This is a genomic window from Streptomyces tibetensis (assembly GCF_040647715.1).
In the GTDB taxonomy this organism is placed as follows: domain Bacteria; phylum Actinomycetota; class Actinomycetes; order Streptomycetales; family Streptomycetaceae; genus Streptomyces; species Streptomyces tibetensis_A.
Genome location: NZ_JBEZCR010000004.1, coordinates 1 through 115343, shown reverse-complemented (window position 1 = coordinate 115343; position 115343 = coordinate 1). Strand labels below are relative to the sequence as shown.

Annotated in this window: 93 protein-coding genes, 1 tRNA gene and 1 pseudogene (1 of these 95 running past the window's edge); 39 read left to right on the top strand and 56 right to left on the bottom strand. The window is 71.3% G+C overall.

The features are described 5' to 3' along the window. On the bottom strand, positions 1-410 hold the 5' portion of the coding sequence (locus tag AB0B29_RS12170) for a helix-turn-helix domain-containing protein (protein WP_362237519.1). It extends 502 nt beyond the left edge of the window; only the first 410 of its 912 coding nucleotides appear in the window; its start codon is at positions 408-410; its stop codon lies off the left edge, out of view. Positions 411-546: 136 nt separating this feature from the next. On the opposite strand from AB0B29_RS12170, the gene tkt reads away from it, so the two are divergent. Genes tkt through AB0B29_RS12130 form a run of 8 tightly spaced genes read left to right on the top strand, consistent with a single transcriptional unit; the run spans position 547 to position 10148 of the window. After that, the gene (gene tkt / locus AB0B29_RS12165; RefSeq protein ID WP_362237516.1) at positions 547-2622 is read left to right on the top strand and encodes a transketolase; all 2076 of its coding nucleotides are present in this window, start codon (positions 547-549) and stop codon (positions 2620-2622) included. A gap of 19 nt (positions 2623-2641) precedes the next feature. After that, on the top strand, positions 2642-3787 hold the full coding sequence (tal, locus tag AB0B29_RS12160; RefSeq protein ID WP_362237514.1) for a transaldolase: 1146 nt from the start codon (positions 2642-2644) through the stop codon (positions 3785-3787). Continuing rightward, a complete protein-coding gene (gene zwf / locus AB0B29_RS12155; RefSeq protein WP_362237511.1) occupies positions 3784-5457 on the top strand; it encodes a glucose-6-phosphate dehydrogenase in 1674 nt (557 codons plus the stop codon). The genes tal and zwf overlap by 4 nt, the downstream gene beginning before the upstream one ends. After that, complete coding sequence (gene opcA, locus AB0B29_RS12150) at positions 5454-6389, top strand: glucose-6-phosphate dehydrogenase assembly protein OpcA (protein ID WP_362237508.1); 936 nt, start codon at positions 5454-5456, stop codon at positions 6387-6389. Before zwf ends, opcA begins: the two co-directional genes overlap by 4 nt. After that, the gene (gene pgi, locus AB0B29_RS12145) at positions 6382-8046 is read left to right on the top strand and encodes a glucose-6-phosphate isomerase (protein WP_362237505.1); all 1665 of its coding nucleotides are present in this window, start codon (positions 6382-6384) and stop codon (positions 8044-8046) included. The genes opcA and pgi overlap by 8 nt, the downstream gene beginning before the upstream one ends. A 1-nt stretch (position 8047) precedes the next feature. Continuing rightward, complete coding sequence (gene gnd / locus AB0B29_RS12140; RefSeq protein ID WP_362237502.1) at positions 8048-8932, top strand: phosphogluconate dehydrogenase (NAD(+)-dependent, decarboxylating); 885 nt, start codon at positions 8048-8050, stop codon at positions 8930-8932. Between the two features lie 3 nt (positions 8933-8935). Beyond that, on the top strand, positions 8936-9523 hold the full coding sequence (locus AB0B29_RS12135; RefSeq protein WP_362237499.1) for a histidine phosphatase family protein: 588 nt from the start codon (positions 8936-8938) through the stop codon (positions 9521-9523). Positions 9524-9581: 58 nt separating this feature from the next. Continuing rightward, the gene (locus tag AB0B29_RS12130; protein ID WP_436845835.1) at positions 9582-10148 is read left to right on the top strand and encodes a hypothetical protein; all 567 of its coding nucleotides are present in this window, start codon (positions 9582-9584) and stop codon (positions 10146-10148) included. Here the strand turns inward: AB0B29_RS12130 and AB0B29_RS12125 are convergent. Both AB0B29_RS12125 and AB0B29_RS12120 read right to left on the bottom strand, forming a co-directional pair. After that, positions 10079-11884, bottom strand: a complete 1806-nt coding sequence (locus AB0B29_RS12125) for a bifunctional sugar phosphate isomerase/epimerase/4-hydroxyphenylpyruvate dioxygenase family protein (RefSeq protein WP_362237496.1) — start codon at positions 11882-11884, stop codon at positions 10079-10081. The two genes, AB0B29_RS12130 and AB0B29_RS12125, sit on opposite strands and share 70 nt — an antisense overlap. Before the next feature lie 15 nt (positions 11885-11899). After that, a complete protein-coding gene (locus AB0B29_RS12120; protein ID WP_362237494.1) occupies positions 11900-12775 on the bottom strand; it encodes a shikimate dehydrogenase in 876 nt (291 codons plus the stop codon). A gap of 142 nt (positions 12776-12917) precedes the next feature. On the opposite strand from AB0B29_RS12120, the gene AB0B29_RS12115 reads away from it, so the two are divergent. The 4 genes from AB0B29_RS12115 to AB0B29_RS12100 all read left to right on the top strand — a co-directional run bounded on the left by AB0B29_RS12115 (position 12918) and on the right by AB0B29_RS12100 (position 17699). Continuing rightward, complete coding sequence (locus tag AB0B29_RS12115) at positions 12918-13583, top strand: TetR/AcrR family transcriptional regulator (RefSeq protein ID WP_362237491.1); 666 nt, start codon at positions 12918-12920, stop codon at positions 13581-13583. Positions 13584-13745: 162 nt separating this feature from the next. Next, positions 13746-15104 (top strand): MFS transporter, encoded by a 1359-nt coding sequence (locus AB0B29_RS12110; RefSeq protein ID WP_362237488.1) that lies wholly within the window; start codon positions 13746-13748, stop codon positions 15102-15104. Positions 15105-15372: 268 nt separating this feature from the next. Then, entirely contained in the window at positions 15373-16323 is a 951-nt protein-coding gene (locus AB0B29_RS12105; RefSeq protein ID WP_362237485.1) for an SDR family NAD(P)-dependent oxidoreductase, read from the top strand. 146 nt (positions 16324-16469) lie between these two features. Further along, complete coding sequence (locus tag AB0B29_RS12100) at positions 16470-17699, top strand: serine hydrolase domain-containing protein (RefSeq protein ID WP_362237483.1); 1230 nt, start codon at positions 16470-16472, stop codon at positions 17697-17699. Between the two features lie 7 nt (positions 17700-17706). Here AB0B29_RS12100 and AB0B29_RS12095 read toward each other — a convergent pair whose 3' ends face one another. The 3 genes from AB0B29_RS12095 to ribA form a co-directional block, all read right to left on the bottom strand. Then, positions 17707-18864 (bottom strand): saccharopine dehydrogenase family protein, encoded by a 1158-nt coding sequence (locus tag AB0B29_RS12095; RefSeq protein WP_362237480.1) that lies wholly within the window; start codon positions 18862-18864, stop codon positions 17707-17709. Next, positions 18854-19915: a saccharopine dehydrogenase gene (locus AB0B29_RS12090; protein ID WP_362237478.1), complete on the bottom strand. Its 1062-nt coding sequence runs from the start codon at positions 19913-19915 to the stop codon at positions 18854-18856. The genes AB0B29_RS12095 and AB0B29_RS12090 overlap by 11 nt, the downstream gene beginning before the upstream one ends. 144 nt (positions 19916-20059) lie before the next feature. Beyond that, positions 20060-20719: a GTP cyclohydrolase II gene (ribA, locus tag AB0B29_RS12085; protein WP_362237475.1), complete on the bottom strand. Its 660-nt coding sequence runs from the start codon at positions 20717-20719 to the stop codon at positions 20060-20062. 41 nt (positions 20720-20760) lie between these two features. On the opposite strand from ribA, the pseudogene AB0B29_RS12080 reads away from it, so the two are divergent. Next, positions 20761-21483 (top strand): annotated as a pseudogene (locus AB0B29_RS12080) (creatininase family protein); the annotation flags it as partial. Here AB0B29_RS12080 and AB0B29_RS12075 read toward each other — a convergent pair. The 5 genes from AB0B29_RS12075 to AB0B29_RS12055 all read right to left on the bottom strand — a co-directional run bounded on the left by AB0B29_RS12075 (position 21366) and on the right by AB0B29_RS12055 (position 26659). After that, positions 21366-22787, bottom strand: coding sequence for a lysylphosphatidylglycerol synthase domain-containing protein (locus AB0B29_RS12075; protein ID WP_436845834.1), 1422 nt, complete (start codon positions 22785-22787; stop codon positions 21366-21368). The pseudogene AB0B29_RS12080 and the gene AB0B29_RS12075 overlap by 118 nt on opposite strands. Continuing rightward, positions 22784-23911, bottom strand: coding sequence for a class I SAM-dependent methyltransferase (locus tag AB0B29_RS12070; protein WP_362237469.1), 1128 nt, complete (start codon positions 23909-23911; stop codon positions 22784-22786). The genes AB0B29_RS12075 and AB0B29_RS12070 overlap by 4 nt, the downstream gene beginning before the upstream one ends. Next, complete coding sequence (locus tag AB0B29_RS12065) at positions 23908-25080, bottom strand: glycosyltransferase family 4 protein (protein ID WP_362238661.1); 1173 nt, start codon at positions 25078-25080, stop codon at positions 23908-23910. The genes AB0B29_RS12070 and AB0B29_RS12065 overlap by 4 nt, the downstream gene beginning before the upstream one ends. Before the next feature lie 29 nt (positions 25081-25109). Next, entirely contained in the window at positions 25110-25508 is a 399-nt protein-coding gene (locus AB0B29_RS12060; protein WP_030843501.1) for a 6-pyruvoyl trahydropterin synthase family protein, read from the bottom strand. 170 nt (positions 25509-25678) lie between these two features. Then, the gene (locus AB0B29_RS12055) at positions 25679-26659 is read right to left on the bottom strand and encodes a zinc-dependent alcohol dehydrogenase (protein ID WP_362237466.1); all 981 of its coding nucleotides are present in this window, start codon (positions 26657-26659) and stop codon (positions 25679-25681) included. Positions 26660-26767: 108 nt separating this feature from the next. Here AB0B29_RS12055 and AB0B29_RS12050 point away from each other — a divergent pair, with 108 nt between their 5' ends. Then, positions 26768-27529: a CDP-alcohol phosphatidyltransferase family protein gene (locus AB0B29_RS12050; RefSeq protein ID WP_362237463.1), complete on the top strand. Its 762-nt coding sequence runs from the start codon at positions 26768-26770 to the stop codon at positions 27527-27529. A gap of 11 nt (positions 27530-27540) precedes the next feature. Here AB0B29_RS12050 and AB0B29_RS12045 read toward each other — a convergent pair whose 3' ends face one another. Further along, complete coding sequence (locus tag AB0B29_RS12045) at positions 27541-27921, bottom strand: winged helix-turn-helix transcriptional regulator (protein WP_362237460.1); 381 nt, start codon at positions 27919-27921, stop codon at positions 27541-27543. Positions 27922-28090: 169 nt separating this feature from the next. On the opposite strand from AB0B29_RS12045, the gene AB0B29_RS12040 reads away from it, so the two are divergent. Further along, positions 28091-28492 (top strand): Rid family hydrolase, encoded by a 402-nt coding sequence (locus AB0B29_RS12040; RefSeq protein WP_362237457.1) that lies wholly within the window; start codon positions 28091-28093, stop codon positions 28490-28492. A 9-nt stretch (positions 28493-28501) separates the two neighbouring features. On the opposite strand, the gene AB0B29_RS12035 is transcribed toward AB0B29_RS12040, so the two are convergent. Continuing rightward, positions 28502-30013, bottom strand: a complete 1512-nt coding sequence (locus AB0B29_RS12035; RefSeq protein ID WP_362238658.1) for an ABC transporter substrate-binding protein — start codon at positions 30011-30013, stop codon at positions 28502-28504. A 121-nt stretch (positions 30014-30134) separates the two neighbouring features. On the opposite strand from AB0B29_RS12035, the gene AB0B29_RS12030 reads away from it, so the two are divergent. Further along, the gene (locus AB0B29_RS12030) at positions 30135-31094 is read left to right on the top strand and encodes an ATP-binding protein (RefSeq protein ID WP_362237454.1); all 960 of its coding nucleotides are present in this window, start codon (positions 30135-30137) and stop codon (positions 31092-31094) included. Here AB0B29_RS12030 and AB0B29_RS12025 read toward each other — a convergent pair. Next, positions 31064-31930, bottom strand: a complete 867-nt coding sequence (locus AB0B29_RS12025; protein WP_362237451.1) for an alpha/beta fold hydrolase — start codon at positions 31928-31930, stop codon at positions 31064-31066. The genes AB0B29_RS12030 and AB0B29_RS12025 overlap by 31 nt on opposite strands. 75 nt (positions 31931-32005) lie before the next feature. Then, positions 32006-32545 carry a hypothetical protein gene (locus AB0B29_RS12020; protein ID WP_362237448.1) on the bottom strand — a complete coding sequence of 180 codons (540 nt, stop codon included), beginning with the start codon at positions 32543-32545 and terminating at the stop codon, positions 32006-32008. A gap of 169 nt (positions 32546-32714) precedes the next feature. Between AB0B29_RS12020 and AB0B29_RS12015 the strand changes: the two genes are divergently transcribed. After that, positions 32715-33317, top strand: coding sequence for an HD domain-containing protein (locus tag AB0B29_RS12015; RefSeq protein ID WP_362237446.1), 603 nt, complete (start codon positions 32715-32717; stop codon positions 33315-33317). A gap of 165 nt (positions 33318-33482) precedes the next feature. Next, complete coding sequence (locus tag AB0B29_RS12010; RefSeq protein WP_362237443.1) at positions 33483-34025, top strand: hypothetical protein; 543 nt, start codon at positions 33483-33485, stop codon at positions 34023-34025. A gap of 83 nt (positions 34026-34108) precedes the next feature. On the opposite strand, the gene AB0B29_RS12005 is transcribed toward AB0B29_RS12010, so the two are convergent. The 5 genes from AB0B29_RS12005 to AB0B29_RS11985 form a co-directional block, all read right to left on the bottom strand. Continuing rightward, on the bottom strand, positions 34109-34420 hold the full coding sequence (locus AB0B29_RS12005; protein WP_362237441.1) for a hypothetical protein: 312 nt from the start codon (positions 34418-34420) through the stop codon (positions 34109-34111). Positions 34421-34521: 101 nt separating this feature from the next. After that, positions 34522-35880, bottom strand: a complete 1359-nt coding sequence (locus AB0B29_RS12000) for a GH1 family beta-glucosidase (RefSeq protein ID WP_362237438.1) — start codon at positions 35878-35880, stop codon at positions 34522-34524. Positions 35881-35909: 29 nt separating this feature from the next. Then, a complete protein-coding gene (locus tag AB0B29_RS11995; protein WP_031107080.1) occupies positions 35910-36749 on the bottom strand; it encodes a carbohydrate ABC transporter permease in 840 nt (279 codons plus the stop codon). 11 nt (positions 36750-36760) lie between these two features. Beyond that, positions 36761-37750 carry a carbohydrate ABC transporter permease gene (locus AB0B29_RS11990; RefSeq protein ID WP_362237436.1) on the bottom strand — a complete coding sequence of 330 codons (990 nt, stop codon included), beginning with the start codon at positions 37748-37750 and terminating at the stop codon, positions 36761-36763. Positions 37751-37755: 5 nt separating this feature from the next. Further along, complete coding sequence (locus AB0B29_RS11985; protein ID WP_362237433.1) at positions 37756-39072, bottom strand: ABC transporter substrate-binding protein; 1317 nt, start codon at positions 39070-39072, stop codon at positions 37756-37758. 256 nt (positions 39073-39328) lie between these two features. On the opposite strand from AB0B29_RS11985, the gene AB0B29_RS11980 reads away from it, so the two are divergent. After that, positions 39329-41179 carry a coagulation factor 5/8 type domain-containing protein gene (locus tag AB0B29_RS11980; protein ID WP_362237430.1) on the top strand — a complete coding sequence of 617 codons (1851 nt, stop codon included), beginning with the start codon at positions 39329-39331 and terminating at the stop codon, positions 41177-41179. Between the two features lie 26 nt (positions 41180-41205). Here AB0B29_RS11980 and fusA read toward each other — a convergent pair whose 3' ends face one another. Beyond that, positions 41206-43248 (bottom strand): elongation factor G, encoded by a 2043-nt coding sequence (fusA, locus tag AB0B29_RS11975; protein WP_362237427.1) that lies wholly within the window; start codon positions 43246-43248, stop codon positions 41206-41208. 580 nt (positions 43249-43828) lie between these two features. On the opposite strand from fusA, the gene AB0B29_RS11970 reads away from it, so the two are divergent. Next, entirely contained in the window at positions 43829-44500 is a 672-nt protein-coding gene (locus tag AB0B29_RS11970) for a hypothetical protein (protein ID WP_362237425.1), read from the top strand. Between the two features lie 186 nt (positions 44501-44686). Here AB0B29_RS11970 and AB0B29_RS11965 read toward each other — a convergent pair whose 3' ends face one another. The 8 genes from AB0B29_RS11965 to AB0B29_RS11930 all read right to left on the bottom strand — a co-directional run bounded on the left by AB0B29_RS11965 (position 44687) and on the right by AB0B29_RS11930 (position 54844). Beyond that, positions 44687-45601 carry a YceI family protein gene (locus AB0B29_RS11965; RefSeq protein WP_362237422.1) on the bottom strand — a complete coding sequence of 305 codons (915 nt, stop codon included), beginning with the start codon at positions 45599-45601 and terminating at the stop codon, positions 44687-44689. A gap of 138 nt (positions 45602-45739) precedes the next feature. Then, positions 45740-46582, bottom strand: coding sequence for an NmrA family NAD(P)-binding protein (locus AB0B29_RS11960; RefSeq protein ID WP_362237419.1), 843 nt, complete (start codon positions 46580-46582; stop codon positions 45740-45742). 87 nt (positions 46583-46669) lie between these two features. Further along, positions 46670-47959 (bottom strand): patatin-like phospholipase family protein, encoded by a 1290-nt coding sequence (locus tag AB0B29_RS11955; RefSeq protein WP_362237416.1) that lies wholly within the window; start codon positions 47957-47959, stop codon positions 46670-46672. Continuing rightward, the gene (locus AB0B29_RS11950; protein ID WP_362237413.1) at positions 47956-49035 is read right to left on the bottom strand and encodes a ComEC/Rec2 family competence protein; all 1080 of its coding nucleotides are present in this window, start codon (positions 49033-49035) and stop codon (positions 47956-47958) included. Before AB0B29_RS11950 ends, AB0B29_RS11955 begins: the two co-directional genes overlap by 4 nt. A gap of 27 nt (positions 49036-49062) precedes the next feature. Further along, positions 49063-50856, bottom strand: a complete 1794-nt coding sequence (locus AB0B29_RS11945) for a S8 family serine peptidase (RefSeq protein WP_362237410.1) — start codon at positions 50854-50856, stop codon at positions 49063-49065. 152 nt (positions 50857-51008) lie between these two features. Then, the gene (locus tag AB0B29_RS11940; protein WP_362237407.1) at positions 51009-52085 is read right to left on the bottom strand and encodes a maleylacetate reductase; all 1077 of its coding nucleotides are present in this window, start codon (positions 52083-52085) and stop codon (positions 51009-51011) included. Next, complete coding sequence (locus AB0B29_RS11935) at positions 52082-52951, bottom strand: intradiol ring-cleavage dioxygenase (protein WP_362237405.1); 870 nt, start codon at positions 52949-52951, stop codon at positions 52082-52084. Before AB0B29_RS11935 ends, AB0B29_RS11940 begins: the two co-directional genes overlap by 4 nt. 144 nt (positions 52952-53095) lie before the next feature. After that, positions 53096-54844, bottom strand: a complete 1749-nt coding sequence (locus AB0B29_RS11930; RefSeq protein ID WP_362237403.1) for an FAD-dependent oxidoreductase — start codon at positions 54842-54844, stop codon at positions 53096-53098. 260 nt (positions 54845-55104) lie between these two features. On the opposite strand from AB0B29_RS11930, the gene AB0B29_RS11925 reads away from it, so the two are divergent. Beyond that, a complete protein-coding gene (locus AB0B29_RS11925) occupies positions 55105-56823 on the top strand; it encodes a sigma-54-dependent Fis family transcriptional regulator (RefSeq protein WP_362237400.1) in 1719 nt (572 codons plus the stop codon). A gap of 105 nt (positions 56824-56928) precedes the next feature. On the opposite strand, the gene AB0B29_RS11920 is transcribed toward AB0B29_RS11925, so the two are convergent. Then, positions 56929-57013: transfer RNA gene (locus AB0B29_RS11920), tRNA-Leu, on the bottom strand. 142 nt (positions 57014-57155) lie between these two features. Here AB0B29_RS11920 and AB0B29_RS11915 point away from each other — a divergent pair. Next, a complete protein-coding gene (locus tag AB0B29_RS11915; protein ID WP_362237397.1) occupies positions 57156-58487 on the top strand; it encodes a DUF2254 domain-containing protein in 1332 nt (443 codons plus the stop codon). Positions 58488-58633: 146 nt separating this feature from the next. Here AB0B29_RS11915 and AB0B29_RS11910 read toward each other — a convergent pair whose 3' ends face one another. From AB0B29_RS11910 to sucC, 3 genes are read right to left on the bottom strand one after another with little or no spacing between them, the layout of a single operon-like run. Beyond that, positions 58634-60175: an aldehyde dehydrogenase family protein gene (locus AB0B29_RS11910; protein ID WP_362237394.1), complete on the bottom strand. Its 1542-nt coding sequence runs from the start codon at positions 60173-60175 to the stop codon at positions 58634-58636. Between the two features lie 56 nt (positions 60176-60231). Continuing rightward, a complete protein-coding gene (gene sucD / locus AB0B29_RS11905) occupies positions 60232-61113 on the bottom strand; it encodes a succinate--CoA ligase subunit alpha (protein WP_362237391.1) in 882 nt (293 codons plus the stop codon). A gap of 14 nt (positions 61114-61127) precedes the next feature. Then, complete coding sequence (gene sucC, locus AB0B29_RS11900; protein WP_362237388.1) at positions 61128-62258, bottom strand: ADP-forming succinate--CoA ligase subunit beta; 1131 nt, start codon at positions 62256-62258, stop codon at positions 61128-61130. A 142-nt stretch (positions 62259-62400) separates the two neighbouring features. Between sucC and AB0B29_RS11895 the strand changes: the two genes are divergently transcribed. The 5 genes from AB0B29_RS11895 to AB0B29_RS11875 all read left to right on the top strand — a co-directional run bounded on the left by AB0B29_RS11895 (position 62401) and on the right by AB0B29_RS11875 (position 70388). Then, a complete protein-coding gene (locus AB0B29_RS11895; protein ID WP_362237385.1) occupies positions 62401-64083 on the top strand; it encodes a thiamine pyrophosphate-binding protein in 1683 nt (560 codons plus the stop codon). A 10-nt stretch (positions 64084-64093) separates the two neighbouring features. After that, the gene (gene frc / locus AB0B29_RS11890; RefSeq protein WP_362237383.1) at positions 64094-65335 is read left to right on the top strand and encodes a formyl-CoA transferase; all 1242 of its coding nucleotides are present in this window, start codon (positions 64094-64096) and stop codon (positions 65333-65335) included. Between the two features lie 4 nt (positions 65336-65339). Beyond that, positions 65340-67484: an acetate--CoA ligase family protein gene (locus AB0B29_RS11885; protein WP_362237380.1), complete on the top strand. Its 2145-nt coding sequence runs from the start codon at positions 65340-65342 to the stop codon at positions 67482-67484. 122 nt (positions 67485-67606) lie between these two features. Beyond that, the gene (locus tag AB0B29_RS11880) at positions 67607-68995 is read left to right on the top strand and encodes an OFA family MFS transporter (protein ID WP_362237377.1); all 1389 of its coding nucleotides are present in this window, start codon (positions 67607-67609) and stop codon (positions 68993-68995) included. A gap of 1 nt (position 68996) precedes the next feature. Then, positions 68997-70388, top strand: a complete 1392-nt coding sequence (locus AB0B29_RS11875; protein ID WP_362237375.1) for an OFA family MFS transporter — start codon at positions 68997-68999, stop codon at positions 70386-70388. A gap of 68 nt (positions 70389-70456) precedes the next feature. Here the strand turns inward: AB0B29_RS11875 and AB0B29_RS11870 are convergent, their stop codons facing one another. From AB0B29_RS11870 to AB0B29_RS11780, 19 genes are all read right to left on the bottom strand, one after another. Beyond that, positions 70457-71524 (bottom strand): sugar phosphate isomerase/epimerase family protein, encoded by a 1068-nt coding sequence (locus AB0B29_RS11870; protein WP_362237373.1) that lies wholly within the window; start codon positions 71522-71524, stop codon positions 70457-70459. 81 nt (positions 71525-71605) lie between these two features. Next, positions 71606-73120, bottom strand: coding sequence for an alkaline phosphatase family protein (locus tag AB0B29_RS11865; protein WP_362237370.1), 1515 nt, complete (start codon positions 73118-73120; stop codon positions 71606-71608). After that, the gene (gene eboE, locus AB0B29_RS11860; protein ID WP_362237368.1) at positions 73117-74286 is read right to left on the bottom strand and encodes a metabolite traffic protein EboE; all 1170 of its coding nucleotides are present in this window, start codon (positions 74284-74286) and stop codon (positions 73117-73119) included. The genes AB0B29_RS11865 and eboE overlap by 4 nt, the downstream gene beginning before the upstream one ends. A gap of 3 nt (positions 74287-74289) precedes the next feature. Further along, positions 74290-75201, bottom strand: coding sequence for a TatD family hydrolase (locus AB0B29_RS11855; protein WP_362237365.1), 912 nt, complete (start codon positions 75199-75201; stop codon positions 74290-74292). Further along, complete coding sequence (locus tag AB0B29_RS11850; protein ID WP_362237363.1) at positions 75201-75998, bottom strand: EboA domain-containing protein; 798 nt, start codon at positions 75996-75998, stop codon at positions 75201-75203. Before AB0B29_RS11850 ends, AB0B29_RS11855 begins: the two co-directional genes overlap by 1 nt. Further along, entirely contained in the window at positions 75995-77092 is a 1098-nt protein-coding gene (locus AB0B29_RS11845) for a sugar phosphate isomerase/epimerase family protein (RefSeq protein WP_362237360.1), read from the bottom strand. Before AB0B29_RS11845 ends, AB0B29_RS11850 begins: the two co-directional genes overlap by 4 nt. Further along, positions 77089-78135 (bottom strand): SCO3242 family prenyltransferase, encoded by a 1047-nt coding sequence (locus AB0B29_RS11840; protein ID WP_436845833.1) that lies wholly within the window; start codon positions 78133-78135, stop codon positions 77089-77091. Before AB0B29_RS11840 ends, AB0B29_RS11845 begins: the two co-directional genes overlap by 4 nt. Beyond that, the gene (locus AB0B29_RS11835) at positions 78132-79316 is read right to left on the bottom strand and encodes an inositol-3-phosphate synthase (protein WP_362237358.1); all 1185 of its coding nucleotides are present in this window, start codon (positions 79314-79316) and stop codon (positions 78132-78134) included. The genes AB0B29_RS11840 and AB0B29_RS11835 overlap by 4 nt, the downstream gene beginning before the upstream one ends. 81 nt (positions 79317-79397) lie before the next feature. Further along, a complete protein-coding gene (locus AB0B29_RS11830; protein WP_362237355.1) occupies positions 79398-83120 on the bottom strand; it encodes a ThuA domain-containing protein in 3723 nt (1240 codons plus the stop codon). A gap of 135 nt (positions 83121-83255) precedes the next feature. After that, the gene (locus tag AB0B29_RS11825) at positions 83256-84254 is read right to left on the bottom strand and encodes a sugar phosphate isomerase/epimerase family protein (RefSeq protein WP_362237352.1); all 999 of its coding nucleotides are present in this window, start codon (positions 84252-84254) and stop codon (positions 83256-83258) included. Positions 84255-84269: 15 nt separating this feature from the next. Further along, positions 84270-85481, bottom strand: coding sequence for a Gfo/Idh/MocA family protein (locus AB0B29_RS11820; protein ID WP_362237349.1), 1212 nt, complete (start codon positions 85479-85481; stop codon positions 84270-84272). Positions 85482-85536: 55 nt separating this feature from the next. Beyond that, on the bottom strand, positions 85537-86583 hold the full coding sequence (locus AB0B29_RS11815) for a substrate-binding domain-containing protein (RefSeq protein ID WP_362237346.1): 1047 nt from the start codon (positions 86581-86583) through the stop codon (positions 85537-85539). A gap of 50 nt (positions 86584-86633) precedes the next feature. Beyond that, positions 86634-87650: an ABC transporter permease gene (locus tag AB0B29_RS11810; protein WP_362237344.1), complete on the bottom strand. Its 1017-nt coding sequence runs from the start codon at positions 87648-87650 to the stop codon at positions 86634-86636. Continuing rightward, positions 87647-89161: a sugar ABC transporter ATP-binding protein gene (locus AB0B29_RS11805; RefSeq protein WP_362237341.1), complete on the bottom strand. Its 1515-nt coding sequence runs from the start codon at positions 89159-89161 to the stop codon at positions 87647-87649. Before AB0B29_RS11805 ends, AB0B29_RS11810 begins: the two co-directional genes overlap by 4 nt. An 86-nt stretch (positions 89162-89247) precedes the next feature. Then, the gene (locus AB0B29_RS11800) at positions 89248-90429 is read right to left on the bottom strand and encodes an ROK family transcriptional regulator (protein WP_362237338.1); all 1182 of its coding nucleotides are present in this window, start codon (positions 90427-90429) and stop codon (positions 89248-89250) included. 332 nt (positions 90430-90761) lie between these two features. Then, the gene (locus AB0B29_RS11795; RefSeq protein ID WP_362237335.1) at positions 90762-91439 is read right to left on the bottom strand and encodes a GntR family transcriptional regulator; all 678 of its coding nucleotides are present in this window, start codon (positions 91437-91439) and stop codon (positions 90762-90764) included. Between the two features lie 147 nt (positions 91440-91586). Then, positions 91587-92525, bottom strand: coding sequence for a beta-ketoacyl-ACP synthase III (locus AB0B29_RS11790; protein WP_362237332.1), 939 nt, complete (start codon positions 92523-92525; stop codon positions 91587-91589). Between the two features lie 171 nt (positions 92526-92696). Then, a complete protein-coding gene (locus AB0B29_RS11785; protein ID WP_362237329.1) occupies positions 92697-92837 on the bottom strand; it encodes an MFS transporter small subunit in 141 nt (46 codons plus the stop codon). Next, complete coding sequence (locus tag AB0B29_RS11780) at positions 92806-94140, bottom strand: OFA family MFS transporter (RefSeq protein WP_362237326.1); 1335 nt, start codon at positions 94138-94140, stop codon at positions 92806-92808. The genes AB0B29_RS11785 and AB0B29_RS11780 overlap by 32 nt, the downstream gene beginning before the upstream one ends. A gap of 234 nt (positions 94141-94374) precedes the next feature. Here AB0B29_RS11780 and AB0B29_RS11775 point away from each other — a divergent pair, with 234 nt between their 5' ends. The 5 genes from AB0B29_RS11775 to fdhD are packed head-to-tail and all read left to right on the top strand — an operon-like array spanning position 94375 to position 100820. Next, positions 94375-95346 carry a 2-dehydropantoate 2-reductase gene (locus AB0B29_RS11775; RefSeq protein ID WP_362237323.1) on the top strand — a complete coding sequence of 324 codons (972 nt, stop codon included), beginning with the start codon at positions 94375-94377 and terminating at the stop codon, positions 95344-95346. Further along, positions 95343-97268 carry a molybdopterin oxidoreductase family protein gene (locus AB0B29_RS11770; RefSeq protein ID WP_362237320.1) on the top strand — a complete coding sequence of 642 codons (1926 nt, stop codon included), beginning with the start codon at positions 95343-95345 and terminating at the stop codon, positions 97266-97268. Before AB0B29_RS11775 ends, AB0B29_RS11770 begins: the two co-directional genes overlap by 4 nt. A 6-nt stretch (positions 97269-97274) precedes the next feature. Then, positions 97275-99107, top strand: a complete 1833-nt coding sequence (locus AB0B29_RS11765) for an NAD(P)H-dependent oxidoreductase subunit E (protein WP_362237317.1) — start codon at positions 97275-97277, stop codon at positions 99105-99107. Then, a complete protein-coding gene (locus AB0B29_RS11760; protein ID WP_362237315.1) occupies positions 99104-99964 on the top strand; it encodes a 2Fe-2S iron-sulfur cluster-binding protein in 861 nt (286 codons plus the stop codon). Before AB0B29_RS11765 ends, AB0B29_RS11760 begins: the two co-directional genes overlap by 4 nt. Before the next feature lie 7 nt (positions 99965-99971). After that, a complete protein-coding gene (gene fdhD, locus AB0B29_RS11755) occupies positions 99972-100820 on the top strand; it encodes a formate dehydrogenase accessory sulfurtransferase FdhD (RefSeq protein ID WP_362237312.1) in 849 nt (282 codons plus the stop codon). Between the two features lie 184 nt (positions 100821-101004). Here the strand turns inward: fdhD and AB0B29_RS11750 are convergent, their stop codons facing one another. Continuing rightward, positions 101005-101442: a MarR family winged helix-turn-helix transcriptional regulator gene (locus AB0B29_RS11750; RefSeq protein ID WP_362237310.1), complete on the bottom strand. Its 438-nt coding sequence runs from the start codon at positions 101440-101442 to the stop codon at positions 101005-101007. Positions 101443-101544: 102 nt separating this feature from the next. Between AB0B29_RS11750 and AB0B29_RS11745 the strand changes: the two genes are divergently transcribed. The 3 genes from AB0B29_RS11745 (at position 101545) to AB0B29_RS11735 (ending at position 105720) form a co-directional block, all read left to right on the top strand. Next, a complete protein-coding gene (locus AB0B29_RS11745) occupies positions 101545-102462 on the top strand; it encodes a quinone oxidoreductase family protein (RefSeq protein ID WP_362237308.1) in 918 nt (305 codons plus the stop codon). Between the two features lie 139 nt (positions 102463-102601). Further along, positions 102602-104473 (top strand): sialidase family protein, encoded by a 1872-nt coding sequence (locus AB0B29_RS11740; RefSeq protein WP_362237305.1) that lies wholly within the window; start codon positions 102602-102604, stop codon positions 104471-104473. An 11-nt stretch (positions 104474-104484) separates the two neighbouring features. Next, positions 104485-105720 carry a DUF4185 domain-containing protein gene (locus AB0B29_RS11735; protein WP_362237303.1) on the top strand — a complete coding sequence of 412 codons (1236 nt, stop codon included), beginning with the start codon at positions 104485-104487 and terminating at the stop codon, positions 105718-105720. On the opposite strand, the gene AB0B29_RS11730 is transcribed toward AB0B29_RS11735, so the two are convergent. Then, complete coding sequence (locus tag AB0B29_RS11730; RefSeq protein WP_362238652.1) at positions 105656-106669, bottom strand: bile acid:sodium symporter family protein; 1014 nt, start codon at positions 106667-106669, stop codon at positions 105656-105658. The two genes, AB0B29_RS11735 and AB0B29_RS11730, sit on opposite strands and share 65 nt — an antisense overlap. A gap of 161 nt (positions 106670-106830) precedes the next feature. Here AB0B29_RS11730 and AB0B29_RS11725 point away from each other — a divergent pair, with 161 nt between their 5' ends. The 3 genes from AB0B29_RS11725 (at position 106831) to AB0B29_RS11715 (ending at position 110809) form a co-directional block, all read left to right on the top strand. Further along, entirely contained in the window at positions 106831-107709 is an 879-nt protein-coding gene (locus tag AB0B29_RS11725; RefSeq protein WP_362237300.1) for a LysR substrate-binding domain-containing protein, read from the top strand. Positions 107710-108033: 324 nt separating this feature from the next. Continuing rightward, positions 108034-109860, top strand: coding sequence for an AMP-dependent synthetase/ligase (locus tag AB0B29_RS11720; protein WP_362237297.1), 1827 nt, complete (start codon positions 108034-108036; stop codon positions 109858-109860). A gap of 157 nt (positions 109861-110017) precedes the next feature. After that, positions 110018-110809, top strand: a complete 792-nt coding sequence (locus tag AB0B29_RS11715) for an aldo/keto reductase (RefSeq protein ID WP_362238649.1) — start codon at positions 110018-110020, stop codon at positions 110807-110809. A 219-nt stretch (positions 110810-111028) separates the two neighbouring features. On the opposite strand, the gene AB0B29_RS11710 is transcribed toward AB0B29_RS11715, so the two are convergent. Next, on the bottom strand, positions 111029-111925 hold the full coding sequence (locus AB0B29_RS11710) for a class I SAM-dependent methyltransferase (RefSeq protein ID WP_362238646.1): 897 nt from the start codon (positions 111923-111925) through the stop codon (positions 111029-111031). Positions 111926-112055: 130 nt separating this feature from the next. After that, positions 112056-113777 carry a glycoside hydrolase family 6 protein gene (locus AB0B29_RS11705; protein WP_362237294.1) on the bottom strand — a complete coding sequence of 574 codons (1722 nt, stop codon included), beginning with the start codon at positions 113775-113777 and terminating at the stop codon, positions 112056-112058. A gap of 457 nt (positions 113778-114234) precedes the next feature. Between AB0B29_RS11705 and AB0B29_RS11700 the strand changes: the two genes are divergently transcribed. Then, the coding region (locus AB0B29_RS11700; protein ID WP_362237291.1) for a cellulose binding domain-containing protein at positions 114235-115343 on the top strand (1109 nt) is incomplete at its 3' end.

The following is a 115343-nucleotide window of genomic DNA, read 5'->3' as shown; positions in this document are numbered from 1 at the left end:
CGCAGCAGCGGCGGCAGGTCGTAGCGGTAGAGGCCGGTGGCCTCGACGGTCGAGCGGGGCAGGAAGCCGGGCTGCATGGTCAGCACGGTTCCGCGGTACTCGCTGGTGGGCGAGAAGCGGTGGACCTGTCCTGGGCGGATCCACAGCAGGTCCCCGGCCACGGCCTCGTGCTCGGTGAAGTCGACCATGTGCCGGACCGGGCCCGCGTCGAACAGCAGGACGATGTGGAAGTCGATGCGGTGCACGCGCTCCAGCGGTACGGCGGACGGCCAGGTGTCGCCCATCGGCGCGACCTGCATGCCGACGCCGCCGACACTGAGCTCGACCGGGAAGGGGAACGTATCGATTCCGTCGCCGCCTTGGATGGTTCTGTCCACAATGTCCACCAAGTACCCCTCGTCCCGCCCCATGTGCGCGCCCTGTTTCCGGTGGGTGTCCCACTTTCACCACAGGCTGGCACACGGCGACCTTCCGGCGTAAAAGTCAGACTTTTAATTTTGAACACGTCAGACCAGCACCTCCCCACCGATCGAGGACTTCTTGAAGATGAGCACGCAGACAGCGGACAGCTTCGAATGGACCGAACTCGACCGGCGTGCCGTCGACACCGCCCGTTTGCTGGCGGCGGATGCCGTCCAGCGGGTCGGCAACGGCCACCCCGGCACGGCGATGAGTTTGGCGCCGGCCGCCTACACGATCTTTCAGAAGGTGATGCGGCACGACCCCGCCGATCCCGAGTGGACCGGCCGTGACCGCTTCGTCCTCTCCCCCGGCCACACCTCGCTGACCCTGTACACGCAGCTCTACCTCGCGGGCTACGAGCTGGAGCTGGACGACCTGAAGGCCTTCCGCACCCACGGCTCCAAGACGCCCGGCCACCCCGAGTACGGGCACACCGCCGGAGTGGAGACCACCACCGGCCCGCTGGGCCAGGGCGTCGCGAACGCCGTCGGCATGGCGATGGCCGCCCGCTACGAGCGCGGCCTGTTCGACCCGGACGCCCCGGAGGGCGAGTCCCCCTTCGACCACACGATCTGGGCGATCGTCTCCGACGGCGACCTCCAGGAGGGCGTCTCCGCCGAGGCCTCCTCCCTCGCCGGCCACCAGAAGCTGGGCAACCTGGTCTTCCTCTACGACGACAACCACATCTCCATCGAGGGCGACACCGCGACCGCGTTCTCCGAGGACGTGCTGAAGCGCTACGAGGCCTACGGCTGGCACGTGCAGCGCATCGAGCCGCAGGAGGACGGCGACGTCGACCCGCACGCGCTCCACGCGGCGCTGAGGGCGGCTCAGGCCGAGACGGAGCGCCCGTCGATCATCGCGATGCGCACGATCATCGCCTGGCCCGCCCCGAACGCACGCAACACCGAGGCCGCCCACGGCTCGGCGCTCGGCGAGGACGAGGTCGCGGCCACCAAGCGCCTCCTCGGCTTCGACCCGCAGCGGTCGTTCGAGGTGGCCGACGAAGTGCTGTCCCACACCCGCCTGGCCCTGGACCGGGGCGCCGAGGCGCACACGGCCTGGGACAAGCGGATCGCCGCCTGGCGGGGCGAGAACCCTCGGCGGGCCGCCACCTTCGACCGGGTCAGCAAGGGCGAGCTGCCCGAGGGCTGGGAGGACGCGCTGCCGGTGTTCGAGCCGGGCAAGGCCGTCGCCACCCGCGCCGCCTCCGGCAAGGTGCTGCAGGCCCTCGGCCCGGTCGTGCCCGAGCTGTGGGGCGGCTCGGCCGACCTCGCCGGCTCCAACAACACCACCATCGACAAGAGCAGCTCCTTCCTGCCCGACGGCAATCCGCTGCCGGAGGCCGACCCCTACGGCCGCACCGTGCACTTCGGCATCCGCGAGTTCTCCATGGCCGCGGAGATGAACGGCATCGCCCTGCACGGCAACACCCGTATCTACGGGGGCACCTTCCTGGTGTTCTCCGACTACATGCGCAACGCCGTGCGGATGTCGGCCCTGATGCAGCTGCCGGTGACCTACGTGTGGACGCACGACTCCATCGGCCTGGGCGAGGACGGCCCGACCCACCAGCCGGTGGAGCACCTGGCCGCGCTGCGCGCGATCCCGGGCCTGAACGTCGTGCGCCCGGCGGACGCCAACGAGACCTCGGTCGTCTGGGCCGAGATCCTCAAGCGGCACGGCACCGCCCCGGCCCCGCACGGCCTCGCGCTCACCCGCCAGGGCGTGCCCACCTACGAGCCGGACCCGGACGCGGCACGCGGCGGCTACGTGAGGTTCGAGGCCGAGGGCGGCACGCCCCAGGTGATCCTGATCGCCACGGGTTCCGAGGTGCACGTCGCGGCCGGGGCGCGTGAGCTGCTCCAGGGCGCCGGTGTGCCCACCCGCGTGGTGTCGATGCCGTCCGTGGAGTGGTTCGAGGAGCAGCCGCGTTCCTACCGCGACAGCGTGCTTCCCCCGTCCGTGAAGGCCCGGGTCGCCGTCGAGGCCGGGATCGGCCTGACCTGGCACCGGTTCGTGGGCGACGCGGGACGCATCGTCTCCCTGGAGCACTTCGGCGCCTCCGCCGACGCGAAGACCCTGTTCGCCGAGTTCGGCTTCACCCCCGAGAACGTCGTCGCCGCCGCGCGGGAGTCCCTCACCGCCGCCCGTGGCTGAACCGACCGTCCGAAAGAAGATGATCACTGTGTCCGAAGCGACCGCGAACGCGGGAGCACTCAAGCGCCTGTCCGACGGGGGCGTGTCGATCTGGCTCGACGACCTGTCGCGCCGGCGGATCGAGTCCGGCAACCTGGCCGGGCTCGTCGCCACGAGGAACGTCGTCGGCGTCACCACCAACCCGTCCATCTTCCAGGCCGCCATCGGCTCCGGCGCGGGCTACGAGGAGCAGCTCGCCGACCTGGCGGTGCGCGGTGTGACGGTCGACGAGGCCGTCCGGATGATGACGACCGCCGATGTCCGGGCCGCCGCCGACATCCTGCGCCCGGTGTACGACGCGACCGGCGGCCGGGACGGCCGGGTCTCCATCGAGGTCGACCCGCGCCTCGCCCACGACACGCGGGCGACCGTCGCCGAGGCCCGGCAGCTGGCGTGGCTGGTGGACCGTCCCAACGTGATGATCAAGATCCCGGCGACGCGGGCGGGCCTGCCCGCGATCATGGAAGTCATCGGGGCGGGTATCAGTGTCAACGTGACGCTGATCTTCTCGCTCGATCGGTACCGCGAGGTGATGGACGCCTATCTCGCGGGGCTGGAGAAGGCGCAGGCGGCCGGCCTGGACCTGTCCGCGATTCACTCGGTCGCCTCGTTCTTCGTCTCCCGTGTGGACGCCGAGATCGACAAGCGGCTGACGCTGCTGGGCACGTCGGAGGCCCTCGCCCTGAAGGGCCGGGCCGCCCTGGCCAACGCGCGGCTCGCCTACGAGGCGTACGAGCAGGTCTTCGCCGGTGCGCGCTGGCAGGCGCTGGGCGGGGCCCGCGCGAACCGGCAGCGCCCCCTTTGGGCCTCCACCGGTGTGAAGGACCCGGCCTACAAGGACACCCTGTACGTGGACGAACTGGTCGCCCCCGGCACGGTCAACACCATGCCGGAAGCCACGCTGAACGCCGTCGCCGACCACGGCGACGTGCAGGGCGACACCGTCTCCGGCGGTTACGCCCAGGCGCGCGCGGACCTGGCGGCCGTCGAACGGCTCGGTATTGCATACGACGAGGTGGTGCGGCAACTGGAGGACGAGGGCGTGGCCAAGTTCGAGGTGGCCTGGCAGGAGCTGCTGGACGCGGTCACCAAGTCCTTGAACAGCAAGGGAGTTGACGCGGCATGAGCGAGGGCATCGAGGGCATCCCCCAGACGGCCGAACAGGAGACCAAGGGGACCAAGGAGGAGAAGGAGGCCCTGGCCGCCCAGGAGGCGGCGGGGGTCGAGCAGAGCGGGGTGAGCGGTCACGCCCCCCGCGCGGAGCACGCCGACACCCACTTCGAGAACCCCCTGCGCGACGCGCGCGACCGCCGTCTGCCGAAGATCGCGGGGCCCTCCGGGCTCGTCATCTTCGGCGTCACCGGAGACCTGTCCCGCAAGAAGCTGATGCCGGCGGTGTACGACCTGGCCAACCGCGGTCTGCTGCCGCCGGGCTTCTCCCTGGTGGGCTTCGCCCGCCGGGACTGGGAGGACCAGGACTTCGCGCAGGTGGTGCACGACGCGGTCCGCGAGCACGCCCGGACCCCGTTCCGCGAGGAGGTCTGGCAGCAGCTCGCCGAGGGCATGCGGTTCATCCCGGGCGACTTCGACGACGACACGGCGTTCAAGCAGCTGCGCTCCGCCATCGAGGAGCTGGACGCCTCCCGGGGCACGAGCGGCAACTACGCCTTCTACCTGTCGGTGCCGCCGAAGTTCTTCCCGAAGGTCGTCCAGCAGCTGAAGAAGCACAAGCTGGCCGCCGCCCCCGAGGGTTCCTGGCGCCGGGCGGTGATCGAGAAGCCGTTCGGGCACGACCTGGCGTCGGCCGAGGAACTCAACCGCATCGTGCACGACGTGTTCGATCCGGAGCAGGTCTTCCGCATCGACCACTACCTCGGCAAGGAGACCGTCCAGAACCTCCTGGCGCTGCGCTTCGCCAACCAGATGTTCGAGCCGATCTGGAACCGGTCGTACGTCGACCACGTGCAGATCACCATGGCCGAGGACATCGGCATCGGCGGCCGGGCCGGCTACTACGACGGCATCGGCGCCGCCCGTGACGTCATCCAGAACCACCTGCTGCAGCTGATGGCGCTCACCGCGATGGAGGAACCGGCCGCCTTCGACGCTCCCTCGCTGCTCACCGAGAAGCTCAAGGTCCTCAAGGCGGTGCGGCTGCCGCAGGACCTCGGGGCGAACACCGTGCGCGGGCAGTACGGGGCGGCCTGGCAGGGTGGCGCGAAGGTGCGCGGCTACCTGGAGGAGGACGGCATCGACCCCTCCTCCACGACCGACACCTACGCCGCGATCAGGCTCCAGGTGGACAACCGGCGCTGGGCGGGCGTCCCGTTCTACCTGCGCACCGGCAAGCGCCTCGGCCGCCGGGTGACGGAGATCGCCGTCGTCTTCCAGCGGGCCCCGCACTCCCCCTTCGACTCCACGGCCACCGAGGAGCTCGGCTCCAACGCGATCGTCATCCGCGTCCAGCCGGACGAGGGCATGACGGTCCGCTTCGGCTCGAAGGTGCCGGGCACGTCGATGGAGATCCGGGACGTCACGATGGACTTCGCCTACGGCGAGTCGTTCACCGAATCGAGCCCCGAGGCGTACGAACGGCTGATCCTTGACGTGCTCCTGGGCGACGCCAACCTGTTCCCCCGTCACCAGGAAGTGGAAGAGTCCTGGAAGATCCTCGACCCGATCGAGCAGTACTGGGCCACGCACGGCAGGCCCGCGCAGTACGCCTCGGGCAGCTGGGGACCCGAGGAAGCCGACGAGATGCTCGCACGAGACGGACGGAGCTGGCGCAGGCCATGAAGATCGACCTGACCGACACCACGGCAAGCAAGATCAACAAGGCGCTGGTGCAGGGCCGCCGCGCCATCGGCACGCCCGCCGTGGGCATGGTCCTGACGATGGTGATCGTCACGGACGAGGAGAACGCCTACGACGCCATCAAGGCGGCCGAGGAGGCCTCGCACGAGCACCCCTCGCGCACCCTGGTCGTCATCAAGCGGCACGCCCGCACCCCGCGCGACCGCCAGTCCTCCCGGCTGGACGCCGAGGTACGGGTGGGCGCCGACGCGGGCACCGGCGAGACGGTGATCCTCAGGACCTACGGCGAGGTGTCCGAGCACGCCGACTCGGTGGTGCTGCCGCTGCTGCTGCCGGACGCGCCGGTGGTGGTGTGGTGGCCGGTGGACGCCCCCGAGGTGCCCTCCAAGGACCCGCTCGGGGCGCTGGCCCAGCGGCGGATCACCGACCTGTACGCCGTCGAGAACCCGCTGGAGACGCTGCAGACGCGGGTCCGCTCGTACGCCCCCGGTGACACCGACCTCGCCTGGACCCGGCTGACGCCCTGGCGTTCGATGCTCGCTGCGGCGCTGGACCAGGCCCGGGCGCGGATCGTCTCCGCGGCGGTGGAGGCCGAGGCCGAGAACCCGGCGGCCGAGCTGCTGGCCCGCTGGCTGGAGGCGCGGCTGCACGTCCGGGTCGACCGCGTCGTCACCGCCGGGCCGGTCGTGACCGCGGTACGCCTGGGTACCGAGAACGGCGAGATCGTCATCGACCGGCCCGAGGGGCCGCTGGCCACGCTGACCCTGCCGGGCCAGCCGTCACGCACCCTCGCGCTGAAGGTCCGTGCGACCTCCGAACTGATCGCCGAGGAGCTGCGGCGCCTCGACGCGGACGAGATGTACGCCATCGCCCTGAACGGCGAGGCGACCGAGGAGACCCCTGCTCATGTCTGACTCCCCCTCCGACTCCCCCCGGCTCGGCCGGCGCCCCGAGTGGACCGCCCTGGAGGACCACCGCACGGACGCCCTGCCGCAGCCGGACCTGCGTGAGCTGTTCGCGGCCGACCCGGGGCGCGCCGAACGTTACGTCGTGCACGTGGGCGACCTGCGCATCGACTACTCCAAGCACCTGGTCACCGACGAGACGCTGGCCCTGCTCCAGGAGCTGGCCACGGCCACCGACGTGTTCGGGCTGCGGGACGCGATGTTCCGCGGCGAGAAGATCAACGTCACCGAGAACCGGGCCGTGCTGCACACCGCGCTGCGCGCCCCGCGGGACGCCGTGATCGAGGTCGACGGCGAGAACGTCGTCCCGGCCGTGCACGCCGTGCTCGACAAGATGGCCGCCTTCGCGGACCGGGTGCGCTCCGGGGAGTGGACCGGCCACACCGGAAAGCGGATCCGCAACGTCGTCAACATCGGCATCGGCGGCTCCGACCTCGGCCCGGCCATGGCCTACGAGGCGCTGCGGCCCTTCACCGCGCGGGAGCTGACCTTCCGCTTCGTGTCGAACGTGGACGGCTCGGACCTGCACGAGGCGGTGCGCGACCTGGACCCGGCGGAGACGCTGTTCATCGTCGCGTCGAAGACCTTCACCACGATCGAGACGATCACCAACGCCACGTCGGCGCGCTCCTGGCTGCTGAAGGGCCTGGGGAGCGACGAGAAGGCGGTGGCGAAGCACTTCGTCGCGCTGTCGACCAACGCGGAGAAGGTCGCCGACTTCGGTATCGACGTGGACAACATGTTCGAGTTCTGGGACTGGGTCGGCGGCCGCTACTCGTACGACTCCGCGATCGGCCTGTCCCTGATGATCGCGATCGGCCCGGACCGCTTCCGCGAGATGCTCGACGGGTTCCGCATCGTCGACGAGCACTTCCGCAACGCGCCCGCCGAGGCCAACGCCCCGCTGCTGCTGGGCCTGCTGGGCATCTGGTACGGCAACTTCCACGACGCCCAGTCGCACGCGGTGCTGCCCTACAGCCACTACCTGTCGAAGTTCACCGCCTACCTCCAGCAGCTCGACATGGAGTCCAACGGCAAGTCGGTGGACCGCGAGGGCAACCCCGTGGAGTGGCAGACCGGTCCGGTGGTGTGGGGCACGCCCGGCACCAACGGGCAGCACGCCTACTACCAGTTGATCCACCAGGGCACCAAGCTCATCCCGGCCGACCTGATCGGCTTCGCCCGGCCCGTCGACGAGCTGAGCGACGAACTGAAGGCGCAACACGACCTGTTGATGGCCAACCTGTTCGCGCAGGGGCAGGCGCTCGCCTTCGGCAAGACCGCCGAGGAGGTGCGCGCGGAGGGCGTGCCCGAGGAGCAGGTGCCGCACCGCACCTTCCGCGGCAACCACCCGACCACGACGATCCTGGCCACCGAACTGACCCCGTCGGTCCTCGGCCAGCTGATCGCCCTCTACGAGCACAAGGTGTTCGTGCAGGGCGCCGTCTGGAACATCGACTCCTTCGACCAGTGGGGCGTCGAACTCGGCAAGGTGCTCGCCAAGCGCGTCGAGCCCGCCCTGACCGAGGGCGCTGACGTCCCCGGTCTCGACCCGTCCACGGCCGCCCTGGTGGCCGCCTACCGCAAACTTCGGGAAGTGAGCTGACATGCAGATCGGACTTGTGGGTCTCGGCAAGATGGGCGGCAACATGCGCGAGCGCCTGCGCAACGCCGGCCACACCGTCATCGGCTACGACACCGATCCCGAGAAGTCGGACGCGAGCAGCCTGGCCGACCTCGTCAACCAGCTGGAAGCGCCCCGCACGGTCTGGGTCATGGTCCCGGCCGGCGAGCCCACCCAGCACGTCATCGACCAGCTCGCGGGCCTGCTCAAGCCCTACGACACGGTCGTCGACGGCGGCAACTCGCGCTGGACGGACGACGAGAAGCACGCCGAGGAGCTGAGCAAGCGCGGCATCGGCTTCGTCGACGCGGGCGTCTCCGGCGGCGTGTGGGGCCTGAAGAACGGTTACGCCCTGATGGTCGGCGGCGAGAAGGAGTACGTCGACCGGCTGCGGCCGATCTTCGAGGCGCTCAAGCCGGAGGGCCCGTACGGCTACGTCCACGCGGGCAAGGTCGGTGCCGGGCACTTCGCGAAGATGGTCCACAACGGCATCGAGTACGCGATGATGCAGGCCTACGCCGAGGGCTGGGAGCTGCTGGAGGCCGTGGACTCGGTGGACAACGTCCGCGAGGTGTTCCGCTCCTGGCAGCAGGGCACCGTCATCCGCTCCTGGCTGCTCGATCTGGCGGTGGACGCCCTGGACGAGGACGAGCACCTGGCGGAGCTGAGGGGCTACGCCCAGGACTCCGGTGAGGGACGCTGGACGGTGGAGGCCGCGATCGACAACTCCGTGCCGCTGCCCGCGATCACCGCCTCCCTCTACTCCCGGTTCGCCTCCCGGCAGGACGACTCGCCGCAGATGAAGATGATCGCGGCGCTGCGCAACCAGTTCGGCGGCCACGCCGTCGAGTCGGCGAAGAAGGCGTAGGACGTGGGTGACCTGCTGCTGGTCCGCCACGGCGAGACGGAGTGGAGCCGGAGCGGACAGCACACCAGCTTCACCGACCTGCCCCTCACCCCGCACGGTGAGGAGCAGGCCGCCTCGCTCGCCCCGTTGCTCGCGGACCGCCCCTTCGCACTGGTCCTCACCAGCCCGCTCGGCCGCGCGCTGCGCACCGCCGAACTCGCGGGCCTGACCGGGACCGTGCAGGACGCGGACCTGCACGAGTGGCACTACGGCGCCTACGAGGGCGTCACCACCGAGGAGATACACCGCACCCGCCCCGACTGGGACCTGTGGACCGACGGAAGCCCGCCCGGCCCGGACGGCGAGCCGGGCGAGTCCCCCGAGGAGGTCGGCGAACGCGCCGACCGGGTGCTGGCCCGGGCGGAGAAGTCACTGCCCGAGGGCGATGTGATGCTGGTGGCGCACGGCCATTTCCTCCGCGTGCTGACCGCCCGCCGGCTGGGCCTGTCCCCGGCGGAGGGGCGGCTGTTCCGGCTGGAGACCGGGACGGTCTGCCGGCTGTCGGCCGAGCACGGCCGTCCCGTGATCGCGGAGTGGAACACCCGGGCGTGACGAGCCCCGGCCGGGGGTGAGTCGACACCTCCGGTCGGGCACATCAGAGTCCCGGCTGATGGAGATCGACGACATGACACCCGCCGAGGAGCGGGTGTGGCGTGCCTTTCCACGGGGACAGGACGTGGACTTCCGCAGCCCGGCGGAGGAGGACGCCCGGGAAGGCGCTGCGGAGGGCGCGCACTGGGGCCCCGAACGGACCGTACGGGCGGCCGTGCTGCGGGCACTGCTGCTGAGCGCGCCGCAGGAGGACGGGGAGACCGCCGCCCTCAGGCTGGCCGGCGCGCGGATCACCGGGGAGCTCCTCCTCCAGTACGCCGACGTCGACCACGCCGTGCGCCTCAGCGACTGCCTCTTCGAGGACACGCCCGTGCTGTACGCGGCGCGACTGCGGCAGCTGAACCTGCGCGGTTCCGTCCTGCGCGGCGAGGTACGGCTGTCGGGCGCGTCGGTCGCCGGCACGATCGACCTCGACGAGGCACGCTTGCGGGTCGGCGCGGGCGAGGTCGTCCTGGACGCGGAGACCCTCACGGTGGAGGGCGTCACCAGGCTGGGTCAGCCGCCAGTGAACGCCCGCGCCGTGTGCTGCGCGGCCAGCCGCACCGGGGCGTTGGCGGCGCCGTAGCCCCGGTAGCCGCCGTCGCGCTGCACGAGTTCGAAGAAGACCCGGCCGACGGTGCGGGTGTAGCAGTGGCGGAAGACGCCGTGGGCGTCGCGGTCGTAGAGGATGCCGAGGTCGCGGTAGGTCTCCAGCTCGCCGTCCGCGAACTCGAAGCGGGCGGCGAGGTCGTCGTGGTAGTTCGCGGGGACCGGCAGCAGAGTGCCGCCCGCCTCCCGGAAGCGGCGGGCCGCGGTGACCACGTCATCGGTGACCAGGGCGACGTGCTGGGCGTGGACGGTGTCGTCCGTGGGCGCGGCTCCGACGGTGAGGGCGATCCGGACAGTGCCGTCGGCGTTGGTCACGGCGCGGCTGCGCATCAGGCCGTACGGGTCGGCGACGTCCACGCTCTCCCGGCCGCCGAGACCGAGCACCCCGCGGTGGAAGAGGGCCGCTTCGTCGAAGTGGTGCCAGGGCTGGGTGAGGGCGAGGTGGTCGATGCCCCGGATGTCGGCCCTGGCCGGGGGCAGGCCCGTCTCGGCGAAGTCGGCCCGCCAGTCGGGAAGGTCCGGGCGGCCGGTGGCACAGAAGAACAGTTCCGTGCCGTCGGGGGCGGCGACGGCGTCCAGCGGGGTGTCCCGCGGTGCGCGGCGACGGGGCAGGACGGGAGCCAGCAGCGCCTCGGCACGCCGGGCCGCTCCGGCCGGGTCCGGTGACTCCAGCCCGATCGCGGCGAGCCGGGTGCCGTCGCGGCGGGCGGCCGGCCCGGTGTTGACGAGGATCCGGGCGTCACCCTGCTCCCAGAGGGCGACGGGCTTGCCGCGGTGCCGTGCGGTGCGGGCGAAGCCCAGGGCCCCGAGCAGGCCGGCCAGGGGTTCGGCATCGGGCGTGACCAGCTCGGCGAAGGCGACACCGGTGGGGACGACGGGGCCGGGCAGGGACGCCCTCCCCACCGCCTCCTGCAGGAGCAGCAGGGAGCGCCGGGCGTCGACGGCGGTCGGCCCGGCCTCGGCCTGCCGGAACACGTCGTTGAAGACCTCCAGGGACAGCGGGCCGTCGTAGCCGGTGGCCAGCACACGGCGCACCAGCCCCGTGACGTCGAAGCCGCCCTGGCCGGGGAAGCAGCGGTAGTGGCGGCTCCACTGCAGGACGTCCATGGCGAGCAGCGGGGCGTCGGCGAGCTGGAGGAAGAAGATCTTCTCGCCGGGGATGTCCGCGATGCCTTCGAGGTCCTGGGGGCCGGAGCCGCGCGAGAGGATGTGGAAGCTGTCCAGGCAGGTGCCGAGCGCAGGGTGCCCGGCCGTCTCGACGATGCGCCAGGCGTGGTCGTAGGTGCTGACGTGCCGCCCCCAGGCGAGCGCCTCGTAGGCCACCCGGATGCCGGACTCCCGCGCCACGTCGGCCAGACGGGCGAGCTGCCCGGCGGCGAGGGCGTCGTCGTCCACCGCCTGCGGGGAGACGCTGGAGCAGACGAGGACCGTGTCCGCGCCGAGCCGGCGCATCAGCTCGAACTTGTGCCGGGCCCGCCGCAGGTTTCGGGCGAACTCCGCCTCGGGGACGGCCTCGACGTCCCGCATCGGCTGGTAGAGGTCGATGCGGAGGCCGAGATCGGCGCAGCGGGCCCGGATGTCCTCGGGAGTGAGGGGACTGGCCAGCAGGTCGTTCTCGAAGAGCTCCACCCCGTCGAATCCGGCCCGGGCGGCGGCGTCGAGTTTCTCGGTGAGGGATCCGCTGAGGGAGACGGTGGCGATGGACGTACGCAACGGCGGTACCTCTCTTCAGTTCCGGGTTCCTGCGGCCCCGGCCAGTTCGGTCAGGTCGGCCAGCATCCGCGCGGCGCCGGGTTCCCGGCCGGTGAACAGGCGGAACGCGTCGGCGGCCTGGAAGGCTGCCATGCCGCCGCCGTCGAGGGTGGCGCAGCCCAGGGCTCGGGCGGTCCGCAGCAGCTCGGTCTCCAGCGGGCGGTAGACCACCTCGGCCACCCACAGTCCGGAGTGCAGCGACTCGGCGGGCAGGGGCAGGCCGGGGTGGGCGGCCATGCCGGTGGGGGTGGCGTGGACGATGCCGTCGGCGTGCGCGAGCAGTTCGGCCTGCCGGTGGGGCGGCGCGGCGGCCGCACGGCCCTCCCCGAAGGTGCGGTTGAGGGAGCCGGCCAGCGCCACGGCTCGCTCGGGCAGGGCGTCGACGACGGTGATCCGCCCGGCGCCGAGGGTGAGCATGGCGTGGGCGACGGCCGCCCCGGCGCCGCCGGCGCCCAGCTGAACGACCCGCTCCAGCGGCGCGTCGGGCAGACCGCGCGCGAACGACGCGGCGAAGCCGGTGACGTCCGTGTTGTGGCCGATCGCGCGACCGTCCTCGAAGACCACGGTGTTGACCGCGCCCAGCGCCTCGGCCTGCGGTGCGAGCGCGTCCAGGTGCTCGATGACGAGCTGCTTGCAGGGATGCGTGATGTTGAGCCCGTCGAAGCCCAGGTCCCGGGCGGCCCGCAGCAGATCACCCACCGCCTCGGGCGGCACGCCGAGGGTGTCGATGTCGATCGGCCGGTACATCAGGCGCAGGCCCTGCCGCTCGGCCTCCCGCTCGTGCAGCGCCGGGCTGAGCGACGGACCGATGCCGGACCCGATCAGTCCGACGAGATACGACTCCCTGGGCACGTGCGCCTCCCGAACGGCAACCAATGTACGAACTAGTACGTTAGCTATATCAGCCGAGCGCGGGCCCGGGAAGACCCCACGGGCGGCCGGGGCCCCTGCTTCTAGAATCACCGGCACCGGCCCCTCCGCCCGAAGGAACCTGATGACCAGCGTCGAAGAACCGGCACGCCCCGGCGAGCGCATCCGTGACGCCGCCCGCACCCGGGCCGAGATCCTCGACGTCGCCACCCAGGAGTTCGCCCGGGCCGGCTACGACGGCGCCCGGGTGGACGAGATCGCCGCCCGCACCCGCACCACGAAGCGGATGATCTACTACTACTTCGGCGGCAAGGAGCAGCTGTTCACGGCCGTGCTGGAGCGCGCGTACGGCGTGATCCGGGAGGCCGAGCAGCAGCTCGACGTCGACCATCTGGACCCGGTCGCGGCCATCCGGCGCCTGGCCGAGCTGACCTTCGACCACCACGAGCAGCACCCGGACTTCATCCGCCTGGTCAGCATCGAGAACATCCACGAGGCCCACCACATCGCCGGCTCCGAGATGCTCGGGACGATCGGCTCCCCCGCCCTGGACGTGATCCGCCGGATCCTGGCGTCGGGGCAGGAGTCGGGCCTGTTCACGGCCGACGTCGACGCCGTCGACCTGCACGCGATGATCTCCTCCTTCTGCTTCTTCCGGGTCGCCAACCGGCACACCTTCGGCGCCCTGTTCGGCCGCGACCTGCTCGACGGGGCGCAGCGGGCGCACTACCGGGCGATGCTGGGCGACATGGTGATCGCGTACTTGACGGCGGAGCGCTCGGCGGACTGAACGCCCGGTGCACCACCCCTTGACACCGGCGGCACACGGGCGCAGCATCACTGGCCATCCCCCGTTAACTACCCAGTGGGTTAATTAGCCGCGATCCGGCACGTCCCCCTCTGCTCGCGCATCTCTCACTTCGCCTGTAGTGAAGCCACCCAAGGAGCCGCCGTGTCCGTCCCCGCCATGCCCTCAGGGTCCGCCGCCCCGCCCGGTCAGCCCAGGAAGGCCGCGACCGCCGCCTGGATCGGCAGCGCCCTGGAGTACTACGACTTCTTCCTCTACGGCAGCGCCGCCGCGCTGATCTTCCCCGAGGTGTTCTTCGACGAGTCCGACCCGGCCACGGCGACCCTGCTGTCGCTGGCCACGTTCGGTGTCGCGTACGCGGCCCGCCCGGTCGGCGCGCTGGTGCTCGGGCACTTCGGGGACAAGGTCGGCCGTAAGAAGATCATGGTCTTCACGCTGATGCTGATGGGCCTGTCGACGTTCCTCATCGGCTGTCTGCCGACCCGCGACCAGGTGGGCGGTCTCGCCCCGGTCCTGCTGGTGTTGTGCCGGGTGCTCCAGGGCATCTCGGCGGCTGGTGAGCAGGCCAGCGCCAACTCCATGACGCTGGAGCACGCGCCGCCGGGCCGCCGCGGCTTCTTCACCAGCTTCACCCTCAGCGGAACCCAGGGCGGGCAGTTGCTGGCCACGCTGGTCTTCATCCCCGTCGCCGCGCTGCCCGAGGACCAGTTGCTGTCGTGGGGCTGGCGGCTGCCGTTCTGGCTGAGCGTCGGGGTCGCCGTCGTCGGCTGGGTCATCCGCCGCAAGCTGGACGAGACGCCGGCCTTCGCCCAGCAGGCCGCCGAGGAGGGTGTGGTCAAGCTGCCCCTCGTGATCCTGCTCCGCGAGCACTGGGCGGATGTGCTGCGGGTGATCGGGGGCGCGCTGATCGCCTCGGTCAGCACGATCTTCACGGTGTGGGCGCTGGCGTACGCCACGAGCGACGCGGTCGGCATGTCGCGTACGGCCATGCTGTGGGTGGGCGCCCTGGCCAATGTCGTCGCCCTCGCCGCGATCCCGCTGTGGGCGACGCTGTCCGACCGGATCGGGCGCCGCCCGGTGTTCCTGATCGGCGCGGCCGGCAGCGCGGTGACGATGTTCCTGTACCTGTGGGCGGTCTCCACCGGCTCCTACCCGCTGACCTTCCTGACGGGCATCATCTGCTTCGGCGTCGTCTACAGCGCCGCGAACGGCGTGTGGCCCGCCTTCTACGGCGAGATGTTCGCGACCCGGGTCCGGCTGTCCGGCGTGGCCATCGGCACGCAGATCGGCTTCGCGGCGGCCGGGTTCGCGGTGACGTTCGCGGCGCGGATCGCCGGGCCCGAGGGCGACGACTGGTCGGCGGTGGCGCTGTTCACGGCGGCGTTGTGCGTGCCGCCGGTGATCGCCGCGTTGTCGGCGCGGGAGACCCACCGGGTTCCCACGGAGTCGCTGGGGGAACGGGCCGGGCTCGGGGCTGCGCAGCCGGAGAAGGTGACGGCCTGACGCCGCCGCTTTCCGCCGACGGCTTGCCAGGCCCGGTCGGGGGTGCACCTCGGAGTGCGGGTGCGTGGGGGTTGTCCGCGCAGTTCCCCGCGCCCCGAGGGGCCTCCCCCGGCCTCGACCGATCGCTCTCGGTCCTTCTCCGGAGGGTGTCGGCGGTCTGTCGGCGGTGCCCGTCTTTCTGTCGGCTGTACGTCGGCGGGGGTTGCGACCTTGGCCGGGTCGGTGCTCCACATGAGCACGCCTCCCGGAGAGCAAGGAGCCTGTCATCGTGTCTTCCGCATCCCTGAGCCGGCCGTGGGACGTCCACAGGCTGCCGTCCGCCCAGGGCAAGATCTTCCTCGTCACCGGCGGTAACGCCGGGATCGGCTACTTCGCAGCGGAGCAGCTCGCCACCACCGGCGCCGTCGTCGTGCTCGGCAGCCGGGACGCCGCGAAGGCCGACGCCGCCATCACCTCGATCCGCTCGCGCGTCTCCGGGGCGCGGGTGCGGCACCTCCAACTGGACCTCGCCGACCTGTCGTCCCTGAAGACCGCCGCGGACAGGCTGGACCTCGACCATCTCGACGCGGTGGTGCACAACGCGGGGGTCGCGCTCGACGACCTGCCGCGTCGAGAGACCGAGGACGGCCACGAGCTGATGTTCGGCACCAACCACCTCGGCCACTTCGCGCTCACCGGGTGGCTGGCCCCTCTGCTGTCCGCGGCGCCGACGGGCCGCGTCGTGACGGTGGGAAGCTTCGCTGCGCGATCCGAACGGCTGGACCTGGACGATCTGCAATCGACCCGCGACTACCGGCCCAAGCGCACCTACGGCCGATCGAAGCTGGCGCAGATGTGTTTCGGCTTCGAACTCGACCGCCGTCTGCGCGCCGTCGGCAGCACGGTGCTGAGTGTGGTGGCCCATCCCGGTGGCGCACTGGACTCCCTCACCCCGTCCCGCCCGCCGGTGCACGTGACCACCCCCGTACAGCGGCTGCGGGCCTTGCCCGCCGGGCTCCTGGTACAGGGCAAGGACGCCGGGGCATGGCCCGTCGTCCTTGCCGTCCTCGACGCGCAGGTGCAGGGAGGGCAGCTGTGGGGGCCGAGGGCCTTCGGTCTGCGTGGCACACCACGGCCTGAGCCCGTCCCCCCTCACATGGCCGACCCGGCCGTCGCCGCTCGCCTCTGGGCCGCCGGCGCTGAACTGGCCGGCACCGATCCGCACCTCGGCTTCCGGTAGGCCCGAGCCCCGCCCGGGCGGCCGTCCGGCTGCCGACTGCCTGTTCTGGCGCGATCTTGAACCGTTCCTGCACCGCGATGGTGTCTGAGGAGGCCCGGGCGGGGTATGCCGGATCTCATCTCGACCAGCGCGACGGGAGACGAGCCATGGCACAGCTGCGACAAGAGGTCGATCCGGGTGAGGCAGGGCTGGATCCGCAGGTGCTGGGCCGGCTGGACCGGACCTTCGCCCGGCTGGTCGACGAGGGGCGTCTGCCGGGTTTCCTCGTGTCCGTCGCCCGGGCCGGACGCGTCGCCCACCTCACGACACACGGTCTGCGCGACATCGCGGCCGGGCTGCCGGTCGAGGCCGACACACTGTGGCGGGTGTACTCCATGACGAAGCCGGTCACCGCCGTCGCCGCGCTGCTGCTGGTGGAGGAGGGCCGGCTGTCGCTGGACGACCCGGTCGCCGACCACCTGCCCGCGTTCGCCGAGCCCCGGGTCTACGTCGGCGGCAGCGGGACGGACATCAAGACCCGCCCGGCCGACGGCCCGATACTCGTCCGGCATCTGATGACCCACACCTCGGGTCTGACCTTCGGCTTCTACCACACCCACCCCGTCGACGCCCTGTACCGGGAGGCCGGCCTGGAGTCGTCGGTGCCGCCGGGCGCGGACCTGGCCGAGACCATCGAGGTGTACGCGAGTCTGCCGCTGCAGTTCGAGCCGGGCACCGAGTGGAACTACTCGGTGGCCAGCAACGTCCTGGGCCGGATCATCGAGGTCGTGTCCGGGCAGCCGCTCGACGCGTTCTGCGCGGAGCGGATCTTCGGGCCGCTCGGCATGACGGACGCGGGCTTCCAGGTCACGGACGCCCAGGCGCCCCGGCTCTGCGAGATGTACGGGGAGAAGGAGGGCGGCGGCATCGAGCCGATCGCGGGGCTGCCGCTGCGCGGCCGGCCGCGGTTCCTGTCGGGCAGCGGGGGCATGGTGTGCTCGGCCCACGACTACCACCGTTTCATGGAACTGCTGCGCCGCCGGGGCGAGCTCGACGGCGTACGGCTGCTCGACCCGAGCACCGTGGAGCTGATGACCCGCAACCACCTGCCCGGCGGCGCCGACCTGCGGGCCTTCGGCAGCCGCCCCGCCCATGACGAGCCCGGCAACGACGGGCTCGGCTTCGGCCTCAACTGCTCCGTGGTGATCGACCCGTCCCGCACCCTGGTCCCGTCCGGGCGCGGCGCCTTCGGCTGGAGCGGCGTGGCCACGACGACGTTCTGGGTCGATCCGGGCCGCGACCTGACGGTGCAGTTCATGACGCAGGTGCGGCCCAGGACCTCCCACACGGTCTTCAAGGACCTCAAGCGGCTCGTCCACGAGGCCCTGACGGACTGAAGGTCCGCTACCGGTCCACGCGCAGGGTGAACTGCACTCCCTGCTGCGCGAGTTCCCGCAGCCACTGCTCGGACCGGGCGGCCGTCTCCGCTGCGCGGTTCAGGCCGGGCGGCAGGGAGCCGTCCAGGACGTGGCGGACCCCGAGGGCGAGGGTCCGTGAGACGCAGCGGGCCATCGCGCTCTCCTCGGCATCGCCCTCCAGGTCGAGGAGGTAGCCGCCCTTCCACGAGCGGCCCGACTCGGCGCGCACGTCCAGCGACACGGCCAGGACCACCCGGTCACGGTCGTCGTCCGTGGTGGGGTACGTGGCGGCCAGTTCCCGGGCCAGGGCGGCGATCCGGGTGTCGTCGCCGGTCTTCAGCTCCTCGAAGACGCCGTCCCAGGCGCGCAGCCAGCCCTCCAGACGCAGGGTGCCGCGGACGAACGTGCGCGGTGTCCAGGCGTCCGGCAGCCCGTACTGCGCGACGAACGGGACGCTGTCACGGTTGGGGTAGACCTCGAAGGTCTCCCCGTCGACGACATGCCGCCGGGTCGCCTCCCAGGGCCGCTCGGCGACCGTCTCCGCACCGCCCTCGAGGTAACGGGCCGGGGAGCGCAGGGCGCCCAGGACACCCGCGGGGGCCCAGCTGAAGCGGTACGTGAAGTCGTTCGGGACGGCGGGGACACCGCCGCAGTAGGACGTGAAGGTGTACGAGGCGGGCGTCTCGTCACCGATCGTCTCCCGGGCCCGGGCGACCAGGGCGTGGGCGAACAGGTGGTCGATGCCCGGATCGAGCCCCGCCTCGGTGAGGACGACGAGCCCGGCCTTCGAAGCGGCCGGCACCTGTTCCAGCACCGCCTCGGACACATAGCTGGAGCACGCGAAGTGCGCCCCCTGCCGTACGCACCGCTCGAGGAGCGGGGCGTGTTCCGGCGCGGGCAGCATCGACACGACGACATCGCCCGGGGCGAGTCCGTCGGCGAGCGCGGACAGCGTGTACGCGCGGGGCTCGGCCCGGCCCGCGAGACCCCGTCCGGCGAGGGCGTCGGCGGCGCGGCTCTCCGTGCGGTGCCACAGGAGTACCCGGTCGGCGGTGTCGCACAGCGCGGCGAGACCGCTGCCCGTGGACAGGCCGGCGCCGATCCAGTGGACGGTGCCGCTCGCCGGTGCCGGTTCAGTGGTCAAGGAACTCCCCCTTGTCGAGGCCGTGCGCGCGGGACGCTTCACGGAACCTTTCCAGGCAGCGCTGCCAGGCCCCGGAGACGCCGAAGTCGAGCAGGTGGGGCAGCAGGGCGGCCGAGAAGTCGGTGCTGGACTCCAGTGGCAGCAGGGAAGGCAGGTTGTCGATGGCGATCAGGTCGAGCAGGGGCTCGTCGCGCAGCCGGCGTACCGGCTCGTCCCAGGACGTGGTCTCGTCGTACACCGGAAGGACGTTGAGCGGGGAACCGACGTCGCAGGTCACGTCGCACAGGGTGCGCAGGCGACGGTCGGGGGCGTCGAGGTCCTGTGCGCGCAGGAACGGCGGGACGGGGGTGGTGGCGAGCACCGCGTTGACCATCACGTCGTGTCGCAGCAGCGCGGCCCGGTCGAGGTCGCGGGTCTCGGCCAGGTCCCAGCAGGTCGGGTCGGCACCGGCCGTGGCGAAGGCCGCGCGGGCGCCGCGGCCGCTGCGGCCCAGGGCGCCGACGACGAGGCCGGCGAAACCGGCGTCGGCCGCGTCCGGTTTCAGCGTCTCGTCCAGGTCTTCCTTGGTGGTCGGGGTCAGCGGTGCCCGCAGCCGGCCCCGGTGCCGGAGCACGGCGAGGGCGGCGCCCAGGTAACCGGCCCAGAACCCGAAGGCGGCCAGCCGCCGTCCGGTGTCGTCCACCAGGTACTCCAGGTCGAACAGCGCTCCGGCCCCGGCGGCGAACCGGCCCAGCAGATCCGCCGCTCCCGGCTGGCCCTTGTAGGCGTGGCCGAAGAAGATGTGCCGGTGCGTCAGTCCGGCCGGATCGTCGGGCAGTTCCTTCAGGCCGAGCACGACGGCGTCCCGGGGCGCCGTCACCCAGGAGCCCGCGGGCGCGACCCGGCAGCCCGCCGCCTCGTACTCCTCGATCGGGAAGACCCGCTGCGGGGACTCTTCTACGGTCAGTTCCACTCCGTGCCCGACGAGCCGCCGGGCGTCGTCGGGCACGATCGGAGTGCGTCGCTCGGTCGTGCGGGCCTCGTGGCGCAGCCACAGATGGAGCTCGGTCATACCAGGTGGGCCTCCGGCGTGAGGCGTCGGCCGCTGAGGGCCGACGCTCAAGGGGCGGACGTCCACGAAGCGTACGCGGCCCGGCCACGGGTCGCGCCCGGATTCGCCCAGGTCACGTCGGGGAACCGCAACCGGCCGAGGCGGTCAGGAAGAGCTGACCACCGCGTCCAGGTGGGGCAGGTGGTGGTCCAGGCGCTCCCGCTTGGTGCGCAGATAGGTGATGTTGTTCTCGCACGGCTCTATGAGCAGCGGCACCTGCTCGGCGACCGTGATGCCGTGGTCCACCAGCGCCTCGCGCTTGCGCGGGTTGTTCGACATCAGACGCACGGACCGCACGCCCAGGTCCTCGAGGATCCGGGCGGCGACGCCGTAGTCACGGGCGTCCACGGGCAGGCCGAGGGCGAGGTTGGCCTCGACGGTGTCCAGGCCCTCCGCCTGCAGGGCCATCGCACGCAGCTTGCCGAGCAGGCCGATGCCACGGCCTTCATGCCCTCTGAGGTAGACCACGACACCGGCGCCCTCGGAGACGACCGCGCGCAGGGCGGCGTCGAGCTGGTCGCCGCACTCGCAGTGTTGGGAGCCGAAGGCGTCACCCGTCAGGCACTCCGAGTGCAGCCGGATGAGGACGTCGTCCGTGCCGATCTCGCCGTAGACCAGCGCGACCTGTTCGTCGCCGCGGTCGTGGTCCATGTAGCCGATCGCCTGGAATTTCCCGTACACGGTGGGCAAGGGGGCATTCACGACGCGTTCCACGCCGGTCCGCTGGGGTGCCTTCTTGCCGAGTACGCCAATTTTGTCTGTCATGATTCTCGAGTTCCTAAGCAGAGACGAAAGGCCGTGACGTGATGAGTGATCTGGTGCCGGCGGACACCACGGAAGACGTACGGACGCGAGGTGCCGGCGTCTCACGGCAGGTCGCGGTGCTTCCCGTGGGGAGCTTCGAACAGCATGGGGCGTATCTTCCGTTGGCGACCGACACGCTCGTCGCCTGTGCCGTCGCGCGGGAGATAGCCGGCGCGTATCCGGTGCACCTCCTTCCTCCGGTGACGATCTCGTGCTCGCACGAGCACGCGGCCTGGCCGGGGACCGTCAGCATCTCCTCGGTGACCCTTCATGCGGTGGTACGGGACATTGCGGCTTCGCTGCGCCGGTCCGGGGTCGAGGCCCTGGTGGTGGTCAACGGGCACGGCGGCAACTACGTGCTGGGCAACGTGGTTCAGGAATCCTCCGCCCGCGGCGAGCGGATGGCGCTCTTCCCGGCCGCGGAGGACTGGGAGGCGGCGCGCGAGCGGGCGGGTGTGGTCACCTCGCTGCTCACCGACATGCACGCGGGGGAAATCGAGACCTCCATCCTTCTGCACGCTCATCCCGAAATGCTCCGACCCGGTTATGAGAGCTCCGATTTCGTCGCTGACGACCGGCGTCATCTGCTCACCCTCGGCATGTCCGGCTATACCGATTCCGGTGTCATCGGCCGTCCTTCGCTGGGTTCGGCTGAAAAAGGGAAGGAACTCCTGGCGAGCCTGGCGGATTCCTTCGGGGCGTATTTCTCACTGCTGACCTCCGACGCGTAGTCACCCTGTGGCGCCGAGACCGCTGGAGCCGTCCGGTCCCCGGCCCGCAGGCCCGCGGACCAGCGGGCGACGAGCACGATCAGGCCGGGCAGGCTCGCCACGAGACTGAGCACGCCGTAGACGACCGCGACGGCGAGCCCCCGGCCCGCGCCCAGGCCCGCAGCGCCGAACGCCCAGGCGGTGACGCCCTCCCTGGGCCCCCAGCCGCCGACGTTCAGCGGCAGGCTCATCGCCAGCAGGGCGAGGACGGCGAGGGGCAGCAGGACGGCCACGGAGGCGGCGGTCCCGGCGACCCGGGCGGCGAGGACGAACATCGCGACGTAACCTGCCAGCACGACCACGGAGGAGACAACCACTCCGGGCCCGTTCCGTCGCGACAGCAGCCCCTCGCGGGCCTCGGCGAGGAACGCGCGCAGCTTGCGGCCCCGGGGCGAGGGTGCCGCGCGGTTCATGCGCAGGGCGACGACGACGGCGAGTGCGCCCAGGGCGGTCAGGGCCGCGAGCGGGGCGATGCGCCGGGCCTGGGCCAGTGCCGGCGACGGCATGGTCAGCAGGACGACGGCCCCGGCGGCGAACAACGCGAGCTGGCCCGCGGTCCGTTCGAGGACGACGGCCTTCACGCCCCGCCGCAGGTCCCCCTCGCTCTGCCCGTGCCGCACGGCCCGGTGCACGTCACCGAGGATGCCGCCGGGCAGGGCCGCGTTCAGGAACAGCGCCCGGTAGTAGTCGGCGACGGCCGGCCCGAACGGCAGCCGGATCCTGAGCCCCCGGGCCACGATGGCCCACCGCCACGCGCTGCACACGGTGGTGACGAGCCCGATGCCGAGCGCGAGCAGCAGCGACACCCCGTCGATCCGCCGCAGCCCGTCGAGGAAGACACCGGTACCGAGGCGCCAGAACAGCACGCCCAGGATGACGATTCCGGCGAGCGTGCCGAGGTGCGTACGGACCTTCGGGGAGCCGAGGCGCGCCAGGGCCGCACGGACCGGGCCGGGCGCCGGCGTACCGGTGCCGTCCACGCCACCGGCGCCCTCCGGGACAGTGCCGGCCCGGCCACCGGTGCCCTCCGGGCCTGTTCCGTCCGGGGTGTGACGGGGCGCCGGGGGCTGGCCGGTCCGGGCGGGGCCGGGCGGGGTCGAGGCGGCGGTCTCGCTCCGGACTGTCACCACCGGGCACGGCGCGGCCGTGTCCACCGGGCCGCGGGGCGCGGGCACACGGGTGCCGTCGGCGGGCGCGGACGATCCGGGCTGCTCGGTGAGCGTGGTGCGCGGGCGCGTTCCCGTCGCCTGCGGGCTCATGACGCTCCGTCCACCGGGCGGGACAGGGCCAGGAGGTCGACGTGGTGGACGGTGACGCGCAGCTCGCCCGCCGCGCAGGCGGCCAGCCTGCTGGTGAGGTAGACGTCGGCCTCGGCGCGCAGTTCGGGGCGCTCCTCGACCGCGGCGCCGACCCAGCCCCGCAGCCACTGCTCGGTGAGCGCGGCCTGCTCGGGGCCGAGCCGCCAGGCGCTCGGGTGCAGCCGTACGGTCGCGCCGTGCTCGGAGAACGCCTCCGCGGCAGCGGTGACCGCGTCGGGTCCGAGCAGGTCGTCGCGACGCTGGTGGTCGTTGAACGCCCGGGCTATCTCCGCGTCCAGCGGGTGGGACGGGGTCAGTTCCACCCGCCCTGCGACGGACAGTGTCAGCAGGGCGGGGCAGCCGGCTCCGGCACACGCCGCGGCGAGCGTGTCGATCTCCTCGCGCGTGAGGACGTCCAGCAGGGCGGACGCCGTCACCAGGGACGCGCCCTGCAGGGCGTCCGGGCTGAGGCGGGCGACGTCGCCCCGGCGCGTCTCCACGGTGACGCGAGAGCCGTCGGCGGCCGAGCGCGGGGAGGAGACGGCCGCGAAGTGCAGCAGGTAGGGGTCGCGGTCATGCAGGATCCAGTGCTGGGCGCCGTCCAGGAGGGGTGCGAGCCAGCGGCCCATCGAGCCGGTGCCGCAGCCCAGGTCGTGGATGACGACACCCGACTTGCCCGGCAGGTTGGCGAGCCGTATCCGCAGCGGGTCGAGCAGGTCGTGCGCCCGTGCGGCGGCATCGGCCGGCTCCCGCAACTCCAGCCACTCGGGCGCGTAGCGGGGCGGGTCGTCCGGGTTGGCCTCGCGCAGCTTGACGGTCGGCCGCGAGCCGGGCCTGCCGCTGGGCCCGGCGCCGGGGATGACGGCGTCCGGGGCGTACCCCGGGACGAACTCCACGCTGGAACCCGGGCCCGCGATTCCCGCGGCACCGCCGGGAACCGCGCCCGCGCCGCCCGTCGTCACGGCCTGCCCCGGTCCGGGCTTCCCGCCCGCGAGTACACCGTCCGTCACGCCCGTGACCTCCCTCGGCCCGGGCTGTGCCGGGATCGCCCCGCTCTGCTGGGTCGTCGTCGCCGGGTTCGTCATGCGGCCCTCCGGGGTTCGGTCGGGAGCCGGCGCAGCACCGCCGCGAGGCTCTGTGCGGTCGTCGCCCAGCCGTCGAGGGCGGCACGGCGGCTGCGTGCGGCGGCCTTCAGCCGGCGTCGCACGTCCGCCTCGCCGAACCAGCCGCGCAGTTCGGCGGCGATGGCGGCGGGGTTCTCCGGCGGGACGAGGATGCCCGGCACCCCGCCGTCGGGGGCGCGGCCGACCGCCTCCGGCAGCCCGCCCACGTCCGTGGCCAGCACCGGGATGCCCCGGGCCAGCGCCTCGGTCACCGCCATGCCGTACGTCTCGGCGTAGGAGGTGAGGACCATCAGGTCGGCCGTGGCGTAGCTCGCGTCGAGCGCCGGGCCGGACTTCGGACCGGCCAGCTCCAGCCGGTCCTCGAGGCCGTGCTTCCTGATGAGGGACCGCAGATGGTCGACGTACTCCGGCTCCTGGGTCAGGGAGCCGACGCACACGCAGGTCCACGGCAGGTCGCTCACCGCGGCCAGCGCCTCCACCAGCCGGTGCTGGCCCTTGCGCGGGGTCACGGCGGCCACGCACAGCAGGCGTGACACTCCGTCCGTTCCGGGTGCGAGCGGCGCGATGTCGGCGCCGGGAGCGGCGACGTGCACCCGCTCGGGCGGGAGGCCGTGGTGGGAGACCAGGCGGCGGACCGCCCAGTCGCTGGTGGCGATCACCGCCGGCACCGCCCGCATCACCGTCCGCTCCTTGGCGTCCAGTTCGGCGGCGAGCGCCGGGTCCAGGCCCGTCTCGTCGCCGAGCGGGAGGTGGACGAGGACCGCCATGCGCAGGCGTTCCGCCTCGGGCACCACGATCTCCGGCACTCCGCAGGCCACCAGCCCGTCGAGGAGCACGACCGCTCCGTCGGGCAGCGCGGCCAGGGCGCGGGCCAGTTCCGTACGGGCGTCGGCCGCGGGCCGGGGCCAGTCACCGGCCACGGCGTGCTTGGTCACCTGCCAGCCGAAGCCGGGCAGGTCCAGGCACACGCGCCGGTCGTAGGCGTTGCCGCCGCTGGGGGCCGTCGGGTCGTCGATGCCGCCCGGCAGTACGAAGTGCACGGTGCGCAGGGACATGGGGATGATCTCGGCGTTCTTCAGGGGGGCGTGCTGCACGGGAACATAATTCAGCCGTGCCGGTGCCGGACCCATGTGCTCGGGCCGTTCGACGGTCGTGTCGGTCACAGCGCACGCTCGTAACTCGCCCAGGCGATGTGCGATTCGTGCAGGGTGACGGTCAGGCCCGCGATGCCCTTGGCGCCCTCGCCCAGCGCCCCCTTGTGGATGCGCTCGGCGAGCCGGTCGGCGATGACCTTGGCGAGGAACTCCGTGGAGGTGTTGACTCCGGCGAAGTCGGGCTCGTTGTCGAGGTTGCGGTAGTTCAGCTCGCTGACGACCGCGCCGAGTTCCTGGGTGGCCAGCCCGATGTCGACGACGATGTTGTCCTCGTCCAGCTGTTCGCGCCGGAACGTGGCATCCACGAGGAACGTGGCCCCGTGCAGGCGCTGCGCGGGTCCGAAGACGTCGCCACGGAAGCTGTGGGCGATCATGATGTGATCGCGGACGGTGATGCTGAACAACGGACGACCCTCCAGGTGCGGCGCGTCTGCTCCCCGCTCTCGGTGCCGGGGATGCCGAGTAGTACGGCCCGTTGCCTTCCCCTGTTCAGCCTGTCGTACGTCTTTTCTGAGGTCAGGCGCTCTTGTCGTCGCCGACTCGTACCGGATGGAACGAATCGTCAGCCGATGCGTCAATCGCTCTCGTCGTAACGGACGCGGTGGCACAGCGCGGGGACCTCGCCGGACGCCAGCCGGGGAAGCATGTCCGGCAGGTCCTCGAAAGGGGACTCGCCGGTGATCAGGGCGTCGAGCGCGGGGTCGGCCAGCAGGTCGAGGGCGACGGCGAGCCGGTCGGCGTAGGTGCGGTTCGGGCGGGCCGGGGAGACGGTGCCGACCTGGCTGCTGCGGATGACGAGCCGACGGGAGTGGAAGGCCTCACCGAGCGGGAGGCTCACCCGCCGGTCGCCGTACCAGCTGAGTTCGAGCACGGTCCCCTCGGCGGTGAGGAGCTCCAGGGACCTGGCGAGGCCCGATTCCGTGGCGCTGGCGTGCACGACCAGGTCGAGGTCGCCGTCGGCGTCCTCGGGGGTGGCGAAGCCGACGCCGAGCGCCTCGGCGATCTTCGCGCGCGACGGGTCGGCGTCGACCAACTGGACGCGCACCCCGGGGAACCGGGCGAGGAGGGCGGCCACCGAGCAGCCGACCATGCCGCCGCCGACCACGGCGATCCGGTCCCCGACCAGGGGCGCGGCGTCCCACAGGGCGTTGACGGCGGTCTCCACGGTCCCGGCGAGCACGGCCCGTTCGGCGGGCACGGTGTCCGGGACGGGGGTGACCGCGGCGGCCGGGACGACGTACCGCGTCTGGTGCGGGTAGAGACAGAACACCGTGCGGCCGGTGAGCTCCGTGGGCCCTTCCTCCACCACGCCGACGTTGAGATAGCCGTACTTCACCGGGCCCGGGAAGTCGCCCTCTTGGAACGGCGCGCGCATCGCCGTGTGCTGGCTGACGGGCACCCCGCCGCGGAAGACGAGCGTCTCGGTACCGCGGCTCACGCCGGAGAACAGCGTGCGTACCAGCACCTCGCCCTCGCCGGGCGCCGGCAGGGCGACGTCCCGGATCGCACCTCGCCCGGGCGAGTCGATCCAGAACGCGCGTCCGATGTGCTTCATCGAAGTCCTCCTGAACGATCGGGAAGCTGCTTGCGTACCGAGGGGTGCACAGGCCGCGCACAACGTAGCGGCGATGATCGACTCTGTCACACGGCCGGAGGGTGTTCGGTGGCCCTGAACAACACTTACGACGCGAGGCTCGTACAGCAGGAGACCGCCCTGGGGGCGGGCGTGCAGGTCCTGCTGCTGGCCCTGATCGGCACGGCGATCGGGATGGGGCCGGCGGGCTGGCTCAGCGGCCTCGCGTTCGCGATCGCCACCTGGGCGGTGCTCTCCCGGGCCCTGCACCGCTCGCGGCTGCGCTCCTTCGGCGCGGCCAACCGGGTCACCCTCGGCCGGGCCACCCTCGTCGGCGGGGTCACGGCCCTGGTCGCCGACTCGTTCCAGAGCTCACCGCCGGTGTCGTTGTTCGTCGGTCTGACGGCGGTGGCGCTGATCCTCGACGGCGTCGACGGCAAGGTCGCCCGCCGCACCGGCACCTCGACCCCACTGGGCGCGCGCTTCGACATGGAGGTCGACGCCTTCCTGATCCTCGTGCTCAGCGTGTACGTGTCGATGCAACTGGGCCCGTGGGTCCTGCTGATCGGCGGCATGCGCTACGTCTTCGTCGCCGCGGCCAAGGTGTGGCCCTGGCTGACCGCCGCGCTCCCGCCGAGCACCGCCCGCAAGACCGTCGCCGCGCTGCAGGGTGTGCTGCTGCTCCTGGCGGGCGCCGATCTGCTGCCGTACGCGGCCAACTTCGGGGTCGCGGCCCTGGCGCTGGGCCTGCTGGTCTGGTCGTTCGGACGGGACGTGCTGTGGCTGTACCGGACCTCGCGGATCGAGGAGCGCCCGGCCTCACGGCAGGTGCGCGAGCTGGTCGCCGGCTGACCCCCGGCCGGTCACGACCCGAACCGGCCGCGGGCCGCCTCGATGTGCCCGAGGTACTCGTGGGTCCAGCCGCAGATCGCGTCGACCGTGGCGCGCAGGGCGCGGCCCGGCTCGGTGAGCGTGTACTCGACCTTGGGCGGCACGGTGGGGTGCACCTTCCGGTCGACCAGGCCGTTGCGCTCCAGCATCCGCAGGTTCTGCGTGAGCATCTTGTGGCTGACGCCCTCGACCTCGTCGCGCAACTCACTGAAGCGCAGGGTGCGTTCCCCGAGCGCCTCGATGATCAACAGGGCCCACTTGTTGGCCACGTCGGAGAAGATCTCCCGGGCCAGGGAGTCCGCCCGCCGCAGGTCCGCGTTCTCGGGCAGGTCTCTCAACTGCTTGGTCACCATCTGGTTCCCCAGTCACCGAAAAGTGCGTTCTTCCAGGTCGGCGGTCACTCTCCTACGGTTTCCGAGTAACCGCAAGAGAGCACGGGCTCGTGGCCCAGCGAGCACGGCCCCCGTACCGGGGAGCTGGGCTCGTGCCCAACGGCCCGCGCCCGACGGAAGGACACGCACCATGACCACGCTCGACGTCTACGACCACGGCATACCGGCCGAGGGTCACTTCGGCTACGCCCAGGCGATCAGGTCCGGTGACCTGGTCCATGTCTCCGGGCAGCTCGCGTTCGACGAGGCGGGCGCCTTCGACCCCGAGGACGACGTCGCCGCCCAGCTCGAGCGGACCTACGTCAACCTCGACAGGGTCCTGGCCCACTACGGCGCCACCCGCAACCAGATCGTCTCCCAGACTCTCTACGCGGTGGACCTCGTGCGGAACGCCGAGGTGGTCGCGCAGGGCAACCGGGCGTACTTCGGCACCCACCGTCCGGTTGCCACGGCCCTCGGCGTCACCGAACTGACCTTCCCCGGGCAGCTCGTCGAGATCAGCTGCGTGATCGACATGGGGCTGCCCGCCTGAACCGGCCCGTCAGCGACGCGTTCCGGCGCCCACCAGGGCCCGCTCGTACGGGTCGAGCAGGACTCCCCGGACCTTGGTGGAAACGCCGACGACGACTTGCTGGTGGGCCAGCGGCACGACCGCGTCCGCGCCGAGTATCGCGGCCTCGGCGGCCATGGCGGCGTCCTGCCGCTCACCGGTGCCGTCGGTCCTGACGGCCTCGGCGACGGCCCGGTCGACCCTCTTGTCGCACAGCCGGGCCAGGTTGTAGCCGCCGTCGCAGGTGTAGTCGCTGCCGAGAACGCCGACGGGGTCGCCGGTGTCCAGGAGGCTGTTGCGGGCGCCTATGAAGGCGTCGAACTTCCCGGCGAGCGCGTCGCTCTCCAGCCGTGAGTACTCGCGCACCTCCAGCTTCACCATGAAGCCCGCCTTCTGCAGCTGCTGTTGTACGACCTGGGCGACCTCGGGGAGTTCGGGCCGGTTGTCATAGGTGGCGAGGGTGATCGGCTCACCGACGGGCCGGGCGGGCTTCGCGCGCCCGGCCGGCTTCACCCGCTTGCTCTCGGCCCAGGTGACGGCGGGTCCGAAGATGCCGGCGCCGGGGTCGGCGTACCCCTCGAAGACGCCCTTGACGAGGGCGGAGGAGTCGATCGCCCTGCGGGCGGCGGCGCGCAGTGCGGGGTCCTTGAAGGGCCCGGTCCGGGTGTTGAGCTGCAGGCTGGTGGTCCGGGTGGTGCCGGCCTCCTTGAGGGTGGACCTGTCGAGTGTGGTGGCCTGGGCGACGGGGATCGCCTCGGCTATGTCGACCTCGCCGGTGCGGACGGCGTTGGCGCGGGCGGTGCCGTCCTTGACGAAGCGCGCGTCGATACCGGAGGCGTGGGCGAGGCCGCTCCAATAGTCGTCGTAGCGGTCGAGCGTGGCGGAGCCGCCGTTGACCTCGGTGATCTCGAAGGGGCCGGTGGCGGTGCCGACGGGGGTGGGGGCACCCGGGCGCTCGCCCTCCTTCCCGTACGCCTTCGGGGAGAGGATCGCCAGACTCGGACCGGCCAGGCGCATGGGGAGGACGGGGTCGGGCTCGGCGGTGGTGATGCGGACGCCGCTGTCGCCGTCGGGCTCGGCGCTGAGGGTGACTCCGGCGAGGGCGGTGGGAGCGGGCCGGGCCTTCGTCGCGTGGGTGAGCGCGGCGGCCACGGCGGCGGGGGTGACGTCCGTGCCGTCCTGGAAGGTGGCCTCGCGCAGAGTGAACCGCCAGGTGCGGTCGTCCTCCCGGCTCCAGGTCCGGGCGAGCGCGGGGGCCGCGGCGCCGTTGGCGTCCAGGGCGGTCAGCCCTTCGGTGACGCCGAGCCGGCTGAGGAGCGTCGCGTCGGCTCCGTACGGCGAGAAGTTCTCGGCGGGCGGGAAGGCGAGGGCGACGCGCAGCCGTGCCCCTGACGTCCCGCCCCTCGACGACGACTGCCCGTCGGGAGAGACGAAGCAGCCGGACAGTCCCGGGAGAAGGACGAGGGGGACGAGAAACCGGACCGCGCTCCTACTGCTGAACATACGCACTTGCACATCCTATGCATCGAGGTGTTCCCCGATTGGCTCATGGAATTTGACAGCGGCGACGATCACTCCTTAAACCTAGCCACATGACATCCATTTTCAACAAGGTGGGGTTGTCGTGAGGATCGCTTTCGTCGGCAAGGGCGGCAGCGGCAAGACCACACTGTCCGCACTCTTCTGCCGCCACCTGGCTCGCTCAGGTGCCCCGGTCCTCGCCGTCGACGGCGACATCAACCAGCACCTGGCCGAAGCGCTGGGCGGCGAGGAGAAGTCCACCCCTCCCCTGGGCGCACATCTGCCCGAGATCAAGGACTACCTACGGGGCGACAACCCCCGCATCCCCTCCTCCGAGGCGATGATCAAAACCACCCCTCCCGGCCGCGGGTCCCGTCTCCTGCGTCCGCTCGGCGACGACGAACTGCACGCGCGGCACGTCGGCCGGGCGGGCGGCGTCCCCCTCATGGTGACGGGCGAGTTCGACGAGTCGGACCTGGGTGTGGCCTGCTACCACTCCAAGCTGGCTGCGGTGGAGCTGTATCTGAGCCACCTGCTGGACGGCCCCGGCGAGTACGTCGTGGTCGACATGACGGCGGGCGCGGACGCGTTCGCCTCGGGCCTGTTCACCCGGTTCGACATCACGTTCCTGGTCGCCGAGCCCACCCGCAAGGGCGTCTCGGTCTACCGCCAGTACCGCGACCACGCGGAACAGTTCGGCATCCGCATCGCGGTCGTCGGCAACAAGGTGACCTGCGAGGACGATCTGCTCTTCCTCAAGGAGCAGGTGGGCGACGACCTGTTGACCCACCTGGTCCACTCCCCCTGGGTTCGCGCGGCGGAACAGGGCCGTGCCGGGTCCGGCCCGGACGCACTGGCGTCGCTGGAGCCGCACAACCGCCACGCCCTGACGGTCCTGCGCGAGGCGGTCGACGCCGAGGTGCGCGACTGGCATCGGCTCCAGCGCCACGCGGTCGAGTTCCACCTGCGCAACGTCCACGCCTGGGCGGACGCGCGTACGGGCGGGGACCTGGCGGCGCAGGTGGATCCGGACTACGTGCCGGGCGGCGGGGCGGACGCCTGATCCCGGAAGGCCGCCAGGGCCGCAGTGAACGCCCCCGGATCGTCCCGCCACGGAAAGTGCCCCGCCCGGCTCTGCACGAGGAGTTCGGCCTGCGGGAACAAAGCGGCGTACTCCTTCATCACGCGCACGGGCGCGGCGATGTCGTACTCCCCGGCGACGACGAGTACCGGTGAGGGCGACTCGGCGAGAGCGGCACGCGCGGCGCCGGGGTCGAAGGCACCCTCGGAGGCATACACAGCCGCGGCCTCGTCGTTGCGCTGCCGCCGCTCGGCAGCGCGGAACTCCCGCGCCTCGCGGTCCCACCGGCCGAACCAGAAGGGGGCGACGGCCTCCCAGTCGGCAGGCTCCGCCCGGCCGGACGTGATCGCCTCCAGGGCCGCCTGTGCCGGGGCGAACCACGGTTCGTCACGGCGCAGCAGGGCCGTCTCCAGCCGGTCCCCGGCGGTGATATCAAGGCCGACGGCGAACACACTGGGCGTGACGAGCACGAGCCTGCCCACCCGCTCCGGATACCGGGCCGCGTACAGTACGGCCAGGTTGGCCCCGGCGGAGTGCCCGAGCAGATCGAGGCGCTCAAGCCCCAACTCCACACGTAGCGCCTCGACATCGCCGACCTGCCGGTCACAGCGATACGTCGCCGGGTCCCGCGGCACCGTGGAGTGGCCCGTGCCCCGGAGGTCCAGCCGGATCAAGGTGCGGTGGGCCGCGGAACCGCCCAGGTCTCCCAGGTAGACGGAGTCCTGCATGGGGCCGCCGGGGAGACAGACCAGCGGTGGCCCGTCCCCCGTGACGTGGTAGGCGAGGGTGGTGCCGTCGGGAGCGGTGAAGGCGGGCATGCGCGTGACCTTGTCAGGAGGTGGCGCAGTGGACAACGGGATTTCCCTGCCGGAGTTGAGTGACGGTTGCTCCGGCTACTCGATTCCCGTGGCGTCGAGCAGCCGGACCACCTCCTTGCGCCCGTACCCGAGCAGCCGGGCGCGATCAGCGGCCATCAGCACCAAGTGGGCGGCGATCCTCGCTGCATATCCCTCCTTGTTGTCCACGTCGAACCCTTCCTGGGGTTTCTCGACACCCAGACTGTTCATCACCAGCCCGTGCTCCCGGCGGACCTCCGCGACCGTACCGGCGACCGCGTCCATGAGCGTCTTGCCCGGCCGCTCGCACTCCAGGGCGAAGCACCCCTGGTCGACCGGCATGCACCCCTCCGGCGGGCGCGCCCGCAGCCCCGCATACCTCTCGTCCCCGAACCCGCACGACCGGAACTCGTCGTGCACCAAGGAGAACCGATGGAACCCGGGCGGAACGGGCGGCGGTGGAGGCGTGTACTCCCACCCGGCGTCCTCGTACAACTGCCGCTTCACCTCTTCTTCGGCATGCGTCACGGTGAAGCCGTTGGCCTCGTTGCGCCCGGTCGTCGTGCCGTCGGGGTTGCGGTGGAAGTGCAGGCCCATGGTGTGCTCCCGTCACCGTTCTGAGAATGGACGACAAGTCCCGTCACCAGCTCGAACGGCCCGCGGGCCTGGCAGGTGCCCGCTCCCCGGAGCACCATCCGATCGCGTGAAAAGGCCGGCTGCGGGAACTTCCCGGCTCAACCGGGCGAGCGGTTGTTACGCTCCCCCGATGAGGATTCCGGGCCCGGCAGAGATCCAGGCACTGCACGAGAAGTACGCGCCCACTACCGAAGCGTTCACGCTCGTCCACACGCACTGCGAGATCGTCTGGGGAATCGCCGAGCAGCTCCTGGCCGCGCCCCACCTTGCCCATCTCGATGCCGACCTGGTCCGCGCCGGCTGCCTCCTCCACGACATCGGTGTCTACCGCCTCTACGGGGACGACGGCCGGCTGGACCACCGGAACTACATCAGGCACGGCCTGCTCGGCCACGAGATCCTCGAAGCGGAGGGCTTCCCCGACACCCTCCGCCGCTTCTGCTCGCACCACACCGGAGTGGGACTCACGCGGCAGGACATCGTGAGCCAGGGGCTGCCCCTCCCTCCCGCCGACTACGTGGCAGTAACGGAAGAGGAGAGGCTGGTGATGTACGCGGACAAGTTCCACACCAAGTCCCGGCCGTCGGCGTACCTCTCCCCCGGTGAATACGCGGCCCACATCCGCCGCTTCGGCGAGGACAAGGTGACCGCGTTCGAGGCCCTGCGCGCGGAGTTCGGCGACCCGGACCTCGTCCGGCCGGTGCCGGTCGGCGGCACGCCCGTCCGGCCCTGACCGTTGGTGTCGTTCGCCGCCGTGATCAAGGCAGGAAGGCGACGCCCTCCCGCCGCTCCTCGGCTCGCCACCGGTCGGCACCCTCAGGCGCCGCTGGCCCGCCGTCCCACGAATGGCGGACGGCGGGCACTGCGTCACGGAGTCGAACGCCTCAAGTCGGCCGGAGTGGTCACCCCCTGTCGACGGGGACCTCTGGGGCAGCGGTTCCAGGCGCAGCCGTCCGTCTTCCTCCCGGTCGAACACCTGCATGGCGTCGAGGCCGGCGAAGACCCGCCGTGCTTCTTCTTCGTCCCCACTGGTCTCGTAGGCGATGGCCGTCACATTGTCTTCCGTGTCGGCCGTGCTGCCCGGGATTTGCTTGTCCAGCGCCTGGTAGCCCGCGGCGAGCGCGGCATCCGATTGCACACCCGTCGCCTCGACGAAGGCGCGCGCCTCGGAGAGGTCCGCGGGCATGCCGGCCGGCTTGCTCAGGACCCGGTCGGCGTCACCGAGTTCGGCGTGGAGCCGGTGCGCCCTGTCGGCAAGCCAGGGCCAGCCACTGATGACGGCATAAAGCCGCTCCAGGCGTTCTTCCGTGTTGAACACCTCGCCCAGACGCTGTGCCCAGCCCCGCAGGCTGTGTCGGTCATGACGGCGGAGCACCACGGGAGCCGCCGGAATCTGCTGCTCACCGGCGAGCAGAGCCCGCCGCAAGCGCAGCGCGCGTGATCGGTCATGTCGCGGAAAGTAACACCGTCCACTGACCGCGGACTCGCGGCCCCCGCAGGGGACCATGCGGACAGGGGGTGCGGTCACGGCCGGCGGTTCGGGCGATCGCCGACAGGGGTACGTCGGCGGTGGCGGCCTCGTGGACGGTCCGGGCACGCACAGCCGGTCTTGATGCTGCCTCCAGCGATGTCGTCACAGCGCGGCGCCAGTTCCCGGACACGGACGTCGCCGCTGGTGCCGAGGCTGGTCTGCGCGTGAGCGTTGCCGGCGTCGACGGAACCGAGGAGGCTCCAGCCGAGGTCGAACTGCTCCTTGCCGGTGCCGTTCCAGATCGTCTGACTCTTCGCTGTCATGGCGTACGGGGCGTCGACTTCGCCGATCGCCCAGTGCGGCATGGTGTTGATGCCGTCGTTGCTCGACCACTTGACCTGCGAGCTGGTGCCACCGCGACCATGGGCCGCCGGAACCCGGGCATGGGTTCCGGCGGCCCAGATTCCTAGGCCGCCTCGCGCACCTGGCTCCGATGGGCCCGGACGACATCGGCGTACCGATGCCCCGTGCCCTTGATCGTGCGCTTCTGCGTCGCGTAGTCGACGTGCACGAGCCCGAACCGCTTCTCGTAGCCGTACGCCCACTCGAAGTTGTCCAGCAGCGACCACGCGAAGTAGCCCGCCAGCGGAGCGCCCTTGCGGGCCGCGGAGGCGCAGGCGGCAAGGTGACCCAGCAGGTACTCCTGCCGCTCGGGGTCGTCGACCGTGCCGTCGGGGCGGACGACGTCGGGATAGGCCGAGCCGTTCTCCGTGACGTACAGCCGGTGCGCCCCGTAGTCCTCGGTGAGTCGCAGCAGCAGCGACTCGATGCCGCTCGCGTCGATCTCCCAGTCCATGCCGGTGCGCGGGACGCCCTCACGGCGTACGGCCCGTGCGTACGGCGCGGGGCCTTCGGGATCGTCGGCGACGGTCTGCGGGAAGTAGTAGTTCAGGCCCAGCCAGTCCAGCGGGGCGGCGATGGCCGCCGAGTCGCCGGGCCGTTCCGGGAGTTCGACGCCGTAGAGCTCTCGCATGTCCGACGGGAAGCCCCTGCCGTGCACCGGGTCGAGCCACCAGCGGTTGGTGTGGCCGTCCATGCGGCGGGCGGCGGCGAGATCCTCGGGGCGGTCGGTCGCGGGGTGGATGGTGGAGAGGTTGTTGACGATGCCGACCTGCGCTCCCGGGGCCGCCGCGCGGATGGCCCGGGCCGCCAGCCCGTGGCCGAGCAGCAGGTGGTAGGAGGCGCGGACGGCGGCCGTGAGGTCCGTGAGACCGGGTGCCATCTTGCCCTCGAGGTGGCCGATCCACGCCGAGCACAGGGGCTCGTTGAGGGTGGCCCAGTGGGAGACGCGATCGCCCAGGCGCCCCGCGACGACCGAGGCGTACTCCGCGAACGCCGACGCGGTGTCGCGCTCGGGCCAGCCGCCCCGGTCCTGGAGGGCCTGCGGCAGGTCCCAGTGGTAGAGGGTGACGGAGGGGGTGATGCCCGCCTCCAGCAGACCGTCGATCAGCTGGTCGTAGAAGGCGAGGCCCTTGGCGTTGACGGGGCCGTCCCCGCCCGGGACGACGCGCGGCCAGGCGATGGACAGCCGGTAGGCGTTCACGCCCAGCCGCTGCATCAGGGCGATGTCCTCGCGCCAGCGGTGGTAGTGGTCGCAGGCGACATCGCCGTGGTCGCCGCCGGCGGTCTTCCCGGGGGTGTGCGAGAACGTGTCCCAGATCGACGGCGAGCGGCCGTCCTCCGCCACGGCCCCCTCGATCTGGTACGCCGAGGTGGCCGTGCCCCACAGGAAGTCGTGCGGGAGTGCGGCGAGGTCGATGGTCACGGAAGTCCCTTCGAGAACGGGCGAGTCGGTCACTTGACGGCTCCCGCCGTCAGGCCGGCCACCAGATAGCGCTGGAGCAGCAGGAAGCCCGCGACCACGGGCACGCTGACGACCAGCGAGGCGGCCATGATCTGGTTCCAGTACACGTCGTTGAGGGTCGAGTAGCCCTGGAGGCCGACGGCGAGGGTGCGGGTGGTGTCGTTGGTCATCACCGAGGCGAACAACACCTCGCCCCAGGCGGTCATGAAGGCGTAGACCGCGACCGCGATGATGCCGGGCACGGCCGCCGGGACGACGACCCGGAACAGCGCGCCGAGCGGACCGCAGCCGTCGACCAGGGCCGCCTCGTCGAGGTCGCGCGGCACCGAGTCGAAGTAGCCGATCAGCATCCAGATCGAGAACGGCAGGGAGAAGGTGAGATAAGTGAGGATCAGGCCACCGCGCGAGCCGAACAGGGCGATGCCCGTCGCGTTGCCGATGTTGACGTAGATCAGGAACAGCGGCAGCAGGAAGAGGATGCCCGGGAACATCTGCGTGGACAGGACGGTGACGGTGAAGACGCGTTTGCCGCGGAAGTCGTAGCGACTGACCGCGTAGGCCGAGAAGACGGCGATGACCACCGAGCAGACCGTCGCCGCCCCGGCCACGACGAGGGAGTTGACGAAGTAGCGGGCCAGCGGGACCGTCGACCAGATGTCGATGTACGGGCGGATCGTCAGCTCGCTCGGCAGCCAGCGGAACTTTCCGGTGACGTCGGCCAGGGGCTTCAGCGAGCTGGAGACCATGACGTAGACCGGGACCAGCACGAAGCCCGTCAGCAGCGTCAGGAAGATCCGCCGGGACCACAGGAAGGAGCGGGGCGGGGCCATGGGGGACGTGGTCATGAGGCCTTTCTCCGTCCGCGCGAGGTGAGCGCCAGGTATCCGCCCGTGACCAGCAGCAGGAACAGCAGCAGCAGGACGGACATCGCGGAGCCGGTGCCGAAGTTCCAGGTGACGAACGACGCCTGGTAGATGTGTACCGAGATGAGGTCGGCGGCCTCCGGCGCGGTCCTGCCGAACAGCACGAACGGCGTGTTGAAGTCGTTGAACGTCCAGAGGAAGAGGACGAGCACCAGGACCTGGTTGACCGGGCGCAGGGACGGCAGGGTGATCCGGCGGATCTGCTGCCAGACGCCGGCCCCGTCCAGGGCAGCCGCCTCGTACAGCTCGCCCGGGATGTTCTGCAGGCCCGCCATGACGATGAGGAAGGCGAACGGCCAGCCCTTCCACACCGACACCGTCAGCAGCGCGATGAAGCTGTGGTCGCCGATGAGCCAGAAGGACGGCTTGTCGGTGAGGCCGAGCTGGTCGTGCAGGACGTGGTTCACCAGGCCGTTGTCGTGCTGGAACATGAAGACCCAGGTGATGACGGCCGCGTAGACCGGCAGCGCGTACGGCACCAGGAAGAGCGCCCGGAGCAGGCCGCGGCCCCGGAAGGCGTCCTGCATGAAGACCGCGGCGGCCGTGCCGATCAGCCAGCACAGGCCCACCGACAGCAGGGTGAAGGCGATCGTGACGAGGAACGAGTGGAGGAGGGCCTCGCCGACCGGGGCGTCGAAGTCCACCGACACCTTGTAGTTGTCGAGGGCGGACCAGGGGGCGGCGCCCCAGTCGCGGATGTAGAACTGCGTGAGCTCCTTGAAGCTCATCACGATGCCGATCACCATCGGCACCAGGTGGACGAGGAGTTCGAGGAACAGGGCGGGCAGGAGCAGCAGGTAGGGCAGGCCGGCGCGGTGGATCCGCCCGGTGCGGCGGCGGGGGCCGCGCGCCGCGCCGGGCGGGTTCTTGCGGACCGCCGGCCTCTCGGCCTGGGCAGTGGTCGTCATGTCGCTCAGGCCGCCGGCATCTGCTGCTGGGCCTTCTCCAGGGCCGCCTTCACCGAGCCGGTGGTGACCGGTCGTCCTGCGGCCGCGTCGGCGAACAGGCCCTTGATGGCGGTGCCGACGGCCGTCTCGAACTGGGACTCGTCGGCGACCTGCGGCAGTGCCACGGCGCTCTTCGCCAGGGTGTCCTTCAGGACGGCGTTGGCCGGGGTGGCGAAGGCGGCGTCACCCTGGGCCGACTTGACGGGCGGGATCGTGCTGTAGGCCTTGTTGAGGATCTTCTGCTCGGCGTCACTCGTCATGAACTTCACGAACTTGGCGGCGCCGTCGGTGTTGTCGGTGTTCTTGAAGACGGCCAGGTTGATGCCGGCGACCATCGAGTTGACCTGCTTGCCGGTGCCGGGGGTGCCGGACTGGACGGGCACGGGGGCGATGCCGTAGTCGTCCTTGCTCATGCCCTGCGACTCGAGGTTGGCCGACGCGGACTGCCACAGCAGCATCGCCGTCTTCCCCTTGGCGAAGTCGCTGACGGACTGGTTCTGCGCGTACTCGGCGTTGCCCGGCGCGATGACCTTGTCCTTGGCCATCAGATCGACGTACTGCTGGACCGCGGCGACCGTCCCGTCCCCGGTGAAGTCGGCCTTGCCGTCGGCGGTGAAGAAGTCGGCGCCGTGCTGCTTGGCGAAGACGAAGGCGTGGTGGATGTTCTCCGACGGGTTCGAACCCTCCATGCCCAGGCCCCACTTGCCGTCCTTGGACAGCTTCTTGCCGTCGGCGACGAGCTCGTCCCAGGTGGCCGGGGGCTTGGAGATGCCCGCGTCGGCGAACAGCTTCTTGTTGTAGTAGAGCGCGTAGGACATCGAGTACAGCGGCACCGCCGCCGGGTCCTTGCCCTCCGCGCCCGTGGAGCCGAGTGCCGAGTCGACGAACCGGTCCCGGCCGCCGATCTTGCCGAAGTTCCCGGCGTCCCACGGCAGCAGCGCACCCGTGGCCTGGAGCGAGGCGCTCCAGGTGTTGCCTAGGTTCAGCACGTCAGGGCCCTGGCCGGAGGTGGTGGCGGTGAGGATGCGGTTGAGCAGGTCCGACCAGGGGACGACCTCCAGCTTCACCTTGATGCCGGTCTGCTTCTCGAACGTGTCGAGTTCGGGCTGGAGGACCTTCTTGTCGACCTCGATGCCGGCGCCCTGGTTGGACGCCCAGTAGGTGAGCGTCTTCGGCGAATCGTTCGATCCGCCACCGGTGGCGGAGCCGCCTCCGCAGGCCGTGGCCGCGAGGGCGAGTGACATGGTGACGGCGCCTGCCGCCGCGGCTCGGATGCTGCGCATGGCTGCTCCTGGCTCTCTTCCGGGAGTACGGCCCCCTTCCGCCAGGACGAGAGCCTGGGCGAGCGAGGAGCCGTCATGGCTTAATTTAGGACGTGAGTTAATCCTCGGAAGGTAGCCCCGTCAAGGGTTTGGACACACTCTCGGAAGTCTCGCCGCAGCCCCTTGACGCATCTGTTCCACGGATGAACCATTCAGCGGCGAGAGAGCGCTCCCCGCGCCCCACTCCGTTCACTTCCTGAACCAGGAGAGCCGCCCCATGCACCCTGACTCCCCGTCATCCCGCCTGCCCGCGCCCGGCCGCCGGTCCGTCCTCGGCGCCGCCGCGGCCGCGTCCGCGCTCGCCGCGCTGCCCGGCACCGCCTCGGCCGCCCCCGACACACGGAAGACGCCCGTGCGCAGGAAACCCCGCGCCCTGCCCGGCGGTGGCGACCTCGGCCCGAACGTGCTGGTCTTCGACCCGGCCACCCCGAACATCCAGGGCAGACTCGACGAGATCTTCCGGCAGCAGGAGTCGGCCCAGTTCGGCACCGGCCGCTACCAGCTGCTGTTCAAACCCGGCACCTATCACGGCCTCAACGCCCAGATCGGCTTCTACACCTCGATCTCCGGCCTAGGCCTCTCCCCCGACGACACCACCATCAACGGCGACATCACGGTCGACGCGGGCTGGTTCCACGGCAACGCCACGCAGAACTTCTGGCGTTCGGCCGAGAACCTCGCGGTCGTCCCCCTGAACGGCACCAACCGCTGGGCGGTCTCGCAGACGGCCCCGTTCCGACGGATGCACATCCGCGGCAACCTCAACCTCGCCCCGACCGGTTACGGCTGGTCCAGCGGCGGCTACATCGCCGACAGCCGGATCGACGGCCAGGTGCAGCCGTACTCCCAGCAGCAGTGGTACACCCGGGACAGCACGATCGGCGGCTGGCTCAACGGCGTGTGGAACATGGTGTTCTCCGGTGTCGAGGGCGCCCCCGCGCAGGGCTTCCCGAACCCGCCGTACACCACCCTGGCCACGACGCCGGTCTCCCGAGAGAAGCCGTTCCTGTACCTCAGCGGCAGCGAGTACCGGGTCTTCCTGCCAGAAAAGCGGACCAACGCCCGGGGCGTCACCTGGGGCAACGGCACCCCGCGGGGCACCTCGCTGCCCCTGTCGCGCTTCTACGTCGCCAAGCCCGGTGTCTCGGCGGCCACGCTCAACCAGGCCCTCGCCGAGGGACTCCACCTGCTGCTGACGCCGGGGATCTACCACCTCGACCAGCCGGTGCGGGTCGACCGGGCCGGCACGGTGGTGCTGGGTCTGGGATACGCCACGCTCATCCCCGACAACGGCGTCACCGCGCTGAAGGTCGCCGACGTCGACGGCGTACGCCTGGCCGGGTTCCTCGTCGACGCCGGGCCGGTCAACTCCGCCACTCTGCTGGAGATCGGCCCGCGTGGCGCCTGGCGGGACCACTTGGCCAACCCGACGACCGTCCAGGACGTGTTCGTCCGCATCGGCGGGGCGGGCCCGGGCAAGGCCACCACCAGCATGGTCGTCAACAGCCGCCACACCATCGTCGACCACACCTGGGTCTGGCGCGCCGACCACGGCGACGGTGTCGGCTGGGAGACCAACCGCGCGGACTACGGGGTCGTCGTCAACGGCCACGACGTGCTGGCGACCGGGCTGTTCGTGGAGCACTTCAACAAGTACGACGTGCAGTGGTTCGGCGAGCGCGGCCGCACGATCTTCTACCAGAACGAGAAGGCCTACGACGCCCCGAACCAGGCCGCGATCCAGAACGGCTCGATCAAGGGCTACGCCGCCTACCGGGTCGGGGACGGCGTCACCACCCACGAGGGCTGGGGCCTGGGCAGCTACTGCTACTACAACGTCGACCCGGGCATCGTGCAGCACCACGGCTTCGCCGCGCCGAACCGGCCCGGGGTGCGCTTCCACGACCTGCTCGTGGTCTCGCTGGGCGGCAACGGGCAGTACGAGCGGGTCATCAACGACACGGGGTCGCCGACGTCGGGGACGTCCACGGTGCCGTCGACGGTGGTGTCGTACCCGTGGCTCGCGGGGCGGGGCGGGGCGGACCGGCGGGCCCCTCCCTTCGGGTGAGGAAGGGAGGGGCCCCGGCCCGTGCGCTACCGAACCGGCGTCGCGACCGGCGCCGGCGCATAGCCGGTGGGACGGGCCGTGAAGGTGCCGCGGCCCTGCGTGCGGCTGCGCAACCGGGTCGCGTAGCCGAAGAGTTCGGCCAGCGGCACGGTGGCGGTGACGATCGCCGCGCCCGCGCGGGTGACCGAGCCGGTCACCCGGCCGCGCCGGGCGGCGAGATCGCCGAGCACACCGCCGACCGCGTCCTCGGGCACGGTGACCGCGACCTCGACGACCGGCTCCAGCAGGACCATCGCGCAGGCGCGCAGGGCCTCACGGAGACCGAGGCGGCCGGCCGTGCGGAACGCCGTGTCCGAGGAGTCCTTCACATGGGTCGCCCCGTCGGTGAGGGTGACGCGCAGGCCCGTCACCGGGTGCCCGCCGAGCGGCCCCTCGGCGAGGGCGTCCCGGCAGCCCGCCTCGACCGCCCGGACGTACTCCTGCGGCACCCGCCCGCCGACGACCGCCGAGCGGAACTCGAAGCCGCCCTCCTCATGCGGCTCCACGTCGAGGACGACATGGGCGAACTGCCCCGCCCCGCCGTCCTGTTTGACGTGCCGGAACACCAGACCGGACACGCCCCGGCCGACGGTCTCGCGGTAACTGACCCGGGGGCGGCCGACGTTGACCTCCAGCCCCAGCTCGCGCCGGAGCTTCTCCACCGCCACCTCCAGATGCAGTTCACCCATGCCGGACAGCACGGTCTGCCCGGTCTCCGGGTCGGTTCGCACGACCAGCGAAGGGTCCTCCTCGGTCAGCCGGGCGAGCCCCGACGCCAAGCGGTCGGTGTCACCGGCGCGGCGGGACTCCACCGCGACCGACACGACCGGCTCGGGCACGCCGGGCGGCTCCAGGACGAGCGGCGCGCCCGGTGCGCACAGGGTCGAGCCGGCGCCGGCGGACTTCAGCCCGACCACGGCGACGATGTCCCCGGCGACGGCCCGGTCCAGCGGGGCGTGCCGGTCGGCCTGGACGCGCAGGATCCGCCCGATCCGCTCGGTGCGCCGTGCGGTCGCGTCCCACAGGGTGTCTCCCTTCTCGATCGTGCCCGAGTAGATCCGCAGATAGGTCAGCCGTCCCGTCGGGGTGGCGTGCACCTTGAACGCCAGGGCGGCGGCCGGTGCCGCGGGATCGGCGGGCCGGGCCTGCTCCTCGCCCTCGTGCGTGCCGCGGACCGGCGGCACGTCCAGGGGCGACGGCAGATAGGCCAGGACCGCGTCGAGCAGCGGCTCGACACCGCGGTTGCGGTACGCGGAGCCGCACAGCACGACCACGCCGACACCGTCCCGACTCACCTCGCGCAACGCCGCGGTGAGGGTGCCCTCGGAGAGCGTGCCGGTGTCGCAGAACTCCTCCAGCGCGCCCGGGTGCAGCTCCGCCACGGCCTCCTCCAACGCCCGGCGGCAAGCGGCGGCTTCGTCCCGCAGGCCGTCCGGCACCGGCGTCTCCTCGACGGAGCCGCCGTCGTCCCACAGCAGTGCGCGCATGCGCACCAGGTCGACGACGCCGGTGAAGGTGTCCTCCGCGCCGATCGGCAGCTGCACGACCAGGGGCGCCGGGTGGAGTCGCTCCCGGATCGACGCCACGGCCGCGTCGAGGTCCGCCCCGGCGCGGTCCATCTTGTTGACGAAGGCGATCCTCGGTACGCCGTGCCGGTCGGCCTGCCGCCACACCGACTCGCTCTGCGGCTCCACACCGGCGACCGCGTCGAACACGGCCACCGCCCCGTCGAGCACCCGCAGCGCACGCTCCACCTCGTCGGCGAAGTCGACGTGCCCGGGGGTGTCGATGAGGTTGATCCGGTGACCGTCCCAGGCGCAGCTCACCGCCGCGGCGAAGATGGTGATACCGCGGTCGCGCTCCTGCGGGTCGAAGTCGGTGACGGTGGTGCCGTCGTGGACCTCGCCGCGCTTGTGCGTGGTGCCGGTGGCGAACAGGATCCGTTCGGTGACGGTGGTCTTGCCGGCGTCGACATGGGCGAGGATGCCGAGGTTGCGGACGACGGCGAGCGGGTTGAGGTGGGTGCGCACGGCCCAGGGCCTTTCGATGCGATCAGAAAAGGGGCAGCGCGATTCCCGGGCGAAACAGGCAGGAGTCTCCGAAATCTGATGTCACGTCAGGTTGTCGGGGATCGCCGGGTGTTCGTCCCGGTCAGCCGGTGCCGCCGCGCAGCGGACACCGGGGCGACGAAGACACCAGGATCACCTCGTGCTGCGGCAGGGAGACGGCGACAGCGGTGTGCTCACGCATGGCGGTCTCCCTTCGTTCGTCACATCGGTGCATCGCCGGGATCGTGGGCGGCGCGGGTATGGGTGAGTGTAGGGAGGCTGGTAGGAACGGAGCCAGGCGTTTTTGAATCGGGCGGTGCGGGGTGGTCGGGTTCGGCTTCGTCGCGTCCGGGCCGACGGGGACCTGACCATAGCTACTGGTTGCCCCCCGGGTACTGCTGAACGTCGATGGCGGCCACCTCTTGGTCGACGGCGGGCCCAGTGAGTTCATCCGGCCCGACAGGTCTGACTGGATCATCAACAGCGACAGCCCCTTCGTCATCCGGGGGTGGGGCGCTTCCAGGTCACGACTCAGTGACACGTGCACACATCTCCCCCACATATGCCTACGGTGTTCCGACGTTCAACCTTGGGGGGAATAATGCGCGTTCGCGCTACTGCGGCTACGGCTGCCCTGCTTCTGGCCGCTCTGACCGCATGCGGCAGCAACAACACTGGCAGTGCCTCGGCTTCGAAGACGAAGTCTCCGGCCAGCAAGTCGAAAAAGGTCGACTGCACGACCCAGACGCTCGACCAGGCCGAGTGGATGGAGCACTGTGCCGACGATGCCAGCACTGACGCCGACACGGGGGCGAAGTCGACGGGCCTCAAGTTCGGCGAGTCGTACACGTGGCCCGACGGGCTGAAGGTGTCGGTCGTCGACGCGAAGAGATTCACTGACTTCAACGAGGATGTGCTGGAGTCGCCTGAGCCGGGCAGTACTGACTTCCGGGTGACGCTGAAGCTGGAGAACGGGAGCAAGGAGCCGGCCGCCCTGGACGATCTGTCACTCATCGTCGAAGGGGCCACGAACGGTGGAGAGGCGTCCTTCACCATGTTCGAGAACGGGTCGCAGCCGCTGGAGGGTCGGCTCGCTCCCGGGGTGAAGGCAACGAAAAACGCCGACCACGTGCTGGAGACGAAGTACGGCAAGAAGATCGTGGTGACGGTGCAGCGGAACAGCGAGAACTACGACCTGGACTTCCCCGAGTTCAACGGCGAGATCACCGGCTGAGGCTGGGCACGACGAAGCGCCCCGCTCCCCCGAGTGCCGGCTGGAGCGGGGCGCTGTAGTTCACGCGGGTTGACCCGGCGGCCAGTCCGGCTTTTACCACCTCGTCGCCACCCTCTGCATGTCCGGGTGGGACCGGGCTCGCACAACGAGACGATCGTCGCGGCGAGCCTTCGGCATGTCGGACCACTACTCCGGCGGGGTAGGCGTGTCGTGGGTGCGGTACATCGCCTGGACGTCGAGCTCCAGTTGGACCGTCGGGCCCACCACCGCGATGCCCCGGGCCAGCATCGAGCGCCAGTTGAGGGTGTAGTCCTCGCGGTGGAGTTCCGCCCTCGCCAGGGCCGCGCAGCGCAGTTCCTGGCCGTAGCCGCCGTTCACGGTGCCGAGGTATGTCGTGTCCAGGGACACCGAGCGGCTGACGCCGTGCATGGTGAGGGAGCCCTGGAGCGTCCACTTGGTGCCGCCGCGGTAGGCGAAGCGCGCGCTGGTGAAATCGATGTACGGGAAGCGTTCGACGTCGAGGAAGTCGGCGGATCGCAGGTGGTTGTCGCGGGTGGTGTTGCCGGTGGTGATGCTGGAGGCGTCGATCCTGACGTGCACGCGGGAGTCGGACATGTCCGGGGCTACTCGGATGCCGCCTTCGAAGCGTTCGAAGCGGCCGTGGACATGGGCCATGCCGACGTGCTTGGCGATGAACCGGATCGCCGTGTGCGGCGGGTCGAAGAGCCAGGTGCCGGGCGCCGGAAGCTGGAGCGCCTCGGCCGGTTGCAGCCAGACGCGCTCGGTGGCGGTCGGGGTGCCCGGGCCCGTCTCGATCGTCTCGCGGTGCGGCCGCAGGCCCTCCGCCGAGATGAGCAGGCTGTACCGGCCGGGCGGCAGCGCCGCGAGGAAGTAGCCGTAGGGGTCGGTCGTGCCGCGGGCGGCGATGCGGTGGGTGTCCAGGGCGGTTACGGTGACGTCCGCGGCCGCCAGGGGCGAGCCCATCGGGTCGACGACCTCGCGGGCCACCGCCCCCGCGCCGTCGGGGAGGGGGAGGGCGAGGCCCGCCGCTGCGGCGGAGGTGTTCTTGAGCCACCGGCGCCGGAGCAGTGCGAGGGCCATGGTGGTCACCTTTCTTCGGGTGTGCGGCCGTGCGGTCGGCGATTCCGCGCATGCCGACGGCCGCACCTTGCTGCGGTCACACCCCCTTGTCGATCTTGACGGACGGGATTCCGGTCCGGGTGTCTCAATACGAGACAGTCAGGACTGCCCCGTGAAGGCGTCCGCGTGTTCGGCCGCCCACCGGGTGAAGGTGCGCGCCGGGCGGCCGGTGACCTTCTCGACGGTGTCGGAGACCGTACGGCCCACCTCGGGGGTGTCCCCGTACGCCATGAGCAGGAAGCCGATGACGTCCTCCCCGAGACCGGCCGCCCGCCACTGCGCGACGGCCTCCTCCTCGGTCAGCTCGACCAGGGTGATGTCGCGGCCGACGGCGGCGGCGATCGTCTTCACCTTGTCGCCGACGGTGAGCACGTCGGGGCCGGTGATCACGTACTCCTGGCCGCCGTGCCCCTCCTCCGTGAGCGCGACGGCCGCGACGGCGCCGATGTCCGCCTCGTGGACCATGGCACTCAGCCGGTCCACGAAGGGCTCCCGCACCTCCCCCGAGGTCACGATTCCGTCCGCCCACTCCAGGGCGTTGGCCATGAACTCGACCGGCATGAGCACCGTCCAGTCCACGCCGCCGGCGGCGCGCACCGCGTCCTCCAGCGGGGTGGGGCCGCCGCCGTGCAGCACGGTGACGCGGCGGACCCCGGCGGCCTTGGCGAGTTCCAGGATCCGGGGGCCGGTCTCCAGCGGGCTGAATGCAGCACCCCCGAAGGTGATCAGGTGGAGACCGGTGACGCCCTCCAGGGCCGGGACCAGGCCGTCCGGCTCGGTCAGGTCACCCTCGACGACGTCGACCCCGGCCGGGAAGGCGGCCTTCGCGGCGTCGCGGGTCAGGGCACGCACCTCGTGCCCCTGGTCGAGCAGTTCGGCGACGACCTGCCGGCCGACGGTTCCGGTGGCGCCGGTGACAAGAATCCTCTGCGTCTGAGTCATGCCACGACCCTAGGAAGGCATGAGGTCACCTTCTGTCCGCAAGACTCAGGAAACTGAGGGCCGTGCGTGCGGTCCTCGATCGGAGGGTCATCGTTGCGGCGGGCGCAGCGATGACACGTCGTCCGGAAGCAGCTCCGGGTGGTACGCCGCCAGAGCCGCCCCGCCCAGCCACCAGCCGCGGTGGACCAGGGCACGGCACAGGCCCGGGTCGAGGCGGTCGAACACGGTCGGGACGAGGGCGAGATGACGGCCGTCGTGGGCCGGGTTCTCGGGGAAGGCCGTGCGCCAGCGGCGCAGGGCGGCGGGGCCGTCCGCCGGGAAGTCGGTGGAGAGCTGGACGAGGATTCCGCGGCGGGCACCGCGCGGCGGTTCACCGTCCGGGCCCGCGGCCCTCGCGCGCTCGAAGCGTTCGACGACGGCCCGGGTCCGCAGCGTGGTGCTCTGCCGGTACAGCAGCGAATTCGCCCGTGCCAGGTCCCGGACCACCGGGACGCGCCCGTACACTCCGGGGCGCAGCAGGCCACCGGCGTTGAGGGCGCACAGGAAGGTGTGCCGGTAGCGGTCCGAGTCGATGGCCTCCAGACCGGTGTTGTCGTAGGTGCCGCCGTCGAGCAGCGCGGGCGGGTGGGTGGCGCACGGGAAGGGGGCCGGGTCGAGGACGACCGGCGGGAACGCGCCGGGCACCGCGGCGGAGGCGGAGACGGCCCGGCTCAGCCGCAGCCGCGTGCCGGCCGTGGGGGCCAGACCGATGGTGTAGTCGCCGTACACGTCACGTTCGAAGGTGAAGCGGGCACCGGTGGTCAGGTTGGCCGCGTTGACGATCCAGCGCACCTCCGGGTCCAGGCGCTCCAGTTCGGTGTCCCGCAGGAACCACTCGTCGAGGCGCCCGGCGAGGAGATCCGTACGGGTCGAGGGGCCGAGGGTCCGCCACAGGTCGCTGACGAGGGCATGTTTGAGGGAGCGGGAGGAGACGCGGTCGACGACCGGCGCGACGAGCAGCTCGTCTATGGCGCGTGCGGTGAAGTTCTCCTGCCGCAGCTCGGGCCAGGCGGTGGCGAGGCAGCCGTTGGCGACCGAACCGCCGGACACGGACGAGGAGTACCGCAGCCGGGACAGCAGCCCGGTGTCGGCCAGCAGCCGCACGAAGCCCAGGGCGGCGAGGGTGGCTCGGAACCCACCGCCGGACAGCGCGAGCGCGACCGGGTGTGCGGTGGCGGGTGGTTCGGCGGGGCGGAGGGTGTCGCCGCAGGGGCGGGCCGCGAGGCCGGTACCGGCGGCGGGCGAGTCGACGGCCCACTGCGGCCCGGCGGCCGGCACGGCGCCGGTCGGGCCCGTGGCCGGGGCGGACGGGGCGGGGGCCTGCCGGGAGGTGGTCATGGCGGGTCTCCGATCGTGATCAGGAGCGCCTGCTCGGCGGGCGCCCGGACGTCGATGCCGAAGGCGCGGCCTTCACTCAGGTGTGCCAGTTCCTCCTCGGCGAACGGGATGTGGTTGGTCAGGTGGACGACGTACGCGTCGTCCGGCGCCCGGGACTCGACGAGCCAGTGCAGGGTGTCCTCGCTGGGGTGGTGGTGGCGGATGCCGTCGGCGGATATGACGTAGTGGTCGGCCCGCACCTGTTCGAAGAAGTCGGCTTCCACGTTGCGGTCACTGCCGTGGTGCGGCAGTTTCAACAGGTCGACGTGGAGGGGTTCCGAGTCGTCGAGCAGGCCCAGTGCGCGCAGTCCGGACAGGACGCGGTCGCCGCGGGCGTCCCCGGTGAGCAGGGCGGTGCGGCCCGCGTGGCGCAGCAGCAGGACGATGCTGGAGAGGTTGGGCACCGACCCGTCGGTGTATCCCGCGGTGATGACGTCGGGATCGCCGCGCTGCTTCGCCTTGCGCCACCGCTCCTCCAGTTCCTCCAGCGCCTTCTCGTCCGGAGCGACGACCGTGACGTCCAGATCGTCGAGGACGGTCTCGGCGCCCTCGGTGAGCGGGCCGCCGAACGGGGCGTTGCCGTCCAGGTGCAGTGCGGTGGCCGCGTTGCGGATGTTGCGCCCCTGCTGGTAACTCGCCCCGACCGCCGCGTCGGTGGCGGCACGTTCGACCAGTGGCCGGACGGAGGCGCTCAGCCCGGGGGCGCGCCGGTCGACGAGTTCCTCCACGGAGTTGAACCACAGGCTGTCCACCGCGTACGGCGGGGCGTCCCCGTCCTGCTGGGCCTGCCGCATGTCGCGGAGGAGCCGGTCGAGCCCGTCGGCGTGGTCGTCGTCGACGTGGGAGAGGCACACGACGTCGAGGTGGGGCGGGCCTCCGCCGTCCTGGCCGCCGAGCTGCCGCAGTCGGCCCCGGAGCGAGGCCCGGTAGACGCCGCCGGGACCGCCGTCGACGAGCATGACCCGACCGTCTGGTGGGCCCCAGTGGACGAGGAAGCAGTCGCCGTGATGGGCGTCGAGGAATTCGAAGGTGAACATACCGGCTCCTGGCGGGTGGACCGATCGTCAGACGGACTGGATGGCGCGCAGCACGTCGACGAGTCCGTGGCCCTGGAAGTGGCGTTCGCGAGCCAGGTCCGTCGCCGTGGCGCAGAGGATCTCCTTCACACGTTCCGGGCGGCCGAGCAACTCCCGGTTGCGGGCCAGCAGCATGGCCGCGGCTCCGCTGACATGGGCCGCCGCCTGGCTGGTGCCGTGCATGGCGGCGATGCCCTCGCCGGGGATGGGGCCGTCGATGTCCTCTCCCGGTGCCACCAGGTCGGGCTTGGGCCGGCCGTCGCCGGTGGGGCCCCGGCTGGAGAAGTAGCTGACACCGTGGCGGTGGGGGTTGCTGCGGTGGGTGGAGCCGACGGTGATGACGGACTCCGCGTTTCCGGGGTCGGAGATGCTGATGTTCCGGTAGTCGGCGCCCATGGTCCGCGCGGTGCCGGTGAATCCCGAGTTGCCGGCCGCGGTGACGACCACGACGCCGGACCGCGCCAGGCGGTCGCACTCGACGCACACGGGGGTCCACCCGGTGGAGTGGCTGGCGACGTCGTGCGGGACCGACAGGCTGATGTTGACACCGGCGATGATGAGCCGGCCGGCCTGCTCGTTGATGTGACGGATCGCCTGCAGCGCGGTGACGATGGAGAACTCGTCGCCACCGCCGTCGTCGTCGAGGACCCGGACGTCGTAGAGCCGGATGCGTGGGCAGATGCCGCGGAAGTCCAGCTCGGGCCACCAGCCGCCGATGATGCCGGCGATGTGGGTGCCGTGCTGGTCGCCGGGCGGGGGCCGTGCGGGCTGCTTCGGGGACGGGGTGGTCTCGACGGACGGCAGGGCGGCCGCCCAGTTGACGAGGCCGCCCACGAGCACGTCGGCGGAGAGCTTCTCCCGTACGCCGGTGAAGTCGAAGGAGCGGGCGATACGCGTCCCGAGTGGCTGCGGCGTCGGGCCTGTGGTGTCCCAGTCGTGGAAGGCGGGGTGGCGCGGGTCGATGCCGCTGTCGACCACGGCCCAGCCGATGGAGGCGGTGTCGACCGAGAAGACCTGCTCCGCCGCGTCGGCTTTGATCGTCCGGCGTGACCGTACGACTGCTCCGGTGGCGGGCCGGTTGGTGGTCACGGAGACGACCGGGTACTTCTGTCTCCGGTCGGCCACCCGCCCGACGGGTGCGGGGGGCCGGCGCACGGGGCCGGTGTCCACGACGACGGCGTCCAGCATGTCGACCAGTACGCCGGTCACGGCCTGTTCCCGAGTCTCCCCCCGGCCCAGGTCCGGTCTCGCGCTCCGCACGACGCGGTGCAGCAGCCTGAGCAGCCAGGTGACGTGGCGGCCGCGCTCCTGCCGGCGCTCCATGCTGTCGTGGATCTCGCTGGTGGCGGGCGTCCTGACGTGTCCGGCGAGGGCCGCATCGACGCCTTCGGTCCCGCCGGCGCGGGCGAGTTCGTGGGCGACCCGCACCGCACCGGCCAGACTGGTCAGGGGCAGGACGTCGCTGACGAGTTCCTTCAGGGTCAGCTGCGCCGCCACGAAACTGCCGGCGGCGATCGGACGGCACTTCTCCATCAGCCCGCGGCTCTGGAAACGCTCCAGCACCTGTTCGACGCCGTACTCCTCACGGATCGCGAGAATCAGGTCCTGCCGCCCCCGCTCTCCTGTCCGGGCCACGGCCCCCGGACCGTCGGCGTCCTCCCGCGAGGACGGCGGCCGGGCGAACGCCAGCCATACGTCGAAGTGGACGGGGCAGTAGGTGGCCCACAGGACAGGTACGGGACCGTCCCCGTAGAACACCGCTGAGAGGTCGGCTCGGTCCATGTGGACTCCCGGTGCGCGTGCGTGCGGTCCTGCGCAGGGCGGTGGGAGACGGCGACAGCGGCCGAAGGGCCTGTTCTCATCTTCCGCCCTGGTCAGGGACGCTGCAACCTCGCGCTCACGGCGGGTACGGGCGTGCCGGCTGACGGAGGCGCCTAGGCCGTGGAGGGCGGGCCGCCTTCGTACGCCGCGAGCAGCACGCCGCGAACCCCCTCCACCGTCACCTCGCGCGGGTTGGCGTACGGCTCGCCCGCGGCCCGTTCCGCCGCCGGGGTCACGTCGGCCTCCGTGAGGCCGAGTTCGGCCAGGGAGCGCGGGGCGCCGAGACGGCCGGCCAGGTCCCACAGGGCGCGGGGCACGTCGTCGGTGCCGAGGGCGCGGCGCAGTACCGTCAACGCCTGCGGGGCGGCGGGGGCGTTGTGGGCGAGGGCGTGGGGCAGGACCACGGTGTGGGTCTCGGCGTGGGGCAGGCCGTAGGTGCCGCCGAGGACGTGGCACAGCTTGTGGTGCAGCCCCATGGTGGTCGCGCCGAGGCACGCCCCGCACAGCCATGCCGCGTACAGCGCCCGGCTGCGCGCGTCGAGGTCGTCCGGGTCGGCGGCCAGTCGCGGCAGGGCCTCGGCCATGGCCCGGACGCCCTCCTCGGCCATGATTGACACCAGCGGCGAGACGTCGGGGGCGTACAGCGCCTCGACGGCGTGCGCGAGCGCGTTGATCCCGCTGGTGACGGTCAGTGGTACGGGCAGGGACAGGGTGAGCCGGGGGTCGTAGACGACGCTGCGGGGCTGGACGACCGGGTCGCGGCCGGTGCGTTTGGTGCCGTGCTCGGTCAGGCCCCAGACCGGGGTCATCTCGGAACCCGAGTAGGTCGACGGCACGGCGATCAACGGAAGTCCGGTGCGCAGGGCGATCGCCTTGCCGAGCCCGATCGCCGAGCCGCCGCCGACCGCGACGCAGCCGTCCGCCCCGGCCGCCCGGACGGCCGCGACGGCCCGGTCGGCGTCCTCGACGGGCACGTGCATCCGCGCCTCGGCGTGCACTCCCGCACAGCTTTCGCCCAGCGCGTCCGCGACGGCCCGGGCCACGCGCTCGCCCCGGCTGCCGCACACGACGAGCAGCCGCCTCAGGCCCAGGCGCGCCGCCTCGTCCGGAGTCGCGGTGACGGCCGCGCCGGGCCGGAACACGACCCGCACGGGCCGGGTCTCGTACGTGAACTCCTCCTGGAACGTCATGCGGTCCGCTCCAAGACGAGGTCGAAGCGGGCGTGCCGGAAGGGGTTGCCCACGCCGAACTCCTGGGCCAGGGAAGGGTCGTCGGTCTCGGCGAAGTCCTGGACCAGGCTCCGCTTCACGGCGAACACCGCGTCGGAGTCGAGGTAGTCGCCGCCGGCCACGAAGATGTGCGTGGTGACGGGCGTGTGGCCCTCGGCCGTGGCGATGAAGTGGATGTGCGCGGGGCGGTAGGGGTGCCGTCCGGTCGCGCGCAGCAGCCCGCCCACGGGGCCGTCGGTGGGGATGGGATACGCCGCCGGGACGCAGGTGCGGAACCAGAAACGGCCCTCGGCGTCGGCGGTGAACAGCCCCCGTCCGTTGCCCGCGGGCTGGACGCCGGGCTGCTGCACGTCGTAGAAGCCCTTGTCGTCGGCCTGCCAGACGTCGACGACGGCGCCGGGCAGCGGGGTGCCGTCGGCGGACCGCACCCGGCCGCTGACGACGCACTTGTCGCCCCCGCCGACCAGATCGATGTCGTCGCCGAGCGCGCGGACCGGCGACTCGGTCATGTGGAAGGGGCCCAGCACGGTCGACTCGGTGGCGCCCGCCGCGCGATCGCCGCTCAGCGTCTCCACCAGCATGGACAGACCCAGCACGTCCGACAGCAGGATGAACTCCTGCCGGGTGTCGGTGCAGGCCTGGCCGGTCGCCGTCAGGAAGGTGATCGCCCGCTCCCACTCCTCCTGGGTGAGACGGGTCTCGCGGGCGAAGTCGTGCAGATGGCGGACGAGGCCGGTGAGCAGTTCACGCAGCCGCGGGGCGGCGGTCCCGCGCAGGCTGGCGAGGGCCTGCTCGGTGACGCCGGCCCTGGTCGCATCGGTGGTCATCCCGGCTCCTCGTCGTCGACGTCCGCTTCTTCCAGGTCTTCCGGTTCCTACAGCTCTTCCGCTGCTTCCATCGCTTCTGCTGCTTCCGCTGCTTCCGCTGCTTCCGCTGCTTCCGCTGCTTCCGCTGCTTCCATGATGGCGCGGTCAGGCGTGCCCAAGGATTCGCCGCAGCGCGTCCGCGAGCAGTTCTCCGGCGTCCGGGCCGGCGGAGGCGTGCCGGAAGGCGACGAAACCGTCCGGGCGTACCAGGAGGGCGCCCGCGTCCGGGATCTCACGCAGCCGCGCCCAGTCTCCGTACGGGTCCTCGTACTGCCGCCCCGGGCCGATCACCACCGTGCCGATCTCCACCTCCTGCGCCTCGGCCGCCCGCACCCAGGCCTCTCCCCCGATGCCGGTCAGCAGGGTGAAACGGCCCCCGCCGACGGTGTCGAGGGTCGAGAGCGTGCGGGTGCCGGAGGTGATCCAGGCGTGCGGGAGCCGGGCGCCGGGGCGGGAGGACGGCTGGTGGTGCAGCTCGGGGTCGCGGGCGAAGCCGGGGTCGGGCGTGCCGTCCGGGACGATCGCAGCTGAATCCCCGGCGTCGTAGCGCTGGTTGAGGTCGACGCCGTGGGCGTTGAACTCGTAGACCTTGAAGGCGATCGCCTCGCGCAGTGCGGCCCGCTGCTTCTCGGCGGCCTCGGTGGCGTCCTTGCGGGCGGCGATGTTGGCCCACAGTTGCTCGGGGGTCTGCGGGGAGAGCCCGTCGAGGGCCTCGAAGACCGGGGCGGTCTCACGGATGGACCGGTTGGCTCGGGTGACGATCTGCCGGCCGACCGGGGCGCGCTCGGCGGTGTAACTGTCGAGCAGGCTGGGGTGGGCGGTGCCGTCGAGGACCAGCTTGAGCTTCCAGGCGAGGTTGTAGGCGTCCTGGATCGAGGTGTTCGAGCCGAGGCCGTTGGACGGCGGATGCCGGTGCACGGCGTCGCCGGCGCAGAAGACCCGGCCGTTGGAGTACGTCTCGGCGTACATCTCGTTGACGGTCCACGCCGAGGACGAGGTGATGGTCACGGGGATGTCGTCGTCGCCGACGAGCTTCCTGACGATCGACTCGGCGTACTCGGTCGTCAGGTCGGGGGCGCCGGCGCTCACGTCGTAGCCCCAGACGATCAGCCACTCGTTCCAGGGGCGCACGCAGCGCACCAGGCCCGCGCCGATGCCGCCGACCGTCGCCCCCGGGGCCAGGACCCAGTAGAGGGTGGAGGGGCGGTGGGCGGTGTACTTGCTCAGATCCGCCTCGAAGACGATGTTGATGCTGCCGGCCACACCCATCTGGCCGCCCATCGGCAGCCCGGCGTCGGCGGCGACCTTAGACCGTCCGCCGTCGGCGCCGATCAGGTACTTGGCCCGGATCTGGTAGGTGTCCCCGCGCAGGCGGTCGCGGACGGTGGCGGTGACGCCGTCGGGGTCCTGGGTGTAGGAGAGGTACTCGTTCTCGAAGCGGAGCCGGGTGCCGCGGGCGACGGCCGCGTTCACGAGGACCGGCTCCATGAGGTGCTGGGGCATGTCGCACATGCGGGTGGGGCTGGCGAGTTCGTGTTCGGCCTGCACGAGCGGATCGTTGCCCCAGGAGCGCACGCGGCCCAGTTCCTCGCCCGCCAGGCTGGTGCAGAACGTCGTGTTGCCCATCAGGTGCTGCGGGGTGGCCTGCGCGACGACCTCCTGCTCCACGCCGAGGTCGCGCAGCACCTCCATGGTGCGCTGGTTGGTGATGTGCGCGCGGGGTGTGTCGGCGAGGCTCGCGTAGCGGGTCACCACGATGTTGGGGATGCCGTAGGTGCTCAGGGCCAGCGCGGCCGAGGCACCGGCCGGGCCGCTGCCCACGATCAGGACGTCGGTCTCGACGACGGTGGACACGGGCGCTCCTGCGGAAGGGGGTTCGGGCGGCGGGACGCGGGACGTGCATGATCATGGGGGTCCTCGGCCGGGCGCGGGTGTCTCATTACGAGACACAGGGGTGTCGGCGAACGAGGGGTGGGCGGGGTCTCGGGGTGCCTCGTGGCGCAACGCCGGATGGCCTCGCACCCCGGTACGACACACCAGATGGTCGGCGACGTGTGGCAGCGGGACCCGCGGTTGTTTCCTGTTCAACCGAACCCGTTACGGTGGGCCGTGCCGTGACCACCACAGACCCCTCCCCCGCAGCCACCACCGCCCGGCCCTCACTGCGCGTCGCCCGCGAGCGGTTCCTGTCGGGGCGTTCGCTGCCCCCGGGCGTGCCGGACGAGGTCGTCGCGGCGTGGCGGCGGGCCCGGTTCTTCGGCGTGCCGCACGACTTGGCGGAGCCGGTGGCGTGTCCTCCGCTCCCCGGGGAGTCGGCTCTGCTCGGCGCCGCCCGGCCGGTGCTCGACCGGATCGTCCCCGCACTGGGCGCAGGCGGGTCGCTGCTCGTCCTGACCGACGAGCGGCTGCGCGTGCTGTGGACGGCCGGGAGCGTACCCGGGTTCGGCGCGTGCGGCGGCCTGTCGGAGCAGGAGGTCGGCCACAACAGCGCGGCTCTCGCCCTGCGCACCCGGAGCCGGGCCGAGGTGCACGGACCCGAGCACTTCCTCGACCGGTGGCAGGACGTCTCCGCGGTCAGCGTCCCGGTGCTCGGGCCGGAGAGCGGGCAGGTCCGGGGCACCGTGACCGTCGTGACACGGCTGTGTGCCGCGGGAGCGCCGCACCCGCAGGCGGCTCTCGCCGAGGCGACGGTCGCGGCGTTCGAGACGGAGCTGCGGGCGCGGGCCGGGTGGGACGAGCGGGCGCTGCTCGACGCCTATGTGCGGGCGGCACGAGGCCCGAACATGGCCGTGGCGGCACTCGACGGCCGCAACCGGCTGGTCAGTGAGGCGGCGCAGCGGCTGCTGACACCCGAGGTGCTCGGGGTACTGGAGCGTACGGCGGCCGGCGCGCGGGACACGGACGTCACGGGCTTCGCGGAGTTGCCGGAGGGAGCCGGGTGCACCGCACGCGTCACCCCGGTGCGTCAGGACGGCAGGACCATCGGGATCGTGGCCGCCCTGGAACCGCTCGACGATCCGGGGCTCAAGGCCCCGGTCCCGTCCCCGCCGGTGACCCTGACCGGCTCCTCGGTCTCCTGGCGGCACGCCGTCGGGCATGCCGTCGAACTGGCCCGTTCCCGGGAGCCCCTGCTGCTCACCGGTGAGCGCGGCACGGGCAAGTACGCGCTGGCGCGGGAGCTGTTCGGGCCGGACCCCGTCCAGGTGGCAGACGCGGCGCGGGACACCGGCCTCGACCAGGTCCTGCCCGGGTGGCGCTCCGATCGTCCCCTCCTGCTCCGGCACGCCGAGCGCCTCGCGCAGCCCGGCGTGGCGGCCCTCAACTCCATGCTCGACCAGCACCCGGACACCCAGCTCCTGATCACCTACACACCAGGTGCGTCCGTCGGCCCCTGCCTGCAGCGCCTGCTGGACAAACTGTCCGCCCGCTCGGTGACCCTGCCACCACTGCGGGAACGCGCCGAGGACATACGGGAACTCCTGCCGGCCCTCAGCCCCCGCCCGGCGCCCGGGCAACCGCCGCTGACCTGGACCCTGGACGCCCTGCACGCGCTGGAGCGGTACCCGTGGCCCGGCAACGTCACCGAGCTGGCCCATGTCGTACGGGCCCTGGCGGAGCAGCGGCGGGCGTCCGGGCCGGTCCGCCGGGCGGAGCTGCCGGACGCCGTCCGGGAAGGCCCGGCCGCGCGCCCGCTCAGCCCGATGGAGCACGCCGAGCGGGCCACGATCCTGGAGGCGCTGCGCCGCCACGGCGGCAACAAGGCACGCACGGCGGTCGCACTCGGGATCGGCCGGGCGACGCTGTACCGCAAGCTGCGGGAGTACCGGCGCTGAGGCGAAGGCTCAGGCAAGGACTGAGACTCAGGCCGCGGCGCGGAAGGCATGACGCACAACAGCCCGGGCGGGTCGAGAAGATCTCGACCCGCCCGAGCTGGTCTGTGTCCGAGGGGGGACTTGAACCCCCACGCCCGATAAAGGGCACTAGCACCTCAAGCTAGCGCGTCTGCCATTCCGCCACCCGGACCAGGTGTCTGCCGCCGTGCCAGGGGTGTTCCCCGCGGCGACATGGACAACCATACCAAGCTTTCGGAGTGCCTTTCACCTGCGTTTCCGTGCGCCTGGCGGGGGTCCGGGACCTCGCGCACGGATACCTCTAGGGTCACACCATGAGTGACTGGATGGTTACGCAGAGCCCCTCGGCCGGGCGTCGCCCGCGTGCGCTGTCGCCGCTCAGGGAGCACCTGCGGGACACGTTCTGGTTCGCCCCCACCGCGGCGATGGTCGGTGTCTTCATGGTCTGGGTCGGGGCGGAGGCGCTCGACACGGCCATCGTCGACGCGCTCCAGCAGGACCGTGACTACGAGACGCTCGACGAGCTGCTGCGGTTCGCCGAGGACGCGAAGGCCGTGGTGAGCGCGGTCAGCTCGGCGATGATGACCTTCATCGGTGTGGTCTTCAGCATCTCGCTGGTGGCCGTGCAGATGGCGAGCGGGCAGTTCACCCCGCGCGTGGTGCGGCTCTTCGTGCGCAGCCGGATCACGAAGGCGACCTTCGCGGTCTTCCTGTCCACGTTCGTGCTGACCCTGCTGGTCCTGACGAGCTTCGACACCGTCGACGACCCCCGTGCCGTCACGACGGTGCCTCTGGTGCAGTCGGTCCTCACCCTGTGCATGGTCGCCCTGAGCCTGCTGCTCTTCGTGCTGTACGTGAACGCCACCCTGCGGCTGATGCGGATCAGCCATGTGATCGCGCGGATCGCCTCGGAGTCGTTCCGGGTGGTCGCCTCGATGCCCGTGCCGGCGGTCGGGCAGGACACTCCCGGCCTCGGCCGCGAGACCGCGTGGGTGCCGCACGAGGGCAGGGCCGGAGTGCTGCGGGACGTGCACATCGCACGCCTGGTGCGGGTGGCGCGCAAACACCGGGTCGTGCTGCGGCTGATCCCTCGGATCGGGGACTTCGTGGTGCCCGGGATGCCCGTGCTGGCGGTGCACGGCGGGCCGGTTCCGCCGCGCAGGGCGCTGCGCCACGCGCTCTCGGTGGGAGTGGAGCGGACCTACCATCAGGATCTCGGTTTCGGGCTGCGACAGTTGTCCGACATCGCACTGCGTGCCCTGTCCCCCGCGATCAACGATCCGACGACCGCCGTCCAGGCGCTGGACCGTGTCGTGCAGTTCCTTGCCGCGCTGAGCCGGCGTCCGCTGGACGCCGTCCTGCACCGGGACCGGGCCGGTGCGGTGCGGCTGGTGCAGCCCGTGCCCGGCTGGACCGAGCTGGTGGATCTCGGGTTCACCGAGACACGGGGGTGCGCCATCGGCAGCCCGCAGATCTCCCGGCGCATGCTGGCCGGTCTCGACGACCTGCTCCTGCTCGCTCCGCAGGAGCGCCGCGAGCCGCTGCTGCGCCATCGCGAACTGCTCCGGCAGGCGGTCGATCTCGCCGCGGCGACCCCGCCCGACCGGGACTTCGCCCTGCGCCCGGACCGGCAGGGAATCGGCTGAACGACGTTTCGGAGCGCCGGGCGGCGCCACGTCGCACCGCAACCACGTGCCGGCCCCCCTTCCGGCCGTCGGACCGCTACTGCGTCCGACGCCGGCCCCCTCATCGCGAACCCCGCGGGGACCGGCGTCGGACGCGCCCCCCTGCGTCAGGGCAGCAGCTGGTACTCCGGGAAGTTGCCCGGCAGCCGCTCCCCCTGCGGTCCTCGCGTCACCGCCCGCACGAGCAGGTCGCCGCCGACGAACGCGCCGCGCCAGGACGCACCGAGCCCGCCGAACAGCTCGTCGCGGTCGCCCCGGGAGCGGGGCGTGCCGTGGCCGACCTTGAACGCACGGATGTGCGGGGCGAGCCGCTCGTACGTGGCCCGGTCGTCCGTGGACAGCGTGGCGACCAGCGCGCCGTTGGAGGCGTTCATCGCGGCCAGCAGCTCCGCCTCCGTATCGACCAGGACGATCGTGTCGACCGGGCCGAACGGCTCCGCGTGGTGCAGCGGGGAGGACGAGGGCGGGTTGAGGAGCGTGACCGGCTGGACGTAGGCGGAGGTGTCCTGGCCGGGCAGGAAGCGGGCGTCGTCGGGCGTGGCGCGGTGCAGCGGTACGGCGCCCCGGTCGATCGCCTCGGCGACCTGGTCCTGCAGTTCCTTCGCCTTGGCCGCGTTGATCACCGGCCCGAAGTCCAGCTCCGGGTACGGATCGTCAGGCTGCGCCACGGCGAGCGGATGCCCGACCCTGAGCGTGCGCACCGCCGGGAGGTACGCCGCCAGGAAGGCGTCGAACAGGTGCCGCTGGACGACGAAGCGCGGGTACGCCGTGCAGCGCTGCTTGCCGTAGTCGAAGAGCGTCGGGATCACCGCGGTGAAGGTGTCCCAGTCCGAGTAGTTCCAAAGGCCCCAGGTGTTGAGTCCTTCCTGTTCGAGTACGTGTGGTTTGCCGAGGTCGGCGACGGCTGTGGCCACTGCTGCGCCGGTGTCGCGGCCGCCGACGAAGGAGACGCAGCCGATCTCGGGCGCCCGCACCAGTGCCTGGGACAGCTCGCCTCCGCTGCCGCTGACGAGGGTCACGGGTACTCCCTCGCGGGCGGCGAGGGCACAGGCCAGGGTCAGGCAGGCGACACCACCGTCGGTCGGGGTCTTGGCGATGACCGCGTTGCCTGCGAGTGATTGGACCAGCAATGCGTGAACGAGCACGCTCATCGGGTAGTTCCAGCTGGCGATGTTGGATACCGGGCCGTCCAGCGGGGAGCGGCCGGCGAGCATCGGTTCGACGCCGTCGACATACCAGCGGACGCCGTCGATGGCCCGGTCGACGTCCGCCTGAGCGAGGCGCCAGGGCTTGCCGATCTCCCAGACGAGCAGGAGGGCGAGCAGCGTGCGGTGTTCGGTGAGGGCGTCGAGGGTGGCCGCGACCCGGGCCCGGCGCTCCTCCAGGGGGAGGTGCCGCCAGGCGCGGTGCTGGTCGAGTGCGGCGCACACGGCTCGGTGGGCGGTGGTCCCGTCCAGACGGGGCGGGCCTGCGACAGGGCTGCCGTCGACCGGGCTGACGGCGGGCAGGACCCGTCCGTCCTCCTGCCAGGCGCCGTTCCAGAGGTTGAGGACCCGGTCGTCACGGAAGGCCTCCGGAGCGACGGCGAGGCAGCGCCGCCACGCGTCGGGCCAGGAGGTGCCGGACTTGAGGGTGAGGGTGGGTGCCATGGGGTTGCTCCGCTCTCGGTGCACAGTCGGGGGCGGGAATCAGTCCGGAACTGCCGCTAGCACGCTGCCAGGCGCTCGAGCACCAGTTTCGCCGTCTCGGTCGGTGTGCTGCCCACGCTCACTCCGACCGTCTCCAGGGCCTCCTTCTTCGCGGCGGCCGTTCCGGAGGAGCCGGACACGATCGCGCCCGCGTGCCCCATGGTCTTGCCCTCGGGCGCGGTGAATCCGGCGATGTAGCCGACGACGGGCTTGCTGACGTGCTCGCGGATGTAGGCCGCCGCCCGTTCCTCCGCGTCGCCGCCGATCTCGCCGATGAGGACGATCAGTTCGGTGTCGGGGTCGTCCTGGAAGGCGGCGAGGCAGTCGATGTGCGTGGTGCCGACGACGGGGTCGCCGCCGATGCCGACGCAGGTGGAGAAGCCGATGTCGCGCAGCTCGTACATGAGCTGGTAGGTCAGCGTGCCCGACTTGGAGACCAGGCCGATGCGGCCCGGCTTGGTGATGTCGGACGGGATGATGCCCGCGTTGGACTGGCCGGGCGTGATGAGACCGGGGCAGTTGGGGCCGACGATGCGGGTGCCCTTGTCCTGGGCGTACGCGGTGAAGGCGACGGAGTCGTGGACGGGGATGCCCTCGGTGATGACGACGGCGAGGCCGATGCCGGCGTCGGCGGCCTCGACGACGGCCGCCTTGGCGAAGGCGGGCGGGACGAAGACGACGCAGACGTCGGCTCCGGTGACGCGGATGCCGTCGGCGACGGAGCCGAAGACGGGCACGGCACGGTCGTCGAAGTCGACGGTGCGGCCGGCCTTGCGCGGGTTGACGCCGCCGACGACGTTCGTGCCGGCCGCGAGCATGCGCCGGGTGTGCTTCATGCCCTCGCCGCCGGTCATGCCCTGGACGAGGACCCTGCTCTCCTTGGTGAGGTAGATGGCCATGGCGTTCCCTCTCCTCAGGCCGTGGTGGCGAGTTCGGCGGCACGGGCGGCGGCGCCGTCCATGGTGGTGACCTGCTGGACGAGCGGAGGCGCGTGCTCGTCGAGGATGGCCCGGCCCCGGGCCGCGTTGTTGCCGTCCAGGCGGACGACCAGCGGCTTGGTCAACCGCACGGATTCCAGGGCCTGCACGATGCCGTCGGCGACCGCGTCGCAGGAGGTGATCCCGCCGAAGACGTTGACGAAGACGGATTTCACGGCCGGGTCGGAGAGGATGACCGACAAGCCGTCCGCCATGACCTGGGCGCTCGCTCCGCCGCCGATGTCGAGGAAGTTGGCCGGTCGCGCGCCGCATCCCGCGACCACGTCCAGGGTCGACATGACGAGGCCGGCGCCGTTGCCGATGATGCCGACCTCGCCGTCCAGCTTGACGTAGTTGAGGCCCTTGGCTGCGGCGGCCGCCTCCAGCGCGTCGTCGTGCTCCGCGACGTCCGCGCCCCAGCGCGCCTGCCGGTAGCGCGCGTTGTCGTCAAGGGTGACCTTGCCGTCAAGGGCCAGGATCCGGCCCTCCTTCGTGCGGACGAGCGGGTTGACCTCGACGAGGAGGGCGTCCTCGCGGACCAGGACTTCCCACAGCCGTACGAGGACGTCCACGGCCTGCTGCGGCAGCCCGGCCGCCTCGGCGATCTCGCCCGCCTTCGCGGTGGTGACTCCCTCGGCGGGGTCGATGGGGACACGGGCCACGGCCTCGGGACGGGTCGCGGCGACCTCCTCGATCTCCATGCCGCCTTCCGCGGACGCGATCGCGAGGAAGCGGCCCGCCGCGCGGTCGAGTACGTAGGACACGTAGAACTCGTTCTCGATGTCGACCGGCTGGGCCAGCATGACCTTGCCGACCCTGTGTCCCTTGATCTCCATGCCGAGGATCTGGCGTGCGGTCAGCTCGGCGGCGGCCGGGTCGGCGGCGATCCTCACACCACCGGCCTTGCCACGCCCACCCGTCTTCACCTGGGCTTTCACCACGACCCGGCCGCCGAGCCGGCGTGCGATCCCGCGTGCTTCCTCGGGCGAGTCGGTCACCTCGGCCCGCGGCACCAAGATGCCGTGTTCTTCGAAGAGTTCTCTTGCCTGGTGTTCGTACAGGTCCATTTCGGCTCCTGACTGAAAATGCCGCACGCCCCCTGGACACCACCCACCGGATGCGGGATAACAAGCTTCATACAGTATTCGTCGACTGTATGCAATGTACTGCGAGCCGCTCCAACCCCCTACGAAGGGACAGGACTTCGCCATGCCCGACGACACCCAGGACTTGATTTCCGGTGGTCATCTCGTAGCCAAGGCGCTGAAGGCCGAGGGGGTCGACCGCATCTACACGCTGTGCGGCGGCCACATCATCGACATCTACGACGGCTGCGTCGACGAGGGCATCGAGGTCGTCGACGTACGCCACGAGCAGGTCGCCGCCCACGCCGCCGACGGTTACGCCCGCATCACCGGCAAGCCCGGCTGTGCGGTGGTCACCGCGGGCCCGGGCACGACCGACGCCGTCACCGGTGTCGCCAACGCCTTCCGCGCGGAGTCCCCGATGCTGCTGATCGGCGGTCAGGGGGCTCTCACACAGCACAAGATGGGGTCCCTGCAGGACCTGCCGCACGTCGACATGATGAACCCCATCACCAAGTTCTCGGCGACCGTGCCGGACACGGCCCGCGCCGCGGACATGGTGTCCATGGCGTTCCGCGAGTGCTTCCACGGCGCGCCCGGGCCCTCCTTCCTGGAGATTCCGCGCGACGTGCTGGACGCCAAGGTCCCGGCCGCCAAGGCACGCGTGCCGCAGGAAGGCGCCTACCGCGCCTCGACCCGCTCGGCCGGCGACCCCGAGGCCATCGAGAAGCTCGCCGACCTGCTGGTGCACGCCGAGAAGCCGGCCGTCCTGCTCGGCAGCCAGGTCTGGACGACCCGGGGCACCGAGGCGGCCATCGAGCTCGTCAGGACCCTCAACATCCCCGCCTACATGAACGGCGCGGGACGCGGCACCCTCCCGCCGGGCGACCCGCACCACTTCCAGCTCTCGCGCCGGTACGCCTTCTCCAATGCCGACGTCATCGTCATCGTCGGCACGCCCTTCGACTTCCGCATGGGCTACGGCAAGCGCCTGTCCCCGGACGCGACCGTCGTGCAGATCGACCTCGACTACCGCACGGTCGGCAAGAACCGCGACATCGACCTCGGCATCGTGGGAGACGCCGGGCTGGTGCTGAAGTCGGTGACCGAGGCTGCCTCCGGGCGCATCAACGGCGGTGCGTCCAAGCGCAAGGAGTGGCTGGACGAGCTGCGGGCGGCCGAGCAGACCGCGCTGGAGAAGCGGCTGCCGAACCTGAGGTCCGACGCCTCCCCCATCCACCCCTACCGCCTGGTCAGCGAGATCAACGACTTCCTCACCGAGGACTCCATCTACATCGGCGACGGCGGCGACATCGTCACCTTCTCCGGCCAGGTCGTGCAGCCCAAGTCGCCCGGGCACTGGATGGACCCGGGTCCTCTCGGCACGCTCGGCGTCGGTGTCCCCTTCGTGCTCGCGGCCAAGCAGGCACGGCCCGACAAGGAGGTCGTCGCGCTCTTCGGCGACGGCGCGTTCTCCCTGACCGGCTGGGACTTCGAGACCCTCGTCCGCTACGACCTCCCCTTCGTCGGCATCGTCGGCAACAACTCCTCCATGAACCAGATCCGCTACGGCCAGGCCGCCAAGTACGGCAAGGACCGCGACCGGGTCGGCAACACCCTCGGCGACGTCCACTACGACAAGTTCGCCCAGATGCTGGGCGGCTACGGCGAGGAGGTCCGCGACCCCGCCGACATCGGCCCGGCCCTGCAGCGCGCCCGCGAGTCCGGCAAGCCGTCGCTCATCAACGTCTGGGTCGACCCCGACGCGTACGCCCCCGGAACCATGAACCAGACCATGTACAAGTGAGGTGCCCGCGATGACTGCTACCTCCACCAAGGCCCTCGAAGGCATCCGCGTCCTGGACATGACCCACGTCCAGTCCGGGCCGTCGGCGACGCAGCTGCTCGCCTGGCTCGGCGCGGACGTCGTCAAGCTGGAGGCGCCGACCGGCGACATCACGCGCAAGCAGCTGCGTGACCTGCCGGACGTCGACTCCCTCTACTTCACGATGCTCAACTGCAACAAGCGGAGCATCACCCTCAACACCAAGACCGAACGCGGCAAGGAGATCCTCACCGAGCTGATCCGGCGCTCCGACGTCATGGTCGAGAACTTCGGCCCGGGCGCGGTGGACCGGATGGGCTTCACCTGGGACCGCATCCAGGAGATCAATCCACGGATCGTCTATGCCTCCATCAAGGGGTTCGGCGAGGGCCCGTACACCAACTTCAAGGCGTACGAGGTCGTCGCGCAGGCCATGGGCGGGTCGATGTCGACCACCGGCTTCGAGGACGGACCGCCGCTGGCGACGGGGGCCCAGATCGGGGACTCGGGGACGGGTGTGCACGCCGTGGCGGGCATCCTCGCCGCGCTCTACCAACGGGAGCGCACCGGGCGCGGGCAGCGGGTCAACGTGGCCATGCAGCACGCCGTACTCAACCTGTGCCGGGTGAAGCTGCGGGATCAGCAGCGTCTGGCACACGGGCCGCTCGCTGAATATCCCAACGAGGACTTCGGCGACGAGGTTCCCAGGTCCGGGAACGCGTCCGGCGGCGGACAGCCCGGCTGGGCGGTCAAGTGCGCGCCGGGCGGCCCGAACGACTACGTGTACGTCATCGTGCAGCCCGTCGGCTGGCAGCCCATCAGCGAGCTCATCGGCCGGCCCGAGCTGGCCGACGACCCCGAGTGGGCGACGCCCGAGGCGCGGCTGCCCAAGCTCGGCAAGATGTTCCAGCTGATCGAGGAGTGGTCCTCGACGCTGCCCAAGTGGGAGGTGCTGGAGCGGCTCAACGCGCACAACATCCCGTGCGGGCCGATCCTGTCCACCCGGGAGATCATCGAGGACCGTTCGCTGGTCGCCAACGAGATGGTCGTCACGGTGCCCCATCCCGAGCGCGGCGACTTCGTGACCGTCGGCAGCCCGCTCAAGCTGTCCGACTCCCCCGTCGACGTGACCAGTTCACCCCTGCTCGGCGAGCACAACGAAGAGGTCTACATCGGCGAACTCGGCCTCGGCGACGAGGAAGTGCGCCTGCTCAAGTCGAACGGAGTGATCTGACGTGATGGCGGAAGACCGGGTCCTGCGGGTGCGGTCCCTCCTGGAGTCCGTACGGGCCGAGGGACGGACCGCGCTGACCGCGCCCGAGGGCAAGGTGATCGCCGACGCGTACGGGATCGCCGTACCGGGCGAGGAACTGGCGACGGACGTCGACGAGGCGGTGGCGTTCGCGGCGCGCTTCGGCGGGCCCGTCGTGATGAAGATCGTCTCACCGGACATCCTGCACAAGACCGACGCCGGCGGGGTGATCGTCGGGGTCGAGGGCGCGGCCGACGTACGGGCCGCGTTCCACACGATCATCGACAACGCGCGCGCCTACGACGCCGATGCCCGTATCTCGGGCGTACAGGTGCAGGAGCTGCTGCCGAAGGGGCAGGAGGTCATCGTCGGCGCGGTCACGGACCCGACGTTCGGGAAGGTGGTCGCCTTCGGGCTCGGCGGGGTGCTCGTCGAGGTGCTCAAGGACGTCACGTTCCGGCTCGCGCCGGTGAACGCCGACGAGGCGCTGTCCATGCTGGACTCGATCCGGTCGGCCGAGATCCTGCGCGGGGTGCGCGGCCAGGCGGGCGTGGACCGGTGGGCCGTCGCCGAGCAGATCCGCCGGGTCTCCCAACTCGTCGCGGACTTCCCCGAGATCGCCGAGGTGGACCTCAACCCGGTGATCGCGACGCCGGAGGGGGCCGTCGCGGCCGACATCCGGGTGATCCTGGCCGAGTCGCAGCCCGCACCGCGCCGGACGTACTCGCGCGACGAGATCCTCACCTCGATGCGCCGGCTGATGCAGCCCCGCTCGGTCGCCGTGATCGGCGCTTCCAACGAGCAGGGCAAGATCGGCAATTCGGTGATGCGCAACCTCGTGGACGGGGGCTTCGCGGGCGAGATCCACCCGGTGAACCCCAAGGCCGATGACATTCTGGGCCGCAAGGCGTACAAGAGTGTCACGGACGTTCCCGGTGAGGTGGATGTGGCGGTCTTCGCGATCCCCGCCAAGTTCGTGGCCTCGGCCCTGGAGGAAGTGGGACGCAAGAAGATCCCGAACGCCGTGCTGATCCCGTCCGGGTTCGCGGAGACCGGCGAGCACCAACTCCAGGCGGAGATCGTGGAGATCGCCGAGCGGCACGGCGTACGGCTGCTGGGGCCCAACATCTACGGCTACTACTCGACCTGGCAGGACCTGTGCGCCACGTTCTGCACGCCCTACGACGTCAAGGGCGGGGTGGCGCTGACCTCGCAGTCGGGCGGCATCGGGATGGCCATCCTGGGCTTCGCGCGGACCACCAAGACGGGCGTGTCGGCGATCGTCGGACTCGGCAACAAGTCGGACCTGGACGAGGACGACCTGCTGACCTGGTTCGGCGAGGACCCGCACACCGACTGCATCGCCATGCACCTGGAGGACCTCAAGGACGGCCGGGCCTTCGTGGAGGCCGCGCGGGCGACCGTGCCGAAGAAGCCGGTGGTCGTGCTGAAGGCCGGGCGGACCGCCGCGGGCGCCAAGGCGGCCGGTTCGCACACGGGCGCCCTCGCCGGCGACGACGCCGTGTACGACGACATCCTGCGGCAGGCCGGGGTGATCCGCGCGCCGGGGCTGAACGACATGCTGGAGTACGCGCGCGCGTTGCCGGTGCTTCCCGCACCCAAGGGCGACAACGTCGTGATCATCACGGGTGCCGGCGGCAGCGGTGTGCTGCTCTCCGACGCGGTGACGGACAACGGACTGTCGCTGATGGAGATCCCGCCGGACCTGGACGAGGCGTTCCGGAAGTTCATCCCGCCCTTCGGGGCCGCGGGCAACCCGGTGGACATCACCGGGGGCGAGCCGCCGTCCACGTACGAGGCGACGATCCGGCTGGGTCTGGAGGATCCGCGCATCCACGCGCTGGTCCTCGGCTACTGGCACACCATCGTCACTCCTCCCATGGTGTTCGCGGAGCTCACCGCGCGCGTGGTGGCCGAGTTCCGGGAGCGCGGGATCGAGAAGCCCGTGGTGGCGTCGCTCGCCGGTGACGTGGAGGTCGAGGAGGCCTGCCAGTACCTCTTCGAGCGCGGGGTCGTGGCGTATCCGTACACGACCGAGAAGCCGGTGGCCGTGCTCGGCGCGAAGTACCGCTGGGCGCGGGAGGCGGGACGGCTGGGGGGCGGTACATGAGGTGAGTGAGCGGGAGGCCGGCCGACGGTGCGCGTCGGCCGGCCCCGGGACCCGCACGCGCACGAAAGGCATGGGACAGGGGGCGCTGGCCAGATCTTTCGACGCAAGGGGTGCGACACGACATGACAACGACCGATCTGCCCACAACGGTTCCCTACCGGGAGGTCACCGACGCGAACGGTCGCGTCTACCGCCTCGGTGAGACCGACATCGACATCATGGGCCGCAAGCGCAAGTGGATGGTGATCCTGCCCTGGATCGGCATGATGGGCATCTCCTCCGCCGAGTACGCGTTCGCGTCCGCCGAGGACACCCTGCACACGGCGCACAGCTGGAACAGCATGCACATCTTCTGGATGATGACCGTCTGGGTCTTCTTCCAGGCCGCGGTGGCCTTCCCCGCGGGCAAACTGCGTGAGAGCGGGAAACTGCCGGCCCGCTGGGCCATGATGCTCGGCGCGACGGGCACCCTGATGGGCTACCTGTCCCTCGCCTTCGCGCCGCACGTCGTCTTCGCCTACATCGGCTTCAGCATGTTCAGCGGCATGGGCGCCGGCATGGTGTACGCCACCTGCGTCAACATGGTCGGCAAGTGGTACCCGGAGCGCAAGGGCGGCAAGACCGGCTTCGTCAACGGCGGTTTCGCCTACGGCTCGGTGCCGTTCGTCTTCCTCTTCAACGGCTACATGGACCTGACCAACTTCCGCTGGGTGCTGGTCTCGGTGGGTGTGTTCCTGGCCGGGATGGTCGCGTGCTCCGGGTACTTCTTCAAGGACCCGCCGAAGAACTGGTGGCCCTCCACGATCGACCCGCTGAACCCGCCGGACGACCCGCGCGCGGCCCGCTCGCTGCGGATGAACCCGCCGGCGGTGCGCCAGTACTCTCCCAAGGAGGCGTGGAAGACCGGCCGGGTCGCCCTGATGTGGTTCTGCCTGGCGTGCACGTCCGGTGTGAACATCTTCGGGATCGCCTTCCAGGTGGACATCGGCGAGGAGGCCGGATTCGCCGGCGGGATCGTGGCAACGGCCATGTCCTTGAAGGCCGTCGTCAACGGCACCGGCCGCGGTGTCATCGGCTGGCTCTCGGACCTCTACGGCCGCAAGCGGTGCCTGCTCGTGGTGTGCCTCATCCTGGGCCTCGCCCAGTACGGCATCCTCTGGTCGGCCGAGAGCAAGAACCTGACCCTGTTCCTGATCTTCTCCGCGATCTCCGGCTTCGGCGGCGGTGCCATCTTCCCGATGTTCGCGGCGCTCACCGCCGACTACTTCGGTGAGAACAACAACGCCTCCAACTACGGCATGGTCTACAGCGCCAAGCTCGTCTCCGGCCTGGGCGCCGGCATGGGTGCCGTGGTCGTCGGCGCCTGGGGGCACTCCGGTGCCTTCATCCTGGCCGGCTCCATCTCCCTCTTCGCCGGCTGCGTGGCGCTGTTCCTGACACCGCCGGGACGCGACAAGGAAACGCGCCGCATCTCCCCCAACCCGCAACCGCTCGGCGAGGACACAGCCTGACATGACGGCAGATCCGTACGAAGCACATACCGCTCCCTTACCCTCCGACGCCGCACACCGTCCCTACCGCGAGCTGACCGACTCCCGCGGCCGTGTCTACCGCGTCGGCGAGACCGACCGGGACATCCTCGGCCACTCCCGCAAGATCATGGTGTATCTGCCGTGGATCGCCATGATGGCCATCAGCGTCTTCGAGTACGCGTACGGCTCCGCGGAGGACACCCTGTCCCACGCGCACGGCTGGACGCAGAGCAACACCTTCTGGATCCTCAGCGTGTGGGTGTTCTTCCAGGCCGGCATCGCCTTCCCGGCGGGCTGGCTGCGGGAGAAGGGCCATCTGTCGGCCCGCTCGGCCATGTACATCGGGTCGGGCCTGTGCCTGCTGGGGTTCCTGGCCCTGTCGCACCTGGACGACGTGCTGCCGGCGATCCTCGGCTTCGGCGTGGTCGGCGGCATCGGCGCCGGGCTCGTCTACGCCACCTGCATCAACATGGTCGGCAAGTGGTTCCCGGAGCGGCGCGGCGCCCGCACGGGATTCGTCAACGGAGGGTTCGCGTACGGGTCGCTGCCGTTCATCTTCATCTTCAACTACGGCTTCGACACGGCGAACTACCACCGTGTCCTGGACCTCATCGGCGCCTACGTCATGATCGTGGTCGTGGTCTGCGCGTTCTTCTTCAAGGACCCGCCGAAGAACTGGTGGCCCGCGGAGATCGATCCGCTGTCCTTCTCGGGGGACCGCAAGAACGCGGCGAGCCTGGCCAAGAACCCGCCCGCGGTACGGCAGTACACCCCGAAGGAGGCCATCCGCACGGGCATGCTGCCGCTGATGTGGCTCTCGGTGGTGATGACCGCCGGCGTGTCGATCTTCGGGATCTCGTTCCAGGTCGACTTCGCCAAGGAGGTGGGTTTCGGCCCGCTGGTGGCGGCGTCGTCGATGGGCGTGATGGCGGTGGTCAACGGCATCGGTCGCGGTGTGGTGGGCTGGCTGTCCGACCGGTGGGGCCGCAAGTCCACCCTGGTGTTCGTCATCGTCGTGCTGGGCCTGGCCCAGTTCGGCGTGATCTGGGCGGGCGACCTGAAGAGCGAGTGGCTGTTCCTGTTCTTCGCTTTCCTGTCCGGCTTCGGCGGCGGCGCGTTCTACCCACTGTTCGCGGCACTGACCCCGGACTATTTCGGGGAGAACTACAACGCCACCAACTACGGGCTGGTCTACAGCGGCAAGCTGATCAGCGGACTGTTCGGCGGCGGACTGGGCTCGATGGTGGTCGCGGCCTGGGGCTACGACGGCGCGTACGCGCTCGCCGGGGGCGTGTCGATGCTGGCCGCTCTGGTGGCCCTGCTGCTGCGCCAGCCGGGTCACGCACCGGCTCGAGCACGGACCGCGGGCTGACGCCGCGGCACCCATGAGGGAGGCCCCTCCCCGTTCGGGGAGGGGCCTCCCTCATGCCCGCACAGCGGTCAGCACTTCTCCCTGAGGGAGTGCAGGTGCGCGCTGGAGCGGCGGGCGAAGGTGAAGGACTCGGCCGGGTTGTCGTGCTCGGCCTGCCAGTGGTGGGCCATGCGGTGGCCGCGCAGCCGGGTCACGGCGGAGATGAACCGCCGGTAGTCGATGTCCCCGTCGCCGACGTCGGTCATGCGGTAGCCGTACGGGTTCGACGGGTCGCTCTCGCCGTCCTTCACGTGGAAGAGCGGGTAGCGGTCGGGCTGCCGCAGCACGTAGTCCAGCGGCTCGAACGGGGCGGGCGTGCCGTCGGGCCGCTTGGAGAAGCGGAACTGGCCGACGTAGGCCCAGTAGATGTCCATCTCCAGGTGGACGAGGTCCGGGTCGGTCTCCCTGACCAGGATGTCGTAGAGGCGGACCTTGGGGTTGTCGGTGGCGAAGGAGAACTCCTCGGAGTGGTTGTGCTGGTAGAACTTCATGCCCCGGGCCCTGGCCGCCGCCCCGTAGGTGTTGAAGTCCTCGGCGGCGCGCTTCCAGGCGTCGACGGTCGAGCCGTAGCGGAACGGGCCGGAGGCCGTGCCGATGTGCTTGAGGCCGAGGGCCTGGGCGTCGTCGAGGACCTTGGTGAGGTTCTGGGCGAAGGTGTAGGCGTCGGGGTCGTCGGAGTAGTAGCCGACGTGGCTGCCTATCGGGTTCAGGCCGTGGTCGCGGGCGAGCCGCTTGAGCTGGGCGAGGGTGATGGGGCCGGCGGATCCCTGGGTGTATCCGGCGAACTCGACCTCGTCGTAGCCGTACCGCTCCAGTTCGGCGAAGACCGGGCCGAAGCCCAGCGTGGAGACCTTGTCGCGCAGGCTGTAGAGCTGTATGCCCAGGCGGCCGGGCGGCAGAACGGGCCGGCCGCGGCCCTTGGTGCCGGAGGCGGTGGCGGGCGTGGCGTCGGCGGCGGTCGCGTTGCCGGTGGCGGCGGTCGCCGGGGCCGCGGCACCGAGCAGGGCGGCCGCGGTGGCACCGGCGGCCACGCCGAGCATGCCTCGTCTGCTGAGGCGGTGGCCGAGTTCGGGGTCGGGCTGGGAGAAGCGGCTCATGCGGGGAACTCCTCGTGATCGCGGGGCGTTGTCAGTGGTGAGTGCTTCACTTGTGAGCGGTCGGTGCTGAGGGCTGTGGCCTCAGGCGAGACCGGCGAGTCGGAGCAGCAGTGACTTCACATCGGTGGCCGCGACGCGGTCGCCGACAGCACGGGGGGTGGAGCAGATGAGGAGCGGACCGTCGTCGTCGCTCTGCGGAAGGCGGCCGTGGCTGCCGCGAATAGGTGAGGGGTCCAGGGGCACGACCGCCATGCGGTAGCGCATGCCGAGCTTCTTGCGCACCACTGCGGTGGCCGCCTTGACCTTGACGTAGGGGTCGAGGGGATCCATGAAGAGTTCGACCGGGTCGTAGCCGGGTTTGCGGTGGATCTCGACCAGTTGCGCGAAGTCGGGCGCGCGGTCGTCGTCGAGCCAGTAGTAGTACGTGAACCAGGCGTCGGCTTCCGCCACGGCGACGAGTTCCCCGGCGCGCGGATGGTCGAGGTGATGGGCCTTCTTGCCCTCGTCGTCCAGGAGTTGGGCGATGCCGGGCAGGCCGTCGAGGGCCGCACGGGTGGCGTCGAGGTCCTCGGGGCGGCGCACGTAGACATGGGCGATCTGGTGGTCGGCCACCGCGAAGGCACGGGACGCCATCGGGTCGAGGTACTCCATGCCGTCCTGCGTGTGCACTTCCAGCAGCCCGGCGCGGCGCAGGGCGCGGTTGATGTCGACGTGCCGGTTCACGCGGGTGATGCCGTACTCGGACAGAGCGACGACGGTACGGCCTTCTGCGTGGGCGTCGTCCAGCAGCGGGGCCAGGGCGGTGTCGAGGTCGGCGGCCGCCTTCAGGGAGCGCGGGTCGTCGGGGCCGAAGCGCTGCAGGTCGTAGTCGAGGTGAGGGAGGTAGCAGAGCGTCAGGTCGGGGTGCCGGGTCGTGATGATGTGGCGGGTGACGTCGATGATCCACCGGCTGGAGACGAGGTCGGCTCCGGGGCCCCAGAAGTGGAACAGGGGAAAGGTGCCGAATGTGTCGGTGAGTTCGTCGTGCAGTGCGGCCGGGCGGGTGTAGCAGTCGGGTTCCTTGCGGCCGTCGGCGTAGTAGACGGGACGGGGGGTGACGGTGATGTCGGTGTCGGCGCCCATGGCGTACCACCAGCAGATGTTCGCGACGGTGTAGCCGGGGTGCGCGCGGCGGGCGGCGTCCCAGAGTTTGTCGCCGGCCACGAGCCCGTTGTGCTGGCGCCACAGCAGGACGTCACCGAGTTCGCGGAAGTACCAGCCGTTGCCGACGATGCCGTGTTCCGAGGGCATGGCGCCGGTGAGGAACGTGGACTGGGCGGCGCAGGTGACGGCGGGCAGGACGGTACCCAGAGGGGCGCGGGAGCCTGACTGGCCGAGTGCCTTGAGGTGGGGCATGTGGTCGAGGAGACGGGGGGTGAGGCCGACGACGTCGAGGACGAGGAGCGGGGTGGGGCGGCCCGGGAGGGTGGCCGCCGGAAGCGGGGCGGGTGTGTCCGTGGCCTTCGGAGACGGGCCGGGTGTGTCGATGGCCTTCGGAGACGGGCTGGGTGTGTCCGTGGCGGCCGGGCCGGGGTGCTGATGGGGGCCGGTGCTCATGGCAGCTCCTTCAGGCCGAGGTCCGTCAGCAGGTCGCGGGCGAGGGTGAGTTCGGCGGCGATGCCGTCGCCGAGCTGAGTGCGGCCCTTGGGGCGCAGTTCGGGTGGGAGGGCCTGCCAGGTGTAGGTCTCGACCTCCAGGTGGCGGGTGAGCGGGGCCGGGCCGCCGACCAGGCGGGTCAGCGCGGATTTCAGGACCGGGAGGGTGGAGGCGAGGGGCGCGGTGGGGGCCGCGTGCAGGGGGACGTGGAAGTGGGCGCGCCAGGGTGAGGCGTCCGGCAGGGCGTGTCCGGCGAGGGCCTCGTCGAGGTCGTCCGTGGCGCGCAGGCCGGCGGCGGTCGCCGTGCGCGTCTGGTGCAGGAAGCGGGGTTCGGCGAAAGCGGCCAGTGCTTCGCGCACCTCGGGGAGATGGGGGTGCTCGGCGTGCAGGGCGGCGGAGAGCTGGGATTTGACGACGGGGACGCGGGCCGCGGCGAGTGCGTCCAGGGCGGTGTGCGGATCTTCGAAGGAGGTGGCGAGATGGCAGGTGTCGACGCAGATGCCGATGCGGTGGTGGCCGATCGGGGTGAGCTGTGCGATGGCGTCGCGGGTGGTCTCGACGACGCATCCGGGTTCCGGTTCCAGACCGACGCGGATGGAGCGGCCGGTCAGTTCCTCGAGGGCGTCGAGTCGTTCGGCGAGTGTGCGCAGTGCGGTGCGGGCGGTCTGCGCGCGTGTGTCGTCGTACGCGGTGCGCCAGGCGAGGGGCAGCGTGGAGATGGTTCCGTCGGTGACGTCGTCCGGGAGGAGACCGGCGAGGACACGGGCCAGGGCGGTGGTGTGGTCGAGGCGCTCCTGCTCGGCCCAGTCCGGCTTGTAGACGCGGTACTTGACCTCTTCGGCGCCGAAGCCCTCATAGGGGAAGCCGTTGAGGGTGACGACCTCGAGGCCGCGCCGGTCGAGCTCGGTGCGCAGGCCGCGCAGGGCGGACGGGTCGGTGACGAGTGCGTGGGCGGCGTCCTTGGCGAGCCACAGCCCGATGCCCAGCCGGTCGCGTCCGAGGCGTCGGCGGACGGGCTCGCAGTGGTCGCGGAGCTGGGCGAGGACGCCGTCGAGGGTTTCGGCGGGGTGGACGTTGGTGCAGTAGGCGAGGTGGACGGTGGAGCCGTCGGGGTGGCGGAAGCGCATGGTTCACGCCTCCGCGGCGGGGACGGGGGCAGACGTCCCTGGGCCGGTGTCCGGCTCGTGCGGGTCCTTCGGGGCGCCGCGCAGGACGGAGTTGCCCTCGTGGGTGGCCTTCGTGCCGGCGACGTCGAGGTTCAGCCGGCCGCTGAGCCCGTAGAAGGCGACGGGGTTGCGCCACAGCACCTGGTCGACGGCGTCCTCGTCGAAGCCCTCCGCCAGCATGAGGTCGCCGACCTTGCGCGTCTTGAGGGGGTCGCTCTTCCCCCAGTCGGCGGCGGAGTTCACCAGGATCTGCCCGGTTCCCCAGGTGCGCAGGATCTCGACCATGCGCTCCTCGTCCATCTTGGTGTCCGGATAGACGGAGAAGCCCAGCCAGCAGCCGCTGTCCCTGGCCTCCTTGACGGTGGTCTCGTTGAGGTGGTCGACCAGCACTCGGTCCGGGGCCAGTGCGGACTCCCGGACGACGTCGAGGGTGCGGCGCAGCCCGGCGAGTTTGTCCCGGTGCGGGGTGTGCACGAGGGCGGGCAGGCCGTGGTCGGCGGCGAGCTGGAGCTGCGCGGCGAGGGCGGTGTCCTCGGCGGGGGTCATGGAGTCGTAGCCGATCTCCCCGACCGCCACGACGTTGTCCTTGACGAGATACCGGGGCAGCTCGTCGAGGACGGGAAGGCAGCGCGGATCGTTCGCCTCTTTGGGGTTGAGCGCGATCGTGCAGTGGTGGGCGATGCCGTACTGGGCGGCTCGGAAGGGCTCCCAGCCGAGGAGGGAGTCGAAGTAGTCACGGAAGGAGGCGGGCGAGGTGCGCGGCTGGCCGAGCCAGAAGGCCGGCTCGACGAGGGCGCGGACGCCGGCGGTGTACATGGCCTCGTAGTCGTCGGTGGTCCGGGACGTCATGTGGATGTGGGGGTCGAAGATGCGCATCAGGACTCCTTGCCGTGGGGGTGGTCCGTGCCGGGGGCCGGGGTGACGGACTCGGTCAGGTCCAGCACGCGGTACAGGTCCTCGGGGACGGTGCGGCCGGCGGCGGTGCGTTCGGCGGCGTAGTCGCCCAGCATGCGGGCGAGTTCGCCGTCGCCGGCGGCGCGCCGGGGCAGGTCCGCCACGTCGTCGACCGGGACACCGGTGAACAGGCACTTCAGCACGGCGTGGCGCCAGGCATGGACGGTCAGGTGCCGGGCGGCATAGGGGCCGACCGCGGCGCTCAGGAGCCGGGTGTCGTTGGTGCGCAGGGCGTCCTCGACCAGGGGGAGGGCGCCCGGACCGGACAGGAGGTGGGGCAGGGCGTGCAGCACGGCTCGGCGTTCGTCGGCGGTGCCCTGGAAGTACACGCGGGTCAGGGCGTCGGCGCCGGCGCGGGCCGCGTCCAGGATGAGGACGCGTGCGGCGTCGGCGTACGCGGGGCCGCAGCGCCGGCCGGCTTCGGCGAGGCGCAGTTCCCACACGGAGATGGGGCCGTGGAGGCCGGGGTGTGCGGCGGCCTCGTCGAGGGCGTGGTCGAGCCAGGCGCGGGCGGGCGGATCGAGGTGGGTGGTGAGGTGGTGGCGGAGGTCGGTGAGCGAGGGGGTGGGGGCGGCGGTGTCCCGGGTGGATCGGTGGGCGCGGGTGCGGGCGTCTCCCGGGCGCTGGGCCGCCCGGTCGGGATCCTTGAGGTTCCGGGTGTCCTGGCTGCTCTCGGTGTTCTCGGTTCTCGCCGTTGGTGTGGCTCGGGGTCGGGTCATCTGGTGCTGCTCCCCTCATGGGTGGTGGAGGGAGCGCCGTGGGGTGGCGCGGCCTGCGGCTGGGCCGGAGCGGTGGCAGGCGGCAGGGTGGCCGCGGTCCGCTCGGCGTGGCGGAGGAAAGGGAGGGACTGCGCGGCGAAGTGCGGGCCGGCGTGGGAGTGGCGGGGCAGTTCGACGACGGTCAACCCCTGGTAGCCGGTGGCGGCGAGGGCCGCCAGGACCGGGGGGAAGTCGATCTCCCCTTCCCCGAAGGGAAGGTGCTCGTGGACGCCGCGCCGCATGTCCTCGATCTGGACGTGTCGTAGCCAGGGGGCGGCGGCCCGCACGCACTCGGCTGGAGAAAGGGGTTCGAGGCACTGGCAGTGGCCGATGTCCAGGGTGAGGCCGAGGGGTTCGGGGTCGCCGAGGGCGCTGCGGAGGTGGCGGAAGTCGGCCAGGGTGGCCAGGAGGTGGCCGGGCTCGGGTTCGACTGCGAGCGGGATGCCCGTGGATGCGGCGGCGTCCAGGACGGGGGTGAGGGTCTCGGTGAGGCGTTTCCACGCGGTGTCCGTGTCGGTGCCGTCCGGGACGATGCCGCTGAAGCAGTGGACGGCGTGCGCGCCGAGGTCGGCGGCGACCCGGACGGCCCGCAGGAGGAGGTCGGCGCGGCGGGCCCGGTCGTCAGGGTCCGGCTCCAGCAGGGACGGGCCGTGTTTGCGGCGCGGGTCGAGCACATAGCGGGCGCCCGTCTCGATGGTGACGCCCAGCCCGAGTTCGTCCAGCCGGTGCGCGATTCGGCGGGTGCGGGCGGCGAGGTCTGGGGCGAGCGGGTCGAGGTGCATGTGGTCGAGGGTCAGTCCGACGCCGTCGTAGCCGAGGTCGGAGAGGAGGGCGAGGGCGTCGTCGAGGCGGAGGTCGGCGAGACCGTTGGTGCCGTAGCCGAAGCGGAGGGGAGGGAGGACACCGGGAGAGGCGCCGGTGGTGTGTGGCGAGGCGGCGGCCCGGGCGATCGTGTCGGGCGGGTCGGCCGAAGCCCGGATACCGGGGGTACCTGACGCTTCGGCACGCCTTTCGCAGGCTGCCCGGAATTCGGAGGCCCCGGATTCGGCGCTCATGTGACGCTCACCTTCTTCGCGAACCGCGCTCCGAGGGGGGCGAGGGCTGTGATGAGGAGGGCGGTGGCGGTGTCCCTGGAGCGGGCGGTGAGGGTGGCCTGGAGGGGGATGGTGGCGCGGATGCCGGCGCCGACGGCGCGTTGAGTGAGCGGAGACGAGGGGTTCAGAGTGGCGTGGACATAGGGGCCGGCGGTCGTCGTGGCGTAGGCGGCGCCGAGGGCGGTGGTGAGCAGAGCCGCGGTATCGAAGCCGGGGCTCCCGGCCACTGGGAGGAGGCCCGTCCGGGCGTGGGCGGCTGCCGGCCGACGGCCGTCGGCCGGGGTGCCGGGGCGGCGTGTGACCAGTCGGGTGAGCAGCGCGGTCGTGGCGAGGGCCGCGAGCAGAGGCAGGGGCGAGCCGCCCTGTGCTTCCTGGCGGGAGACGGTGGTGACGGCCAGGGTGTGGGTGCCGAGGAGAGCCGCTGAGGGCAGGGCGTCCCGGGCCCGGCCTGTGGTGGCCGCGGCTCCCAGCAGCAGGTCCAGGCTCCGGGCCGTGCCCATGGCCAGGGGTCCGGCGGGCGTGCGTTTCAGGCCGAGGTCGTACGCCCAGACGGTCGCGGCCAGGGGCGCGGCGACAGCGAGGGCGGGTCGGCCGGCGCGGGCCGCCAGGGCCAGTCCGGCTCCGGTGAGGGCTCCGGCCGCGGTGAGGGCGGCGGCGGGGCGGATGCGGCCGGAGGGCAGGGGGCGGTGCGGACGTTCGACGGCGTCGACGGCGCGGTCGGCCCAGTCGTTGAGGGCCATGCCTGCCTCGTACAGGCAGAGGGAGGAGGCGGTGGCGAGCAGGGTGCGGGAGGTGGGACGTGCGCCGGTCGCGGCCGCACCGGCCAGGGCGTCCCCGGGGACGGTGAACAGGGCGGGCAGACGCAGGAGTTCGGCCCAGGCACGGACGCGGTGTCGGGCGGAGACGCCGGGGCGTGGGCGGGGGGCCGTCGCGGCGGCGGTGTCTCCCGGGGAGGCTGCGGGAGCCCCGTCGGGGTGGCCGTCAGGGTGCTCGCGCAGCGTCACAGGGCTTCTCCTGTCTCCTCGGTGTCCCTCACCGGGCGTGGGCCGTGGCCCTCTGCGCCGGGCTGTCCGAGGCCCCGTCCGAACCGGAGCAGTTCCTCGTACTGCTCGGACAGGCCCGACGGCCCGTCCCCCACCGGGTCCTTGAAGTAGAAACCGAGAGCGCCGAGCGGGCCGGACACCCCCGCCTCGTGGGCGCGGGCGGTCAGGCGGGCCAGGTCAAGCACCAGGGGTGCGGCCAGGGCCGAGTCGCAGCCCTGCCAGATGGTCTGGAGGATCATGCGGGTGCCGAGGAAGCCGTCGAAGGCGATGTGGTCCCAGGCAGTCTTCCAGTCGCCGAGGGCGGGCACGTCGTCGATGTGGACCTCGCCCTCGGGGACGGTGCCGAGGGTGTCGGCGAGGACGCGTTCCTTGCCGGCGTTCTTCGCCGCGGCGGCGGCCGGGTCGGCGAGGGCGGCACCGTCGCCGCCGCCCAGCAGGTTCGTACCCGACCAGGCCCGGACCGTCAGCGCCCGCTGGGCGAACATCGGGCCGAGGACGGCCCGCAGCAGGGTCTGTCCGGTCTTGCCGTCCCGGCCGGCGTGGGGCAGGCCGCTGTGCTCGGCCTCGCGGGCGGCCACCGGGTGGTGCATGCCACCGGAGGGGGTGAAGTTGACGTAGGGGCAGCCCGCGCGCAGAGCGGCCAGCGCGTAGAGGGTGCTGGCCGGCAGCGGGGCGTAGGGCCCCTGGGAGACGGGTTCGGTGGAGGCGACGTTCACGACCACGGCCCGCTCCAGCGCGTGGCGGTGCAGGAAGTCCCGCAGGTCGTCGGCGAAGACCTTGATCAGTTCGGTCTCGCTCCTGGTGTCCCCCGAGGTGGGGCCGCCGGGCCTGATCTCCCGGTCGGCGGCGGCGAGTTCGGCGGCGACGGCGGTGGCCACTCCGGGTGGGAGGACACCGCCGGCGGTCAGGGACTCGGCCCGTTTGGGCAGGGGGCAGTCGAGGGTGTCGTGGCCGCCGAAGACGAGGTCGGACAGCGCGGGCAGGCCGCTGTCGGTGAACGCGGGTGTCTCGGTGACCATGCCGGTGGGCGGGTGCAGTCCGGCGGCGACGGCGGCGCACCCCGTGACGACGGTGGTGGCCACGGAGCCCCGGGCTCCGATCAGCCACACCCCCACACGCGGTCGGGCAAGGGACGCGGACATGGGCAGCCTCCTGATCGTGCGCGAGCCACGCGGGGATGGGGGACGGCGGGCGGGGGTCCGGCGTCCCCCGCCCGCCGCCGTTCACCGGCCCTGGACGGGCAGTTCCTTCAGCTGGATGTTGCGGAAGGAGACCTGGTCGCCGGCGCCGTGGTTCTGCAGGCCGATGTAGCCGTCGGTCAGGCTCCGCTCGGGGTCCTTGTTGGTGAAGTCGTTGATCCTGACTCCGTTGAGGAACACCTGGAGGCGTTCGCCCTGGACCTTGATCTCGTAGGAGTTCCATTGGCCGGGCGGCCGCAGGACCTGGTCACGGGCCTTGATGTTCGCCGACTTGAAGGAGTAGACGGAGCCCGTGGTGCGGTCGGCCGCGTCGGTGGCGTCGATCTGGATCTCGTACCCCTTGTTCACCGCGGACCAGGGGTCGTCGGAGGCGGGGAAGCCCACGAAAATCCCTGAGTTGTCGTCGCCCCGCATCTTCCAGTCGAGCTTGAGCGAGTACGACTTCAGCTCCTTGGCCTGGTACCAGAGCAGGCCCATGCCGCCCTCGGTCTCCAGCGTGCCGTCCTTGACGTTGAACTTGCCGGGGCCGGCCTGCTTCCAGCCGTCCAGGGTCTGGCCGTTGAAGATCTTGCGGTGGTCCTTGCCCGGCTTGCAGTCCGCCTTCACCTGGCCGGTGGCGTACTGCAGGCCGCCGAGCAGGTGGGCGCGGAAGGTCTCGTCGGCGTAGGACTCCTTGGTGTGGCCGCCGCCGGTGTAGAAGGACCGGCCGCCGCCGTAGCTCTGGCACCAGGCGATCGGGTGGTCGCCCTTCATGGTGCCGCCCTGGTAGGTGGTCTCGTCGAGGGTGGCGAGGACCTTGGCCTTCTCCCGCGGGTTGGTGCGGTAGTTGTACCACTCGTCGGTGCGTTCCCAGGCGTCGCCGAGGTGCGCGGTCGACGGGTGGTCGTGGTCCTCGACGCGGACGGTGGCCTTCTGGATGGCCGGGTGGGACTGGAAGTAGGCGCCGACGAGCCCGCCGTAGAACTCCCAGTCGTACTCGGTGTCGGCGGCGGCGTGGATGCCGATGTAGCCGCCGCCTCCTGCCACGTAGTCCTCGAACGCCTTCTGCTGCTCGGCGTTCAGCACATCACCCGTGGTGGACAGGAAGGCCACGGCGTCGTACTTGGCGAGGTTGGTCGTGGTGAACTGCCTGGCCTCCTCGGTGGCGTCGACGGTGATGCCGGCCGGGCCGCCGAGTTCCTTCAGGGCGGTGATGCCCGCCGGGATGGAGTCGTGCCGGAATCCGGCGGTCTTGGAGAAGACCAGGACCTTCTTGCCGCCCTTGAACGGCTCCTTGGAGAACTCGAAGTCGTCCACGTCGTAGAGCGCACCTTCGCCGCCCTTGAAGACCAGGTAGATGTCCGTGGTCTTCTTCGGCAGCGACCGCAGGGGCACGTCGACGTTCTGGAACGTCTCCCAGCCGCCGGTGGGCGGGATGTACGCCGAGCCGTGCAGGGGGCCGTCGGGTGAGCCGGTGCGCAGTTCGATGAAGCCGCCCGCGCCACCGGAGGAGGCCCGTACGGTCATCTTCTTCTGCCCGTCGAAGCGGTAGGGGCTGAAGGAGATCCAGTCGCCGTCGTGGATGTCGCCGACGGTCTTGCCGCCGTTGGCGCCGGTCTTGGTGATGACGGAGACGCCCGACTGGGTGGTGAAGTGCTCGCCCTGGCGGTGCAGCGGCTGGAGCACGGTGCGGGCGGTGCCGGTCAGGGCCTCCTGGCCGTTCGCCCCGCCGTCGGTGTAACTGGCGCCGACGACGCCGTAGATGTTGGCGTTGGGGTCGTGTCCGCCGTCACCGGGGGGCGGTGTCAGGGTGCCCTCGCAGCCCATCTCGCTGGTCAGTTCGTGGGCGTGGGAGTCGTGGCCGAGACTGTAGGCGACCTTGACCTTGGAGCAGTCGACGGTCTCCTCGGGGTCGGTGACCTTCACCTTGAACGGGACGGGCTTGCCGAAGGCGGCCATGCTGCCGTTGCCGGGAGTCTCGATCGTCACCTTGGGCTCGGTGTTGCCGACCACGATCCGGACACTGGCGTTGCCGGTGTTGCCCTCGGGATCCTTGGCGGTGAAGGTGGCGCTGTAGGTGCCGGTCTTCTTGTACCGGTGGGTGGGGGTGAGGCCCTCGCCCTTGGTGCCGTCGCCGAAGTCCCAGCCGTAGGTGAGGTCCGTGGAGTCGGCGTCCTTGGCGGAGGCGGTGAACTTCACCTTCAGGCCGGCCGCCCCGGACGTCTTGTCGGCGCTGACCTCGGCGATCGGGGAGAAGCCGTCCTCGGCGTTCTCGATCCGGTACAGCGCGGAGTCCTTGTCGCCCTGGAACCAGGAGAGGCCGTAGTCGAGGACGTAGAGGGCGCCGTCGGGGCCGAACTCCATGTCCATGATCTGGGTGCCGGTCCAGGGGAAGTCGTTGATCTTCGCGACGGAGCCGTCGTCGTTCTGCTCGATCCGCTTGATCCAGCGGCGGCCGAACTCACCGGCGAAGAAGTCGCCGTCGTAGGCCTCGGGGAACTTCACGCTGGAGTTCAGCTCGGGGTCGTAGCGGTAGACCGGGCCGCCCATCGGGGACTCGGAGCCGCTGCCGAACTCGGGCACGGAGCCGCCGTCGTACGGGATCCAGGCGGCCTGCGCGGGCGGCAGGTCGGTCAGGCCCGTGTTGTGCGGCGAGGTGTTCTTCGGGGCGTCGCAGTCGAACGTCTCGCCGGACTCCTTGGTGGCGAAGTCGTAGTCGACGTACGGGTCGTTGTCGCCGGTGCAGAAGGGCCAGCCGAAGTTGGCGGCCTTGGTGACCTTGGCGAACTCGACCTGTCCGCCCGGGCCACGCCCCGGGTCGGCGGCGCCGGCGTCGGGGCCGTAGTCGCCGACGTACACGGTGCCGGTCTTGTCGTCGACGCTCATGCGGAAGGGGTTGCGGAAGCCCATCGCGTAGATCTCGGGGCGGGTCTTCTCGGTGCCCGGGGCGAAGAGGTTGCCCTCCGGGACGGTGTAGGAGCCGTCCTCGGCGACCTTGATGCGCAGGATCTTGCCGCGCAGGTCGTTGGTGTTGCCGGCGCTGCGGCGGGCGTCGAAGGCCGGGTTGCGGTTCGGCCGGTCGTCGATCGGGGTGTAGCCGTCGGAGGCGAAGGGGTTGGTGTCGTCGCCGGTCGACAAGTAGAGGTTGCCGTCCGCGTCGAAGTCGATGTCGCCGCCGACGTGGCAGCAGGTGCCCCGGGAGGCCGCGACGTCCAGGACCTTCTTCTCGCTGGACAGGTTGAGCGTGCCGTTGGGGTTGAGGACGAAGCGGGAGAGGCGGTTGACGCCGTCGAACTTCTTGAAGTCGTCGGCGGTGCCGGTCTCCGGGGCGTCGCCCGCGGGGGTGTCGAGCGGCGGGGCGTAGTAGAGGTAGATCGCCCGGTTGTTCTTGAAGTCCGGGTCGATGCCGACGCCCTGGAGGCCTTCCTCATCGTGGTTGTAGACGTCGAGCTTTCCGGCGATCTTCGTGACGCCGCCCTGGTCGGTGAGGCGCAGCGTGCCGTCGCGCGCGGTGTGCAGGACGCTGCGGTCCGGGAGCACGGCCAGCGACATCGGCTCGCCCGTCTCGGGCTCGCCCTTGGCGAGCGGCACCTGCTGGAACCGGCCCTCGGCGGCCGCCGGTTCGTCGTGTTCCGGGTGTCCGGAGTGGGCGCCCGCGACGGTGGCCGGGGTGCCGACGGCGAGGAGCAGGCCGGTGAACAGGGCGACGGTGGTGCGCAGTGCGGGCCGCCTGAGGATGCGGGGGCTTCTGGGTCTGGTTCTGTGCACGAGTCCCTCCGGGAACGGGGTGGGCCGTACGGGGCGGGTGCGTAGCGTGCGGTGCGGGCGCCGGGGTGCGCCGTCACCCCGGAGGTGTGCGTGCCTTGAGCGCGTCAAGGCAGGTCAGTGCGCCGAACCCGTGGTTCAGCTGTTGAACGCGGCGTCGAAGGACGCGCTGGGCGGTTCGAAGTCGAAGGCCTTGAGCCGGGTCAGGGCCTCGGGCGCCCCTTGGAGCCGGTCCATGCCGGCGTCCTCCCATTCGACGGAGACGGGGCCGGTGTAGTCGATGGAGCGCAGCATGCGGAAGACGTCCTCCCAGGGGACGTCGCCGTGCCCGGCGGAGACGAAGTCCCAGCCTCGCCGCGGGTCGCCCCAGGGCAGGTGGGAGCCGAGGCGGCCGTTGCGTCCGTCGAGGCGCTTGCGGGCCTCCTTGCAGTCGACGTGGTAGATCCGGTCGCGGAAGTCCCAGAGGAAGCCGACCGGGTCGAGGTCCTGCCACACGAAGTGCGAGGGGTCGAAGTTGAGGCCGAAGGCGGGGCGCCGGCCGACGGCTTCCAGGGCCCGCTGGGTGGTCCAGTAGTCGTAGGCGATCTCGCTGGGGTGGACCTCGTGCGCGAACCGCACGCCCTCGGCGTCGAAGACGTCCAGGATCGGGTTCCAGCGGTCGGCGAAGTCCTGGTAGCCGCGTTCGATCATCGCCTCGGGGGCGGGCGGGAACATGGCGACCAGGTGCCAGATGGCGGAGCCGGTGAAGCCGATGACGGTGTTCACGCCGAAGGCGGCCGCGGCCCGGGCGGTGTCCTTCATGCGCTCGGCGGCCCGCTGCCGAACCCCTTCCGGCTCTCCGTCGCCCCAGACCGTCTCCGGGAGGATCGCCCGGTGCCGCTCGTCGATGATGGCGTCGCAGACGGCCTGGCCGACCAGGTGGTTGGAGATCGCCCAGCACGTGAGGCCGTACTTGTCGAGGAGCTGATGCCTCGACTCCACATAGGAGGGGTCGGTCAGCGCCTTGTCGACTTCGAAGTGGTCTCCCCAACAGGCGAGTTCCAGGCCGTCGTAGCCGAAGTCGCGGGCCAGGCGGCAGACCTCCTCCAGGGGCAGGTCCGCCCACTGGCCGGTGAAGAGCGTGAAGGTGCGGGGCATCGGTACAGGCCCTCCTCAGACCGCGATCGGCGTGTAGACGGAGTTCTTCTCGGCGCTCTCCTCGACCGCCGCGAGCACGCGCTGCACCTGCAGCCCGTCGGCGAAGGAGGGTTCGGGGCGGCGTCCCTCGGCGATGGCGTGGACGAGGTCGCGGGCCTGGTGGACGAAGGTGTGCTCGTAGCCGAGGCCGTGTCCCGGCGGCCACCAGGCCTCCAAGTAGGGGTGGTCGGGTTCGGTGACGAGGATTCGCCGGAAACCGGCCTCCGCCCCGGGCTGGCCGGCGTCGTGGAAGGACAGCTCGTTGAGCCGCTCCAGGTCGAAGGCGAGCGAGCCGCGCTCCCCGTTGAGCTCGATGCGCAGGGCGTTCTTGCGGCCGGTGGCGTAGCGGGTGGCCTCGAAGGAGGCCAGCGCACCGGAGGGGAAGCGGGCGGTGAACAGGGCGGCGTCGTCGACGGTGACCTGCCCGGTGCCGGCGGAGGTCACGGCGGACAACCCGCTGGTGGCGCCGGTGGGCAGGGGCCGTTCCCGTACGAAGGTCTCCGTCAGCGCGGAGACGCCTGCCAGCGGCTCCCCCACCAGGTACTGCGCGAGGTCGACGATGTGGGCGCCCAGGTCGCCGAGCGAGCCCGAGCCGGCCTGTTCCCTGCGCAGCCGCCAGGTCAGCGGGAACGCGGGGTCGGTCAGCCAGTCCTGGAGGTACGTCACCCGTACGTGCCGCAGCCTGCCCAGGCGGCCCTCGGCGACCATGCGGCGGGCCTGGGCGGTGGCGGGCACCCGGCGGTAGTTGAAGCCGACCATCGCCACCTGGCCGCGGGCGTGGGCCTCCTCGGCCGCCAGCGCCATCGAGGTGGCCTCCTCGACGGTGTTGGCGAGCGGCTTCTCGCACAGGACGTGCTTGCCCGCGGACAGGGCGGCCAGGGCGATCTGGGCGTGGCTGTCGCCGGGGGTGCAGATGTCGACCAGGTCGACGTCGTCCCGTGCGACGAGGGCCCGCCAGTCGGTCTCGGTTGCCTGCCAGCCGTGCCGGTCGGCCGCGGCCCGGACGGCGGCGGCGTCCCGGCCGCAGATCACCGCCTGGACGGGGTTCAGCGGCAGGTCGAAGACGCGGCCGGCGGTGCGCCAGCCCTGGGAGTGGGCGGCGCCCATGAAGGCGTAGCCCACCATCCCCACGCGCAGGGGTGGCTTGCCTGCCTCGGTCCCCTCCGGCTGCTCCTGCGGCTGTCCCATACGGGTGTCCTCCTCGTCCTGGTCGGGGTGGCGCACGTGGGGGGTGCGGGGTGGCTCACTTGAAGCCGGTGGACATGTACTGGTCGACGTTGGTCTTGTCGACGACGGCCGAGTAGAGGGTGAGCGACGACGGGATCTCGAACTCGGCGAGGCCCCCGATGCCCTTGCTCTGGCCGAGGGCCCGGGCCAGGTCGATCGCGGAGGCCGCCATGGTCGGCGGGTACAGCACGGTCGCCTTGAGGACGCCGTCGTCCTGCTTGATGGCCTGGAACGCGGAGAGCGCGCCGGCGCCGCCGACCATCAGGAAGTCGCCGCGCCCGGCCTGCTCGATGGCGCGCAGCGCGCCCACGCCCTGGTCGTCGTCGTGGTTCCACAGCGCGTCGAACTTCGACTGGGCCTGCAGCAGTTGCGCCATCTTGGCCTGGCCGGACTCGACGGTGAACTCGGCGGCCTGCCGGGCGACCTTCTTGATGTTGGGGTAGTTCTTCAGGGCGTCGTCGAAGCCCTGGGTGCGCTGCTTGGTGAGCTCCAGGTTGTCCAGGCCCGCCAGTTCGATGACGCGGGCACCGGACTTGCCCTTCAGCTTCTCGCCCATGTAGTGCCCGGCGTTGAGGCCCATGCCGTAGTTGTCGCCGCCGATCCAGCAGCGGTAGGCCTGGGGGGTGTTGAAGATGCGGTCGAGGTTGACGACCGGGATGCCGGCGCGCATCGCCTTCAGGCCGACCTGGGTGAGGGCCTTGCCGTCGGCGGGCAGCACGACCAGGACGTCGACCTTCTTGTTGATGAGGGTCTCGATCTGGCCGATCTGCTGGGCGGTGTCGTTGGAGCCCTCGGTGATCTCCAGGGTGACGTCGGGGTACTTCTCGGCGCGGCTCTTGGCGTTGTCGTTGATGGCGTTGAGCCAGCCGTGGTCGGCCTGCGGGCCGGCGAAGCCGATGGTGACCTGCTTGCCGCGCTTGTCGTCGGCGGCCGGCTGCTCGTCGCCGGCCGGTTCGTCCTCCGACTTGGACGGCTCGTTGCTCGTGCACCCCGTGAGGAGGGCACCGGCGGAGACGGCGGCGGCCCCGAAGAGCAGCCCTCTGCGGCTCGTGATCTCTGTCATGGCGGGGGAACCCTTTCCTCAGGTCGTGCCGGGCGGGTGCGGTACGGCTCTCAGGTCGTGCTCGCGGTACGGCGCTGGACCAGCACGGCGGCGACGATGATCGCGCCCTTGGCGATCTGCTGGACGTCGCTCTGCAGGTTGTTCAGGGCGAAGATGTTGGTGATCGTGAAGAAGATCAGGACCCCGAGCACGGAGCCGGTGATGGTGCCGCGGCCGCCGGTGAGGAGGGTGCCGCCGATGATCGCGGCGGCGATGGCGTCGAGTTCGTAGAGGTTGCCGTTGGTGTTCTGGCCGGAGCCGGACAGGACGATCAGCAGGAAGGCCGCGATGCCGCAGCACAGCCCGGACAGCAGGTACAAGTAGAGCCGCTGGCGGCGGACGTCGATGCCGGCGAGCCGGGCCGCCTCGGGGTTGCCGCCGACCGCGACCGTGCGGCGGCCGAAGGTGGTGCGGTTGAGCACCAGCCAGCCGATCACCGTGACGACGGCGAACACCATGACCAGGGGCGGGATGCCGAGGACGTAGGCGTCGCGCTCCCCCAGGTCGAGGACGGAGGGCACGGTGACGATCTGGGTCTTGCCGTCGGTGATCTGCAGGGCGAGGCCGCGGGCGGAGGCCAGCATGGCGAGGGTGGCGATGAACGGCACCATCGAGCCGTAGGCGATGAGCACCCCGTTGACCAGGCCGCAGCCGACTCCGACGACGACGGCCGTGAAGAGGATGCCTGCGAAGCCGTACTCCTGGGTGGCGACCGTGGTGGCCCACACCGAGGCGAGGGCGACGATCGCGCCGACCGACAGGTCGATCCCGCCGGAGACGATGACGAAGGTCATGCCGACGGTGACGACGCCGACCACGGAGGCCTGGGTGAGGACCAGTTGCAGATTGCGGGTGTCGAGGAACTCGTCGGGCTTGGTGATGCCGCCGACGACGATCAGCGCGGCGAGCACGCCGAGCAGGGAGAGGGTGCGGACGTCGGCCCGGGCCAGCAGGCCGCGCCAGGCCGGGGGCTGAGCCACGGGCACCTTCGCGGTGCTGTCCCGCGGCGGGGAGACAGGCTGCGTCATGCCGGGCTTCCTTCCATGACCAGGTCGAGTACGCGGTGTTCGTCGAGTTCGCGCGCGGGCGCCGTGTGCACGACCCGGCCCTCGCGCAGCACGAGCACGCGGTCGGCGAGGCCGAGCACCTCGGGCACCTCGCTGGAGACCAGCAGCACGGCGAGGCCCTCGTCCGCGAGCCTGCGGATGACCGCGTAGAGCTCGGCACGGGCGCCCACGTCGACGCCGCGGGTGGGTTCGTCGAGCAGCAGCACCTTGCAGCCGCGCAGCAGCCAGCGGGCGAGGACGGCCTTCTGCTGATTGCCGCCGGACAGGGTGCGCACGGGCACGGACGGGTTGTCCGGCCGGAGCGACAACTCGCGGGTGGCGGCCCGGGCGGCACCGAGTTCGGCGCCCCGGTCGATCCAGCCGCCGCGCGAGAAGCGGGACATGGAGGAGACCGACACGTTGCGGGTGACGGACTCCAGCATCAGCAGGGCCTGCGCCTTGCGTTCCTCGGGAGCGAGCCCGAGCCCCGCCCGGACGGCGGCCCGTACGCTGCCCGGCCGCAACGCCTCTCCGTCGACCAGGACCTGACCGGCCGTCGGTTTGCGGGCGCCGTAGACGGTCTCCAGGATCTCGGAGCGGCCCGAGCCGACGAGTCCGGCGAGGCCGACGATCTCACCCGGGCGGACCTCAACGTCGAGGGGCTCGAATTCGCCTTTCCTGTGGAGCCCTTGCACGGTCAGCACGGGCCGGCCTGGTGGTGGCAGGAGGGGCCGGTCGGGGAAGACGTACTCGACGTTGCGGCCCGTCATCAGGGCGACGACCTCGCGGGTCGGCGTCGACTTCGCCGGGAGCCCGTGCGCGACGGCCCGTCCGTCTTTCAGTACCGTCACCCGGTCACCGATGCGGCGGATCTCCTCCAGGCGGTGCGAGATGTAGACGACGGCGACCCCGGCGGTGGTCAGGTCGCCGACGATGCGGAAGAGGTTGTCGACCTCGTCCGGGTCGAGGGCGGCGGACGGCTCGTCCATCACGATGAGCCGCACGTCGTGGGAGAGGGCCCGCGCCATGGACACGATCTGCTGCTGCGCGGCGGGGAGATCCCCGACGAGTCGGGCGGGATCGATCTCGGCATGGCCGAGTCGCCTGAGGAGAGCGGCCGTTGAGGCCCGGGCCGCCCTGCCGCGGACGACGAAGCCCGCGGCGGTCGGCTCATGCCCGAGGTGGACGTTCTCGGCGACCGACAGGTGCTCCACCAGGTCGAGTTCCTGGTAGATGGTGGCGATGCCCAGGCGCATGGCGGCGATCGGCGAGCGGAGGGTGACCTCCTCGCCGCGCCAGCGGATGCTTCCGGTGTCGGGCTGGTGGGCGCCGGCCAGCACCTTGATGAGGGTGGATTTGCCGGCCCCGTTCTGGCCGAGCAGGCAGTGCACCTCGCCGGCCTGGACGTCGAGGTCGACGCCGTCGAGGGCCCGGACTCCGGGGAACGACTTGGTGATGCCGGACATGTTGAGCAGCGGTGGTTCTGGTGCCATGAGGTCCCCTTGGCGGGCGTGCGGGCCGGTTTCAGGGCAGGGCAGAGCAGGGCGTTGTGCTGAGGGAGCCGTGCTGTCGGGAAGGACTACGCGGGTGAGAACAAGTGGTCGCTGATGAGCCGGGCCGCGCCGATCACTCCGGCGGTGGGGCCCAACTCGCCCAGGACGATGGGAAGGTTGCCGGTCGCCAGCGGCAGCGACTGGCGGTAGACCTGGGTGCGGATCGCGGCGAGCAGGGTGTGACCGAGGCCGGTCACCCCACCGCCGATCACCACCAGGCCCGGGTTGAAGAAGCTGACCAGGCCGGCGATGACCTGGCCGGTGCGGTTGCCGCCCTCGCGGATCAGTTCAAGGGCCGTGGCGTCACCGGCGGCGGCCGCGGCGGCGACGTCGACGGCGGTGAGGCCGCCGTTAGTCTCCAGCCGCGAGGCCAGTTCGGCCGAAAGCCCCTGCTGGGCGGCCTCCGTGGCATCACGGGCCAGGGCCGCCCCGCTGAAGTGGGCCTCCAGGCAGCCCCGGTTGCCGCAGGCGCAGGGGCGGCCGTCGGGGACGGCCTGGATGTGCCCGATGTCGCCGGCGCTGCCCGTCGTACCGCGGTAGACCTCACCGCCGACGACGATGCCGCATCCGATGCCGGTGCCGATCTTGACGCAGAGGAAGTCGGCGACTGTGCGGGCGACGCCCGCGTGCTGCTCCCCCAACGCCATCAGGTTCACGTCGTTGTCGACCATGACCGGGCAGCCGAGTTCCTGGCTGAGCGCCTCCCGCACGGGGAAGCCGTCCCAGCCGGGCATGATCGGCGGTGCCACCGGGATGCCCTCGGGGAAGCGGACCGGGCCCGGGACGCCGATGCCGGCGCCGTCGAACCCTTCCGCGAGCCCGGAGGCCCTCAGTTTCGCGGCCATCGCCAGGACCTGCTCGAAGACCGCGACGGGGCCCTCGCGCACGTCCATGGGCTGGTTGAGGTGTCCGAGGGTCTCCAGTTCGGCGTTGGTGACGGCGACGTCGACCGAGGTCGCGCCGATGTCGACGCCGAGGAAGCGCAGCTCGGGGTTGAGGCGGACGTTGTGGGAGCGGCGGCCGCCGCGCGAGGCGGCGAGTCCGTCGGCCACGACCAGCCCCGTCTCCAGCAGCCGGTCCACCTCCACGGCCAGCTTGGACCGCGAGAGGTCGACCTGGTCGCCGAGTTGAGCACGGGAGTTGGGGCCGCCGTCCCGCAACAGCTTGAGCAGTCGGGCCTGGTGGGCGTTTCCGGGTCGTGCGGTCATGCGTCTCACGAGCCCCTCCCCGCCTCGATCGGCCTGTGCGCGCCGGTTTCCCGCCACCCTGGTGGCTTGCTTTCGAGGGAACGTAGCAGCGGCTGCCGGGAGTGGGAAGAAGTCGCGCAGGAATTGCCCACCACTTTTTCCACTCACAGGACAAAGCAGCGGTGACGGGTGCCCTGCCTCGCGTGACGTCACAAAGCCCCGGCGGCACGGAACCCCGGGGCTTCGGACCTACGGACCTGCAGAGCTGCTGCCCTACAGAGCTGCAGACCTGCTGAGCTGCAGACCTGCCGAGCTGCAGGCCTGCTGAGCTGCTGAGCTGCAGGCCTGCTGAACTACGAGCGGGAACGCGCGTGGTACGACCGTCGCGTGTGCTCGGTGTGTTCGCGCATCAGCTGGGTGGCGCGCTGTTCGTCCCGGTCGGCGACCGCGGCGATGAGTGCGCGGTGCTCGATCCAGGACTGGTGACCGCGCCGACGGGCCACCGGCGTGTAGTACCACCGCACGCGCCGGTCGACCTGGGCGGCGAGTTCGGCGAGGACGGCGTTGCCTGCGAGCTCCATGATCTTGGCGTGGAAGCGGGCGTTCATGGCGACGGCCCCGTCCACGTCGTCGGCGTCGACGGCCTTCTCGCCCTCCGCGCACAGCGCTTCCAGGGCGGCGATGCCCGCGCTGTTCGCGTTGGCCGCCGCGAGCCGGGCGGCCTCGGCCTCCAGGAGCGTACGGACCGTGAGCAGCTGGTCGGCCTCCTCCTCCGTCGGCTCGTGCACGAACGCGCCCTGGGCGGGCCGCAGATCGACCCATCCCTCGGTGTTGAGCCGCTGCAGCGCCTCGCGCACCGGCTGCCGCGAGACACCGAGGTGCCCCGCGAGTTCGCTCTCGACGAGGTGCTGGCCGGGCTGCAGCGCACGGGTGGTGATGAGTTCGAGCAGCGCCTCGTAGACACGGTCGCGCAGCGGACCCGGGCGTTCCAGCTTGGGTACCGCCCCCTGGGGCAGGCCTGTGGACAGCATCGCGGTCCCCCTCCTCGGCAGGGCCGTGCACAACGCGGCGCGAGCCGGTATCGCCGCAGAGTCAGTATTGATTGTCTTTCGTCTACAGTCTACGGCCCACAAGAGCCAGGGTTTTGAGGAGTTGACCGCGTCACACCGCCCCGCCGCTCAGGGACAGCGCACGACCTGCCCGGCGTACGACAGGTTCCCGCCGAAGCCGAACAGCAGCACCGGGTCGCCCGTGGTGAGTGCCCCCTGCTCGACCAGCTTCGAGAAGGCCAGCGGGATGCTCGCGGCCGAGGTGTTGCCGGACTCCGTGACATCGCGGGCGACGACCGCGTTGACGGCGCCGATCTTCTCCGCGAGGGGTTCGATGATGCGCAGGTTCGCCTGGTGCAGCACCACCCCGGCGAGGTCGGCCGGCTCCAGCCCGGCCCGCTCGCAGGCCCGGCGGGCGATGGGCGGGAGTTGGGTGGTGGCCCAGCGGTAGACGCTCTGGCCCTCCTGGGCGAAACGCGGCGGGGTGCCCTCGATGCGGACCGCGTTGCCCATCTCGGGCACCGAGCCCCACAGCACCGGTCCGATGGCCGCCTCACCCGCGGCCTCCACCACCGCGGCCCCGGCTCCGTCGCCGACGAGCACGCACGTGCTGCGGTCGCTCCAGTCGGTCACCTCGGACATCTTGTCGGCCCCGATGACCAGCGCCCGGCTCGCGCCCCCCGCACGGACGGCGTGGTCGGCGGTGGCCAGGGCGTGGGTGAACCCGGCGCACACCACGTTGAGGTCCATGGTGGCGGCCTGCGGAACGCCCAGGCGTGCCGCGACCCGGGCCGCCATGTTGGGCGAACGGTCGACGGCGGTGGAGGTGGCGACCAGCACCAGGTCGATGTCCGCCGGGGCCAGTCCGGCCGCGGCGAGGGCCTTGGCGGCGGCGTGGGAGGCCAGTTCGTCGACCGGCTCGTCGGGGCCTGCGATGTGACGCGTGCGGATGCCCACCCGGCTCCTGATCCACTCGTCACTGGTGTCCACCAGGCCCGCCAGGTCTTCGTTGGTGAGCACCTTGGCGGGCTGGTAGTGGCCGACGGCGGCGATGCGCGAGCCGTTCATTGGGTGGATCCCCCTCGTTGCCTTGGGTAGCGGATCCTCCAGTCTGATCAGTGACTCACGGGTACGACGGCAGCCAAGGCGACAGGAAACGGGCGCCGCGGTTGTCAGCTTCGGTCAGGACCTCGGACGGCCGGACACCTGTCGAACGCCCACCCGGCGCACCGGCGCCGCCTACCCCGAGAAGAGCTGCGTGGCCTTGCGGACGAGCTCGTACAGCCCGTAGGCGAGCGGCAGGCCCACCCACACCCAGGCGAGGGTGATCAGCCACCGCCGGTCCGGGCTAGGCGGACTCTGACTGCTGTCGCTCGACACGGGGGGCCTCCTTCGGGGTGGGGACGTGGTGGCGGGGGTCGACGGGCCGGACCAGCTCGTTGGCGACGAAGCCGACGACGAGCAGCCCGATCATGATCACGAAGGACAGCCCGTACAGGGACGCGCCGTGCCGGCCCGCCTCCTCCTGCCGGTCGGCGATCCAGTTCACGATCAGCGGTCCGAGCACCCCGGCCGTGGACCAGGCGGTGAGCAGCCGCCCGTGGATGGCACCGACCTGGTACGTACCGAACAAATCCTTCAGATAGGCGGGAACGGTGGCGAATCCACCGCCGTAGAAGGAGAGGATGACCAGCGCGCACAGGACGAACAGCGGCTTGGAGGAGTCGCCGAACACGGCGATGAGGGCGTACATCAGGGCACCGACGCCCAGGTAGACGCGGTAGACGTTCTTCCGGCCGATGAGGTCGGACGTGGAGGACCAGCCGATGCGGCCGGCCATGTTCGCAGCGGACAGCAGCGCGACGAAACCGGCGGCGGCGGTCACCGACACCGGGGTGGAGGTGTCGGCGAAGAAGTCCGTGATCATCGGCGCGGCCTTCTCCAGGATGCCGATGCCGGCGGTGACGTTCATGCAGAGCACGATCCACAGCAGCCAGAACTGCGGGGTGCGCAGCGCCTGTTTCGCGGAGACCTGCGGGCCGGCGGGGGCCTGCCGCGCGGTTCCTCGCACCTGGGGGGCATGACGCGGGACCCGGACCAGGAGCACACCCAGCAGCATGAACACCGCATACGACAGCCCGTGCACCAGGAAGGCCAGGGCGATGCCGGTGCTGTCGCCGCCGAACGACTCCAGCATCTGGGCGGACCAGGGCGAGGCGATGAGCGCGCCGCCGCCGAAGCCCATGATGGCGATGCCGGTGGCCATGCCGGGCCGGTCCGGGAACCACTTGATCAGCGTGGAGACGGGCGAGATGTAGCCGATGCCGAGACCGATACCGCCGACGAAGCCGTAGCCGAGGACGATCAGCCAGTACTGCTCCAGGGACGCCCCCAGCGCGGAGAGCAGGAAGCCGGAGGAGAAGCAGATCAGGGCGACGGTCATCGCCCAGCGCGGGCCGTTGCGCTCCACGAGCGTGCCACCGAACGCGGCGGACAGGCCCAGCATGACGATGCCCAGCTGGAAGGGCAGCGCGCTCTGCGTGCCGCTGAGGCCGAGCGCGGACTCCAGGGGCGGCTTGAACACGCTCCAGGCGTAGGCCTGGCCGATGGAGAGGTGCACGGAGAGAGCGGCGGGCGGAACGAGCCAGCGGCTCCAGCCCGGGGGCGCGACTGGGGGACTCATGAACCCCGGACGGTAGGGATCCGCAGGGGAGTTGGGAAGTCGGCACGTCGACCGTATGCGGTGAACGGTATCCGGCATGCGCCGAACGGTCGGTGCACGCACTCTTGCCCACCCAACCTCCATACTGTAGACAATATTTCGTCGACACAAGCCGCCCGCGAGCCATACGCGACCCGTGAGCGGCCGGACGGCAGCCACCTCCGCGGTATCCCTCAAACCGAACGGAGTGTTCCCGTGAAAGTCGCAGTTCTCGGCGCCGGTGCCATCGGCGCCTACGTCGGCGCCGCGCTCCACCGCGCGGGCGCCGAGGTGCATCTCATCGCCCGTGGACCGCATCTGGCGGCCATGAGGCAGCACGGAGTCCGGGTGCGCAGCCCACGCGGCGACTTCACCGCGCGCCCCCACGCCACCGACGACCCGGCCGACGTCGGCCCGGTCGACCATGTCTTCCTGGGCCTCAAGGCCAACGCGTACGCGGCGTGCGGGCCGCTGATCGCGCCCTTGCTGCATGAGACGACCTCGGTCGTCGCGGCCCAGAACGGCATCCCCTGGTGGTACTTCCACCGGCACGGCGGCCCGTACGACGGCCACCGTGTCGAGAGTGTCGACCCGGACGGCGCGGTCAGTGCGGTGCTCGCGCCCGAACGGGCCATCGGCTGTGTCGTCTACGCTGCGACCGAACTTCAAGGGCCGGGGATCGTACGGCACTTGGAGGGCACGCGGTTCTCCATCGGCGAGCCCGACCGCAGCCGTTCCGCCCGTTGTCGCGCGTTCAGCGAGGCCATGCAGGCGGGCGGGCTGAAGTGCCCCGTCGAACCGGACCTGCGCAGCGACATCTGGGTCAAGCTGCTCGGCAACATCTCGTTCAACCCGATCAGCGCGCTGGCCCGCGCGACCATGCGGCAGATGTGCCTGCACGGCGGCACCCGCAGGGTCATCGAGATCATGATGACCGAGACGCTGGCGGTCGCCGAGGCCCTCGGCTGCGAGGTCGGTGTCTCCATCGAGCGCCGGCTCGCCGGTGCCGAGCGGGTCGGCGACCACCGCACCTCCACGCTCCAGGACCTGGAGCGCGGCAAGCCGCTCGAACTCGACGTGCTGCTCGCGGCGGTCGTCGAGCTGGCGGAGATCACCGGCGTGGAGGTGCCCACCCTGCGCACCGTGCACGCCATCTCGGACCTGCTCGCGCTGAGGAGCGCCGCATGAGGAAACGCGACCGGACCCCCACGACCTACACCCGGCTCACCCACCCGCTCGTCCGTGACTCCCGGGACGAGCCGTTCCGGCAGGCCACCTGGGAGGAGGCCCTGGACCGGGCGGCCGCCGGCCTCGGGCGCAACCGCGACGCCTTCGGTATGTTCAGCTGCGCCCGCGCCACCAACGAGATGAACTACGTGGCGCAGAAGTTCGCCCGGGTCGTCATGGGCACCAACAACGTCGACTCCTGCAACCGCACCTGCCACGCCCCGAGCGTGGCGGGCCTGTCGGCGGCGTTCGGCTCGGGCGGCGGGACGTCGTCGTACGAGGAGATCGAGCACACCGACGTCATCGTGATGTGGGGCTCCAACGCCCGGTTCGCACACCCGATCTTCTTCCAGCACGTGCTGAAGGGGATCAGGAACGGCGCCCGGATGTACGCGGTCGATCCGCGCCGGACCTCGACCGCCGAGTGGGCGGAGAGCTGGATGGGGCTCAACGTCGGCACGGACATCCCGATGGCGCACGCGATCGGCCGCGAGATCATCCACGCGGGGCTCGCGAACGAGGCGTTCATCGAGCGGGCCACGACCGGCTTCGAGGAGTACAAGGCCCTGGTCGAGCCGTGGACCCTGTCGCTCGCCGAGAAGGTGACGGGCGTACCGGCGGCGGCGATCCGCGAGCTGGCGCACGCCTACGCCCGTGCCGAACGGGCCCAGTTGTGCTGGACCCTCGGGATCACCGAGCACCACAACGGCACCGACAACGTCCGCGCCCTGATCAACCTGTCGTTGCTCACCGGGCACGTCGGCCGCTACGGCTCGGGCCTGCAGCCGCTGCGCGGGCAGAACAACGTGCAGGGCGGCGGCGACATGGGCGCGATCCCCAACCGGCTGCCCGGGTTTCAGGACATCCTCGACCCGGACACACGGATGAAGTTCGAGTCGGCCTGGGACACCGTCATCCAGCCGCACTACGGCCTGAACCTCACGGAGATGTTCGAGGCGATGGAGGACGGCTCGCTGAAGGCCGTGTACTGCATCGGCGAGAACCCGGCCCAGTCCGAGGCGGACAGCGAGCAGGCCGTACGGCGGCTGAAGGCCCTTAACTTCCTGGTCGTGCAGGACATCTTCCTCACGAAGACGGCCCAGCTCGCGGACGTCGTCCTGCCGGCCACCGCCGGCTGGGCGGAGACCGACGGCACGACCACCAACAGCGAGCGGCGGGTCCAGCGTGTCCGCAAGGCCGTCACCCCGCCCGGCGAGGCCCGCGAGGACATCGACATCATCTGCGACCTCGCCGCCCGGCTCGGGCACGACTGGAAGTACGCCGACGCCGAGACCGTGTGGAACGAGCTGAGGTCCGTCTCACCCGACCACTACGGCATGACGTACGAGCGCCTCGAGGAGCACCAGGGCATCCAGTGGCCCTGCCCGAGCACGGACGGGATCGAACCGACGTATCTGCACGGCCGGTTGTGGGAGTCCGACCCCGCCCGGCGCGGCCCGGCCGCTCCGTTCGGGATCGTGCAGCACGACCCGCCGGTGGACCTCACCGACGAGCGGTACCCCGTCCGGCTCACCACCGGGCGGCGGCTCGACTCGTACAACACCGGTGTGCAGAGCGGCGGTTACGCCTCACCGCTGCGACGCGGCGAGTTCATCGAGCTGAGCCCGGAGGACGCCGAGCGCTACGGGGTCGTCGTCGGGGAGCACGTCCAGGTGACCTCGCGGCGCGGGTCGGTGACAGCGCCGGTATGGGTGGACACCGCGCTGCGGCCCGGGCTCGCCTTCATGACCATGCACTTCCCGGACGAGGTGGACACCAACCAGCTGACGATCGAGGCGAACTGCCCGATCGCGGGGACGGCGGAGTTCAAGGCGTCGGCGATCCGGATCGAGAAGCTGCCCATCGCGACCATCGTGGGGTGAACGCAAGTGGACCTGCACTTCGGTGACAGCAAACCGACGGACGAGGAACGGGCGGCCGTCGACGCCCTGCTCGGGCCTCCCGCGTCCTCCTGGGAGGGCGCGGCCCGCGACGAGATGCGAGCCGCCGATCTGAGGTGGGCACGTGGCGGACGGGAGGCCCGGGACCGCCGCGACCTGCTGTTGCCGGGGCTGCACGCGATCAACGACCGGATCGGCTGGATCAGCGAGGGCGCCCTCGACTACCTGTGCCGGCGGCTGACGGTGCCGCCGGCGGAGGCCTACGGGGTCGCCACCTTCTACGCCATGTTCTCGGTCAAGCCCCGTCCGGCGACCGTGCTGCACGTGTGCACGGACCTGGCGTGCGCGGCGGCCGGGGCACCTCAGCTGTGCGCCGGGATCGAGGAGCGGCTGGGCCTCGGCAGCGGCGTGAGCGTCGAGCGCAGTCCGTGCCTGGGCCTGTGCGAACGGGCCCCGGCAGCCCTGGCGATCAAGGCCGGGGACCCCGTGCGCACGGCGGTCTCGGCCCCTGCGACCGTCCACGACGCCGTGCTCGCCGCGAGCTCCCCGGACTCCGCGCCCGAGGAGCCGGCGGCCGCGCTGGCGGTGCCCCAGGCCGGGCAGGACGGCCTGATGCTGCTGCACCGGGTCGGCGTGGTGGACCCCTCGTCCCTCGACGACTACCGCGCCCACGGTGGTTACACCGCCCTGCGCCGGGCCTTCGAGCTGGGACCGGCCGGGGTCATCCGCGAGGTCACCGACTCGGGCCTGGTCGGGCGCGGCGGGGCCGCCTTCCCCACCGGCCGCAAGTGGCAGGCCACGGCGTCCCAGCCGGACCGTCCGCACTACCTGGTGTGCAACGCCGACGAGTCGGAGCCGGGCACCTTCAAGGACCGGGTGCTGATGGAGGGAGACCCGTACGCGCTGGTCGAGGCGATGACGATCGCCGGGTACGCGACGGGCGCGCACCAGGGCTACCTGTATCTGCGCGGCGAGTACCCGCGCGCCCTGCGCCTGCTGGAGCACGCGATCACGCAGGCACGTGCGCGCGGGCTGCTCGGCGACGACGTCCTCGGGCAGGGCTACGCCTTCGACATCGAGATCCGGCGCGGCGCGGGCGCCTACATCTGCGGTGAGGAGACGGCCCTGTTCAACTCCATCGAGGGCTACCGGGGCGAGCCGCGCTCGAAGCCGCCGTTCCCGGTGGAGAAGGGCCTGTTCGGCAAGCCGACGGTCGAGAACAACGTCGAGACGCTGGTCAACGTCCTGCCGATCCTGACCCTGGGCGCCCCGGCGTACGCGGCGATCGGCACGCAGCGCTCCACCGGCCCGAAGCTGTTCTGCGTGTCCGGGAGTGTGGAGCGGCCCGGTGTCTACGAGGTGCCGTTCGGCGCGACGCTCGGCGAGGTGCTCAGCCTGGCCGGGGTGCGGGAGGGGCTGCGGGCGGTGCTGCTCGGCGGGGCCGCCGGCGGTTTCGTACGGCCCGACGAGCTGGACGTGCCGCTCACCTTCGAAGGGACGCGGGAGGCGGGCACGACGCTCGGCTCGGGGGTGGTCCTGGCCTTCGACGACAGCGTGCCCCTGCCCCGGCTGCTGCTGCGCATCGCGGAGTTCTTCCGCGACGAGTCGTGCGGGCAGTGCGTACCGTGCCGGGTCGGGACGGTGCGGCAGGAGGAGGCGCTGCACCGGATCGTGGAGCGCACGGGCGCCGAGGCCGCCGGGGACATCGCGCTGCTGCGGGAGGTCGGCCGCGCCATGCGGGACGCCTCGATCTGCGGTCTGGGGCAGACCGCGTGGAACGCCGTGGAATCCGCCATCGACCGTCTGGGGGCCTACGAATGACCGTCACACCGCTGGGGATCCCGCGCCGCATGCTGGAGTTCACCATCGACGGGGAGGAGGCCCGGGTCCCCGAGGGCTCGACGATCCTGGACGCCTGCCGGGCGGCCGGGAAGGACATCCCGACCCTGTGCGAGGGCGACACCCTGCGCCCGAAGAACGCCTGCCGGGTCTGTGTGGTCGAGGTCGAGGGGGCCAGGACACTCGTCCCGGCGTGCTCCCGCAAGGCCGAGCCGGGCATGGAGGTCCGCACGGACACCGAGCGCGCCCGGCACAGCCGCAAGGTCGTCCTCGAACTGCTCGCGTCCTCGGTCGACCTGTCGACGACTGAGAAGGTCGCCGGGTGGCTGAAGGAGTACGAGGCGAAGCCGGACCGTTTTGGACCGGACGCGGCTCGGCTGAACGAGGAGCCCAGGGTCGACAACGACCTGTATGTCCGTGATTACGACAAATGCATCCTCTGTTACAAGTGCGTCGACGCGTGCGGCGACCAGTGGCAGAACTCCTTTGCGATCTCGGTGGCAGGGCGCGGCTTCGACGCCCGGATCGCCGTGGAGCACGACGCTCCGCTGACCGACTCGGCGTGTGTGTACTGCGGGAACTGCATCGAGGTGTGCCCGACGGGGGCGCTGTCCTTCAAGTCCGAGTTCGACATGCGGGCGGCGGGTACCTGGGACGAGTCACGGCAGACGGAGACGACGACGGTGTGCGCGTACTGCGGAGTGGGCTGCAACCTGACGCTGCACGTACAGGACAATGAGATCGTGAAGGTCACCTCGCCGCACGACAACCCGGTGACCCACGGCAACCTCTGCATCAAGGGCCGCTTCGGCTACCAGCACGTACAGAACCGGGACTGATCGGGACATGGGACGAGTCACGGAACGACGCAAGGTGATCCGCATCCGGGACGGGGTGGTCTCCGACCGCCCGGACACGCTGGTCGCCGAGGAGCCGATGGAGATCCGGCTCAACGGCAAGCCCCTGGCGATCACCATGCGCACCCCCGGCGACGACTTCGCGCTGGCGGCGGGGTTCCTGGTGAGCGAGGGAGTGCTGGCGGGGCGGCAGGACCTGCAGAACATCGTCTACTGCGCCGGGGCGACGGCCGACGGGTCGAACACGTACAACGTCGTCGACGTGAAGACCGCCCCCGGCGTGGTGATCCCGGACATCACCCTGGAGCGCAACGTCTACACCACGTCCTCCTGCGGGCTGTGCGGCAAGGCGTCGCTGGACGCGGTGCGCACCACGACCCGGTGGCCCGTCGCCGACACTCCCCCGGTCCGGATCTCCCCCGAGCTGCTCGCGAGCCTCCCCGACCGGCTGCGCGCGGCCCAGCGGGTCTTCGACCGGACCGGGGGCCTGCACGCGGCTGCCCTGTTCTCGGAGGACGGCGAACTGCTGGACGTCCGGGAGGACGTGGGCCGGCACAACGCGGTCGACAAGCTGGTCGGCCGCGCCCTGCAGAACGGGGAGCTGCCGCTGTCGCGGGCGGTCCTGCTCGTGTCGGGCCGGGCCTCCTTCGAGCTGGCGCAGAAGGCCGTGATGGCCGGCATACCCGTGCTGGCGGCCGTGTCGGCGCCGTCCTCGCTGGCGGTGGACCTGGCCGCCGAGGCGGGCCTGACGCTGGTGGGCTTCCTGCGGGGCAGCTCCATGAACGTGTACGCGGGTGAGGACCGCATCGCCCTGCGGGCCGCGGCCGCCCAGGGCTGAACCGGTTCCTCCGCTGCACGGCGGCGGGGCCCCGACCGGCGGGGAGCGCCCCCTGCGCCGCAGGGGCCCCGTCTCGGCCTGCCCTCACGCAGACCCGCACGAGACCCGCCCGGGCCTGCCCTGACACCCCGTGCCGACACCGCCTTCACCTGCCCTCACGCAGGCAGGCGGCCCGGCGGGATCGTCAGTCGGCCGTACCGGATATCCGGATCAGCATCGCCGTGAACTGCTCCCGCTCGGCCGCCGACAGCGGTGCGAGCAGCTCGTCGTTGGCGGCGCGGGCCGCCTTCTCGCAGCGCCTGAGCAGCCGGGCTCCGCGCGGGGTGAGGGACACCGCGTTCTTGCGGCGGTCGCGCGGGTCCGGCTCGCGTACCACCAGACCCGCCGACTGGAGGTCGTCGAGGACGCCGACGAGGTCCTTGGGGTCCAGCCGGACCCCGCGGCCGAGGTCGGCCTGGGCGACGGGGGCGAGGTCGCGGACGGCGGACAGCACGACGTGGTGCCACATCCGCATGTCCTCATCCGCCAGCGCCTCGGCCACCAGGGCCCGGCCACGGGCGGCGGCACGGCCGAGCAGCCAGCTGGGAAGGGAACGGATCGCGGGGAGGGGGGCTTCCGACATGGCCGCAGCCTAACCAAGAAATCGTTGGTTCTCCCTATGATCCTCCTATACCGTTGGGCACCCCAACGACCTCGTGGGGATCACCGACGACCCGGAGGTGCGATGCGCCGCGTCCGCTACGAATCCCCAGGCGGCCCCCTCTTCGTGGAGGAGGCGCCGCTCCCGGTGCCCGGCCCCGGAGAGCTGCTCGTGCGCACGGAGGCGATCGGCGTCACGCTCCCGGTCGTACGCAAGGTCACCGAGGCGGCCGAACCGGTCCCGCTCGGCGGCGAGATCGCCGGTGAGGTCGTGGCCGTCGGCGAGGGCGTCACGAGCTTCGGTACCGGCGACCGGGTGACCGGGCTCTGCTTCGGCCACGGCTACGCGGACTTCGCCGTGCTGCACGCAACCATGGCCTCCCCCGTCCCCGGCAACGCGAGCGCCGTCGACGCGGTCGCCCTGGTCCGCAGCGGCCTGGTCGCCCTCGGCGCCCTGGCGGCGGCCCGCCCCGAGCCGGGCGAGGCGGTCCTGGTCACCGCGGCCGCGAGCGGTGTGGGCCAGCTGGCCGTGCAACTGGCCAGGACGCGCGGTGCCGGACGCGTGGTGGGAGCCGTCTCCGACGCGGCCAAGGCCGACTTCGTGCGCGGTCTCGGCGCCGACCATGTCATCTCGTACGGCGACGCCAGCTGGGGAACCCCCGTCGACTACGTCCTGGACGCGGTCGGCGGCGAGCTGCTCACCCGTGCCCTCCACGCGCTCGTCCCCGAGGGGCGGCTGGTGGTGTACAGCTCGGGCGGCGGCGCCATCCAGGCCTACGACCTGCTCGTGGGCGCCAAGTCGGTCATCGGGTTCCAGATGGCCCGCATCGCCCGGGGCAAGCCGGAGCTGTACGAGCAGTGGCGCGAGGAACTGTGGCGGCTGTTCGCGGCCGGAGAGCTCAGGCCCCGTGTCCACGGGGAGTTCGCCCTGGAGGACGCGGCCAAGGCGCACGCGGAGATCGAGGGGCGGTCCAACCTGGGCAAGGTCGTCCTGATCCCTTGAGGCACGGTCCTTGTGGGGGGTTCGTGAGCCAAGTAGCGTCTGTGGCCCGCACATGGGACGTGGAATGTCCGGATGACCGGATGTCCGATCCCATGATTCGGTGGTCCAGCCGACAGACGCATGAAGGGCAGGTCGCACCATGCCGTCAAGTCTTCGCACACGCCTGAGATCCACCCTGACAGCCGCTGTCGCCGCCGGGGCGCTGCTCGCGTCCACGGCTGTGGCGCACAGCCGACCCTCCACGGCGTCACCGGAGTTCGACCAGCAGGTGCTCTTCAAGGCGTCCCAGGACCCGGGCTACGCCTGCTTCCGGATCCCGGCGATGGTCCGCACCGCCGGCGGCACCCTGCTCGCCTTCGCCGAGGGCCGTGTGCTCAACTGCGGTGACGCGGCCGACATCGACATCGTGCTCAAGCGCTCCACCGACGGCGGCCGCACCTGGGGGCCGCTCCAGGTCGTCACCGAGGGCGCGGGTGACACGCACGGCAACCCGGCGCCCGTCGTGGACCGCAGGACGGGCCGGATCCTGCTGGCCGAGACGTACAACACCGGCCGTACGGACGCCGCCAACTGCACCGTCCCCTGCGACCGCACCCCGCACCTGCAGTACAGCGACGACGACGGCCGCACCTGGTCGAAGCCCCGCGATCTGAGCGACGAGATCCTGCCCGGGCACTGGAACTCCTGGTACGCGACCGGGCCCGTGCACGGCATCCAGCTGACCCGCGGCAGGCACGCCGGGCGGCTGGTGTTCGGCGTCAACACCGAGACGTGGAACGGCAGCCGGGTCTCCGCCAATCACGCAGCCCTCGTCGTCAGCGACGACGGCGGCGACTCCTGGCGGGTCGGCGCCACGGACACCTGGCCCATAGCGGTGGACGGCACGTTCCGGCAGAAGCCGTCCGAGGTGACGCTCACCGAACGCGCCGACGGCGCCCTGCTCGTCAGCGGCCGGGAGCAGGACGGCACCGACCTGGGCCACCGCGCACAGACCCTCAGCCTCGACGGCGGCGGCAGCTTCGCCACGCCCTTCCGCGACCTCCCGGACCTCTACACCCCGCAGGTCCAGGGCGCGACCCTGCGCCTCGGCGACCGGATGCTGCTGTCCGCCCCGGCCGACCCCGACCGCCGCCGCACGATGATGGTCCGCTCCTCCTACGACGGCGGGCGCACCTGGGAGAGCGTGGACCGGGGCACGGTCGTCACCACGGACTGGTCCGGCTACTCCGACATGGCGGCCCTGGGCGGCTCGACGGTGGGTCTGCTGTACGAGGGCGGCGCGGTCGACGCGCGCGACGAGATCCGCTTCGCCCGCTTCACCGAGGACTGGCTGAAGCCACGCCGGGGAGCCGACCCGACCACGCGTGACGCGGCGGCGGGCGCCAGGCCCGCGGCCGTGCTCGGCGGTGCCGCGCGAACGGACGGCGTCCGGGGCGGTGCGCTGTCGTTCGACGGCACCGACGACGCCGTACGGCTGCCCTACCGGTCCCGGCTCCCGCTCGGGGAGGGGGACTTCACGGCCTCGCTGCACTTCCGCTACACGGCCACGGCCGGCGAGCAGCCCTTCCTGTGGATGGGCGGTATCGGCAGCACCCAGCCGCAGATCTGGCTGCGGGGCGAACCGGCGAGCAACCGGATCCGGGGGCTGATCACCACCCGGTCGGGCGCGACGACCGTCAGGTCGGCCTCGGTGTGGACCGACGGCGCCCACAACGACGGCCGCTGGCACCATCTGGCGCTGCGCCGGGGCGGCGGCCAGCTGACGCTGTTCCTCGACGGCACGCCGCTCGGCACCGCCGACGTGCCCGGCTCGGTCAGCCGCAACTCGCCCTTCGGCGTGCACATCGGGCAGCGCATGGACAGCCGGGCGTTCCTCACCGGGGCGATCGACGACGTCCGGGTGTGGAACCGGGCCCTGAGCGACGAGGAACTGGCCTCCGGCGCCTCGGGCGCGGCCTTCCGGGGCACGGTGCTGTGGCTGCCCATGGACCGGGTGAGCGGCAGCAACTAACGTCACGGGGCGTGCCCGACGACTCAGGAGCATTACGAGCACGCCAGCGCACGGGAACCGGGATCGGCCTGCTGCTGGCCCTGGTTCTCGGCGCGGCGCTGATCGTCGCGCTGCCCGGCGACGACGGTTCCGACGACGACGGCTGTCAGGCGCTCACCGTCGGCTCCTGGGACACGGACGACGCCCTCGACGCCGAGTTCGCCCGCTACGGCGACGACGCGAGCCGCACCGACGACTGGACCGGCGGCGACGGCACCCACTCGGTACGACTGCCGGACGGCCGGGTACTGTGGCTGTTCTCGGACACGTATCTGGGCCGGGTGTACGGCCCGCCCAATCCGCACGGTGAGCCCTACGCCTGGCGGGACGCCGCCACACCGCTGGTGCGCAACTCGGCCGTGCTGATGCGCGACGGCCGCCTCGAGACCACCCTGCCCGCCCCACTGTTCGCCGACCCGGCACCGAACCAGTGGCGCTGGCCGGTCGCCGCCCGCGTCGAACCCCGCTCCCCCGGCTCCTCGGAGCGGGTCGTCCGGGTGCTGCTGTGGGTGCGCACGGCGGGGCAGTCCCCCTGGGTCTACGGGGTGCCCACCGCGACCGAGGTCGCCACGCTGTCACTGCCCGGACTGCGCCTGGAGTCGATCGTCGAGGTGCTCGGCCAGCAGTCGGTCCCCGACCCGTCCCGGCGGGTGCTGTTCGGCACGACGCTGGTCGAGGAGGACGGCTGGACCTATGTGTTCGGCGGCGACGACGGCCGGGCCGCTTCCCGGCCCGCCTCGCACGCGTACGCGGCCCGGGTGCCGGAGGGCGCGCTCGCGGATCCGGCGGCCTGGCAGTACTGGAGCGGCTCGGCGTGGGTGCCCCGCGCCCGCCCCCGTCCGGTGCTCGGGGACGGGCGGCGCAAGGGCGTCGGCAGCGCGTTCTCGGTCGTTCGGCGAGACGGTACGTACGTGCTGTTCACGATGGCCGCCGGGCCGAAGGGTTTGACCACCGTGGCGTCCTACTGGGCCTGCTCCCCGGCCGGGCCGTGGCACGGTCCGGCGAAGGAGTTCGGCCCGCCGCTGCCGCAGGGGCAGGTGGCCGCCTACAACCCGCAGGCGCATCCGGTGCTGAGCGGCGGCGGACGGCTCGTCCTGAGCTACGACGTGAACTGGCTGGAGACGACGGGCGCCGCAGACCGGCTCAGCCGGAACGTGTCCCTGTACCGACCACGGTTCGTGTCGTTGCGACTGGCTGCGGTGCGGTGACCTCCGCCGCCGCCTCCCGCGCACGCCGCTTGGCGATCACCGCGCAGACGATGAGCTGCATCTGGTGGAAGAGCATCAGCGGCAGCACGGCGAGCGCCGCCTGCGCGCCGAACAGGACGCTCGCCATGGGCAGTCCGGCCGCCAGGGACTTCTTCGAGCCGGCGAACTGGATCGCGATGCGGTCCGCCCGGTCGAAGCGCAGCGCCTTGCCGCCGTACCAGGTGAGCAGCAGCATCACGGCGAGGATCACGGCCTCGACGACGGCCAGGGCGCCGAGACGCACCGGGCTGACCTGGTGCCATATGCCCTGGACCATGCCCGCGCTGAACGCGGTGTAGACCACGAGCAGGATCGAACCGCGGTCGACCAGTCCGAGGACCCGCCTGTGCCGCGTGACGAAGCCGCCGATCCAGCGGCGCAGCAACTGCCCGGCGAGGAACGGCACCAGCAGTTGCAGCACGATCTTCAGCAGCGATTCGGCGGAGAAGCCGCCACCGCTGCCGCCGAGCAACGCGGCCGCGAGCAGCGGGGTGGCGATGATGCCGACGAGGGAGGAGAAGGAGCCCGCGCAGATCGCGGCGGGCACGTTGCCGCGGGCCATCGAGGTGAAGGCGATCGACGACTGGACGGTCGACGGCACCAGGGTGAGGAAGAGCAGGCCCTGGTAGAGCGGGTGCGTGAGGATCACCGGAACCAGCCCGCGGGCGGCGAGTCCGAGCAGCGGGAAGACCAGGAAGGTACAGGCCAGGACCGTCACGTGCAGCCGCCAGTGCCGCAGTCCGTCGAGCGCCTCACGCGTGGACAGCCGGGCGCCGTACAGGAAGAACAGCAGGGCGACCGCCGCCGTGGAGGCACCCGAGGCGACGTCGGCGGCCGGTCCGCGTGCCGGGAACAGTGCGGCGAGACCCACCGTCCCGAGGAGGAGCAGGATGTAGGGGTCGATCGGCATCCAATGCGGCCAGCGCAGGCGTTTCACGGTGCTCCACTTGCTTTGGTACTTCGGTCGGTCCGGGGCCGTAGCGGCCCCCTTTCATCCTGCTTCCCCGGCGGCCGATCGGGAATCCCGTATACCGCTCTGACTGTCATTGCGTTCTGCGATAACCTGAGGGCATGTACGACCCGTCCCATCTGCGTACGTTCCTGTCGGTGGCGCAGACGCTGAGTTTCACGCAGGCCGCGCGGCGGCTCGGGGTGCGGCAGTCGACGGTCAGCCAGCACGTGCGGCGCCTGGAGGACGCCGCGGGGCGGACGCTGTTCCTCCGGGACACGCACTCCGTGGAGCTGACGGAGGACGGCGAGGCGATGCTCGGCTTCGCGCGCCGGATCCTGGAGGTGCACGAGCAGGCGGCGGCGTTCTTCACGGGCACCCGGCTGCGCGGCCGGCTGCGCTTCGGCGCCTCGGAGGACTTCGTGCTGACCCGGCTGCCCGAGATCCTGGAGGGCTTCCGGCACGAGCACCCGGAGGTCGACCTGGAGCTGACGGTCGAGCTGTCGGGCACGCTGCACGAGCAGCTGGCGGCCGGGAAGCTGGATCTGGTCCTGGCCAAGCGGCGGCCCGAGGACCCGCGGGGCGAGCCGGTCCGGCACGACCGGCTGGTGTGGATCGGCGCGGAACGCCTCCGGCTCGACCCGGACCGCCCGGTGCCGCTCATCGTCTACCCGCCACCCGGCATCACCCGTGCACTCGCCCTGGAGGCCCTGGAACGGCAGGGCCGCGACTGGCGCGTGGTGTGCACCAGCGGCAGCCTCAACGGTCTCGTGGCGGCGGCCCGGGCCGGGCTCGGCGTGATGGCCCACTCCCGCGGCCTGATCCCGCCGGGCCTGGTCCGGGTCCCCGACCGGGCGGGGCTGCCGGAACTGGGGCAGGTCGACTTCGTCCTGGTCCACGGTCGGCGCCGCTCCTCCGCCCAGGGCGCGGCTAACGCCCTGGCAGCGGCGATCCTGGCGGGCGGTGACCGGCTGCAGCGCAGCGCGCGCAAGGGGCTGTGACCTGGCCGATCAGTCACCTCCGGCAGAAGCGGAGTGACAAAATCCGCCACCGTCCCGCTGACAGAAGAGGCCCCGTTCCACGGTGCGTCGCGCCACGGCCGGGCTCGTACAGATTCGGTGGAGATTACGGCACCGAAACTTACTCAACCGTCAGGTTTGTGTCCGACCCTTCCCCATGTGAGTGCTTTTTCCCTCACTGACCAGCGCGGACCGGAACGGTGTGCGCTTCCGTACCCCCTCCCGCCCCCCGGCCGGGTGGGGTAGCTTTCACGGCGCTGTGCGGGGCGTCACTCGACAAGAGCGCTGAGGAACGGGGAGCGGGGTTTGCGCGAGTTCACCAACCCTCCGTTGGCGTTGGCACCTCCGGTGGGCGGGCTGGCCGACGTGGTCTTCGAGCATGCCCAGGAGGACCCGCAGCACATCGCGCTGGGCCGCAAGGACGACTCCGGTGAATGGCAGGACGTCACCAGCGCCGAGTTCCGCGACGAGGTGCTCGCCCTGGCCAAGGGCCTGCTGGCGAGCGGCATCCGGTTCGGCGACCGGGTCGCGATCATGTCCCGCACCCGCTACGAGTGGACCCTCTTCGACTACGCGCTGTGGACGATCGGCGCCCAGGTCGTGCCGGTCTATCCGACGTCCTCGGCCGAGCAGTGCTTCTGGATGCTCTACGACGCCGAGGTGACGGCCGCGGTCGTGGAGCACGAGGACCACGCGATGACGATCGCCACCGTCATCGACCGGCTCCCCCGGCTTCGCCGGCTGTGGCAGCTGGACTCCGGTGCCGTGCACGAGCTGTACGACGCGGGCGCGCACCTCGACGACGAGGTGGTGCACCGCCACCGGCAGGCCGTCACACCCGACTCGGTGGCCACGATCATCTACACCTCGGGCACCACCGGCCGCCCCAAGGGCTGTGTCATCACACACGGCAACTTCATGTACGAGGCGGACACCGTCATCGAGCGCTGGGAGCCGGTGTTCCACTCCCGGCGCGGCGACGAGGCGGCCACCCTGCTGTTCCTGCCGCTGGCACACGTCTTCGGGCGGATGGTCCAGGTCGCCGGGATCCGCGGCAAGGTGAAGTTCGGCCATCAGCCGCAGCTGAACGCGGCGGCGCTGCTGCCGGATCTGGCCGCGTTCAAGCCGACGTTCTTCCTGGCTGTGCCGTACATCTTCGAGAAGGTGTTCAACGCGGCCCGCCGCAAGGCCGAGAAGGAGGGCCGCTCCGGCCCCTTCGAGAAGGCCGTCGACATCGCGATCCGGTACGCGGACGCGATGGAGGCCAAGGCCTGGGGCACCGGCCCCGGCCCGTCGGCGGGCCTGCGCATGCAGCACCAGCTGTTCGACAAGCTCGTCTACACCAAGATCCGCGCCGCGATGGGCGGCCGCATCAAGCACGCCATGTCCGGCGGCTCGGCGATGGACCGCCGCCTCGGGCTGTTCTTCGCCGGGGCGGGCGTGCACATCTACGAGGGCTACGGCCTCACCGAGTCCACGGCGGCCGCGACCGCCAACCCGCCCGGACGCACCCGGTTCGGCACGGTCGGGCAGCCCATCCCGGGCATGACCGTGCACATCGCGGACGACGGCGAGATCTGGCTGCACGGCGAGAACGTGTTCCAGGGGTATCTCAACAACCAGAAGGCCACCGACGCGACCCTGCACGACGGCTGGCTCGCCACCGGCGACCTGGGCGCGCTGGACGAGGACGGCTTCCTCACCATCACCGGCCGCAAGAAGGAGATCCTGGTCACGTCCGGCGGGAAGAGCGTTTCCCCCGGCGTGCTGGAGGAACGCGTCCGGGACCATCCGCTGGTCAACCAGTGCATCGTCGTCGGCAACGACCGCCCGTACATCGCCGCCCTGATCACCCTCGACCAGGAGGCCGTGGAGCACTGGCTGGCCATGCGGTCCAAGCCGCAGATGTCCCCGGCGGAGCTGGTGCGCGACGCGGATCTGGAGACGGAGGTGCGCCGGGCGGTGGTCGCCGCCAACACGCTCGTCTCGCAGGCCGAGTCGATCCGCACCTTCCGCATACTGGCCCAGCCGTTCACGGAGGAGCACGGGCTGCTGACCCCGTCCCTGAAGCTGAAGCGGAAGGCCATCGAGAACGCCTACGAGAAGGAGGTCGAGGCGCTCTACCGGGCGTGACCTCCGCGCAGCGGGGCAGGTGTGGCTTCGGAATTCTCCCGTCAGGAATGCATCACCGCCCGTGATCGTTGACGATGGGAGCACATTGCCCACTTAACCGAAGGATCGAGAGCTCGTGAGCAAGGTCCCCCCGATCATCCTGAACAACGGCGTCGAGATGCCCCAGCTGGGCTTCGGCGTCTGGCAGGTGCCGGACGACGAGGCCGAGACGGCCGTCGGGACGGCACTGGAGGCCGGGTACCGCAGCATCGACACCGCGGCGATCTACGGCAACGAGAAGGGCACCGGCAAGGCCATCGCCGCCTCCGGTGTGCCCCGCGAGGAGCTCTTCGTCACCACGAAGCTCTGGAACTCCGACCAGGGATACGACTCCACGCTGCGCGCCTTCGACACCTCGCTGGAGAAGCTCGGCCTGGACTTCGTCGACCTGTACCTGATCCACTGGCCGACGCCGGAGCGGGGTCTGTACGTCGACACCTTCAAGGCGTTCGAGAAGCTGCACGCCGACGGCCGGATCCGGGCCATCGGTGTCTCCAACTTCCTTCCCGAGCACCTGGAGAAGCTCATCGGCGAGACGTCGGTCGTCCCGGCGGTGAACCAGATCGAGCTGCACCCGCACCTGCAGCAGGCCGCCTCCCGTGAGTACCACGCGCAGCAGGGCATCGCCACGGAGGCGTGGTCCCCGCTCGGCCAGGGCAAGGGCCTGCTCGAGGTCCCGGCGATCGTGGCCATCGCCCGGAAGCACGACCGCACCCCTGCGCAGGTCGTGCTGCGCTGGCACATCCAGCTGGGCAACGTGGTGATCCCGAAGTCCGTGACGCCGTCGCGGATCAAGGAGAACATCGAGGTGTTCGACTTCAGCCTCGACGACGAGGACCTGGCGGCGATCAGCGCCCTGAACGAGGACCGGCGCATCGGCCCGGACCCGGCGGAGTTCAACGGCGCCTGAGCCGCACCGGCGGCACCCGGGGCCGGGCCCCTCGCCGGCCGGACCCTGGCAGCGCCCCGGGTCGGAGCTCCCGCGCAGTGCCCGTTCCCCGCCGGCGCCCCGGTCCGGAGCCCCCGCGCAGGGTCCGGGCCGGGGCGCTGTCGTTCCCGGGAGGCGTTCCCTCCGGCTGTCTCGAGGGTGTCGGGCCCGGCTGTCTCGAGGGTGTCGGGCCGGCGGCCGTTATGCGGGCCGGACCGCCGTGTGCACCGTGTGGGCCTCCAGGACGAAGACGTCCGGGCGGCGGTGCAGGCTCGCCTCGTCGTCGGGGTCGAGCAGCCGGTCGACGGTCGCGAGATCCTCGGCGTCGAGCCCCTCGGCGAGCTTGTCGCGCATGTGCGACAGAGACGCCACCACGTACGCACGCGCCCGGTCCGAGGCGGGGGCCGGGAGATCGAGCAGGAAGCTGTGCGTCCTGGTGTGCTTGAGTCCCGCGGCGGCCAGCAGGGCCGGCCAGTGCTCCGTCTCGGCCACGTGCCCGGGCAGGTCGGTGCGCATCCGGCTGAACCACTCCGCCTCCACCGCGTCGATCCGCGCCTGCAGACCGGGCCGGCCGATGCCGAAGTCACGCGGCAGGAAGCGCAGGGGCAGGCCCCCCTCCATCAGGGCCAGCGTGCCGCCCGGCGCGAGCCGCTGCGCGAAGGCGGCCAACGCGGCCCGCTGGTCGCCCAGGTGGTGCAGGCTGCGGCTCGCCCAGAGCAGATCGGCGGGGTAGTCCAGCTCGCCGAGCACCTCGGGCAGATCACCGGCGAGCGTGCCGAAACGGTCGGCGACACCCTGCCGCCCGGCTCGGGCCCGGGCCCGCTCCAGCAGCGCTTCGGAGCCGTCCACCGCCAGGATCCGGGCGCCCGGGAACACCTCCGCGAACAGGCACGACACGACGCCCGGCCCGCTGCCGGCGTCGACGATCAGCCCCGGCTCGGTCACCTCCTTGGCCAGCCAGCCCAGGGCACGTTCGTACAGGGACGCGAACAGTTCCGCCGAGGACTCCAGCATCGGGCCCATCTCGGCCCAGTCGAGGTCCGTGTGGCCGTGGTGAGGGCCGTGGCCCCGCTCGTGGTCGTGGTGGTGGTGCCCCATGGTGGTCAGCCTCTCGCTCGGGTGCGGTTCAGCGTGCACCGACGCACCGGACGGAGGCCACTGCTGTTGCCGGTCCCGCAAATCCGCCGGGGCGCGGGCCCCGGCGGATCAGCGGTTCACCGCGAATCGGTCAGGACAGCGGCGGGTACGCGTTCTGCATCAGCTGCCGGAACTGTGCGGAGAACCAGTGCCCGGACAGCGGCGCGTCCGGCAGCGCACCGGACATGTTGTTGTTGTTGCGCGGGTTGCCCGTGTAGGTCGGGTCGCACATGCGGTCGAAGCCCTTGCCCTCGTCGTTCGAGATCTGCTTGCTCGCCCCGTCGGACTCGCCCGGCGGCTTCATCCACACGTAGGCGTCGATCCCGGCGGCCGGGGCGGCCTTCGGGCGCTCACCGAGGCCGGCTCCGGCCTGGTTGCACCAGTTGCCGGTGTTGAAGCGACGGTCGTACCGCCCGCCGTCGACGTAGGTGTCGACGCTGGTCGTCGCGCCCGGTCCGGTGGGCCGTGCGGCGCCGCCCCAGCCGTTGCGGGAGGTGTCGATCAGCATGCCGATGTTCGAGTTGAAGCCCGCCGAGACCAGTTGGCTGCGGAAGGCCTGGGCGTAGGACAGCTCGTCGACGTAACGGTTCCAGTCGACCCACTTCGACTCGCGGACGGACTTGCCGGCCACGGTGTCGTTGATGGTGAAGTTGTTCTCCTTCAGGGCGCTGTAGTTCGCCGTGTTGGTGATGAAGCCGTGGACGTCGTTCACCGTGGCGCCCTCGGCGGTCGCCGCCTCCTTCATGATGGTGGCGGTGGGGCCGAAGTTGTCGTCCCAGCCGATCCAGCCGTGGTGCCCGGCGTCCACGTAGTTGTAGACGTTGGGCACGTCGCCGAGCTTGTTCAGCGCGTAGCCGACGCCCTTGATGTAGTTGCCGTTGGCCTTCATCACGTCGCACTGCGGGACGGCCGTCGGGCGGCTGCCGGTGTTGGTGACGAGGTTGGGCAGCGAGTCGATCTCGACCGTGGTGACGATCCGCAGCGAGGCGTACTTGGGATCGGCGAGGATGGCCTTGATGGGATCGATGTACTCGGTCTTGTAGCGGCCGATCTCGTCTGCCTTCAGCTCGCCGTTGGAGGCGAGGGCGGAGCAGTCCCGGCCGGGCAGGTTGTAGATGACGAACTGGACGACGAGCTCGCCGGATCCCTTCTGGCGCAGCGCCTCGTCGAGGTGGTCGCGCAGACCCATCTTCCCGCCGGCGCCGTTGATCGCGGCGATGCGGTCCAGCCAGACACCGGTCGGCTGGTTGGCGATCCGGCTGCCGCCCGGTTCGGCGGCCGCGTTCGCGGACCACTCCGGGTTCACGTACACCTTCGCGCCCTCGTAGGGGTTGTTCACCCGGTTGGAGGGTCCGCCCGGGTCCGGCGGGTCGGTGGGGCCGCCGGGACCGCCGCCGTCGACGTTGCAGGTCACACCGTCGAGGGTGAAGGTCGCCGGAATCGCGTTGCTGCCGCTGTAGCTGCCCTGGAAGCCGAAGCTCACCGAAGCGCCGGTGGCCAGCTGGCCGTTGTACGTCTCGTTGGCGGCGGTGACGGCGGCACCGCTCTGACTCAGCTTGGCGTTCCAGCCGCTGGTGACCTTCTGGTTCCCGGCGTACGACCACTTCAGCGACCACGACGACTTGGCGGCGCTGTTGTTGGTGATGGTCACGGCGGCGGTGAAGCCGGTGCTCCACTGGTTCTGGATCTTGTAGTCGACAGTACAGGGGACGGCGGCGACGCCGGTACGGCCCGGGTCGACGGCGAAGGCGGTGCCGGTCGCGCCGGCGACCAGAGCCATGGCGGCCAGTAACGCGGTTCTCGTACGGCTCATGAGTGGGGGTCCCTCTTCCGTTGGGTTCCTTGCGATGTGCGCGGTTCCGTGGGGGGTTCAGGGGTGCGGTGAGTGCGCGGTGAGCCCGTGCGGGCATGCCGGGGCCTGGGTGCGCCGTACGCTGCGGCGGAGGGCGTCACCTGTCCGCCGCACGCGGCGCTCTCGCGCCGGCGGCTCAAAGTACTGAACGCGGGGGGTGTCGCATGAGCGACTCCTTGCAGGTCGGGCGTGCCGTGACGGACGCGTCGACTGATGGAACCGCTCCCACTGGTGCCAAGGAAGGTAGCGCCAAGCGACGGTAAAGAACAGGGGAGTTGCTGACTTTTACTCAACGCGGCGCGTCGAATCTTTTCGACTCTTCGAGAACCTTGACCGATACCTGACGCATCCGCACTATGGGAGCGCTCCCACTGGTTCAAGCCTTGACTTCTCCGAGCCGCAAGGAGGAACCAGCACCATGCATCCCCCACCCCGGAGGCGGAGAGCCGTACGGCGGCTGTGGACCGCCGCGCTCGCAGCTCTCACCCTTCCGTTGGCAATGCTCTCCTCAGGGTCGACTCCCGCGCAGGCGGCGGCACTTCAGTGCAGTGTCGACTACAAGACGAACGACTGGGGCTCCGGCTTCACGGCCGACCTCACCCTCACCAACCGCGGCACGGACGTCATCGACGGCTGGACGCTGACCTACGCCTACTCCGGCAACCAGAAGCTGGGCAACGGCTGGAACGGCACCTGGTCCCAGTCCGGGCAGAACATCACCGTCAAGAACGCCTCCCACAACGCGCGGGTCGCAGCGGGCGCCGCCGTCTCCACCGGTGCCCAGTTCTCCTACAGCGGCTCCAACACCGCGCCGACGTCGTTCTCCGTCAACGGCACGCCCTGCACCGGCGCGCACCAGCCGCCGATCGCCGTGCTGACCAGCCCGAGCGCGGGCGCCGTCTACACCCAGGGCCAGGCGGTACCGCTGGCGGCCACCGCGGCCGCCGCCGACAACGCCACGATCAGCAAGGTGGAGTTCTACGACGACACCAAGCTGCTGGGCACGGACACGAGTGCGCCCTACGCGCTGTCCGTCTCCGACCTGGCCGTGGGCAGTCACTCCCTGGTGGCGAAGGCGTACGACAGCATGGGCGCCTCCGCGGACTCCACCCCGGTCGGCATCACCGTCTCCTCCGGCCCGACCGTCGTGGCCTCACCCCTCCAACTGGGCGTCCAGTCCGGCAAGTCGGGCACCTACGAGGTGAAGCTGTCCAAGCAGCCGTCGGCCAACGTGACGGTGACCACCGCCCGTGCGAGCGGCAACTCGGGCCTGTCGGTGACCGGCGGCGCGTCGCTCACCTTCACGCCGCAGAGCTGGAACACGGCGCAGAAGGTGACCGTCACCGCCGCGAACTCGGGTACCGGTTCGGCCGTGTTCGAGTCGACGGCCAACGGCCACGCGAAGGCCTCGGTCACCGTGACCCAGCTGGCGGCGTCGAAGGCGTATGACGCCCGGTTCCTGGAGCTGTACGGGAAGATCACCAACCCGGCGAACGGCTACTTCTCCCCCGAGGGCATCCCCTACCA

What these genes read in the sequence shown, in the direction of transcription:
- tkt (WP_362237516.1), top strand. Translation starts at nt 547, where the DNA reads ATGAGCACGCAGACAGCGGACAGCTTCGAATGGACCGAACTCGACCGG.
- tal (WP_362237514.1), top strand. Translation starts at nt 2,642, where the DNA reads ATGATCACTGTGTCCGAAGCGACCGCGAACGCGGGAGCACTCAAGCGC.
- zwf (WP_362237511.1), top strand. Translation starts at nt 3,784, where the DNA reads ATGAGCGAGGGCATCGAGGGCATCCCCCAGACGGCCGAACAGGAGACC.
- opcA (WP_362237508.1), top strand. Translation starts at nt 5,454, where the DNA reads ATGAAGATCGACCTGACCGACACCACGGCAAGCAAGATCAACAAGGCG.
- pgi (WP_362237505.1), top strand. Translation starts at nt 6,382, where the DNA reads ATGTCTGACTCCCCCTCCGACTCCCCCCGGCTCGGCCGGCGCCCCGAG.
- gnd (WP_362237502.1), top strand. Translation starts at nt 8,048, where the DNA reads ATGCAGATCGGACTTGTGGGTCTCGGCAAGATGGGCGGCAACATGCGC.
- AB0B29_RS12130 (WP_436845835.1), top strand. Translation starts at nt 9,582, where the DNA reads ATGGAGATCGACGACATGACACCCGCCGAGGAGCGGGTGTGGCGTGCC.
- AB0B29_RS12115 (WP_362237491.1), top strand. Translation starts at nt 12,918, where the DNA reads ATGACCAGCGTCGAAGAACCGGCACGCCCCGGCGAGCGCATCCGTGAC.
- AB0B29_RS12100 (WP_362237483.1), top strand. Translation starts at nt 16,470, where the DNA reads ATGGCACAGCTGCGACAAGAGGTCGATCCGGGTGAGGCAGGGCTGGAT.
- AB0B29_RS12090 (WP_362237478.1), bottom strand. Translation starts at nt 19,915, where the DNA reads ATGACCGAGCTCCATCTGTGGCTGCGCCACGAGGCCCGCACGACCGAG.
- ribA (WP_362237475.1), bottom strand. Translation starts at nt 20,719, where the DNA reads ATGACAGACAAAATTGGCGTACTCGGCAAGAAGGCACCCCAGCGGACC.
- AB0B29_RS12075 (WP_436845834.1), bottom strand. Translation starts at nt 22,787, where the DNA reads ATGAGCCCGCAGGCGACGGGAACGCGCCCGCGCACCACGCTCACCGAG.
- AB0B29_RS12070 (WP_362237469.1), bottom strand. Translation starts at nt 23,911, where the DNA reads ATGACGAACCCGGCGACGACGACCCAGCAGAGCGGGGCGATCCCGGCA.
- AB0B29_RS12065 (WP_362238661.1), bottom strand. Translation starts at nt 25,080, where the DNA reads ATGGGTCCGGCACCGGCACGGCTGAATTATGTTCCCGTGCAGCACGCC.
- AB0B29_RS12055 (WP_362237466.1), bottom strand. Translation starts at nt 26,659, where the DNA reads ATGAAGCACATCGGACGCGCGTTCTGGATCGACTCGCCCGGGCGAGGT.
- AB0B29_RS12045 (WP_362237460.1), bottom strand. Translation starts at nt 27,921, where the DNA reads ATGGTGACCAAGCAGTTGAGAGACCTGCCCGAGAACGCGGACCTGCGG.
- AB0B29_RS12040 (WP_362237457.1), top strand. Translation starts at nt 28,091, where the DNA reads ATGACCACGCTCGACGTCTACGACCACGGCATACCGGCCGAGGGTCAC.
- AB0B29_RS12035 (WP_362238658.1), bottom strand. Translation starts at nt 30,013, where the DNA reads ATGTTCAGCAGTAGGAGCGCGGTCCGGTTTCTCGTCCCCCTCGTCCTT.
- AB0B29_RS12025 (WP_362237451.1), bottom strand. Translation starts at nt 31,930, where the DNA reads ATGCCCGCCTTCACCGCTCCCGACGGCACCACCCTCGCCTACCACGTC.
- AB0B29_RS12020 (WP_362237448.1), bottom strand. Translation starts at nt 32,545, where the DNA reads ATGGGCCTGCACTTCCACCGCAACCCCGACGGCACGACGACCGGGCGC.
- AB0B29_RS12015 (WP_362237446.1), top strand. Translation starts at nt 32,715, where the DNA reads ATGAGGATTCCGGGCCCGGCAGAGATCCAGGCACTGCACGAGAAGTAC.
- AB0B29_RS12005 (WP_362237441.1), bottom strand. Translation starts at nt 34,420, where the DNA reads ATGCCGCACTGGGCGATCGGCGAAGTCGACGCCCCGTACGCCATGACA.
- AB0B29_RS11995 (WP_031107080.1), bottom strand. Translation starts at nt 36,749, where the DNA reads ATGGCCCCGCCCCGCTCCTTCCTGTGGTCCCGGCGGATCTTCCTGACG.
- AB0B29_RS11990 (WP_362237436.1), bottom strand. Translation starts at nt 37,750, where the DNA reads ATGACGACCACTGCCCAGGCCGAGAGGCCGGCGGTCCGCAAGAACCCG.
- AB0B29_RS11985 (WP_362237433.1), bottom strand. Translation starts at nt 39,072, where the DNA reads ATGCGCAGCATCCGAGCCGCGGCGGCAGGCGCCGTCACCATGTCACTC.
- AB0B29_RS11980 (WP_362237430.1), top strand. Translation starts at nt 39,329, where the DNA reads ATGCACCCTGACTCCCCGTCATCCCGCCTGCCCGCGCCCGGCCGCCGG.
- AB0B29_RS11970 (WP_362237425.1), top strand. Translation starts at nt 43,829, where the DNA reads ATGCCTACGGTGTTCCGACGTTCAACCTTGGGGGGAATAATGCGCGTT.
- AB0B29_RS11965 (WP_362237422.1), bottom strand. Translation starts at nt 45,601, where the DNA reads ATGGCCCTCGCACTGCTCCGGCGCCGGTGGCTCAAGAACACCTCCGCC.
- AB0B29_RS11960 (WP_362237419.1), bottom strand. Translation starts at nt 46,582, where the DNA reads ATGACTCAGACGCAGAGGATTCTTGTCACCGGCGCCACCGGAACCGTC.
- AB0B29_RS11955 (WP_362237416.1), bottom strand. Translation starts at nt 47,959, where the DNA reads ATGACCACCTCCCGGCAGGCCCCCGCCCCGTCCGCCCCGGCCACGGGC.
- AB0B29_RS11950 (WP_362237413.1), bottom strand. Translation starts at nt 49,035, where the DNA reads ATGTTCACCTTCGAATTCCTCGACGCCCATCACGGCGACTGCTTCCTC.
- AB0B29_RS11945 (WP_362237410.1), bottom strand. Translation starts at nt 50,856, where the DNA reads ATGGACCGAGCCGACCTCTCAGCGGTGTTCTACGGGGACGGTCCCGTA.
- AB0B29_RS11940 (WP_362237407.1), bottom strand. Translation starts at nt 52,085, where the DNA reads ATGACGTTCCAGGAGGAGTTCACGTACGAGACCCGGCCCGTGCGGGTC.
- AB0B29_RS11935 (WP_362237405.1), bottom strand. Translation starts at nt 52,951, where the DNA reads ATGACCACCGATGCGACCAGGGCCGGCGTCACCGAGCAGGCCCTCGCC.
- AB0B29_RS11915 (WP_362237397.1), top strand. Translation starts at nt 57,156, where the DNA reads ATGAGTGACTGGATGGTTACGCAGAGCCCCTCGGCCGGGCGTCGCCCG.
- AB0B29_RS11910 (WP_362237394.1), bottom strand. Translation starts at nt 60,175, where the DNA reads ATGGCACCCACCCTCACCCTCAAGTCCGGCACCTCCTGGCCCGACGCG.
- sucD (WP_362237391.1), bottom strand. Translation starts at nt 61,113, where the DNA reads ATGGCCATCTACCTCACCAAGGAGAGCAGGGTCCTCGTCCAGGGCATG.
- sucC (WP_362237388.1), bottom strand. Translation starts at nt 62,258, where the DNA reads ATGGACCTGTACGAACACCAGGCAAGAGAACTCTTCGAAGAACACGGC.
- AB0B29_RS11895 (WP_362237385.1), top strand. Translation starts at nt 62,401, where the DNA reads ATGCCCGACGACACCCAGGACTTGATTTCCGGTGGTCATCTCGTAGCC.
- frc (WP_362237383.1), top strand. Translation starts at nt 64,094, where the DNA reads ATGACTGCTACCTCCACCAAGGCCCTCGAAGGCATCCGCGTCCTGGAC.
- AB0B29_RS11885 (WP_362237380.1), top strand. Translation starts at nt 65,340, where the DNA reads ATGGCGGAAGACCGGGTCCTGCGGGTGCGGTCCCTCCTGGAGTCCGTA.
- AB0B29_RS11880 (WP_362237377.1), top strand. Translation starts at nt 67,607, where the DNA reads ATGACAACGACCGATCTGCCCACAACGGTTCCCTACCGGGAGGTCACC.
- AB0B29_RS11875 (WP_362237375.1), top strand. Translation starts at nt 68,997, where the DNA reads ATGACGGCAGATCCGTACGAAGCACATACCGCTCCCTTACCCTCCGAC.
- AB0B29_RS11870 (WP_362237373.1), bottom strand. Translation starts at nt 71,524, where the DNA reads ATGAGCCGCTTCTCCCAGCCCGACCCCGAACTCGGCCACCGCCTCAGC.
- AB0B29_RS11865 (WP_362237370.1), bottom strand. Translation starts at nt 73,120, where the DNA reads ATGAGCACCGGCCCCCATCAGCACCCCGGCCCGGCCGCCACGGACACA.
- eboE (WP_362237368.1), bottom strand. Translation starts at nt 74,286, where the DNA reads ATGCGCTTCCGCCACCCCGACGGCTCCACCGTCCACCTCGCCTACTGC.
- AB0B29_RS11855 (WP_362237365.1), bottom strand. Translation starts at nt 75,201, where the DNA reads ATGCGCATCTTCGACCCCCACATCCACATGACGTCCCGGACCACCGAC.
- AB0B29_RS11850 (WP_362237363.1), bottom strand. Translation starts at nt 75,998, where the DNA reads ATGACCCGACCCCGAGCCACACCAACGGCGAGAACCGAGAACACCGAG.
- AB0B29_RS11845 (WP_362237360.1), bottom strand. Translation starts at nt 77,092, where the DNA reads ATGAGCGCCGAATCCGGGGCCTCCGAATTCCGGGCAGCCTGCGAAAGG.
- AB0B29_RS11835 (WP_362237358.1), bottom strand. Translation starts at nt 79,316, where the DNA reads ATGTCCGCGTCCCTTGCCCGACCGCGTGTGGGGGTGTGGCTGATCGGA.
- AB0B29_RS11825 (WP_362237352.1), bottom strand. Translation starts at nt 84,254, where the DNA reads ATGCCCCGCACCTTCACGCTCTTCACCGGCCAGTGGGCGGACCTGCCC.
- AB0B29_RS11820 (WP_362237349.1), bottom strand. Translation starts at nt 85,481, where the DNA reads ATGGGACAGCCGCAGGAGCAGCCGGAGGGGACCGAGGCAGGCAAGCCA.
- AB0B29_RS11815 (WP_362237346.1), bottom strand. Translation starts at nt 86,583, where the DNA reads ATGACAGAGATCACGAGCCGCAGAGGGCTGCTCTTCGGGGCCGCCGCC.
- AB0B29_RS11810 (WP_362237344.1), bottom strand. Translation starts at nt 87,650, where the DNA reads ATGACGCAGCCTGTCTCCCCGCCGCGGGACAGCACCGCGAAGGTGCCC.
- AB0B29_RS11805 (WP_362237341.1), bottom strand. Translation starts at nt 89,161, where the DNA reads ATGGCACCAGAACCACCGCTGCTCAACATGTCCGGCATCACCAAGTCG.
- AB0B29_RS11800 (WP_362237338.1), bottom strand. Translation starts at nt 90,429, where the DNA reads ATGACCGCACGACCCGGAAACGCCCACCAGGCCCGACTGCTCAAGCTG.
- AB0B29_RS11795 (WP_362237335.1), bottom strand. Translation starts at nt 91,439, where the DNA reads ATGCTGTCCACAGGCCTGCCCCAGGGGGCGGTACCCAAGCTGGAACGC.
- AB0B29_RS11790 (WP_362237332.1), bottom strand. Translation starts at nt 92,525, where the DNA reads ATGAACGGCTCGCGCATCGCCGCCGTCGGCCACTACCAGCCCGCCAAG.
- AB0B29_RS11780 (WP_362237326.1), bottom strand. Translation starts at nt 94,140, where the DNA reads ATGAGTCCCCCAGTCGCGCCCCCGGGCTGGAGCCGCTGGCTCGTTCCG.
- AB0B29_RS11770 (WP_362237320.1), top strand. Translation starts at nt 95,343, where the DNA reads ATGAGGAAACGCGACCGGACCCCCACGACCTACACCCGGCTCACCCAC.
- AB0B29_RS11760 (WP_362237315.1), top strand. Translation starts at nt 99,104, where the DNA reads ATGACCGTCACACCGCTGGGGATCCCGCGCCGCATGCTGGAGTTCACC.
- fdhD (WP_362237312.1), top strand. Translation starts at nt 99,972, where the DNA reads ATGGGACGAGTCACGGAACGACGCAAGGTGATCCGCATCCGGGACGGG.
- AB0B29_RS11750 (WP_362237310.1), bottom strand. Translation starts at nt 101,442, where the DNA reads ATGTCGGAAGCCCCCCTCCCCGCGATCCGTTCCCTTCCCAGCTGGCTG.
- AB0B29_RS11745 (WP_362237308.1), top strand. Translation starts at nt 101,545, where the DNA reads ATGCGCCGCGTCCGCTACGAATCCCCAGGCGGCCCCCTCTTCGTGGAG.
- AB0B29_RS11740 (WP_362237305.1), top strand. Translation starts at nt 102,602, where the DNA reads ATGCCGTCAAGTCTTCGCACACGCCTGAGATCCACCCTGACAGCCGCT.
- AB0B29_RS11730 (WP_362238652.1), bottom strand. Translation starts at nt 106,669, where the DNA reads ATGCCGATCGACCCCTACATCCTGCTCCTCCTCGGGACGGTGGGTCTC.
- AB0B29_RS11725 (WP_362237300.1), top strand. Translation starts at nt 106,831, where the DNA reads ATGTACGACCCGTCCCATCTGCGTACGTTCCTGTCGGTGGCGCAGACG.
- AB0B29_RS11715 (WP_362238649.1), top strand. Translation starts at nt 110,018, where the DNA reads ATGCCCCAGCTGGGCTTCGGCGTCTGGCAGGTGCCGGACGACGAGGCC.
- AB0B29_RS11710 (WP_362238646.1), bottom strand. Translation starts at nt 111,925, where the DNA reads ATGGGGCACCACCACCACGACCACGAGCGGGGCCACGGCCCTCACCAC.
- AB0B29_RS11705 (WP_362237294.1), bottom strand. Translation starts at nt 113,777, where the DNA reads ATGAGCCGTACGAGAACCGCGTTACTGGCCGCCATGGCTCTGGTCGCC.